111 protein-coding genes, 3 tRNA genes and 1 pseudogene are annotated in these 115,343 nt (G+C 41.1%); 53 read left to right on the forward strand and 62 right to left on the reverse strand.

The window, feature by feature from the left end; genetic code table 11:
• Window positions 1–931: 931 nt before the first annotated feature.
• Complete coding sequence (locus AACW45_RS12640) at window positions 932–1,405, reverse strand: hypothetical protein (RefSeq protein WP_190632981.1); 474 nt, start codon at window positions 1,403–1,405, stop codon at window positions 932–934.
• A gap of 337 nt (window positions 1,406–1,742) precedes the next feature.
• On the opposite strand from AACW45_RS12640, the gene AACW45_RS12645 reads away from it, so the two are divergent.
• Window positions 1,743–4,151: a GH116 family glycosyl hydrolase gene (locus tag AACW45_RS12645; RefSeq protein ID WP_190632982.1), complete on the forward strand. Its 2,409-nt coding sequence runs from the start codon at window positions 1,743–1,745 to the stop codon at window positions 4,149–4,151.
• A 916-nt stretch (window positions 4,152–5,067) separates the two neighbouring features.
• On the opposite strand, the gene AACW45_RS12650 is transcribed toward AACW45_RS12645, so the two are convergent.
• A complete protein-coding gene (locus AACW45_RS12650) occupies window positions 5,068–5,217 on the reverse strand; it encodes a hypothetical protein (protein ID WP_190550414.1) in 150 nt (49 codons plus the stop codon).
• Between the two features lie 1,148 nt (window positions 5,218–6,365).
• On the opposite strand from AACW45_RS12650, the gene AACW45_RS12655 reads away from it, so the two are divergent.
• The 3 genes and pseudogenes from AACW45_RS12655 (at window position 6,366) to AACW45_RS12665 (ending at window position 9,479) form a co-directional block, all read left to right on the forward strand.
• On the forward strand, window positions 6,366–6,584 hold the full coding sequence (locus AACW45_RS12655) for a hypothetical protein (RefSeq protein WP_190632983.1): 219 nt from the start codon (window positions 6,366–6,368) through the stop codon (window positions 6,582–6,584).
• 182 nt (window positions 6,585–6,766) lie between these two features.
• A pseudogene (locus tag AACW45_RS12660) lies at window positions 6,767–7,138 on the forward strand (HetP family heterocyst commitment protein); the annotation flags it as partial.
• Window positions 7,139–8,747: 1,609 nt separating this feature from the next.
• Window positions 8,748–9,479, forward strand: a complete 732-nt coding sequence (locus AACW45_RS12665; RefSeq protein ID WP_190632985.1) for a peptidylprolyl isomerase — start codon at window positions 8,748–8,750, stop codon at window positions 9,477–9,479.
• A gap of 412 nt (window positions 9,480–9,891) precedes the next feature.
• On the opposite strand, the gene AACW45_RS12670 is transcribed toward AACW45_RS12665, so the two are convergent.
• Both AACW45_RS12670 and AACW45_RS12675 read right to left on the reverse strand, forming a co-directional pair.
• Window positions 9,892–11,376 carry a M16 family metallopeptidase gene (locus AACW45_RS12670; RefSeq protein ID WP_190632986.1) on the reverse strand — a complete coding sequence of 495 codons (1,485 nt, stop codon included), beginning with the start codon at window positions 11,374–11,376 and terminating at the stop codon, window positions 9,892–9,894.
• Window positions 11,377–11,432: 56 nt separating this feature from the next.
• Window positions 11,433–12,986, reverse strand: coding sequence for a M16 family metallopeptidase (locus AACW45_RS12675; RefSeq protein WP_242045476.1), 1,554 nt, complete (start codon window positions 12,984–12,986; stop codon window positions 11,433–11,435).
• A 401-nt stretch (window positions 12,987–13,387) separates the two neighbouring features.
• Here AACW45_RS12675 and AACW45_RS12680 point away from each other — a divergent pair, with 401 nt between their 5' ends.
• Window positions 13,388–14,002: a TetR/AcrR family transcriptional regulator gene (locus AACW45_RS12680; RefSeq protein ID WP_096645359.1), complete on the forward strand. Its 615-nt coding sequence runs from the start codon at window positions 13,388–13,390 to the stop codon at window positions 14,000–14,002.
• 134 nt (window positions 14,003–14,136) lie between these two features.
• Here AACW45_RS12680 and AACW45_RS12685 read toward each other — a convergent pair whose 3' ends face one another.
• The 5 genes from AACW45_RS12685 to AACW45_RS12705 all read right to left on the reverse strand — a co-directional run bounded on the left by AACW45_RS12685 (window position 14,137) and on the right by AACW45_RS12705 (window position 19,761).
• A complete protein-coding gene (locus tag AACW45_RS12685) occupies window positions 14,137–14,574 on the reverse strand; it encodes a DUF4332 domain-containing protein (RefSeq protein WP_190632988.1) in 438 nt (145 codons plus the stop codon).
• 340 nt (window positions 14,575–14,914) lie between these two features.
• Window positions 14,915–17,641, reverse strand: coding sequence for a type I secretion system permease/ATPase (locus AACW45_RS12690; protein ID WP_190632989.1), 2,727 nt, complete (start codon window positions 17,639–17,641; stop codon window positions 14,915–14,917).
• Window positions 17,590–18,348 (reverse strand): peptidylprolyl isomerase, encoded by a 759-nt coding sequence (locus AACW45_RS12695; RefSeq protein WP_190632990.1) that lies wholly within the window; start codon window positions 18,346–18,348, stop codon window positions 17,590–17,592. The genes AACW45_RS12690 and AACW45_RS12695 overlap by 52 nt, the downstream gene beginning before the upstream one ends.
• Before the next feature lie 475 nt (window positions 18,349–18,823).
• Window positions 18,824–19,621, reverse strand: a complete 798-nt coding sequence (locus tag AACW45_RS12700) for a TIGR00297 family protein (protein ID WP_190632991.1) — start codon at window positions 19,619–19,621, stop codon at window positions 18,824–18,826.
• Window positions 19,621–19,761 carry a hypothetical protein gene (locus AACW45_RS12705; protein WP_190632992.1) on the reverse strand — a complete coding sequence of 47 codons (141 nt, stop codon included), beginning with the start codon at window positions 19,759–19,761 and terminating at the stop codon, window positions 19,621–19,623. The genes AACW45_RS12700 and AACW45_RS12705 overlap by 1 nt, the downstream gene beginning before the upstream one ends.
• Window positions 19,762–19,955: 194 nt before the next feature.
• On the opposite strand from AACW45_RS12705, the gene AACW45_RS12710 reads away from it, so the two are divergent.
• Complete coding sequence (locus tag AACW45_RS12710; RefSeq protein ID WP_096645314.1) at window positions 19,956–20,387, forward strand: VOC family protein; 432 nt, start codon at window positions 19,956–19,958, stop codon at window positions 20,385–20,387.
• Here the strand turns inward: AACW45_RS12710 and AACW45_RS12715 are convergent.
• Window positions 20,317–20,991 (reverse strand): esterase/lipase family protein, encoded by a 675-nt coding sequence (locus AACW45_RS12715; RefSeq protein WP_190632993.1) that lies wholly within the window; start codon window positions 20,989–20,991, stop codon window positions 20,317–20,319. The genes AACW45_RS12710 and AACW45_RS12715 overlap by 71 nt on opposite strands.
• A 417-nt stretch (window positions 20,992–21,408) precedes the next feature.
• Here AACW45_RS12715 and AACW45_RS12720 point away from each other — a divergent pair, with 417 nt between their 5' ends.
• Entirely contained in the window at window positions 21,409–21,885 is a 477-nt protein-coding gene (locus AACW45_RS12720) for a hypothetical protein (RefSeq protein WP_190632994.1), read from the forward strand.
• Window positions 21,886–21,903: 18 nt separating this feature from the next.
• On the opposite strand, the gene AACW45_RS12725 is transcribed toward AACW45_RS12720, so the two are convergent.
• The 4 genes from AACW45_RS12725 to AACW45_RS12740 form a co-directional block, all read right to left on the reverse strand.
• On the reverse strand, window positions 21,904–22,995 hold the full coding sequence (locus AACW45_RS12725; RefSeq protein ID WP_190633088.1) for a tetratricopeptide repeat protein: 1,092 nt from the start codon (window positions 22,993–22,995) through the stop codon (window positions 21,904–21,906).
• A gap of 63 nt (window positions 22,996–23,058) precedes the next feature.
• Entirely contained in the window at window positions 23,059–23,766 is a 708-nt protein-coding gene (locus AACW45_RS12730; protein WP_190632995.1) for a 16S rRNA (uracil(1498)-N(3))-methyltransferase, read from the reverse strand.
• Between the two features lie 462 nt (window positions 23,767–24,228).
• Window positions 24,229–26,253, reverse strand: coding sequence for a sulfite reductase, ferredoxin dependent (gene sir, locus AACW45_RS12735; RefSeq protein ID WP_190632996.1), 2,025 nt, complete (start codon window positions 26,251–26,253; stop codon window positions 24,229–24,231).
• A 430-nt stretch (window positions 26,254–26,683) separates the two neighbouring features.
• Window positions 26,684–27,220, reverse strand: a complete 537-nt coding sequence (locus tag AACW45_RS12740) for an outer membrane beta-barrel protein (protein ID WP_190632997.1) — start codon at window positions 27,218–27,220, stop codon at window positions 26,684–26,686.
• 453 nt (window positions 27,221–27,673) lie between these two features.
• On the opposite strand from AACW45_RS12740, the gene AACW45_RS12745 reads away from it, so the two are divergent.
• On the forward strand, window positions 27,674–28,618 hold the full coding sequence (locus AACW45_RS12745; protein ID WP_190632998.1) for an ADP-ribosylglycohydrolase family protein: 945 nt from the start codon (window positions 27,674–27,676) through the stop codon (window positions 28,616–28,618).
• Window positions 28,619–28,920: 302 nt separating this feature from the next.
• Here AACW45_RS12745 and cutA read toward each other — a convergent pair whose 3' ends face one another.
• From cutA to AACW45_RS12765, 4 genes are all read right to left on the reverse strand, one after another.
• The gene (gene cutA, locus AACW45_RS12750; protein ID WP_096645326.1) at window positions 28,921–29,253 is read right to left on the reverse strand and encodes a divalent-cation tolerance protein CutA; all 333 of its coding nucleotides are present in this window, start codon (window positions 29,251–29,253) and stop codon (window positions 28,921–28,923) included.
• Window positions 29,254–29,255: 2 nt separating this feature from the next.
• Window positions 29,256–30,335 carry a transposase gene (locus AACW45_RS12755; protein ID WP_190632999.1) on the reverse strand — a complete coding sequence of 360 codons (1,080 nt, stop codon included), beginning with the start codon at window positions 30,333–30,335 and terminating at the stop codon, window positions 29,256–29,258.
• 21 nt (window positions 30,336–30,356) lie between these two features.
• Window positions 30,357–31,208, reverse strand: a complete 852-nt coding sequence (locus tag AACW45_RS12760) for a hypothetical protein (RefSeq protein ID WP_190633000.1) — start codon at window positions 31,206–31,208, stop codon at window positions 30,357–30,359.
• A 161-nt stretch (window positions 31,209–31,369) separates the two neighbouring features.
• A complete protein-coding gene (locus tag AACW45_RS12765) occupies window positions 31,370–32,026 on the reverse strand; it encodes an Npun_F0813 family protein (protein WP_190633001.1) in 657 nt (218 codons plus the stop codon).
• A 356-nt stretch (window positions 32,027–32,382) separates the two neighbouring features.
• Here AACW45_RS12765 and AACW45_RS12770 point away from each other — a divergent pair.
• The 3 genes from AACW45_RS12770 to AACW45_RS12780 all read left to right on the forward strand — a co-directional run bounded on the left by AACW45_RS12770 (window position 32,383) and on the right by AACW45_RS12780 (window position 33,478).
• A tRNA-Arg gene (locus AACW45_RS12770) sits at window positions 32,383–32,455 on the forward strand.
• Window positions 32,456–32,549: 94 nt separating this feature from the next.
• Entirely contained in the window at window positions 32,550–32,840 is a 291-nt protein-coding gene (locus AACW45_RS12775) for an HNH endonuclease (protein ID WP_313933774.1), read from the forward strand.
• Between the two features lie 128 nt (window positions 32,841–32,968).
• Window positions 32,969–33,478, forward strand: a complete 510-nt coding sequence (locus AACW45_RS12780) for a DUF2214 family protein (RefSeq protein WP_242045463.1) — start codon at window positions 32,969–32,971, stop codon at window positions 33,476–33,478.
• 131 nt (window positions 33,479–33,609) lie between these two features.
• Here the strand turns inward: AACW45_RS12780 and AACW45_RS12785 are convergent, their stop codons facing one another.
• The 6 genes from AACW45_RS12785 to AACW45_RS12810 all read right to left on the reverse strand — a co-directional run bounded on the left by AACW45_RS12785 (window position 33,610) and on the right by AACW45_RS12810 (window position 39,055).
• On the reverse strand, window positions 33,610–34,368 hold the full coding sequence (locus AACW45_RS12785; RefSeq protein ID WP_190633002.1) for an RAP domain-containing protein: 759 nt from the start codon (window positions 34,366–34,368) through the stop codon (window positions 33,610–33,612).
• 266 nt (window positions 34,369–34,634) lie between these two features.
• Window positions 34,635–35,801 (reverse strand): Arm DNA-binding domain-containing protein, encoded by a 1,167-nt coding sequence (locus AACW45_RS12790; protein ID WP_190633003.1) that lies wholly within the window; start codon window positions 35,799–35,801, stop codon window positions 34,635–34,637.
• 205 nt (window positions 35,802–36,006) lie between these two features.
• Window positions 36,007–36,078, reverse strand: a tRNA-Thr gene (locus AACW45_RS12795).
• Between the two features lie 83 nt (window positions 36,079–36,161).
• Window positions 36,162–36,247: transfer RNA gene (locus tag AACW45_RS12800), tRNA-Tyr, on the reverse strand.
• A gap of 110 nt (window positions 36,248–36,357) precedes the next feature.
• Window positions 36,358–38,178 carry an ABC transporter ATP-binding protein gene (locus tag AACW45_RS12805; RefSeq protein ID WP_190633004.1) on the reverse strand — a complete coding sequence of 607 codons (1,821 nt, stop codon included), beginning with the start codon at window positions 38,176–38,178 and terminating at the stop codon, window positions 36,358–36,360.
• An 88-nt stretch (window positions 38,179–38,266) separates the two neighbouring features.
• Window positions 38,267–39,055 carry a DUF6816 family protein gene (locus tag AACW45_RS12810; RefSeq protein ID WP_190633005.1) on the reverse strand — a complete coding sequence of 263 codons (789 nt, stop codon included), beginning with the start codon at window positions 39,053–39,055 and terminating at the stop codon, window positions 38,267–38,269.
• A 668-nt stretch (window positions 39,056–39,723) separates the two neighbouring features.
• Here AACW45_RS12810 and AACW45_RS12815 point away from each other — a divergent pair.
• On the forward strand, window positions 39,724–40,149 hold the full coding sequence (locus AACW45_RS12815) for a roadblock/LC7 domain-containing protein (protein WP_373462004.1): 426 nt from the start codon (window positions 39,724–39,726) through the stop codon (window positions 40,147–40,149).
• A gap of 385 nt (window positions 40,150–40,534) precedes the next feature.
• Complete coding sequence (locus tag AACW45_RS12820) at window positions 40,535–41,089, forward strand: protoglobin domain-containing protein (RefSeq protein ID WP_096645344.1); 555 nt, start codon at window positions 40,535–40,537, stop codon at window positions 41,087–41,089.
• Window positions 41,090–41,230: 141 nt separating this feature from the next.
• Here AACW45_RS12820 and AACW45_RS12825 read toward each other — a convergent pair whose 3' ends face one another.
• The 3 genes from AACW45_RS12825 to rpsU all read right to left on the reverse strand — a co-directional run bounded on the left by AACW45_RS12825 (window position 41,231) and on the right by rpsU (window position 43,288).
• The gene (locus AACW45_RS12825; RefSeq protein WP_096645346.1) at window positions 41,231–41,638 is read right to left on the reverse strand and encodes a ChuX/HutX family heme-like substrate-binding protein; all 408 of its coding nucleotides are present in this window, start codon (window positions 41,636–41,638) and stop codon (window positions 41,231–41,233) included.
• Between the two features lie 122 nt (window positions 41,639–41,760).
• Complete coding sequence (locus AACW45_RS12830; protein ID WP_190633006.1) at window positions 41,761–42,714, reverse strand: PhoH family protein; 954 nt, start codon at window positions 42,712–42,714, stop codon at window positions 41,761–41,763.
• A 397-nt stretch (window positions 42,715–43,111) separates the two neighbouring features.
• Window positions 43,112–43,288 carry a 30S ribosomal protein S21 gene (rpsU, locus tag AACW45_RS12835; protein WP_086682879.1) on the reverse strand — a complete coding sequence of 59 codons (177 nt, stop codon included), beginning with the start codon at window positions 43,286–43,288 and terminating at the stop codon, window positions 43,112–43,114.
• Window positions 43,289–43,330: 42 nt separating this feature from the next.
• Between rpsU and AACW45_RS12840 the strand changes: the two genes are divergently transcribed.
• The gene (locus AACW45_RS12840; protein ID WP_277880376.1) at window positions 43,331–43,462 is read left to right on the forward strand and encodes a hypothetical protein; all 132 of its coding nucleotides are present in this window, start codon (window positions 43,331–43,333) and stop codon (window positions 43,460–43,462) included.
• A 53-nt stretch (window positions 43,463–43,515) separates the two neighbouring features.
• Here the strand turns inward: AACW45_RS12840 and AACW45_RS12845 are convergent, their stop codons facing one another.
• From AACW45_RS12845 to ffh, 3 genes are all read right to left on the reverse strand, one after another.
• Entirely contained in the window at window positions 43,516–43,953 is a 438-nt protein-coding gene (locus AACW45_RS12845; RefSeq protein WP_096645352.1) for a KH domain-containing protein, read from the reverse strand.
• Window positions 43,913–44,176 carry a 30S ribosomal protein S16 gene (rpsP, locus tag AACW45_RS12850; RefSeq protein ID WP_096590652.1) on the reverse strand — a complete coding sequence of 88 codons (264 nt, stop codon included), beginning with the start codon at window positions 44,174–44,176 and terminating at the stop codon, window positions 43,913–43,915. The genes AACW45_RS12845 and rpsP overlap by 41 nt, the downstream gene beginning before the upstream one ends.
• A 347-nt stretch (window positions 44,177–44,523) precedes the next feature.
• On the reverse strand, window positions 44,524–45,981 hold the full coding sequence (gene ffh / locus AACW45_RS12855; RefSeq protein WP_190633007.1) for a signal recognition particle protein: 1,458 nt from the start codon (window positions 45,979–45,981) through the stop codon (window positions 44,524–44,526).
• A 332-nt stretch (window positions 45,982–46,313) separates the two neighbouring features.
• Between ffh and AACW45_RS12860 the strand changes: the two genes are divergently transcribed.
• The 3 genes from AACW45_RS12860 (at window position 46,314) to AACW45_RS12870 (ending at window position 48,713) form a co-directional block, all read left to right on the forward strand.
• Window positions 46,314–47,279 carry a nucleotide kinase domain-containing protein gene (locus tag AACW45_RS12860; protein WP_190633008.1) on the forward strand — a complete coding sequence of 322 codons (966 nt, stop codon included), beginning with the start codon at window positions 46,314–46,316 and terminating at the stop codon, window positions 47,277–47,279.
• 199 nt (window positions 47,280–47,478) lie between these two features.
• Entirely contained in the window at window positions 47,479–48,021 is a 543-nt protein-coding gene (locus tag AACW45_RS12865) for a hypothetical protein (protein WP_190633009.1), read from the forward strand.
• Complete coding sequence (locus AACW45_RS12870; protein ID WP_190633010.1) at window positions 48,018–48,713, forward strand: dCTP deaminase; 696 nt, start codon at window positions 48,018–48,020, stop codon at window positions 48,711–48,713. The genes AACW45_RS12865 and AACW45_RS12870 overlap by 4 nt, the downstream gene beginning before the upstream one ends.
• A 302-nt stretch (window positions 48,714–49,015) precedes the next feature.
• On the opposite strand, the gene AACW45_RS12875 is transcribed toward AACW45_RS12870, so the two are convergent.
• Window positions 49,016–50,404 carry an aminopeptidase P family protein gene (locus AACW45_RS12875; protein ID WP_190633011.1) on the reverse strand — a complete coding sequence of 463 codons (1,389 nt, stop codon included), beginning with the start codon at window positions 50,402–50,404 and terminating at the stop codon, window positions 49,016–49,018.
• 428 nt (window positions 50,405–50,832) lie between these two features.
• On the reverse strand, window positions 50,833–51,099 hold the full coding sequence (locus AACW45_RS12880) for a hypothetical protein (protein WP_190633012.1): 267 nt from the start codon (window positions 51,097–51,099) through the stop codon (window positions 50,833–50,835).
• 287 nt (window positions 51,100–51,386) lie between these two features.
• Here AACW45_RS12880 and AACW45_RS12885 point away from each other — a divergent pair, with 287 nt between their 5' ends.
• The 3 genes from AACW45_RS12885 (at window position 51,387) to AACW45_RS12895 (ending at window position 55,316) form a co-directional block, all read left to right on the forward strand.
• A complete protein-coding gene (locus AACW45_RS12885; RefSeq protein ID WP_190633013.1) occupies window positions 51,387–52,184 on the forward strand; it encodes a PhzF family phenazine biosynthesis protein in 798 nt (265 codons plus the stop codon).
• A gap of 141 nt (window positions 52,185–52,325) precedes the next feature.
• On the forward strand, window positions 52,326–53,186 hold the full coding sequence (locus AACW45_RS12890; RefSeq protein ID WP_190633014.1) for a DNA-methyltransferase: 861 nt from the start codon (window positions 52,326–52,328) through the stop codon (window positions 53,184–53,186).
• A gap of 534 nt (window positions 53,187–53,720) precedes the next feature.
• Window positions 53,721–55,316, forward strand: a complete 1,596-nt coding sequence (locus AACW45_RS12895) for a caspase, EACC1-associated type (RefSeq protein WP_190633015.1) — start codon at window positions 53,721–53,723, stop codon at window positions 55,314–55,316.
• Between the two features lie 332 nt (window positions 55,317–55,648).
• On the opposite strand, the gene AACW45_RS12900 is transcribed toward AACW45_RS12895, so the two are convergent.
• Both AACW45_RS12900 and AACW45_RS12905 read right to left on the reverse strand, forming a co-directional pair.
• Window positions 55,649–56,098 (reverse strand): orange carotenoid protein N-terminal domain-containing protein, encoded by a 450-nt coding sequence (locus tag AACW45_RS12900; RefSeq protein WP_190633016.1) that lies wholly within the window; start codon window positions 56,096–56,098, stop codon window positions 55,649–55,651.
• Between the two features lie 396 nt (window positions 56,099–56,494).
• Entirely contained in the window at window positions 56,495–58,270 is a 1,776-nt protein-coding gene (locus tag AACW45_RS12905) for an SWIM zinc finger family protein (RefSeq protein WP_190633017.1), read from the reverse strand.
• A 356-nt stretch (window positions 58,271–58,626) separates the two neighbouring features.
• Here AACW45_RS12905 and lpdA point away from each other — a divergent pair, with 356 nt between their 5' ends.
• From lpdA to AACW45_RS12920, 3 genes are all read left to right on the forward strand, one after another.
• Window positions 58,627–60,057 carry a dihydrolipoyl dehydrogenase gene (lpdA, locus tag AACW45_RS12910; RefSeq protein WP_190633018.1) on the forward strand — a complete coding sequence of 477 codons (1,431 nt, stop codon included), beginning with the start codon at window positions 58,627–58,629 and terminating at the stop codon, window positions 60,055–60,057.
• Window positions 60,058–60,209: 152 nt separating this feature from the next.
• Entirely contained in the window at window positions 60,210–61,100 is an 891-nt protein-coding gene (gene trpC, locus AACW45_RS12915) for an indole-3-glycerol phosphate synthase TrpC (RefSeq protein WP_096645300.1), read from the forward strand.
• A gap of 122 nt (window positions 61,101–61,222) precedes the next feature.
• Window positions 61,223–61,471 carry a DUF5340 domain-containing protein gene (locus AACW45_RS12920; protein WP_096645299.1) on the forward strand — a complete coding sequence of 83 codons (249 nt, stop codon included), beginning with the start codon at window positions 61,223–61,225 and terminating at the stop codon, window positions 61,469–61,471.
• Window positions 61,472–62,041: 570 nt separating this feature from the next.
• Here the strand turns inward: AACW45_RS12920 and AACW45_RS12925 are convergent.
• The 6 genes from AACW45_RS12925 to petM form a co-directional block, all read right to left on the reverse strand.
• The gene (locus AACW45_RS12925) at window positions 62,042–62,269 is read right to left on the reverse strand and encodes a DUF2949 domain-containing protein (protein WP_190633019.1); all 228 of its coding nucleotides are present in this window, start codon (window positions 62,267–62,269) and stop codon (window positions 62,042–62,044) included.
• A 507-nt stretch (window positions 62,270–62,776) separates the two neighbouring features.
• Window positions 62,777–63,286, reverse strand: a complete 510-nt coding sequence (locus AACW45_RS12930; protein WP_190633090.1) for a DUF192 domain-containing protein — start codon at window positions 63,284–63,286, stop codon at window positions 62,777–62,779.
• A 245-nt stretch (window positions 63,287–63,531) separates the two neighbouring features.
• Complete coding sequence (gene nblR / locus AACW45_RS12935) at window positions 63,532–64,218, reverse strand: response regulator transcription factor NblR (RefSeq protein WP_190633020.1); 687 nt, start codon at window positions 64,216–64,218, stop codon at window positions 63,532–63,534.
• A gap of 334 nt (window positions 64,219–64,552) precedes the next feature.
• Complete coding sequence (locus AACW45_RS12940) at window positions 64,553–65,470, reverse strand: NAD(+) kinase (protein WP_096645291.1); 918 nt, start codon at window positions 65,468–65,470, stop codon at window positions 64,553–64,555.
• A 187-nt stretch (window positions 65,471–65,657) separates the two neighbouring features.
• Window positions 65,658–66,680 carry an SDR family oxidoreductase gene (locus AACW45_RS12945; RefSeq protein WP_190633021.1) on the reverse strand — a complete coding sequence of 341 codons (1,023 nt, stop codon included), beginning with the start codon at window positions 66,678–66,680 and terminating at the stop codon, window positions 65,658–65,660.
• 190 nt (window positions 66,681–66,870) lie between these two features.
• On the reverse strand, window positions 66,871–66,978 hold the full coding sequence (petM, locus tag AACW45_RS12950; protein ID WP_096645287.1) for a cytochrome b6-f complex subunit PetM: 108 nt from the start codon (window positions 66,976–66,978) through the stop codon (window positions 66,871–66,873).
• Between the two features lie 445 nt (window positions 66,979–67,423).
• Here petM and pdxA point away from each other — a divergent pair, with 445 nt between their 5' ends.
• Complete coding sequence (gene pdxA, locus AACW45_RS12955) at window positions 67,424–68,500, forward strand: 4-hydroxythreonine-4-phosphate dehydrogenase PdxA (RefSeq protein ID WP_190633022.1); 1,077 nt, start codon at window positions 67,424–67,426, stop codon at window positions 68,498–68,500.
• Between the two features lie 152 nt (window positions 68,501–68,652).
• Here pdxA and AACW45_RS12960 read toward each other — a convergent pair whose 3' ends face one another.
• Complete coding sequence (locus AACW45_RS12960) at window positions 68,653–70,131, reverse strand: GUN4 domain-containing protein (protein WP_190633023.1); 1,479 nt, start codon at window positions 70,129–70,131, stop codon at window positions 68,653–68,655.
• 557 nt (window positions 70,132–70,688) lie between these two features.
• Window positions 70,689–70,937 carry a hypothetical protein gene (locus tag AACW45_RS12965; RefSeq protein ID WP_190633024.1) on the reverse strand — a complete coding sequence of 83 codons (249 nt, stop codon included), beginning with the start codon at window positions 70,935–70,937 and terminating at the stop codon, window positions 70,689–70,691.
• Window positions 70,938–71,178: 241 nt separating this feature from the next.
• On the opposite strand from AACW45_RS12965, the gene AACW45_RS12970 reads away from it, so the two are divergent.
• The 6 genes from AACW45_RS12970 to AACW45_RS12995 all read left to right on the forward strand — a co-directional run bounded on the left by AACW45_RS12970 (window position 71,179) and on the right by AACW45_RS12995 (window position 76,252).
• Window positions 71,179–73,341: a Tex family protein gene (locus AACW45_RS12970; RefSeq protein WP_190633025.1), complete on the forward strand. Its 2,163-nt coding sequence runs from the start codon at window positions 71,179–71,181 to the stop codon at window positions 73,339–73,341.
• 89 nt (window positions 73,342–73,430) lie between these two features.
• Entirely contained in the window at window positions 73,431–73,763 is a 333-nt protein-coding gene (locus AACW45_RS12975; RefSeq protein ID WP_190633026.1) for a hypothetical protein, read from the forward strand.
• A gap of 141 nt (window positions 73,764–73,904) precedes the next feature.
• The gene (locus AACW45_RS12980; protein ID WP_190633027.1) at window positions 73,905–74,228 is read left to right on the forward strand and encodes a 2Fe-2S iron-sulfur cluster-binding protein; all 324 of its coding nucleotides are present in this window, start codon (window positions 73,905–73,907) and stop codon (window positions 74,226–74,228) included.
• A gap of 348 nt (window positions 74,229–74,576) precedes the next feature.
• Entirely contained in the window at window positions 74,577–74,975 is a 399-nt protein-coding gene (locus AACW45_RS12985) for a phage holin family protein (RefSeq protein WP_190633028.1), read from the forward strand.
• Window positions 74,976–75,097: 122 nt separating this feature from the next.
• A complete protein-coding gene (locus tag AACW45_RS12990; RefSeq protein ID WP_190551008.1) occupies window positions 75,098–75,280 on the forward strand; it encodes a YqaE/Pmp3 family membrane protein in 183 nt (60 codons plus the stop codon).
• Between the two features lie 306 nt (window positions 75,281–75,586).
• The gene (locus tag AACW45_RS12995) at window positions 75,587–76,252 is read left to right on the forward strand and encodes a methyltransferase domain-containing protein (protein WP_190633091.1); all 666 of its coding nucleotides are present in this window, start codon (window positions 75,587–75,589) and stop codon (window positions 76,250–76,252) included.
• Between the two features lie 46 nt (window positions 76,253–76,298).
• Here AACW45_RS12995 and AACW45_RS13000 read toward each other — a convergent pair whose 3' ends face one another.
• A complete protein-coding gene (locus AACW45_RS13000) occupies window positions 76,299–77,096 on the reverse strand; it encodes a histidine kinase (protein ID WP_190633029.1) in 798 nt (265 codons plus the stop codon).
• A gap of 229 nt (window positions 77,097–77,325) precedes the next feature.
• Between AACW45_RS13000 and AACW45_RS13005 the strand changes: the two genes are divergently transcribed.
• From AACW45_RS13005 to AACW45_RS13015, 3 genes are all read left to right on the forward strand, one after another.
• A complete protein-coding gene (locus AACW45_RS13005) occupies window positions 77,326–77,547 on the forward strand; it encodes a hypothetical protein (RefSeq protein WP_190633030.1) in 222 nt (73 codons plus the stop codon).
• Window positions 77,548–77,573: 26 nt separating this feature from the next.
• On the forward strand, window positions 77,574–77,939 hold the full coding sequence (gene petJ, locus AACW45_RS13010) for a cytochrome c6 PetJ (protein WP_190633031.1): 366 nt from the start codon (window positions 77,574–77,576) through the stop codon (window positions 77,937–77,939).
• A 67-nt stretch (window positions 77,940–78,006) separates the two neighbouring features.
• Window positions 78,007–79,026 carry an aldo/keto reductase gene (locus AACW45_RS13015; RefSeq protein ID WP_190633032.1) on the forward strand — a complete coding sequence of 340 codons (1,020 nt, stop codon included), beginning with the start codon at window positions 78,007–78,009 and terminating at the stop codon, window positions 79,024–79,026.
• Window positions 79,027–79,204: 178 nt separating this feature from the next.
• On the opposite strand, the gene metH is transcribed toward AACW45_RS13015, so the two are convergent.
• Together metH and AACW45_RS13025 are read right to left on the reverse strand one after the other, a co-directional pair.
• Window positions 79,205–82,777 carry a methionine synthase gene (gene metH / locus AACW45_RS13020; protein WP_190633033.1) on the reverse strand — a complete coding sequence of 1,191 codons (3,573 nt, stop codon included), beginning with the start codon at window positions 82,775–82,777 and terminating at the stop codon, window positions 79,205–79,207.
• Between the two features lie 176 nt (window positions 82,778–82,953).
• On the reverse strand, window positions 82,954–83,853 hold the full coding sequence (locus AACW45_RS13025; RefSeq protein ID WP_190633034.1) for an alpha/beta fold hydrolase: 900 nt from the start codon (window positions 83,851–83,853) through the stop codon (window positions 82,954–82,956).
• 983 nt (window positions 83,854–84,836) lie between these two features.
• Here AACW45_RS13025 and AACW45_RS13030 point away from each other — a divergent pair.
• The 4 genes from AACW45_RS13030 (at window position 84,837) to AACW45_RS13045 (ending at window position 88,122) form a co-directional block, all read left to right on the forward strand.
• The gene (locus AACW45_RS13030) at window positions 84,837–85,391 is read left to right on the forward strand and encodes a thioredoxin family protein (protein ID WP_190551002.1); all 555 of its coding nucleotides are present in this window, start codon (window positions 84,837–84,839) and stop codon (window positions 85,389–85,391) included.
• A gap of 70 nt (window positions 85,392–85,461) precedes the next feature.
• Window positions 85,462–86,190 (forward strand): UMP kinase, encoded by a 729-nt coding sequence (pyrH, locus tag AACW45_RS13035; protein WP_096645168.1) that lies wholly within the window; start codon window positions 85,462–85,464, stop codon window positions 86,188–86,190.
• Window positions 86,177–86,725, forward strand: a complete 549-nt coding sequence (gene frr, locus AACW45_RS13040) for a ribosome recycling factor (protein ID WP_190633035.1) — start codon at window positions 86,177–86,179, stop codon at window positions 86,723–86,725. Before pyrH ends, frr begins: the two co-directional genes overlap by 14 nt.
• Before the next feature lie 272 nt (window positions 86,726–86,997).
• A complete protein-coding gene (locus AACW45_RS13045) occupies window positions 86,998–88,122 on the forward strand; it encodes a geranylgeranyl reductase family protein (RefSeq protein ID WP_190633036.1) in 1,125 nt (374 codons plus the stop codon).
• A gap of 248 nt (window positions 88,123–88,370) precedes the next feature.
• Here AACW45_RS13045 and AACW45_RS13050 read toward each other — a convergent pair whose 3' ends face one another.
• The 8 genes from AACW45_RS13050 to AACW45_RS13085 form a co-directional block, all read right to left on the reverse strand.
• Complete coding sequence (locus AACW45_RS13050) at window positions 88,371–88,637, reverse strand: hypothetical protein (RefSeq protein ID WP_190633037.1); 267 nt, start codon at window positions 88,635–88,637, stop codon at window positions 88,371–88,373.
• Complete coding sequence (locus AACW45_RS13055; RefSeq protein WP_190633038.1) at window positions 88,634–89,122, reverse strand: hypothetical protein; 489 nt, start codon at window positions 89,120–89,122, stop codon at window positions 88,634–88,636. The genes AACW45_RS13050 and AACW45_RS13055 overlap by 4 nt, the downstream gene beginning before the upstream one ends.
• Window positions 89,119–89,358 carry a hypothetical protein gene (locus AACW45_RS13060; RefSeq protein ID WP_190633039.1) on the reverse strand — a complete coding sequence of 80 codons (240 nt, stop codon included), beginning with the start codon at window positions 89,356–89,358 and terminating at the stop codon, window positions 89,119–89,121. The genes AACW45_RS13055 and AACW45_RS13060 overlap by 4 nt, the downstream gene beginning before the upstream one ends.
• Window positions 89,358–89,939 (reverse strand): hypothetical protein, encoded by a 582-nt coding sequence (locus AACW45_RS13065; RefSeq protein ID WP_190633040.1) that lies wholly within the window; start codon window positions 89,937–89,939, stop codon window positions 89,358–89,360. The genes AACW45_RS13060 and AACW45_RS13065 overlap by 1 nt, the downstream gene beginning before the upstream one ends.
• Window positions 89,940–90,055: 116 nt before the next feature.
• Window positions 90,056–90,850: a hypothetical protein gene (locus AACW45_RS13070; RefSeq protein WP_190633041.1), complete on the reverse strand. Its 795-nt coding sequence runs from the start codon at window positions 90,848–90,850 to the stop codon at window positions 90,056–90,058.
• Entirely contained in the window at window positions 90,850–93,336 is a 2,487-nt protein-coding gene (locus tag AACW45_RS13075) for a hypothetical protein (protein ID WP_190633042.1), read from the reverse strand. The genes AACW45_RS13070 and AACW45_RS13075 overlap by 1 nt, the downstream gene beginning before the upstream one ends.
• A gap of 3 nt (window positions 93,337–93,339) precedes the next feature.
• Window positions 93,340–93,774, reverse strand: a complete 435-nt coding sequence (locus AACW45_RS13080) for a hypothetical protein (RefSeq protein ID WP_190633043.1) — start codon at window positions 93,772–93,774, stop codon at window positions 93,340–93,342.
• A complete protein-coding gene (locus AACW45_RS13085) occupies window positions 93,774–94,097 on the reverse strand; it encodes a hypothetical protein (RefSeq protein ID WP_190633044.1) in 324 nt (107 codons plus the stop codon). The genes AACW45_RS13080 and AACW45_RS13085 overlap by 1 nt, the downstream gene beginning before the upstream one ends.
• A 220-nt stretch (window positions 94,098–94,317) precedes the next feature.
• Here AACW45_RS13085 and AACW45_RS13090 point away from each other — a divergent pair, with 220 nt between their 5' ends.
• The gene (locus AACW45_RS13090; protein ID WP_190633045.1) at window positions 94,318–94,899 is read left to right on the forward strand and encodes a tyrosine-type recombinase/integrase; all 582 of its coding nucleotides are present in this window, start codon (window positions 94,318–94,320) and stop codon (window positions 94,897–94,899) included.
• 320 nt (window positions 94,900–95,219) lie between these two features.
• Window positions 95,220–95,588: a hypothetical protein gene (locus tag AACW45_RS13095; RefSeq protein ID WP_190633046.1), complete on the forward strand. Its 369-nt coding sequence runs from the start codon at window positions 95,220–95,222 to the stop codon at window positions 95,586–95,588.
• Window positions 95,589–95,688: 100 nt separating this feature from the next.
• Here AACW45_RS13095 and AACW45_RS13100 read toward each other — a convergent pair whose 3' ends face one another.
• Together AACW45_RS13100 and AACW45_RS13105 are read right to left on the reverse strand one after the other, a co-directional pair.
• Entirely contained in the window at window positions 95,689–97,995 is a 2,307-nt protein-coding gene (locus tag AACW45_RS13100) for a DnaB-like helicase N-terminal domain-containing protein (protein WP_190633047.1), read from the reverse strand.
• A 179-nt stretch (window positions 97,996–98,174) separates the two neighbouring features.
• Complete coding sequence (locus tag AACW45_RS13105; RefSeq protein ID WP_190633048.1) at window positions 98,175–98,612, reverse strand: hypothetical protein; 438 nt, start codon at window positions 98,610–98,612, stop codon at window positions 98,175–98,177.
• A gap of 462 nt (window positions 98,613–99,074) precedes the next feature.
• Between AACW45_RS13105 and AACW45_RS13110 the strand changes: the two genes are divergently transcribed.
• The 14 genes from AACW45_RS13110 to AACW45_RS13175 all read left to right on the forward strand — a co-directional run bounded on the left by AACW45_RS13110 (window position 99,075) and on the right by AACW45_RS13175 (window position 104,644).
• A complete protein-coding gene (locus AACW45_RS13110) occupies window positions 99,075–99,263 on the forward strand; it encodes a hypothetical protein (RefSeq protein ID WP_190633049.1) in 189 nt (62 codons plus the stop codon).
• 6 nt (window positions 99,264–99,269) lie between these two features.
• A complete protein-coding gene (locus tag AACW45_RS13115; protein WP_190633050.1) occupies window positions 99,270–99,488 on the forward strand; it encodes a hypothetical protein in 219 nt (72 codons plus the stop codon).
• Between the two features lie 3 nt (window positions 99,489–99,491).
• Entirely contained in the window at window positions 99,492–99,764 is a 273-nt protein-coding gene (locus tag AACW45_RS13120; RefSeq protein ID WP_242045462.1) for a hypothetical protein, read from the forward strand.
• Window positions 99,765–99,769: 5 nt separating this feature from the next.
• Entirely contained in the window at window positions 99,770–99,973 is a 204-nt protein-coding gene (locus tag AACW45_RS13125) for a peptide ABC transporter substrate-binding protein (protein ID WP_190633051.1), read from the forward strand.
• A gap of 33 nt (window positions 99,974–100,006) precedes the next feature.
• Window positions 100,007–100,474, forward strand: a complete 468-nt coding sequence (locus tag AACW45_RS13130) for a hypothetical protein (protein WP_190633052.1) — start codon at window positions 100,007–100,009, stop codon at window positions 100,472–100,474.
• On the forward strand, window positions 100,449–100,703 hold the full coding sequence (locus AACW45_RS13135; protein ID WP_190633053.1) for a hypothetical protein: 255 nt from the start codon (window positions 100,449–100,451) through the stop codon (window positions 100,701–100,703). The genes AACW45_RS13130 and AACW45_RS13135 overlap by 26 nt, the downstream gene beginning before the upstream one ends.
• Before the next feature lie 181 nt (window positions 100,704–100,884).
• Window positions 100,885–101,391, forward strand: a complete 507-nt coding sequence (locus AACW45_RS13140; RefSeq protein ID WP_190633054.1) for a hypothetical protein — start codon at window positions 100,885–100,887, stop codon at window positions 101,389–101,391.
• Entirely contained in the window at window positions 101,391–101,663 is a 273-nt protein-coding gene (locus AACW45_RS13145; protein WP_190633055.1) for a hypothetical protein, read from the forward strand. Before AACW45_RS13140 ends, AACW45_RS13145 begins: the two co-directional genes overlap by 1 nt.
• Window positions 101,645–102,178: a hypothetical protein gene (locus AACW45_RS13150; RefSeq protein WP_190633056.1), complete on the forward strand. Its 534-nt coding sequence runs from the start codon at window positions 101,645–101,647 to the stop codon at window positions 102,176–102,178. The genes AACW45_RS13145 and AACW45_RS13150 overlap by 19 nt, the downstream gene beginning before the upstream one ends.
• Window positions 102,168–102,332, forward strand: coding sequence for a hypothetical protein (locus AACW45_RS13155; protein ID WP_190633057.1), 165 nt, complete (start codon window positions 102,168–102,170; stop codon window positions 102,330–102,332). Before AACW45_RS13150 ends, AACW45_RS13155 begins: the two co-directional genes overlap by 11 nt.
• A 92-nt stretch (window positions 102,333–102,424) precedes the next feature.
• Window positions 102,425–102,787 (forward strand): hypothetical protein, encoded by a 363-nt coding sequence (locus tag AACW45_RS13160; RefSeq protein ID WP_190633058.1) that lies wholly within the window; start codon window positions 102,425–102,427, stop codon window positions 102,785–102,787.
• On the forward strand, window positions 102,777–103,010 hold the full coding sequence (locus tag AACW45_RS13165) for a hypothetical protein (RefSeq protein ID WP_190633059.1): 234 nt from the start codon (window positions 102,777–102,779) through the stop codon (window positions 103,008–103,010). The genes AACW45_RS13160 and AACW45_RS13165 overlap by 11 nt, the downstream gene beginning before the upstream one ends.
• Window positions 103,011–103,260: 250 nt before the next feature.
• On the forward strand, window positions 103,261–104,448 hold the full coding sequence (locus AACW45_RS13170) for an IS110 family transposase (protein ID WP_190633060.1): 1,188 nt from the start codon (window positions 103,261–103,263) through the stop codon (window positions 104,446–104,448).
• Window positions 104,438–104,644, forward strand: a complete 207-nt coding sequence (locus AACW45_RS13175; RefSeq protein WP_190633061.1) for a hypothetical protein — start codon at window positions 104,438–104,440, stop codon at window positions 104,642–104,644. Before AACW45_RS13170 ends, AACW45_RS13175 begins: the two co-directional genes overlap by 11 nt.
• A 4-nt stretch (window positions 104,645–104,648) precedes the next feature.
• Here the strand turns inward: AACW45_RS13175 and AACW45_RS13180 are convergent, their stop codons facing one another.
• From AACW45_RS13180 to AACW45_RS13210, 7 genes are all read right to left on the reverse strand, one after another.
• Window positions 104,649–106,172, reverse strand: a complete 1,524-nt coding sequence (locus AACW45_RS13180) for an iron uptake porin (RefSeq protein WP_199331122.1) — start codon at window positions 106,170–106,172, stop codon at window positions 104,649–104,651.
• Between the two features lie 77 nt (window positions 106,173–106,249).
• Window positions 106,250–108,454, reverse strand: a complete 2,205-nt coding sequence (locus tag AACW45_RS13185) for an aspartyl/asparaginyl beta-hydroxylase domain-containing protein (RefSeq protein ID WP_190633062.1) — start codon at window positions 108,452–108,454, stop codon at window positions 106,250–106,252.
• A gap of 73 nt (window positions 108,455–108,527) precedes the next feature.
• A complete protein-coding gene (locus AACW45_RS13190) occupies window positions 108,528–110,249 on the reverse strand; it encodes an ABC transporter ATP-binding protein (RefSeq protein WP_190633063.1) in 1,722 nt (573 codons plus the stop codon).
• 33 nt (window positions 110,250–110,282) lie between these two features.
• Entirely contained in the window at window positions 110,283–111,392 is a 1,110-nt protein-coding gene (locus AACW45_RS13195) for a molybdopterin-guanine dinucleotide biosynthesis protein MobB (protein ID WP_190633064.1), read from the reverse strand.
• A gap of 388 nt (window positions 111,393–111,780) precedes the next feature.
• The gene (locus AACW45_RS13200; RefSeq protein WP_190633065.1) at window positions 111,781–112,290 is read right to left on the reverse strand and encodes a helix-turn-helix domain-containing protein; all 510 of its coding nucleotides are present in this window, start codon (window positions 112,288–112,290) and stop codon (window positions 111,781–111,783) included.
• Between the two features lie 169 nt (window positions 112,291–112,459).
• A complete protein-coding gene (locus AACW45_RS13205) occupies window positions 112,460–113,128 on the reverse strand; it encodes a winged helix-turn-helix domain-containing protein (RefSeq protein ID WP_190633066.1) in 669 nt (222 codons plus the stop codon).
• 395 nt (window positions 113,129–113,523) lie between these two features.
• On the reverse strand, window positions 113,524–115,002 hold the full coding sequence (locus AACW45_RS13210; protein ID WP_190633067.1) for a sensor histidine kinase: 1,479 nt from the start codon (window positions 115,000–115,002) through the stop codon (window positions 113,524–113,526).
• Window positions 115,003–115,343: the final 341 nt, after the last annotated feature.

A 115,343-nucleotide genomic window follows, 5' to 3' on the forward strand; every position in this document is an offset into this window, starting at 1 on the left:
TTAATTATGTAGGGGCATGGCAATGCCATGCCCCCCAACCAATATGGCAACTCAACGAATCACAATATTGTTGGGTATCGGGTATTTTAAATATCAAACATGGTGATTGATTTGGGGATGATTATATCTAGATTGTTGGCTGTGATGCATATTTACTGGGGGGCGAGGCGTTGCCTAGCCCCTACGAGTTTATGGATGGTGGCGATGGATTATGGATATTGTATTTATTGCATATTTTGTCCTAATTTTGATTTAATTATGTAGGGGCATGGCAATGCCATGCCCCCCAACCAATATGGCAACTCAACGAATCACAATATTGTTGGGTATCGGGTATTTTAAATATCAAACATAGTGATTTATCTGGGGATGATTATATCTAAATTGTTGGCTGTGATGCATATTTACTGGGGGGCGAGGCGTTGCCTAGCCCCTACGAATTTATGGATGGTGGCGATGGATTATGGATATTGTATTTATTGCATATTTTGTCCTAATTTTGATTTGAAACCGTAGGGGCATGGCAATGCCATGCCCCCCAACCAATTTGGCAACTCAACGAATCACAATATTGTTGGGTATCGGATATTTTAAATATCAAATATGCTGATTTATCTGGGGATGATTATATCTAAATTGTTGGCTGTGATGCATATTTACTGGGGGGCGAGGCATTGCCTAGCCCCTACGTAATATATTTGTGGGGGTTTGATGTTTTGTGTTGATCGGGAGATGATTGGAAGGGCAATATTCGCTCTTTTTACACCATCATTCATCATCGGAACTCGGCTGTTGCACCTCAAAGCACGAAGTTCCGAGTAAAAAGCATAAGCGATCGCTCTTTTTACACTATCATTTATCATCGGAACTCGAAACGCCGAGTAATTTACTCGAAATTCCGAGTTCTCAAGTGCAACTTTCGCGTGATTTTCTACGCGGTTGCTGTTTCTAGCTTGGCTTTGCGAGATTTACGGGCGAATCTTTGCCCCATTTCCTCCACTACTGTCTCTAAACCACCGCCTTGTCCGCTAGCTTTGGCGTAGTTGTACACTTGTAAGGCGGCTGCATAGGCTTCGCTACCCACTGCTAGAGATGTATCATCGACTAATTCTTGTAATTGGGATAGTGACAGCAGTACAGGATATAACGCCTCAAATAATTGTATGTCTTTGCGCATTTCTTCCAGGTCAAACGATCGCGGTAAAAACTCTGGATTCTGGCTAGCTACCTCCAATGCTTTACTAACAAAAGCGCGGCTTTTATCTCCCATCTTCGGTAATGCTTTACGCTCTTCGTTTGTTAAATCAATTAAAAATGGTAGCTTTTCTTTAATAGTGGCGATGGCTTGCAATACTTCATCTCTCTGTTTTTGTGCCAGTGTTGCGCTAATTGGGGCTGTGGACATGAAAATTATCCTCCTAAATTTTACTTAAATTTAGAGTGCCCACATATACCATTTAAATTACAATGAGATGATGGAAAAAGGCAGAATATGTTGTAGTTTTTGTCAGCAAGCTAGAGATAATAGTTTAAAACCAAAAACGATTAAACCTAATAAAACCTTTAACTGCCGACAATCGCATTAACATTTTAACCAATCATCCAGAAAATACATCCTTTCTGCCCGGTCACTGAGCCTGTCGAAGTGCTGCCCTCTGCCTTCTGCCTTCCTTCATCACTTGAGAAAAATCACACATCGCGCTAGTCTTCATTAGCGTAACCGCACGCTGTATAATCAGGCGATGATAAATCCGCTCTCTTCCGTAATTCCCTCTTACACTTGGAATCGTCCCCTTGGTCTTGGTTGGGACAAGCCCTACACTGTCCGTTATGCTAGCAATATTGATGATGGCCCTTGGCATGGTATGCCTTTAGGTGGCTTTGGTGCTGGTTGTATTGGGCGTTCTTCTCGCGGAGACTTTAATTTATGGCATATTGACGGGGGAGAGCATACTTTTAAGAATATCCCCGCCTGTCAATTCAGCGTGTTTGAGTCTTCTGGCTCATCTTCCCAAGCTTACGCTTTATCTACCGCCGCACCGGAAGATGGTAGTCTCGGTGCTTGGCGATGGTATCCAGCTAGCCAAGAAACTGGCGGAACTTCTCACACAGGTACTTATCATGCTTTGTATCCCCGGAGTTGGTTTGTCTACGAAAATGTCCTCCAAGCGCAGTTAACTTGCGAGCAATTTTCGCCGATTTGGGCAAATAACTATAAAGAAACTAGTTATCCGGTGGCAATATTTCTCTGGAACGCCCATAATCCGACAAATGCACCGATTACTTTGAGTATTATGCTCACCTGGCAAAATATGGTGGGCTGGTTTACTAATGCTTTGAAGTCGCCCAAGGTGAAAATTCGCGATGATGGAAGTCCAGTATATGAATATCAGCCGCGTTTGGGGGAAAGTCAAGGTAATTACAACCAATTAGTCGAAAATCAGGAATACATTGGTTGTTTTTTATCCCAAGTTACCGAGAATCAACCCTTGCAAGAGGGTGATGGTAGCTGGTGTATCGCTACCTTGAAGCATCCCCAGGTAGAAGTGTTTTATCATACGCGCTGGAATCCGGTGGGTAGGGGTGAGGAGTTGTGGCAAAGCTTTGCTGGTGATGGTTCTTTGCCTAATTATGTTGATGAAACCTCTGCAACAGATAATACACAAGTAGGAACTGCGATCGCAATTCGTTTTACTCTGCAACCAGGGGAATCTTTAGAAATTCCCTTTGTCTTAGCTTGGGATTTCCCGGTAACAGAATTTGCAGCCGGAATTAACTATTACCGCAGATATACAGATTTCTTTAATCGTAGTGGTAAAAATGCTTGGGCGATCGCATCTACTGCTTTAACAGAATATCAAAATTGGCGATCGCAGATTCAAAGTTGGCAGCAACCCATCCTGGAACGGGAAGATTTACCAGCTTGGTTGAAAATGGCTTTATTTAACGAGCTATATGACCTTACCAGTGGTGGTACACTCTGGAGTGCAGCCTCAGAACTCGATCCCATCGGTCAATTTGCCGTACTAGAATGCTTAGATTATCGCTGGTATGAAAGTTTAGATGTACGATTGTATGGTTCTTTCGCCCTGCTGATGTTATTCCCCGAACTGGAAAAGTCAGTTATTCGCGCTTTTGCACGAGCGATTCCCCAAAGCGACGACAATCAACGCATCATTGGTTATTACTATACAATTGGCGCAGACACTACAACCGCACCGCGCAAAATTGCCGGAGCAACACCCCACGATTTAGGCGCACCGAATGAGCATGTCTGGGAGCAAACCAACTACACCTGCTACCAAGACTGCAATTTATGGAAAGATTTAGGCAGCGATTTTGTTTTGCAAGTATACCGAGATTTTCTGCTCACCGGCGCTGATGATGTGCAGTTCCTTGCTGACTGTTGGGATGCAATTGTGCAAACTCTCGACTACCTCAAGACTTTTGATAAAGATGGTGATGGGATTCCCGAAAATTCTGGTGCGCCGGATCAAACCTTTGATGATTGGCGGTTACAAGGCGTCAGCGCATATTGCGGCGGTTTGTGGATAGCGGCGTTAGAAGCTGCGATCGCAATTAGTGATATTTTACTGAATAACAACCTTGGCGACCTTGTGGCGGTGCAAAAATCCACATATCAAACTTGGTTGCAACAATCTCGCCTAATCTACGAAGCCAAACTCTGGAATGGTAAATATTACCGCCTAGATAGCGAGAGTGGTTCTGATGTCGTCATGGCGGATCAACTATGCGGACAATTTTACGCCAGGTTACTGGGATTACCAGATATTGTAGCGAGCGATCGCGCTTTATCTGCCCTGCAAACAGTATATGATGCTTGCTTCCTCAAATTCCAAAATGGTCAATTCGGTGCAGCAAACGGCGTTCTTCCCGACGGTTCGCCAGAGAACCCCAAAGCCACACACCCCCTAGAAGTTTGGACAGGTATTAACTTTGGAATAGCAGCTTTTCTCGTCCAGATGGGAATGAAGGATGAAGCATTGCGCTTAACACAAGCCGTAGTTCAGCAAATTTACGACAACGGTTTACAGTTCCGTACACCCGAAGCCATCACCGCATCCGGTACCTTCCGCGCCAGCACTTATCTTAGAGCAATGGCTATCTGGGCAATTTATTTAGTTTATTAGGGCATTGGGCATTGGGCATTGGGCATTGGGCATTGGGCATTGGGCATTGGGCATTGAAAATTAATTTTTGCTTCTTTTTCCCCCTCTAGCCCCTAGCCCCTAGCCCCCCTTCTTCTCTACTTAAGTATTTTGAAATTTGCAACTAAAGATACATAAAAAAAAATATATAAGTTTTATGATTTGCGTTTTGCAGCCTACTTTACTTGTAGCTGAATCACTGTGTATTTATATCTGTAATGTGATTTTCCGGGTGTTTCAAAATTCAACAGAAAATATAAGTAATACCAGGCAAGATGTCAACTATTAAAGCTGGAAAAGCTATGCTGTCATCATCTTCCGGTATCGCTAGCTCTAATCCTTCAGGTTACTAAACTGCACAAATTTTATGTTCACTACTAACATTTTTTACTTTGATAAAGAAAATAGCTTGAGTGGTTATGGGTCAAAATCAATACTATAAGCGCAAAATATCGGAATAAAAAATTTCTAGTTATGAAATAAGATAAATTTTTAACAATTTATGTTAAACGGCTTTAAATGCAGGAAAACGTCATAAAATCAATATGAAATTCTTAAAGAGTCAGTAAAATTTTGATGAAGTTAAAAATTTCTACTGATGAATTTAATTAACCTTGAAAGAGAATGTATCAGTAATTCATGAAAAACTTACGCAAAAGATACATGGTACCTACTAGTAATTTTTTTTTCTAAACTTTTACTTACAAACAGCCACTGGAAAATGATAACTAAGCAATTGGTGATAAACGACACAAATAATTGCGTTTTGCTGAGGCTGTTGGAGTGAGCAACAATCAACAGTGAAAGAATGGGCGATTTTTTGTACTGATATTAGTTGCTGTATTAAACATACAATGCTTACCCATAACCCTAACCTTTAGGTATGCACTGTTCTGCATTATTCAAAATTCAGGGGAATGGAGAATATCTCAGCTATAGGTGCTGTTATCAGGTTAGCAGATGCGATCGCTCTAGCTGATTGATTCACCTTACATCCAGCTAAATTTCTGACTTCCAGGATTTTGGCTGCTTTCTCCCGATGTGTCATTGTGGAAAAAGCTCCGATTGTCAAAGCTGATAGCAACATCAGCACTTAATTAAAATTTTTACAACCTCAAATTTGCTATGTATCTCAATTAACAAAAAAAGTTTGTAACCAAAATAACAGTAACTTAGCTTTTTGCAATTAACACTGAAACTACTAGAGATAAAAGCTGGAATTTTTGCCAATTAAGAATTTAATCTTGGTGCTAAATCAGCTACTTTTGCTATTTACAACTATTGTAGAGGTGGCTGATTTGCCAGAGAATTTTCGGCTCTGGTGATGATGGTTTATCTATCATATCATAAACCCAGTATTTTGAAAAATTTTTTATCTTTAATTTAATAATGCTAATCGCATCATGTTAGCGATCGCTCGATAATATCGCCTTAAGATTTAAAAGCTGTAAGTCCTGCTATATAAGAGCTTACAGCAAGTCATTTGGCAGATATTATCCAGATTTCCTAAGAATCATTTTTAATAAGCTTAAGGGGCTTAAGAATTTTTTAATAATATCTATACTGCTGATTTTTTCTGCTGTTAAACAACAAAGTCAATGGTAAAATCTTTCAGTAGTATGAAGTAAATAAACGTTTTCATGCGGAGCAAATGAGGGGTAACACCCATCACTATCTAGAAAATAAGTAACAAAATGTCTAGTTGCACAATACACAAGTAGAAATCACTATGAAACCACTAAATTTAGCTGATAAATGTACTATTTTGGTAGATGACATTAACGGCAAAAATGTAGTATAAATAAAAATGTTGTTCTTTAAGGTCAAGGATACAAAATTTTTCTTGACTAACCTAATCCTTCAGGAGTTTTACTAATTATCTCCTAATTTCATAGTCACTAAATATACAATATTTTTATCAGGGAACAGTAATTAGATTAGGAGTAAGAAAATTTCTAGAGGACGAAACTGCATCTACCAAGAGCTATCGGGATACTTTTTTGAGTCAGTCATCTAAAATCGCAACCGGTAAATTTTTACCTCAAGATTAACTGCAAAGCAAAAGCAGCTTGTTCTATCAGTGCTAGTACCACTTAGTCACAACTGTGGAACTTGGGAGACTATCTGAAGAGTTACGCTAAAGCATCACATTCAGCTTGATTGACAATATTCAAGTTTTTGAACAAAGGTCAGCTCATGGAAAGAATCATCAGGTTAAATGCAGTCGAAACCTCCAACCAAGGAGAAAATTTGGGGATGAAGCGTTATGATTTTCATCCGCAGAAATATCTTACTCCGCAAAAAGTATCTACATTATCAATTAATTGCAGTAGTGTTGCTATAGCAACTCCAACTGTAACTGTATTAGAAAACTACTGGTATCAAGCAAGCAACTTTATTGAAGATAAATTTTAAAAGTTGCGCAAAACTTTTGTTTTTGTTGGCACCAGGCAAGATTTACTCATAGTGCATTACCAAAATATTGCTGCAACTAATTCAGCAAATGCAAGCAGTGTCAAGCTGTTTGCTGATTTCAATTTAAATCAACCCAATTGCAGAACATTAATCGGATAAATTTATCCCCGACAAATAACACTATGAACCACGATATTCCTAGCATTAGCAAATTAAAAGACTCGATTCCTCCCGAACAATTTGACCAAGTAGTAGAAGCAATTTTAGCTGGAAAGTATTCCTGGGCTTGTGTTTTAATGCTACGGTTTGCAGGCTACAATCCTTTACATTACATTCCTTACCGTACCTACAATCGCTTACTTAAAGAAAACTCGCTGCTGAATCGCTCAAAGCAGCAGCAAAACACCAATCTAAACTTAAATCAACAATCTCCAGATAAACGCTCTGAGAAGAACGTATCTCCTGGCTGTTTAGCCAAAATGAAGGACTTAGCTTATCTAGAAGTTGTGAGCAAACAAAAAACAGAAATGCGTACTCCCCAAGAAAAGTGGTTAGCAAAGTAGATTCAATAGCAGCAATCAAATCAAAATTCCAGCGAGAAATTTCTCTACTAGCGCTTTGCGAAATGCGTAATTCTTAATTACCTTTTCGCTAGGGGTGAGAATATTGACAATGGATAGTTGATTGACGCCGTGCTGTCATAGATTCTGCTTTTAATCTCTGCAAGTTTTATTCACCCATTTCTGAATTCAATATCTGGAGATTTGCAGTTAATTAAATAGCTGCCTATTTGCCATGCAGATTGAGAATTTATAGCACGGCAGGTTTATAATTATGTTTGGCCTTAAATCTAAGGCTTGTAGAAATCTAGCGGATAGATTTGCTTTGTGATACCAAAATTTAAACTGTTGAACTTTAGCTTCCCCCTAAAGTAGGGGGACTGCTTTTTGCTCTCTAGAAATATTGATATTAACTTGAGGTGATATTGTGTTCCTCATTATAGCGTATTTAGCCTAAAAATTAAACTGTATATATTATTTTAATCATAGAAAACTCAACAGAAATTAAAAAAATAGTAAGCAAATATTACTCAAAGTTGTATATAGGTAAAGTTTCTTAAAAAAAGACCATTTTTTATAATGAAATCTGCCAACTTGGCACTAATTAGGCGAGAAAATTTTATAAATTTATAAATGCCAACTGAAACATAGCTAATTAACCAGCTAATTTCATGCATGGGAACAAAGTCAATGATGAGTTCCGCTCGTGAAATATATTCCATGTCTTTGAGAGTAAATAAATCCAACATCAAGACTAAAACTTCGACTGTTGCTGGTGGTGGTTCTTTTTCCCAGGAAGCTTGAACTATAAACAGTAAAAGTTGTGAATTCTCCCATTCTCAACTTTGAATTGCTCTCACCTAGTTTACAGATGGTGGGAGCGATGCTGATAAAACTTCCTTGACTGTGGTTAGTATGGTTTTATTTCCACAAATCATATTTAGCACTTTTAGCAGGAGTGGAAATTTGAAACAGTGACAGTTAAATTCTCGTCAATGTTGGTGAAACTTATAGCTCTGAGACTACTATCAAGAAAGTTACATAATCCTCGTTCTCCCAAACAGGATTACAGCTGTTTAAGAAATTAGCAATTTATATTATTAATACTGGAAGCTCATAATTTGCATGGCTTCCAGTTTTTTATTTGTCATTTGTTAGAGACGCGATTTTGTTAGAGACGCGATTCATCGCGTCTGTACAAGAGTCAATGGTAAGGATTTTAGGCGATTTACTTTTTGTAAAATAGTTTGGGGCAATTACCAAATTATTTAATCTGTTGTTAATGTTTATTTAACGAAAGGTTAAAATTTTACTTTTTACTACTAAAGATAGATGTATAGATAATTATTTGCCAACTTTCATAAGAAAAGGGTGCATCTAGAGCATAAAAATTATCAGTTGATCGCTTGTGAATAGAAATAGTAACCGTGATTTCTCAATAGTTAGCATAAAACAAAAGTAAAAAGTATATGAAAATTACTGCTTATTATAGATTAAGTATGATTCAGAAATGTTTTACATAAAGTATAAGGTAAAATTTATCAATTCATATACATAAATAATTTTAAAAAATTTTCTTAGTTGTTGGTAATTATTAAGTATTATGATAAACCTCTCTAAATCAATTGTTGAACCAGAGGAAATTGTTAATCTCCTTAAAAGCGAAATGAATTTTAAAGATGTTTGTCAAAAAGTTTGGTTTCAAAGATTAATAAATGATATAGCCCAAGAAAGGGGGATAAATGTTACACCAGCAGAGATTGAAGCGGAAGCCAATCGTCAGCGCCGGGAGAAGCATTTAGAAAAAGCTTCAGATACGTTAACATGGTTAGCAGATCAGTTAGTTTCTGCTGAGGATTGGGAAATAGGAATTCGCGATCGCTTATTATCAAAGAAGTTAGCCGAAGCATTATTTGCCCAAGATGTCGAGTTATTTTTTATTGAAAATCAGCTTGAATTTGAGCAAGTTAGCCTCTACCAAATCATTGTAGAATCAGAAAAACTCGCTCAAGAAATTTACTATCAAATTGCGGAAGCGGAAATTACTTTTTATGATGCGGCGCATATTTATGATATAGATATACAACGCCGCAAGCATTGTGGTTATGAAGGTAATATTTATCGGTTTGCGCTGGAGCCAGATATTGCGGCGGCTTTATTTAGTGCTTCGACTGAAGAATTGATTGGCCCTTTAAAAAGCGAGCAAGGTTATCATCTTTTTTGGGTTGATGAGTTTATTCCGGCGACATTAACCCCAGAACGTTATCAAGAAATTCTCAATGATATGTTTAATAATTGGTTAAATCAAGAGATGGAATATATGTTTAATTCTTGAGAATAGTAGATAGAAAGATATAGCTGTTGACCGTTGACTGTTGACTGTTGACAGACTTGAAAAGCTTTTATTGGTATGATTTTATCTTAGCTTGATGTCCTAATCTATCTACCTACGGCTATATTTATATTTTATATAATAAAGGGTTTAGCATTGCTCATTGGTGTCAACTTAACGTGAAACCCGCTTGGTGGCAAGGTTTTGCCCTCACCCCCAGCCCCTCTCCCTCTGGGAGAGGGGAGCCTTTTATTCATTAAATTCCCCTTCTCCCTTGGGAGAAGGGGTTAGGGGATGAGGGCGAGGGTTTTTGTACCCTATATAGCTTTTAGCTTAAGTTGACACTTATGAGCATTGCTAAACCCCTACAGGATATATTTGCTTAGATTACGAATTGGGAATTGCTATTAAAAGCTTAATTTTTGGCTTGTGGTTGTGCAGGGGGTATAGTTACATCTATGGGTGTAACTTGTGCGGATAACTGAGTTAAAGGTGGTTGAATTTCTTTTTGATTTCCTACTACCAAAGTTACCAAATTGTCTGGTTTAAGATATTCCTTGGCTACCCGTTGCACATCGGCGGCTGTGGTGGCGGCTACGGCTTTTTGATAGCGAAAGATAAAATCAGATGGATAGCCATAATATTCGTACCGCATTAAGCGTGAGATGGTTTGGTTGGGGTTTTCAAAGTTGAAAACAAAGGAATTGAGGGTAGATTCTTTGGCGTAAGCTAGTTCTTGTGGCGTGACTCTTTGAGTTTGCAGGCGCTTAATTTCTGCTTGTAAGGCTTTGACGAACTGAACAGTAGTTTGCGATCGCGTTTGTCCCCCAGCAATGAAAAGTCCGGGATAATCGTAACGGGGACTCCATTGACCGTATACTGAATAAGCTAGACCTTGGCGCGATCGCACTTCATTAAATAATCGTCCGCCAAATCCATTCAATACGCCATTAACTACATCTAAGGCTGCATAGTCAGGATTGTCTAACCTTCCGCCTAAATGCCCAATGAAAATATTACTTTGGGTTAACTGCGGCTGATTGACAATAAACACGCCGCCAGTGTTAGCTTGAGTGACTTGTGGTAACCGGGGTTTAGCGAGTCTGGGGTTAGGTTTCCAATCGCCTAACTTGGCTTGAATGAGCGATCGCATTTTCTTCGCGTCAAAATCGCCCACAATCCCTAAAATTATATTATTTGGGTAGAAATATTGCTGATAAAACGTCAGCAAATCCTCACGGGAAATCTTTTCTATGGAAGCATACTCTGTAGTTCGCCCATAGGGGCTATCTTTCCCATAGATTAATTTGCGGAATTCCCGACTTGCTATAGCATGAGGATCGTCATTACGGCGAGAAATACTACCTTTTTCCTGATTTTTCGCCAAATCTAACTTTTCTTGGGCAAATACTGGCTCCCTCAGCACCTCAGTAAATAAGCCAAACACTGTCTCTAAATCTTCCGTTAGTGCTTCAAAACTCACACTACCAGAAGCTTCACCAATTCCAGCTTCTACCGAAGCGGCGCGTTGTTCCAACATTTGGTTAAGTTCATCAGGGGAATGCTTTTTCGTTCCCCCAGTTCGCATTACCTCACCTGTAAAGTCAGCCAAGCCAACTTTATCTGCGGGTTCTAGGCGACTTCCTGTACGTACCAACGCCGTACCGCCTATCAATGGTAACTCGCGATCCTCCATTAAATAAACTACCAAGCCATTGCGCAAGACAAAGCGCTCGTATTTAGGTAACTTAATCTGAGGTAACGGTGGTAACTGCAACTCCGTGTAATGCTTGGCTGCTGCTGTCGCCGCTAAAGAAAAGTTAAAAGTCAAAAGTACAAAGGCAAAAGCAATTACCAAAGCATAAATCAACTTCTTGCCATTTTGAATTCCGAATAACATCTGCCTTTTACTGTGGTACCTGTGGATATTTCTTTTCATCGGTTCTTTGCGGTTCCTCATCCCTGTTTAGACAACAACTTGCCAATGGTGCGATTTTCGGCGGTAAACGATGCTTTTGCTACTCTTTGCACATCAGCAGCCGTGACTGCGGCAATTTCATCCAATTGCTTAAATAAATTCCGCCAAGAGCCAGTTTTTACCTCATATTCCAACAACTGCTGCGCCATACCCATATTAGAATCGAGGGTGCGTAGCAAATCGGCTCTAGCTTGGGTTTTCACTCGCTGCAATTCCCCATCGGTTACAGGTTCAGTTTTCAATTTGTCGATTTCTGTGCGTAAACCTGCTGCTAATTCATCAACTGTATGCCCTGGTGCTGTCAGCGCATAAAATAACATCAAGTTTGGGTATTTATCACCAGGAAAACCGCTAAAACCTTGGGCTGCTAAAGCCAATCGCTTTTGTTCTACTAAAGATTTATACAACCGTGATGTTCTGCCATTGCTTAATAAACCAGCAATAATTTCATACACAGCATTATCGGGATGGGTAACTGCTGGACGATGATAACCTTCTAAATACCAAGGTTGGGAAGGTAATTCTACAGTTACTTCTCTGGTTTGCGCCTGTGGGGGTTCTGTAGGGATTGGCTGAACAGTTTTTGTTTTGGCGGGGAAACGTCCAAAGTAGATTTGCGCTAGTCTTTTGACTTCATTGGGGTTAACATCACCCACAATTGCGATCGCTAAATTACTCGGTACATAATAATTGTCAAAAAACTTTTGCACATCATCCGGTGTCAAATTGCGGATATCCTGGTCATAACCAATCACCGGTCGTCTGTAGGGATGAACTTTATAGGCTGCATCGATAAATTTTTCGATCATTAAGCCAATGGGGGAATTTTCTACCCGTAAACGCCGTTCTTCTAGAATCACCTCTTTCTCTTTATAAAAATCTCGGCTGAGTACAGGTTCGAGAAATCGCTCTGATTCTAAAGACATCCACAATTCCAACTTATTCGCCGGGAAGCTATAAAAATAACGAGTCGCCTCCGTAGAAGTATTGGCATTTAACCCCACACCTCCAGCTTGTTCGACAATTCGCCCCATTTCATTTTGCTTACCGAGTTTGGTTGCTTGCAACTCCACCCGATTAAACTCGGCTTGTAGCTTCGCCAGTTCCTCTGTTTTACCTGCTGCTTTGGCGGCTCTAATTTGCGTATCTAACTGTTCGAGTCGGTCTAATAAGGGTTTTTCGGCGTTGTAGTCTTTTGTACCAATGCGCTTTGTACCTTTAAAAGCCAAATGTTCTAGAAAGTGAGCTACACCAGTTTTTCCATCTGGCTCATCCACACCGCCAACATCAGCGTAAGTTAAAAAAGACACAACTGGCGCTTGATGACGTTCTAAAACAATGAACTTCAAACCATTATCTAGGCGAAACTCCGTCAACTGCTTAATGACGCGATCTAGATACGGTTGAATCGAAGTTGGAGTTTTGCTAGTTGGCGCTGGAGGTGCTGTAGTTTGAGCTAGCGCCACCTCTGGAAGTAAACTACTCCACAAAAATACCAGAGTTAGCAAAGTCACAAACATCCGGTAAAACATTACGGATAATCTTTGGGAAAAATTGAAAATTGCTCTCCCGCAATTGGGCTGATTCATAAGCGAAAAATTCAGTAAAGTTTCATATTAATTCGTAATTACTCATTCGTAATTCGTAATTCAATAGAGATTGATAGCTCATTTATATAAACGACTTGTTTTGTGTTTATGTTTCTGAGGTAGAAGTCAGATAAATGCAAAGCTTCAGCTTGATTGATGGTTAAATCTTGGTCACGAAACATGATTACGAATTATGAATTACAACTACGAATTGTTTAATACCTTAGAGGCAGGTTAAGGGAGAGACAGAGCGTTAATCTTGTATTAAGCTTTCTGTGCTTTTTGGATTCGCTGTTAGACAATAATGCTACAAGTCTTGTTCCGGATATCTCCCAATAAATACTATGCGAGTTTTTAATTCTTCTCCTCCCTCAGAGGCACAGACACGTACCCGCATTTTACAAGCGGCACAAAAATTGTTTGCCTCCCAAGGTTTTGATGGTACCACTACCCGCGACTTAGCACAGGCCGCTGGTGTAGCCGAGGGTACTTTGTTTCGTCATTTTCCCAATAAAAAGGCAATTTTGGTAGAGGTGGCGACTAGTGGCTGGGTAGATATTCTCACAGATTTGCTGACAGAATTAAGCGAAATGGGCAGTTATAAAGCAGTAGCCCAGGTAATGCGCCGCCGGATGTGGAATTTGCACAAAAATGTCGATTTAATGAAAGTTTGCTTTATGGAAGTGCAGTTTCATCCAGATTTACGCGATCGCATTCAATCGGATGTGATTGAAAAAATGACCGATGTAGCTGAAGCTTTCTTTCAAACGGCGATGGATAAAGGCATTTATCGCCAAACCGATGCCAAATTAGTGGCTAAGGTATTCTTGGGAATGTTTGCGATCGCCGGCTTTTCCAACAATACCCTCATGGAACCAAACGCCTCTCCCCAAGAAATGCAGCAAATGGCTGAAGGACTCGCGGATATTTTTCTCAACGGCGTACTCGCCAAAGAATAAGGGACTAAATGAGGAGAAGGGAAGGAGGACAAATAATTCAAAATTCAAAATTCAAAATTCAGAATTCTATTTTCCCAATGCCCAATGCCCAATGCCCAATGCCCAATGCCCAATGCCCAATGCCCAATGCCCTTTTAACTAATTTGTCGCGCTTGGTAACTCCACTGCTGTACTAACTCGATAGCAGGACACAAATCTCGCCGTTGCATTGTGGCTACTTGTAAGCGGAGAATTTGTTGGTGTAATCGGTGTGCGGGAACCTGTGCTAATTGGGCTACAGAACCAATACCCGCATGTAACAATAAACCACAATATTGCGTTCCCACCGTGGGAATTCTCGCCAAATCAGCCAAAGCTACCCATTTATTTACATATTGCAGGTGAACTTGTAATTTATTCGCTAACGCTAACTTTGCTTCTGGGGTTTTCCCTTGCTTGACTAATAATCCTGTGGTGGTAATTCCCCAGCTTTGCAATTGAGATTGTTCTTCTAGACTCAATCCCGGTAATTGTTCAATCGGCCAGTCACACCCTTTAATAGTGTTATTACTAGCGGTTTGTTTAGAAGGCATTTCTTTAATTAAATCAGGGCTGTTGTAACTATTGTGCCGCAGAAAGTTGATGAAGGCAGAAGGTTACAAGGCATGATAATTCAGTTTTATACAGCTATAATTTCTTAATTTTGATTGGCACATCAATATATTTTAGAGGGCATGGCACTGCCATGCCCCTACCATTTGTGCCATTGTTTTTTAAATTAGTAATAAGCGATCGCTCTGGGGAATTGTTCAGGCGATATAGCAGCAAACATAGCATTATAACTGTAGGGGCACGGCATCCATAATCTTTTGGTACAGACAATAATATTACTGGTGCCGTGCCCCTACTACCAACAATTCGATTCTGGTGATGCTAAATATTCGCTTGTTGGCGTTGATAAAGTGACCAATACAAGCCCTTTTGCTGTAACAATTGCACATGGGTACCGCGTTCGGCAATTACTCCCTGTTCCATCACCAAAATTAAATCCGCACGTTTGAGGGGGGCGAATCGATGGGCGATGAGAAACACGGTGCGGTTGGCGGAAATTGTTTGCAGGTTTTGCAGTACTTGTTGTTCGGTTTCGCTATCTAAGGCGCTGGTGGCTTCATCTAGGATTAAAATCGGTGCTGAGGAAAGGAACAACCGCGCTAAGGCTATCCGTTGTCTCTGTCCCCCTGATAAAGCTGTACCTCTTTCGCCAACGTTGGTTTCGTAACCGTAGGGTAATTGACTGATAAAATCATGGGCTACGGCTAGTCTCGCTGCTTCTACTACTTGTTCGGCGGTAATATCGGGGTTGCCAAGGGTGATATTTTCTAAGATGGAACCGTTGAATAAAAAGTCTTCTTGCAAAACTACACCAATTTGTTGCCGCAGTGAAGCTAAATCGGCACTTTTGATATCAAAACCATCAATTAAAATGCGTCCTGATTCAATTTGATAAAGGCGTTGCAATAATTTTGAAAGGGTACTTTTACCAGAACCACTGCGCCCGACAATCCCGACAAATTGTCCTGGTTCAACGTTAAAAGAAATGCCCCTTAATACTGGTTCTGTACTGGATTGATAACGGAAAAATACTTGCTCAAAAGCAATTTGTCCGTTGAGAGTTGGTAATACTAATCCGGTTCCAGATTCGGCTTCGGGTGCAACGTTAAGAATATCACCAATTCTATCTACAGATAGAAGAACTTGTTGCAAATTCTGCCATAACTGTACTAAGCGCAATAGCGGCCCGGTGACTCTTCCTGATAACATTTGAAAAGCGATTAATTGACCAATTGTCAGTTTTTGGTCAATGACTAATTTCGCCCCAAACCAGAGAATTAATAAGGTAGAAAGGTTGGTGAGAAAGTCACCTAAATTGCTGCTGATGTTGGAGGTAGTTGAGGCTTTAAAACTGGTGCGAATAAAGCGTGCAAATAAACCTTCCCAGCGATCGCGCGCTGCTGGTTCGGCGGCGTGGGCTTTAACTGAATGTATGCCGGTAACTGTCTCTACTAAAAAGGATTGACTATCGGCGCTGCGGTTAAAGGTTTCGTTCAGCCAACCCCGCAAAATTGGTGTCGCGACGATGGTTAATGTGGCAAATAATGGCAATACTGCTAAAGCCACAAATGTCAAGGGGATATTGTAATAAAACATCAATGCTAAATACACCACAGCAAAGACGCTATCCAATATCACCGTTAAGGCTGTACCTGTCAGAAATTGGCGGATTTGTTCGAGTTCTTGGACTCTGGCTACTGTATCCCCGACGCGCCGCGATTCAAAATAAGCTAAGGGTAAGCGCATTAAGTGGCGAAATAACTGCGCTGATAAACTTAAATCTAAACGTCGGGCTGTATGGGTGAAGATAAATAACCGCAGTATGCCGAGTACAGCTTCAAATATCGCTACTAATAAAAGTGCGATCGCCATGACATCGAGAGTTGGTAAACTCTCTTGCACCATGACTTTATCAATCACAACTTGGGTAATTAGCGGTGTAGATAACCCCAAAAATTGCAATGTCAAGGAAGCTAGCAAAACCTCGCCTAATAATCGCCGATATTTCCAAACTGCGGGAGTAAACCAACTCAGGTTAAATTTTTCTTGCTGGGAAATGAGTTCAACCGTCCAAATTTTCCCATCCCAAGCGGCTTCTACCACAGATTGAGGGAGATTTTCACAAGTGCGATCGCTATTTAAAGGATTAGCGATAATTAAGCGATCGCCTTTCATCCCATAGACTACCACCCAAGTAGGACTTTCTTGCCCGTCAGCATACCACTGCATTAAAGCCGGAAATGACAACGAGCGCAAATCACCCCAATCAATTTGCAAACGCTGCAACAATAAGCCTAACTTTTCTCCTGCTTCCACAACATTTTTGGGGCGTTGTCCCCTCAGTTGGCGTTGTACCCATTCCAACTTCACAGCATTATCCAAATGCTGCGCCACCATCGTTAAACAAGCTGCGGCTGTATTCCCACTCGCCACAAACGGATAGTTATAACTTGGGGCATGGGGCATGGGGCATGGGGCATGGGGCTGAGAGTTAGGGGCTAGGGGCTGGGGGCTAGGGGCTAGGGAATTATCTATTCCTCCCTGTCCTCCTTGTCCCCCTTGTCCCCCCTGTCCCTGCTCACTGAGCGAAGTCGAAGTGAGCGCCCCTTGTGCTTCAAAAAACCCCGCCATTTCTGGCGTTAAAACTTCCGCCCAAAGTGTAGTTTCCCAGCAAACTACTATGACTTCTTTACTAGCAGCAACAGCTTTACATTCTACAGATAATTTTTGTAAATCACCAAACCAGTCTCCTGGTTGTAAAGCTGCTAATGGCTTACCAATTTCTTCTTCGCGCAAGCGAACTTTACCAGTGACAATAAAAAACTGGTAACCTCCAATGGCGTTTGACCAAATTTTTTCTCCCAGGCGATACCGACGAATTTCTGATTGATTTTGTAATCGGGATTGTTGTTCAGAAGTTAGCCAGCATAGCGGCGGTTGATTCCACGGTACAGAAGCTAGCACGTTAATTTTTAGAGAGTGATTATCCAGAGTTTTTATTTCACTTGTAACTTGACTGTCAGCTTTTGAATTTTTTCTGCTAGCCATTTTTCAAACAACTCATTTTGTAGTGTTTGCTTTAGTTGAGTATCTTCTAAAGAGGCTGGCAAAAATTGTTCTACTCGAAACAAACCATAACGTCCTTCAATTTCTATAGGCCCGATCAATTCTCCGGGATTTGCTGCATCAATAGCGGCTCTGACGATATCTGGTAATGTGCCGCGACTAATCGCTCCCATCATGCCATTAACAATGCGATCCTCTGTTAATGAATATTCTTTGGCTAGTTGTTCAAAGCTACCTCCTTCTTCAATTTGGGTATGTAATTCCTCGCTCATTTCGCGATTATCCACAAATATTCTCGAAATTACTACCCTGTCTAAATATATTTTACGTTCAATAAAATATTCTGGTAGTTTAGGCTCAGTAACTAGCGCTCTCAATTTTTCTAATTTGAAATTAAAAGCAATTGATGAATGAAATGTTTGGTAATCCGTGCCATTTTTCTTTAACCATTCTTGAAAACTTTGCGGATCTGTAAGTTGATTTTTTAGGCGAAAATCAATAATTGCTTGTTCTGTTAAAGCAGAACTGATCTCAATATCATCTCTGATGTTGATTTCTTGGTCAATTATGTACTGACGAATAATTTCTCCAATAAACTGAGTCAACTTACCCGATGCTTGGAGATATTTTACTGCTTGTTCTAGAGAAATTGGTTGTTCGTTTACAGTTAAAAATGATAAAGGTTCCATAAAATTATTACGAATAAAAATAATCAGTGTTTTATCGAATTTCAACTGTAATAATATAGAGATTATCTAATTTCATTGGTTATATTGCATACCAAAATCTCTATAAAACAAATTAGTAAATTAGTTTGCGTTGGCATAAATACCTAAATCAGTCTTTAGCTAGAGAAAAATATAGGACTTACGCACCGAACACAAAAACCCTCACAAGGGTGGTCAAAAGTCAAAAGTCAATGGTCAAAATTCAGGTTTTTGGACTATGGACTATTGACCATTGACAAAAAGCATGAAAAATATCTGACACTGCGTAAGTCCTAAAATATTGAAGTTATTTGTATCTCTAGAAATTTAACTAGATGCAAGAGAATTATTTGACATTTACATAAAAATGCCAAATTATCTGTAACCATAAAAAATGGCTAAAGACTGACGATAAATAACACCCTTAAAAATTGATTTAAATTGTGCGCCTAATTAATTAAGCAATAAATAAGCCCCAGATGTAGGCAATTAACATAGCCGCGATCGCACCGATGAATGTATTGAGAACATTCACTAATTCATTAGTGAGCCAGGTATATCGAGATTGCAGGGTAGCACCAATGACACTTTCTAAGCTAGTGGCAATCAAAGCTGCGATCGCACACCAAACTACGCCTAACAAAGATATCAAGCCGACTCCCCAACCGAGAATTGCGATCGCAATTGAAGCCACCACCCCGGCTAAAGTCCCCTCTAAACTGACAGCGCCTTCTGTTCCGCGAGGTACAGGTTGCATAGTGGTAATCAAAAAAGTTCGTTTACCGTAAGCCTTACCCACCTCACTAGCACAAGTGTCAGAAAGTTTGGTACTAAAACTCGCCACATAGCCCAAAACCAGTAGAGACTGGAGACTAGGGACTACAGACTGAGGAACAGCAGCAAATAATCCAGCATTTAAAGCACCAATTCCCAAAGCACAAAGCGCCGCAACCAACGCCGAACCCCAGACATTTTCCGGGCCCCTTGCGCCAGAACGCTTTTCCGCAATTCCTTCGGCTTCTTTTTGCGCTATACCTATCCGCGTCACACCAGAACCCACTAAAAAATAGAATCCGACTACCAGATACCCTTCCCAACCCAATGTTCCCCAAATAATCACACCCAAAACCCAAGCATGGAAGATTCCCGCAGGAGTGAGCAGCTTTTTAGGAGCAATCCAAACTAAACCCAAAAGTATTGCGTTTAATCCGACTCCCACCAACCAAGGATTTGCAGAATCAAAGAAAGAGAGCATCAGTAATACATCTCATTTAGTGTGGACTGATGATCAACAGAATAGCGAAATTCGCGCTTTACTGCTTGATCCTCTCCACCCCATAATCCAACAATTACAGATATTCTCTTGTCTTTCCGGATAAAGTTCATATTGGGCATGGGGCATGGGGCATTGGGCATTGAAACAATTTTGGATTTTGGATTTTAAATTTTAGATTGGAATCCAAAATCGCAAATCTAAAATCTAAAATTCTTTGTCTCCCTTGTCTCCCTTGTCCCCTTCCCTAGCCCCTAGCCCCTAGCTCCTTTAAGATAGATAGCAATAATCAGTACTAGTGTTCTAGGCGAAAACTATGAGCGCAACTTTATTTCATCTTGCTTTCCCAGTCAGCAACATTGCTCAAACCAAAGCATATTATGTAGATGGTTTGGGCTGTATTCCCGGAAGAGAAAATCCCCATGCTTTAATACTTAATTTATACGGTCATCAGTTAGTAGCTCATACCACTAAGGAACCTTTGACACCCCAGCGCGGTATTTATCCCAGACATTTTGGCCTAGTGTTTACTGCCGAACAAGATTGGCAAGAGTTACTAGAAAGGGCACAACAGCACCAACTACCTTTTCGGGAAGAACCGAAGAACCGCTTTGTGGGTATGCCTTTAGAGCATCGCACTTTCTTTTTAGAAGATCCGTTTTATAACATAATGGAATTTAAATATTACCGTCACCCAGAGGCGATTTTTGGCGGTGCTGAGTATTCGCAAATTGGGGATAGGACTTAATCGGCTGGCTTAATGTCTCTGCTACTACTGCCAAACACCGGGAATCTGACAGCATCCAAGGGTGTAAAGCCACTGGCAATATTACCTCGTTACCTACGGGTAATTGAGAACTCTTAGCGGGGACAATCATCAAATCATAGGGAGTCCAGATTGATGTAAAGTTTATCTCCTGCAACATCGCCACATCAGAATTTAAATCTTGCAGAAAAGCACTTTTAGGACGCATTTGCACGCAACCAGGCCGCATTGAGCCATAAGCAATTACAGTACCTTGATGGGGCGAAGAAATGGTGATAAACCTCTGTACGCGCTTAATTCCTGCCAACCTCTGGATATAGTAACGACTGACAATTCCGCCCATACTGAAACCAACTACATCCAGTGGTTGTTCTGGTGAAAATTCTCTGTCTACATAATCCCTTACCTGCTTTGCTAACTCATCTAAACCTTTAGCACCGTTATTCGGCACTAAATCTAAAGCATATACAGACCAACCTTGTTCTTTTAAATACTTGCCCATTCGGTAGAAAACTGCTCCCGTATCATCAATACCATGTACTAACAACACGGGATTTCGTTGCTGATTTTGATTGTTCGTTACCATATTTGTGCTTGATTTCTCCTGTACAAAATTTAACCGAGCCTGATTGCTGCTGAAAAATTATCTATGACAGTCTCTTTACTGGTTAAAAGACAACAACTGTACTTAGTGGAAATTCATAATTACACAAATAAATAATTGTTAATTTTTGTTAAGCCACCTATCAGAATCTTGCTCTCAGTTACCGTAAAATTTAATAATTAATTCTTAGTGTATGCATTGTATTCAGGTTATGAGCGCGATCGCAAATCAGGCGAAAACGCTTGCGCTGTATTATTACTACAATGTTGATTAAGTAAAAACCTTATATAGGTTGTCATCGATCGCTCAGATGACGCAAAGTAAAAAAATGTAAAATAATGTCGTAATTTTTAATAATTACGGTAGAAATTCCCAATTATAAAGGCAGGAGCAATTGTAATGGATTTTATCAAAAAGTTGATTTCGGGCATTGTCAGTTTCCTGACTGGACTCTTACCAGGAAAAAATAAGAAAAGCAACGGCTACTACTTGGAACTAGATGAAGCTAAAGACACAGTCAAGAAAGCAGCAGAAACAGTAGTAGACAATACTAAGAAGGTAGCAGAAACAGTTACAGCCGCAGCACCAAAAGCAGAATCCCTAAACGGTACAAAAGCTGCTGCGAAGAAAAAATCAGCCAAGGAAGCAAAACCAGCTGATGTACAACTAGTTCAAACTGCGCAAGGTTTGAAAATTGAACCAGGTAAGAATGAAAAAGCGGCTGCTGCTAAAGTAGTTAAAGAAGAACCCAAAGAAACCACCTTTGCACCCAAGTATGTTGCTGCAACATCTGGTAGCACTAACGGTCGTCGCCGTCCTGGAGCTAATATGAGTTCTTACTTGGATCTTGCACTTCAAGTTAAAACTTCTAAATAAATTGATTTGCTTGGCTCGCTAATTATCCTCATCTCGATTCTGGTTAAGATGAGAAAATACGAGTCCACTATATAAATGAAATGCTGGGTCCCAGTTAGTCTTCTCCCTACGGAACAGGTGAATGTGAGACTGGATATTACCCAGCATTTCTGTATGGTCTAAGATAGTTTCCGCAAAAGGTGTAAAATCTGACCAAACCTTGATTTGTGGTAGTTGTTGGTCAAGCCATTCTAGTAACAAATTCCAGTTAATTCTCATAGTATTTTGGCTAGCTTGAGGTGCAATCTCTAAGCCTTTTTGAAATTCATAGCTTTTATCAGCCAGTCGCAAAATACAACCCCTACCAGGTAGATGTAAATCACAAAACTGTGCATAGTCTTGGGTTTTAGTTTTGCGTTCTATTTGGTAACGGGCATCAACATCCACAACTTGCTCAAAAATAGGTAATAGTCCGACTACCCTTGCTTTCACTTCTGACCATTTAAAGGTTAAAGAACCGAGTTGATTTGCGGGGTTGCGACAAACAACAGTAGTATTCGCACCAGCCTCAAAAAAATAATTCGCCTGAAATACACGAATTTGCCCAATCGCTGCTATTTTTGCCCAAAAGCAGGGAATACCAGCTTGTTGTAATTGCGTACCGTAAAACTTCAGTTCTCCGATTTGTCCAGTGCGATATAACTTCCAGCCACGACTGGGTAAAGTTAGCCTTGCAGTATAATTATCAATTTGGAATATCTGAGCAAATTTAGGCGCTAATTGAGTTTTTAATTCATTATTGAGAGGTTCTAATACCAGCACACCTAATTCTGTATTGCTAGGGTCTGTTGTCGCCTCAATAATAGCTCTTTGTCTAGCTTCTTGCTCAATTTCTTGCAATCGCTGCAAACCTTGACGCGCTAGTGTCAAAATTTTGGTATTTGTTGTACTTTGCAGTAAGTTTCGGTAAACTTTTTCTGCATTCTTATACTTTTTTGATACTTCATGCAGCCTTGCTAGATAAAATTGCACCCAAGGATTATCGGGTGATTCATCTAACAAGGTTTTGAGTAATTTAGCAGCAGTGTGATAATCTTTACGCTCAAAAGCTGCGGCAACTTGTTCAATCATCACTTTGTTTACACCCACACTGGAATAATGTCTCGTCGCGGCTTGGCGTGAGATATACATCCTTTATACTTCACAGGCTGCGGAAACTAGTGATAAAGCCACTATTGGCGCTGTGACAGATCGCAAAATCCGCCGCCCTAAAGATACTGCTTGAAATCCAGATGCGATCGCATTATCAACTTCTAGCTGCGTCCATCCACCTTCCGGGCCTGTGGCGATAATAATTTCTTTGTCAATTTGTTGCGATAAGCAATTATTAAGGTGCGGAAAATTACCACGGGCTTCACAGATATATTTGTGGCTACTTGTTAATTTTAAACTACTGCTAAAAGCCACAGGTTCTAAAATTGTCGGTACAAACGCCCGCTCTGACTGTTCCGCAGCTTCCGCCGCAATCCGCCGCCAGCGTTCGAGTTTTTGCGGACTGGGTTGCAATAAAGTGCGATCGCTCAAAACCGGGGCAATAGTTGTAACTCCTAACTCCGTACAACACCGGACTACTTCATCAAACCCATTACCTTTAGGTAAAGCTATCAGTAGGGTAACGGCTACAGGTAACTCAGTTTCCACTACCAAAGGTTCTAAAACCTGTCCTTGTTCCCCTGCTAGCTGGGTTAACCACCATTTACCCTTACCATCCATTGCAATAAAGCGATCGCCTTCACGCAAGCGCAATACCCTTGTTAGATAGTGTTGTTGCTCTTTGGTGAGTGCTATTTGTCCTTGTTGGAGTTGAGAAGGTGCGATCGCTATTCGTTGCAGTTGAGACATGTTTATAATTCGTAATTCGTAATTCGTAATTCGTAATTTTTACGAACCCCCGTAGGGGCGGGGTTTCCCCGCCCTTGTGAGGGTTTCAATGTTACGTTTTAGATTGCAGTTTGGTATGAGAGAGAATTTTTCCAGAAATAAAAATAAACGCCGATATTTTATATAATCGACGTTTATCAGTAGTTAATTTGTTTAGACTAATTCGCTATGATGCACTTAATATTTATTGAATGAACCGCCAAGAACGCCAAGAACGCCAAGAGAACAGAACAGGACTTACGCAAAATACCTTTGAAACTCTTATTTCTTCGTGTCCTTCGTGTCTACCCTGCGGGAACGACTTCGTCGAACGCGGTTCGATTCCTCCGTAGTTTGTGCGTAAGTCCTACAGAAGTAATTATTAAGTGCAAGTGTACAGAGAATTGGTCTTAAGTTGCTCGGAAAATTTCTCTTCCCTAGCCCCTATTTCTCCAGATTCTGGAAATAAGCTTCTAGCGCCTCATGTACCAATTCGGTCATTGGTCTACCTTGGCTGCTGGCAGCGTCTTTGAGCTTATTGTATACCTCATGTTGCAAGCTGACACGGCGGCGAGTCTTATAAGTAGCAATGGTAGTATTTTCAATTGCTACTTCTTGTCCTTCGCTGTCTGCGGTTCGTGAATCGGCTATTGCTTCGACTAAACCGTCGCTATCGTCTGTAATATCTGAATTTGCCACGGATTGTACTGTGTAATTAGCTGCAAACTCGCGGATAGCATCAAAACCGACGCGATCGCAAAAATCACCAAAGCTTTCTTCGGCGTTTTTCGCCTGCTTAAAGTAAACGAAAATCGGCTCTAGTTGGGTTTCTAAATCGTTGTGGTGTAGCCGTTCCATGTAAGGCTGGGCTAACCGCGTCTGATGAGGCGAACCGCCTAACCATACTTGATAACTTTCTGGGGCGCTTCCCACAAAAGCTAGTTCCGCCATGTAAGGACGAGCGCAGCCATTAGGACAGCCTGTCATCCTTACCACAAATTGCTCATTTTGTAAACCAACTTTATCGAGAATTGTGCTAATCCGGTCTAAAATACCGGGAATTGCTCTTTCCGACTCGGTGATGGCTAAACCGCAGGTAGGTAAAGCTGGACAAGCCATTGCTAACCTTTCTAAGCGGTCTATTTTACTAGGGTCGGAGATAACGCCACAACGGTCAAGAATTGCTTGAATTGCGGCTTTATCTGCTGGTGCAATTTCGTAGAAAATCAAGTTTTGGTGGGCTGTGAGGCGGATAGGTAAGTTAAATTGCTCTACAATTTCCCTTAAGGCGGTTTTCAGTTGAAACGCACCTTCATCTTTTACCCGACCGTTATCAATGGAAATGCCTAAGAATAGCTTGCCATCGCCTTGTTCGTTCCAGCCCAAAAAGTCATGATATTTAAATTCTGGCAATTCTTTGAAAGGAGCGATCGCTTTGCCAAAATATTCTTCAACTTTGGCGCGGAACTTCTCTACACCCCAATCGTGCAGTAAATATTTTAATCGAGCGTGGCGGCGGTCAGTGCGATCGCCATAATCTCGCTGGGTAGCGACAATAGCTTTGACGATGTCGTAAACATCCGCTTTGGCGACATAGCCAATCGGATCGGCTAGTCTAGCGAAGGTTTCTTCTTTGTTATGTGTCCGCCCTAAACCACCACCAGCAAATACGTTAAAACCTTCTAATTTGCCTTTTTTATCGGTAATAACGACCAAAGTTAGGTCTTGAGAATATAAATCAATAGAATTATCCCCTGGCACTGTTACACAAGCTTTAAACTTGCGCGGCATATAGTAAGTACCATAGATAGGTTCTTCGGAATTATTGATTAATGTCCCGTTAGTATCGCTTTGTCTGGCTGCTTTTACCTCTGGGCTTTCTTCCGCGCTAATTACCTTTTCGCCATCTAGCCAAATTTCGTAATAAGCACCGGTTTGGGGCGACAACAAATCAGCAATATTTTGGGCATATTCCCAAGCATACTGATATTCTGGGCGATTTTTAAAAGGTACGGGGGGAGCCATGACGTTGCGGTTAACATCGCCACAAGCACCCAAGGTAGAACCGAGATTGTTGACGATAGAAGCGATCGCAGTTTTGAGATTTTTCTTTAAAATCCCATGTAACTGAAACCCTTGGCGGGTAGTGGCTCGCAAAGTATGGTTACCATATTCATCAGACAGCTTATCTAAAACTAGATATAGCTGCGGCGGTACTAAACCACCCGGATTTTTTGTCCGCAGCATAAACTGGTAATCTTTCTCCTGCCCCTTGACGCGATTATCACGGTTATCTTGTTGATAAGACCCGTGAAACTTCAGCAACTGCACTGCATTTTCGCTAAAGTGAGTTGTATCCTGAAGTACTTCAGTGGCTACAGGTTCACGCAAAAAATTACTGTTTTCCTTGATTCCTTCTACTTTGGAAGGCTTACGGCTAGCAATCGGGGAAGGAGGAGATTTAACCATTAGAGTTGTAGACTGTTCTTAATAAGGCATCAGTAGACGCCGAAGCTGCAAATTTGAAAGCACCTATTCGGCCAGGTGATCCCCGGATATCCGGTCGGAATTATGAGGAATATTTTATTCTAACATGACAAAAAGCTGGTCTTGTTAGTGACGCAACACTTAACAAAACCAGCATACCAGTATATCTGGTTGTGCCAAACTTTCAGATCGGGAACTTTAGAACAAACAACTCCCTCAACTAGCTAATCTGACACCTTTTTGCAAACCTATAAAATACTTCAATCCCTGGGTAAATCTTTCCAGACTGAGGCATAAAGAAAATTATCCCATGACGGCAGTTGCTACAACGGGGGGAACCCCCGCAACGCACTGCCTCCCCCATGCCCCATGCCCACCCGCCCTGAGCGAAGCCGAAGGGATGCCCCATGCCCTATCTAAACCGATAACCTACACCACCTTGAATGCTGACGGCCGAAGCTGGGCTATTTTGGTAAGTCTTCATACCTAGTGTGGTGTTACCGTAGAGCATGAAGTTTTTCGCAACTTCAGATTCTACACCAGCAGTCAGAGCTACACCATCGCGATCGCCTAGAGGAGTTTGTTTACCATCAGTTTCCACAAAAGAATAACCACCAGCTAAGTAAACATTAGTTCCTTTAGCAATTGGTGCGTCTATAGAAACTTGAGGAATAATTGCAGTTGTCTGATCGGTAAATAAGATTTGAGTCCGTGCAGAAAAGGGAGTAGGGCCTAATTTTAAACGGCCTGTAACGTTACCAGCAAATTGAGCATCTTGACCAGGTTGTCCGCCATTAGTTACACCACCTGCAACACCAGCACCAATATAGCTAGCATCAGTACCTTTTTGTGTTTGTGCAGAAGCTTGCCCTGCATTCATTAAAAGAGGAGCAATTACTACAGAAGACAACGCAGAAATTGTCAAAGCCGACTTAATTAAACCTTTCATAATTCGCACCAAATATTGTTTTTTTGCTGTTAAATTAAAAGTCGCAATCTAATAAAAAAGGTTCCAAGATTTTTTCAATTTCTACTAAATTTCTGTCTCTATTGATGCTGGTACGTTTCCAGCCCTGTATTAATCTGAACTGATAATAGCGGCGCTATAATTACAAGCTTTTTGCAGAATATCCGGGAGTTTTTACTAAAAAGTAGACGCTTTCATAACTGGCACAATAAATATTAATAATTAAGTAGAGCGGTGCATTGAAGATTATTAGACGCGATGAATCGCGTCTCTACAATTGTCATTTGTCTTCCTTGTCCTCCTTCCCTTCTCCCTTGTCCCTTTTTTTTGCATATAAAATAGGATTGCTAAATATGAGGTTGTAACAGCTATTGCAACAAGCTCTAGAGGGAATCTATAAAGTTAAGTTTTAGAGACTTTTATGGAGATTGAATAATGCTAGCCGCTACAAAAACGTTATCTGGATTGATGGGTTTATGTGTCGGTGATGCGTTGGGTGTGCCGGTGGAGTTTACCAGCCGCGCCGAACGAGTTCAATCTCCAGTCACAAAGATGTTAGGTTATGGCACATGGAATCAGCCACCAGGAACTTGGTCAGATGACAGTTCTTTGACGTTTTGCTTGGCAGAAAGTCTTTGTAGAGGGTATTCCTTAGATGCTATAGCTAATTCCTTCTGGCGCTGGTATAAAGCCGCCTATTGGACTCCTAGAGGTCAGCTATTTGATATTGGCAATACCACCCATGCCGCAATTATGCGTCTGAAACAGGGTATTTTGCCCCGGGAAGCCGGGGGAAAAATCGAAAACACCAATGGTAATGGTTCATTGATGAGAATCCTGCCAATGGCTTATTGCCACAAAATCTTGACCTATAACGAATTAATTTCGCGGGTACATGATGTTTCAGCCATTACCCATGCTCATGCGCGATCGCGCATGGCTTGTGGTATTTACATTACAATCGCCGTTGCCCTGTTAGAAGGGGCTGACCTGCAAACAGCTTATTTACAAAGTTTAGAGAAAATTCAAGCTATTTATTCTGTACGAGAGTATTTACTAGAAAAACCCCATTTTGCCCGCATCTATACTGGTGAAATCCATAAACTGCCCGTAGAAGAGATTAATTCTGGCGGCTATGTCATCGATACCCTAGAAGCAGCATTATGGTGTTTGTTAAATAGTTCATCTTATTCTCAAGCTGTGTTAACTGCTGTTAACTTAGGTGGCGATACAGATACCACTGCGGCGGTAACTGGCGGTTTAGCAGGAATTTACTACGGTATAGAGAACATACCCCAAGCATGGGTTAACCAAATCGCCCGCAAACAAGACATTATTAACTTAGCAAATCGGTTTGCGGCGGCTGTTTATAGTCAATAGTCAACCGTCAATAGTCCACCGTCAACGGGAGCATCCCAAATGTGCAAAAACGCCCTCACCCTATAAGGGTGGGGCTAGAAATACGAAGCCTGCCTTCGCAGGCTATCAAACTTTTAGCAAAAGAAGGCAGGCTTTGTTGGTATAGCAATACCCTTCTAGGGTATTGCGTCAAAATTGGGATGCTCCCCCGTCAAGCGTCAACCGTCAAGCGTCAACCGTCAACAGCCATACAAAAAAATTCCCCAATAAATAACCCCATCTCCGAGAAACTTCAAAAGATGGGGTTATTTATGTTGAATCGTCTAGGAATCGCCCTTGATTTGTTCCGCAATCCATTGCAGGTAAGGTTGAGAACCCGCAATAATGGGTAAAGCGATAATTTCCGACAACTCGTAGGAGTGCAGTTCGCGAATTTTGGCTTCCAAGGTAGAAAATTGTGCCAAATCAGCTTTAATGAGTAACTGCCATTCATCTTCTGTGTGTATTTTCCCTTGCCAGGTGTAAATCGAGTGGATTGGCAATAGACTCACACAAGCAGCGAGTTTAGCTTCCACCAGGGCATTAGCGATGGCTTGTGCCTCTTGGACATTGGCGGCTGTCGCTAATACCACACCGTAGCCAGCAGGTATTTCCATAACTAAACCGGAGATAAGGAATATACCTGACCATCAATCAATAGCCGCGTGATGCCTTTAGCTTGCAGATGAGTACGCGCCTTGTGTAGCATTTTACTATCTGGCACTTTAATCACGCGATCGCGCTTGGTAGAAAAACGCTTGGCAACGCGATGGTTATCGAACACTGGTAAAGTTCTTTGCTGAGTTTCTAGGTTCGGAATTTGACCTAAATCGCCAAAGTCTCTCAGTGGTCTGGTAATTAATTCTGAGGATCTATCAATCACCAAATAGCAAGTTTTCGGCAACTGCGCTGAGGACAATGGTAACACCTGTACTGGTGCTTCCCCTGGTCTGCGTCTGGTGACTAAAGGTCTTGCTTCCTCATAGTCATCGTCCTCATCCTCATCATAGAAATCATCGTCTTCGTCTAAATCGTCCTCTAAATCTTCCAAATCCTCAGATTCATCCAACAAGTCTTCGCCTAGCATTTGCGCTAAAACGTTAGCTTGTGGCGGTTCATCATCTAAGATGCGGCTAGAAATATTGCTCGCTTCTGCCCGCTTAGGAATCGGCAGGTTAGGAACTTCTGTTACTTTAGGAGTAGGCAGACTGACGATTTCTGGCAGTTTCGGACTGGGAGCGCTAGGAACTTCCGGCGGCTTTTTGGGAATAATTTCTAGCTGTTGTGCGACGGGTTGCTTTTCTTTTGCTTCTGCTGAAGAACGCCGCCTTACCCGTCTATTAGCCTGATTCGATTCTAGGCTATCGTCTTCTTCTAATGCAGCTACTACTTTTTCTGGCTCAACCTTAGGCGACTCCACAACCGGTTTGTCGATTGTCGGAGTTTCTGGTTTAGGTGGTTGCTGAATTAACAGTGGTAACTGCTCGTAGTTTACCTGTGCCCTACCTTCAGGAGTTCTCGCAGCCCGTTTCAAAGAAACGAGATACTCGTACTCGTCTTCTGGCAAAGTACTTTTCAGTAAGCGGCTAATTGTCGAGTTACTCACGTCATACCGTTCTGCCAAAGTTGAGGTGGTTTCGGCAGATTCTCGATATAACTTGAGAATTTCTTGTTTGTCAGAATCAGTTAATTTTCTCACGGTAGACACCAAAAATCTTTGCTACGCTCTTTTCCTTCCTCTCTCCCGCCGCGATCGGCTCAGTGATGTTTCATATTCTAAGACAGCGCCCATACCAAACAAAACTCCACTAAAAACCCAAAACACTTCTAATATCTCTCCACTTTGATAATTGGGACCTTGAGCATATTTAAACCACATATCTGCAATGTAGAGCGAAAATGCTGCGGCTGCAATCATTCTCCATGATTGCGCAACTTTTCCTCCCCAAAAGGCTAAGAGCAAAGTTGTGGCGATAATCAAAATCGCTACATCGCTGACTATGTAGAACCAATTCAAAATGGTGCCTAGCAACTCTAGTTCTTTGCTCTGTTGCAGCGAAATCCACCAGGCTAACAAACTACCAAATACGCCAATAGCTAATACAATTAGCCATTGCCATTTTTCGAGATTGATTCGCCTGTGAGCTGCTGCTAAAATCATACCTGTACCAAGACACAGATAGGTTACTACAAAAAACACATCACCAATAGAAACATCCGGTTCTTCTTTTAAGATTATTTCCGTATAACCGAAAAATATCCCCCCAAGGAAATAAGACAGCATACCTATGCCAATGGCGAGCCAAACATTGCGACCACTGACAATTTGCGGACTACGCCAATTCCTCAAGCATAAGATACCGGCACCCAGGTAAGCTAACGCTTCAAAAACATTTGTCCCAATTAAATACCATTCGGCACGACTTTCTACGCCATTTGCTCCTGGGACTTTAGCGCTAAACAATAAAAAGTATAGCAGTGCCAGTACAGCCCAGCCAATGCCAGTTAAAATCAGGTTCCCAGTTGAGAAAATAGATTTAGAACGGTAAGAATTTTCGTAAGAACTACCCATAAGGCTTGATTATCTAAACAAAATTTGGCAGAATTTGACTTGCATGACTTTGTAGGCAGGAGTTTCTCTAGAAACCAACTAGTCAATTGCTCTTGCCAAGAATGCACAATTAGCTGCCAAGAGCAAGTATCCGTGGCAACAGTTTTCCTAACTTGTCTATGCTATTGCCACAGTTTACTCATTGGAGATTGATTTAGCCAACTGATAAATAGCGATCGCTCTTCATCTGACATATCCTGTAACCTATCGACTACTGGATGAGCAAAGTTAGCATTGCCAAAGTAAGTTTTACCCAGCTTATGGAGTTCTTGTAAAAAGGTAGTTACATGATTTTCTTGCCAATTGGGCAGGCTGTGGATGTCTAGCGGATCTTGCTTGAGCAAGAATTTTACTGCTTCTGGCGTACTTGCTTGGGGAAGTTGCTTTTGTCGCAATATCTCCGTAATATCTTTTTCAAATAAAGTTGCTTGTTTAGCACCTAAAAAATCTTCAATGTCCATATACACAGCTTGCAATAGCAGCAGACTACCTTGGGTAAAAATTCCTGCTTTGCTGTGACTACCTGTATCACTTAGCTGTTCTAAACGGATTTTGCCCCAGACGCTAAAGCGATCTGGTTCTTCCAACAATACACAGGCTTTACCTCGTTGATCCGTTAATTCTCTCCACAATGCTCTAGCTTCTTCCTCTTGGCTAGCTTTAAAAACATTAATCAAGCGAAATGTTTGCCCCTGATAGTGGATAACTGGCACTGGCTGATCCCGCTTCGGGTGCTGAATGCTTGATATTTCTACATCCTGCCGTTTGAGAATAAACATGGCACTAGCAAATAACTCCTCTCAGGGGCGTTCTCAATATGCGATCTATAATCTGATTTACCAGCATCGCCAAGAGTGCGATTACCTAGCATACTGCAGACGAAAACCTCGCGATCGCTAGAGGTTACTCTACAATAGACTACCCAGTATTGATTTATTCCAATACCCAAATTAGCCATTGACCATAAAATATATAAAAAAAATAGTCCATTTACTTCGTTTTCACTGTACATTCAGTAACCAGCGACTAGCATCTTAGCCTTCTTACTGGGAAATCTGCAATTTTCAATTGCTTATTGGTAAAGGAAAAGATATAATTAAACAAATGACTCTTGCAAGAGCCATCTTATTATTTTGGGCGCGTAGCTCAGTGGATAGAGCAATTGCCTTCTAAGCAATCGGCCGCAGGTTCGAACCCTGCCGCGCTCGTGGGAAAATAAACTATAAAGTAGTGCGATAGCCTGCTGAATGTATCTAGCGATCGCTATCCTATAAGATAGGGTTGAGTTTTAGTAGCGATCGCGTGTCCAAGATTAAATTAGAGCAATGTGAACTGTGTCACAGAGAGATGGCGAATTTAACCGTCCATCACCTAGTTCCGCGACAAAATACCAAACGCAAGCACCAAGAACCAGGTGAAACAGTCAATATCTGTTCTGCTTGTCATCGCCAGATTCATGCTTTATTCGATAATAAGCTACTGGCTAAAGAACTGAATACCCTAGAAAAACTCAGCAATGAGCCACAAATGCAGAAATTCCTGGCTTGGGTAAGAAAGCAAGATCCTGGTAAGCGAATTTCCGTCCATCGCTAAAAATATTAGTCATTAGTCATTAGTCATTGGTAAGGGATTCAAAGGCTATCATCATCAACTCCATGCAATAGTAAGACAATTCTGTCTGAATAAATAGTTACTTTTTAGCTGCTTATCTTAGTGTTAGCTTGGAATTTCAAGTCATAGATAGCAACCTAGTAGAACTTAGAAATATTATGTGGGTAAGTGCGATCGTTGCGTATTTGCATTACTTAAGCTTTATCTTGTGTTTTGGTGCGCTGGTGTTAGAAGTATTTACCTTAAACAAAGATTTGAGTCTAAAAGACGCTTGGAAAATTGTCATAGCCGATGCGATTTATGGTATCTCGGCAATTGTTGTGCTGATTACAGGTATCTTGCGAGTTCTTTATTTTGGTAAAGGTACAGATTACTATTTGCACAACCCAGTTTTTTACGTCAAAGTAGCAGCTTTTATCGTGGTGGGGTGTTTGTCTATTTATCCCACTGTTTCTTTTTTAGGTTGGTTGAAAAGTCTCTTACGAGGTGAAGTACCCAAGTTAGAATTAGCAAAACTTAACCGTCTAATATGCTTAATTATATCTGAATTAGTTGGCTTTATTCTCATTCCTTTATTAGCAACTATAATGGCTAGAGGACTAGGCACAAACTTAGCCTAAATAAATTTACAGCAGATTGCCAGTTGGTGAGGTACAGATAATAGTTAATTGTAGGGGCACTGGCACTGCCATGCCCCGAATTGCTATATGAACAATGATTTCTCTATAAATAACGAGTGCGATCGCACCGATTACCATGAATGGTATCCCTCAATAAATACAATATCACCGAATACCTCTATAAAGAAAAAATAGAACTGCTCAAGCCTTTCTTTTTCTGGTAGAGATGTAATCCGCTTGATTTCATCGTTACCTATTCGGAAAACCTTAAAACCTTGTTTTCTTAACCATCTATCTTTTGCTAAATGATTTGCATATGTACTTTCACAAACTGTATATTGACGTAAATTAGAGTTATAACTTGCATAGTGTGAAGGCCCATCTATCTCAACTATAACTAGATTATTGGTTCCAAATACAGGACTTTTAAAAACGAAGTCTACTATATAAGGCTCCTCATTTGTATTTCTTTTTTCCTTAGAAAAGCTCCAGTTAATATAGACACGAGGTATTAATGCAGGAAGGTCATAGTATTCTCCTATATGATGAACGCACAATTGGCAGTACAGATCAAAAAAATCTTGTTCAGCTTGAGACTCTGGATGACAGTATTTTTTTAGCCTGTTCCACAGAGACGGTATATATTTATCAATGATATGCATAGGATGATCTGATTCTAGAGCTGCATTTACTAGTTCTCTAGGTTCACACAACTCATTTAGTTTTGAATAAAAAAGATCTTGCCAAGTTATTGCTTGTTCTTCTTTGTCTATCTGAAAACTATTAACACCACTTATATTAAGTTCAAGATTACCATCCGCACTAACCTTAAACCCCTCAAGCCAAGGATGCTTCTTATCTAGATTTCCATACAAAATAACCTGCTTCATATAAAAATTCGTCCATAATGAATTAGATAGCTTGTTTAGCTTTTATATTCCTGACTATAACGATAGACAATATCTATCCTGGTTATTTTTCAATAATAAAATAATAGGCTAGTAGGTTGAGTTTAAAGAAGTAAAATCTAACAATACCAAGGTGTTTATGTGTTGGGTTTCGTTCCTCAACCCAACCTACGATTGCTCTGATTACTCAATTAATTTATAAGGAAGCTACGATGCGGGTGTCAGCATTCAACCCAACATACAATTAACTATAGTGGCTTCAATTGTTCTAATACTTGAGAATCAAGATATTTTTGTTCAATTATTTCTACCGAATTATCACACCATTTAGCAACTACAGCCGTAGGAACACCTTTGGCGATTTGTTCAGATATGAAAGTATCACGACAAGAATATGGAGTTGTTTTACGACCAATTAATGGATCTACAATTTTATCCCAAGCTCGGCGTGAAAAGTTCCTATAATGTATTGATAATCCTTCAGGAGATGGAAATATTAAAGCTTCAAAATCGAGATTTTCTGGTTTTATGTTTAATAATAGTTTTTGTAATCTCTCGTTACAATTAAAAACCCGCTTTTTATTGTTCTTAGAACCATTAACTCGCACTCTTTCCCCATTTCCCACTTGGACTAATGCACTGTCAAAAGTAATTCGAGAACAATCATCTGTAAGATGCTTCCATTGTAGACCAATAGCCTCTGAAGGTCGGCAACCTGTCAAAAATAAAAACTCTACAAATGGTGCATAATGACTATATCCTATACCTTTAGATGGTTTGTGATTTTTAAAAGCCTGAATTATTTTGTGCTTTTCTTCTTCACTGAAAGCATTAGGTTTTGAATCATCCTGCCATTTATGCTTGGGAAGTTCATTATACATACCTGCAAAGGGATTAAATCTGACTAAACCAAGTTTTATTCCCCATTTACAAGCGGCTGAAAGATACATGAGTACATCTTTAGCTTGTGAGGTGGTTGTTTGCTGTAATAATGCAAGCCTAATTTTGATACCCTCATCTAAATTCTGATAGGGACAGCGTTTAATATGTTTTTCTAGTATTGCTAGTTTATCGATTGTTCTAGGTTTAAGAGATTGGCGTTTGTACTCAATATACTTATCCCATAGTTCAGAAATTGTTAAGACTATTTGGGGTTCATCTGGATTGACTATTGATAAGTGTCTTTGTGGCTTGTACTTAGCCAATGTTTCATCGAATTCGCCAGATTTAATGTCTAAATCTATCTGATGTGCTTTCTGTTCTGCTAGCTGACGATTTTCAGGCGTATCAGCTAAATTAAGTGATAAATATCTTTTTTTACTAGGACAGGCTTGCCTTGGCAGTCTCAGACGTAATCTATCTTGAAAAGATTCAACGCCTACTGTTCCTTTGATGGCTTTAGATGTACTATTCATAATCTAGAAATGGCTATGAATATAATTTACTCTACAAAATCATAGCCAAATCATAGCCAAAAATGCAAGTAGAATAGCTAATATTTCGATATCATAGCCAAATCATAGCCAAAAATGTGAGTAAAAAACTCAGTTTTTGCATCTCTAAATATTTTGTAAGGGCTGAAACCCTTAATTTAGCGTAGATTATATAGACAAAATAAAAAGCCCGTGACGAGGATTGAACTCGTGACCTCACCCTTACCAAGGGTGTGCTCTACCACTGAGCCACACGGGCAAAACTTAAATTTTATTGTAGTTGAGAGTTATAATGCTGGGACATTTACCATCACTCAGCGATTATAACTCTTAACTGTGAAGTGGTGGGCCGGGCTGGATTTGAACCAGCGTAGGCGCAAACCAACGGATTTACAGTCCGTCTCCATTAACCACTCGGACACCGACCCGTTTTGCATCACGATTTATAACATTAGCACCAAGTTTTTCAGACTGCAAGGGGTTGAGAAAAATTTTTTTGGGAAAACTGGGTTAAGTAAATAAACCCAGTTTCTTTAAGCTAACTCAGGAGTTCGCCAGTTTCTTGCAAGGAATGCAAGCGGCGGTAAATACCCTCTTGGCGCAAAAGTTCCTCGTGGCTACCAACTTCTACAATTCTTCCGCGATCGAGAACGACAATTTTATCGGCCTCGCGAACTGTACTCAGGCGGTGAGCGATGATGATTGTGGTGCGGGTTCCTTGAATCGATCGCATGGCTAATTGAATGGAACGCTCGGATTCGTAATCTAAGCTGGAGGTAGCTTCGTCAAACACTAGTATGTCTGGTTCTACGAGCAAAGCTCTAGCAATTCCCAAGCGCTGTCTTTGTCCGCCAGATAATCTCACGCCACGTTCGCCAACAACGGTGTAATAACCTTGGGGTAGGCATTGTAGCACTTCATCGACTCTGGCTATCCTACAGGCTTCCTGAACCTGCTCAAAGGTGGCATTTGGTCTGCCATAGGTGAGATTATCTAACACAGTACCGTTGAAGATATCAACTTCTTGGTGAACGATCGCTAATCTGCGGCGATATTTCCCTACATCTAATGTGCGAATATCTTGTCCATCAATGAGAATTTGTCCCTGTTGTGGTTCAAAATACCGCAACAATAGTTTGACTAAGGTAGATTTACCGGAACCAGAACGCCCAACTAAGGCTACTGTTTGGTATGGCTCAATCAATAAGTTGATGTCTTCCAATACTAAACGGTTGGCATCATATCCAAAATGGATATGGGATAGCTCAATTTTCCCGGTAAATTGATAAGGTGATTGTCCTTGATTTTCTACTGCTAATAAACCATCTGTATCCGCACCAGTTGGTTCTTGGAGAAATTCATGAAACCGCAACATGGAAGAATAGCGCCGGGCGAATACTTCTGCTAGGTTGCTGATAGGTTCTAACTCAGAATATGCCATGCTGGAAAGAGTTAAAGTCATGACGAAATGACCTAGAGAAATCTTTCCACCGACTGTGGCGGCTAAAGTTAAGCCAAGGATGGCAAATACACAGAATTGAATTACTGTTTTCTGCCAAGTTAGGAGATCTACGTAACCTTTATGGATGCGGTAATCTACTACTTTTAGTTCCCGTTCTAAACGTTGTGTTTGTCTTTTAAGTTCGTTACCTTCTGTGGCAAATGCTTTGACAGTTTTGATATTTGTGATTAGCTCAGAAGTGCGACTTTCGGTATTTTCCATGTACCTATCTAGTCGGCTTTCGTAACCAATTATCTTTTGCAAATCTCGCAAAGTAAAGGTGAGAATAATGGCGAAGGAAATTATATATAAAGTCGCAATCCGCCAATCAATTAACAAGATAAACACAAAAATTCCCAACACGCGGATTAATTTGGGAATTAATTGTCCGGCTATTTCTGGATATGTCCAAGTGTGGTTAGCAAGTCCTCTCGCTACTCTCCCAGCTATTCGTCCGGGGTTATTTTCATCATAAAATTCTAGTGGGAGAGTGAGAATTTTAGCTATGGATGTTTCGGTTTTTTCTCGACGCGCTCTTAAGGCTATATCCCAGTGAAACCAACTGGTTAACCAAGGTTGTGTAGGCGCTCTGACAACCGTTACTACAAAAATTATCCCTAGCAATATACCCAAGGAAAGATTTTTATCAACTGGGTAATTAATGAGAGAAGAAAAAGTTGCGATCGCACTTGCTAGCGGTGTATCTAATGGTTCATTAGATAAGACGTTTAAAATTTGTCCAATGGCATAAGGTACCACCAAATCAATCAGTTCGTAAACGCTGGATGCAGCAATACTAAAAATACTCAAACCCCAGTAGGGGCGAAAATAATGTATAATGTCTCGAAATTTGGCCATGATGCACTCTTTCCAAGAACGTGAGCTTGGAATTTATATACTACATGCGTAATACAATGTAGTCAAGTTCTCTCGCTCGAAATCAATCTTAAGGAGTAGTTGCTAATTGGGAAGGTGAAAATTCTAAGCGATAGCGATAAAGTGCAACTGGTTGAGAATTAGCAATAAAGTAATCTGGATCTTGAGGAGAAAGATAGACAGCAGTTACTTGATCGGCTTCTATAGTTGGCGGAGATTGAGAAACTTGACGGTAAGCCGTAGTAGATTCTACCTTATTTAAATAAGGACGAGAACCACCTTTAAACAGTTGTTGAAACACTTCTGTAGTGATAAACTCGCCATCAGCAGCGGTTTCTGTAGCGCGATCGCTTACAATCGAAACTAATTGGCGATCGCCGCGCAATAATGTTATCTGACGATTAGGCGAATTAGGATCAATTTTTACCGATAATACCGCTTCATTACCTAAATAAGCGCGGGCTAAATTCAAGCTATTAAAAACTCTATCGGCTACTAATATTGAGGATTTTTTACCTATCTGTAAAAGAGTTTTGCTGCTAAAAACCGGAGATTCTTCCGGAATAAATCTGACTAAAAAACTGATCGGCTGATTCAGTTGTTTGCGGTTAGCTTCAAATCCTGGTGTAACTATATCTGGTGCTAGAGGTGCAACTAAATCTACTAATGTACTTTTAACTTGCCAATCACCTGCCATCCAATCAGGATAAGCTAAATCACCTACAGCAGGTTGCACAGAGGTTAATTTCTCCCATTGGGGAAACTTCGCCAGCCTTTCTGATAATTCTCCAGCTGTAGCGTTTCCACTCCACCCGAAGAGGAACAAAGCCACTAAGCAAAAACTCCAAATCGCCTTCATAACCAGTACTTAATTTTTTAGCGAGTAAAAATTTATCTCCAAGATTATTGTGTTACATTTCGTTGATGCAAGCAAAAACACAAGCAAACATAACTTATCAGCTGTCAGCTCACTAATTATGCAGATAGGAAATTACTTTGCTTTGTATGATGTAACACACTACTTTATATACAAAAAAATAATGAGTTAATGTTTGAAAAGTAAATTAATAATGGTGTAAAATCCGTTAAAGTACTGATGAACGAGTTTCAGGGTGCGTAATAACTCGTGTAATTGATTGATAGTTGCATCTACGCTGACAAATAGTTACGTCAATATTTTCAAAACATACTGGAACTACTGATGTGCTTCCAGAGTATATTTGCACTCCTGATATCAGTGTGAGTAATTTTTATTGCTTTCACGCTCATAGAAGGTAGCTCTGCGATGATCTCAAGGGCTATATAAATATGATTGTTGCGGAGATAGAGACGGAAATCCTACGTATTGCGATCGCAGGTTGCGTAGGTGCAGGGAAAATGAGCTTAATTCGCAGTATCAGTGACATAGAAATCTGAGATTTTTTAGCTAGCAAATTAGCCTCAATGCATTTGGGCAAAATCCTTAAGCTAATTCCCCGAAAATTGAAACAAATATTTGGGGATAGAAATCAACCTGTAAATTTGCAAATTGATTTACAAACAACTAATCAACAAATTTTACCAATACTTACTGAAGAAAAAGCCATGATAAATATTTCCATGTTGCAACAGGTTCTCCAAGAATTTGTTAGTGGTACATCCCACATTCAAGGCGCAGCTTTAGTCAGTCCTGATGGTTTAGCCTTAGCTTCAGTATTACCTAGTGAAATGGATGAAGACCGCACCGCAGCCATGTCAGCAGCTATGCTTTCTTTAGGCGAACGTATAGGTAGTGAATTAGTTAGAGGAACTATTGATCGGATTGTAGTTGAAGGTGAAAAAGGTTTTGGAATTGTTGTGAGTTGTGGACCCGATGCAGTTTTACTAGTTTTAGCGAATGCTGCTGTTAAACAAGGTTTATTGTTTTTAGAAATCAAACGCGCTGTGGCTCAAATTGCACCTTTAGTGGCTTAAATATCAGGGACATTAAGGCTAATTCTGTAAATTTGCGAACCAAAGATTTTATTTCACAAAAACCTAGATAATCACAATAAATTGTGAATTCTGTCAATATCTCTAAATTGTAGAGTTGGGAGCATCCCAAATGTGCAAAAACGCCCTCACCCTATAAGGGTGGGGCTAGAAATACGAAGCCTGCCTACCCTTCGGGAACGTCTTCGACGAACGCAGGCTAAAAGTTTGATAGCCTGCGAAGGCAGGCTTTGTTGGTATAGCAATACCCTTATAGGGTATTGCGTCAAAATTGGGATGCTCCCGTAGAGTTCACAATTTATAAATTGCTGGCGCTGACAAAATACCATTTTATCCACTGCTGATTAATTTTTAGGAAATCGGAATCATGACTTTAGATCCACATACTTTCATGGCTACGCTAGAAAAGCGCATTGGTTTGACATCTGAGGATAAAGAACTGCTTAAATCTGAAGCAAATTGGGGCTTAGAACTAGCTTCAGAAATGGCGGATCATTTTTATGCTTACTTGGGACGCGATGCGGAAATGAATGCAATTTTACATGCGAGTAACGAGCGGATGCATCGCCTTCATGAAACTTTTATTCAATGGTTTCACGAAATGTTTACAGGTATGGATAATTGGGGTAATGCTTATGCAGAAAGGCGCTGGAAAATTGGACTAGTTCATGTCCGCCTTGGTATTGGGCCTCAACATGTTGTCCCTGCAATGGCGACAGTAATATATGAAGTGGGTAAACGATTAACAAAAGATGGCAAAAGTGCAAATTTAAAAGATGCTCTTGGGCGCATGTGTATGATTGATTTAGCCTTTATTGAGCAAGCTTATATTGAAGTATCTTCATCTGCGGTTTTGCGCGAAACAGGTTGGTCAGAAGGGTTGTTTAAGCGTTTGATTGTGAGCGGTGCAAAAGCTATGTAAGAGCAGATAATTTACTTATGCACTATGCCTAATTCCAAAATTATACCAATTCAAATAATGTTGGCGACATATCAATATATTTTAGAGGGCAAGGCAATGCCTTGCCCCTACAATCTGTCGCATTCTTTTGTCAAATTGGTATTAAATTTCGGCTGGTAAAGGTTGCCAAACTTCGCCATATTTGTCTTTCAGAGCTTGCCAATTTTCTACTTGACCGGGTTCATATTCTCCAGGCTTACCCCATTGTAGAAAGAAACTTAAAGCTGGCTCTTGTTTCTCATCTAAAAAGCGGATAGCATAGGTTGTAAAATTACCCCTTTTCGCTTCACCAGTTTCAAATTTCACTTGCGTAATTTTATCCATATTCAAGTGAAATTCAAAATTTTCGGTATGCATATTGGCATATTTACCCTTATTAGGTAACTCTGCATAAAATAGCTTTTCTAACTTGCTTCTAACTTCCAATACACCAGCGCTGCTAGTGACAATTAAACGCAAAGTTCCTAAGTTTTCACAAGCTGTTAAAAATTCTTTCAATGTAGTAGTCATGATTCAGAGTTAAGGATCAAGGGTCAAGAGTCAATGGTCAATGGTCAATGGTCAATGGTCAATGGTCAAAAGTAGTTAGTCATTTGACTATGGACTGTTGACTATGGACTTTTGACTATGGACTATTTTTCGTATTGTTCGTAAGCAGCGACGATGCGCTGAACTAGGGGATGACGCACGACATCTTTTTGGGAAAATTCGCAAAAAGCAATACCTTCGACGTTTTTTAAGACGTGTAAGGCTACGGCTAAACCTGATTGTTGGTTGATTGGTAAATCGGTTTGTGTCATGTCACCTGTAATTACCATACGCGAACGGAAGCCCAATCGCGTCAAAACCATTTTGATTTGGGCGGGTGTGGTATTTTGGGCTTCATCGACAATTACAAAGGCGTTATTGAGAGTACGTCCCCGCATATAAGCTAGTGGTGCAACTTCAATCACACCCCGTTCCATTAAATTAGGAACTTTTTCCGGATCGATAAATTCATTAATTGCATCGTAAAGAGGACGGAGATAAGGATTTACCTTTTGCTGTAAATCTCCTGGTAAAAAACCGAGTTTTTCGCCAGCTTCGACGGCGGGACGGGTTAAAATGATCTTTTCAAATTGATTGGCGAGGAGTGCTTGAACGGCGACAACGACAGCGAGAAAGGTTTTACCAGTCCCCGCAGGCCCGGTACCGAAAACTAAGTCACGCTTGCGGAGAACATCAATGTATTGACGCTGACGAAAGGTTTTAGCGCGGATTTCTTCACCCCGGCGAGTTCTAGCGAGGATATCGCGCTGTAAGTCTTGTAGTTCGCCTTCGCGATGGGTATCTAAAGCTTGACGGGCTGTGGAAATATCCGCACTGGAGATAGTATTACCTTTAACCCAGATTTCTTCAAGCGATCGCACTAATCGCGAAGCTAAATCAACTTGCTTGGGTGTCCCCGAAATATGTAAATCCTGTCCGCGTAATACCAAGTTAGCCCCTGTTTGCTGGGATAAAAGTTTGAGATTTTCTTCTCCATCTCCAGCTAAAGCGATCGCACTTGAAATATTCGGCAGCTCAATTTTATAGGCCTCTGCCATAGTATTTTTTAATTATAAAATTTTCCTTTAAAGGCATTAGTTATTAGTCATTAGTCATTTGTCATTAGTCATTTGTCATTTGTCCTCCTTGTCCCCCTTGTCCCTAACCCCTCTTCAAGGAGAAAAGTAGAGATACGATGAATCACATCTCTACTTTTAGTAGGTTTGCTATCAAATAGTTTCAAACCTTAACTTAGATAGTTAATTTAGGTTAACCACATTTAGGGACTTCCAAATAAAAAAATATACAACTATTTATTGTGGGGTGGGCGTCTCGCCCGCCCATAGTCAAAGGCGGGCAAGACTTCGGCGTGAGCGCTCAGTCGAACGCTGCCCACCCCACAAGATTGGATAATTTATTTCTTGGAAGTCCCTTAGCAAAGACGCTACTTTGAATTTAGTAGCGGACACCTTTGCGTGCGGCTTCCTCTTTACGCTTGCGTCGTAAACTAGGCTTTTCGTAACGTTCCCGGCGTCTAACTTCTGATAAAATGCCGGCTTTTTGAATTTTCTTTTTAAAACGTCTCAGCGCTGAGTCTATTGACTCATTTTCACCTAAACGAACTTCAGCCACTCCCTGGTTTCACCTCCTGACAGAGATTGTTCAGAGTTAAATATGATTATCGGTAACTATAAGCAGTGTGCGATCGCTCTTCTTGATGGGAAACACCCATTAATTAATCAAGCAATGCCTCACCCTACTGATGCCAGAGTACCAAATTTGGCGTTTTTTAACCATTCCTCTTGACCAGAATGTCTGAGCGGATAATAAACCGCCCAGACTGGCTATAAAGTTTCCACCTAGCGGGTGCGGGGTTTGGCGATTGGTCTGGGGCCGTTTCCGTTTCCGCGTCGTTCTCTTGATTTGGGTGGCGGTAATCGCTCTTCCCTATCTTCATCAAAAGATCCGCCTTCCCGTGAGGCGCTGCTGCCATAGATATCCAGATATACTGATTGTCCAGCTACTTCGGCCGCTGCGGCAATTACTGTGCGAATCGCCTGAATATTGCGTCCTCCCCGACCAAATACTTTGCCTTTATCTGCACTGTCAAAAGCGATGCGAATCCAAGCCTTATTGAGACTTTGGGAAATTTCACAATCGACGCTTAAAGACTCTGGGGATTCTAAAAACGGCTGCACTAAAAACCTCACCAACCCTTCGTAATTGGGGCTGGCTGAGGAGGATTGGTTTCCGATACTATGATGCGGCTGTTGTGGCACTGACCTGTTCAAAAACATTAGCTTTTACTAGGATGCGACGAACGGTGTCAGTTGGTTGAGCACCTTGTTGCAGTCGCTTGACGATTCCGGGAACGTCCAATCTAACTTCATCTGTTCTGGGGTTATAAAATCCCAGTTCTTCTAAGGGACGACCATCGCGGCGAGCGAGGCTGTTGATAGCTATGATGCGGTAACTCGCTTCCCGCTTTTTACCGTATCGCTTCAAGCGCAGTTTGATCATGATTGAAAAATCGTTCTCCTGTTTTGTAGATTTCAGTTGGAAGTAAGTGCGGTTTTGTATCGGTCAAAAGTCCATAGTCCAAAGTCAAAAGACTTTTTTCTGTAGTTTTCGACCTGAAAGAGCCGACAAACTAATTTTGGCTATTGCCGTTAAGTTGAGGCTCAACTTCTTTTAGGCACAATTTTCCATCCTGGAATGCTAATTTTAGCACTTGCTGGGGATGAACTGCTATTTGTCATTTGTCATTTGTCAGAGACGCGATTAATCGCGTCTGTACAATTGTTTAGGCTGATGACTGATGACTGATGACTGTGAACACTGAGCGGAGTCGAAGTGTTGACTATTGACTAAAGATTGCCGAATCCTTTCTTTTTCTTCTCTTTCTTTTTCTTTTTCGTTGCGCCGGGATTGTTTCCGGTATAACCTCGCCAACCTGGGGCGGGGGGGCGATTACCTCCGCCGGCGAAGGCGTTACCCATACCGCCAAACATTCCGGGCATACCAAATTGACCTTGACCCATTTGTTGCATGAGCGATCGCATTTTTTGGAAATCAGCTACAAGTTTGCTCACATCTGCTTCTTTATAGCCAGATCCTGTAGCAATCCGCCGTCTGCGGCTGGGAGAACTAGCTAATAAATCTGGGTCGCGTCTTTCTTGGCGAGTCATGGAGTTAATCATCGCTTCACAGCGTTTTAGCTGGGTTTCTCCATGTTTTAGTTGGTCGTCAGAAAGCTTGTTCATCCCTGGAATCATTTTGATGATTCCACCCAGCGATCCCATGTTTTTCAGCAGGCGCAATTGCTTGAGAAAGTCGGTAAAGTCAAACTTGGCTGAGAGGATTTTCTCCTGCATTTGCTCTGCATCTGCCAAGTCAATTTCTTCTTGGGCTTTTTCCACTAAGGTGAGGACATCACCCATACCCAAAATCCGCGATGCCATCCGGTCTGGGTAAAATGGTTGCAGTGCTTCGACTTTTTCACCGACACCGACAAACTTAATCGGTGCGCCAGAAATTTGTCTGACAGATAGTGCAGCACCACCTCGGCTATCACCATCCATTTTGGTAAGAATTGCACCAGTAATCCCAATTTCTTCATGGAAAGTGCGGGTCAAATTGGCGGCTTCTTGACCAGTCATCGAGTCCACTACCAACAAGGTTTCCTGGGGTTGGACTGTCTGTTTAATTCTGGCTAATTCTGCCATCATATCTGCGTCTATTTGCAGACGACCAGCAGTATCAATAATTACTGTGTTTATGCCTTCTGCTTTAGCTCGTTCTACACCTTGGCGGGCAATTTCAACGGGATCTGCATCGCTTCCCAGTTCAAATACTGGTACTTCAATTTGTTTACCTAAGGTAATTAACTGATCGATCGCGGCTGGACGATATACGTCTGTAGCTACTAACAAGCAGCTGCGATTTAATTTCCGCAGATGCAAAGCTAACTTAGCCGTAGCAGTGGTTTTACCAGTACCCTGCAATCCAGCCATGAGGACAATGGTAGTTTCTCCCTCGACTTCTACCAAGGGAACATTTTCTTCCCCCATCACCTGAACTAGTTCATCGTAAACAATTTTGATGAACTGTTGGTCAGGGCGCACGCCAGCGATTACCTCAGATCCCTGTGCTTTGGCTTCGACTTCACTAATAAAATCTTTAACTACCTGGAGGTTAACATCTGCTTCCAACAAAGCGCGGCGAACCTCGCGCAAAGCATCTTGAATGTTGGACTGGGAAATTTTATCCTGTCCCCGTAGTTTCTTCCAGGCAGATTCTAAACGATCGGCTAATGCATCAAACATAATTTCGATTACAGGTAGTGAGGCAGTAGAAATTTTCAGTAGAGTTTAAACGTGCTATTTACCAGCTTAGTAGTTTTCCTTGCGACTTGAGCAGGGGTATAGATAATTCAGCGCTTAAAGCTAGGGATATGTTATGTGATGAGCGATCGCATGTGACTGTTTACGCTCGTCCCTGTTACTAACTCAAGGTTCAGATCGATACAAATATCAGCAACTATGAAAATTTTGCCTCTTTACATTTTATGCATGGGTTTCATAGGAGATAATGTAAGACGAATAAAGCCAGAGCTATTACCCACAGTAGTTTGGTTATAAAACAGGAAATATAGCGTATGCAAGTAAGACCAGAAATTTTTGATACTTATTGGCGATTTGCTGCTATGCGCCAGGAGGTATTTTTCAAAAAAATTAACAATTTAGCACCACCTTGGACGAGCGATACCATTATTAATACTTACAAATTCTGTAATGCTTATCGGGCAAGCGATCGCGTTTCTCAATATTTGATTAAAAATATCATTTACGATAAAAATAGAAGTCACAATGAAGAAGAAGTCTTATTGAGAATTTTATTATTTAAATTTTTTAATAAAATAGAAACATGGGAATATCTGGAGAATCAAATAGGAGATTATATTACTCTATCTAACTTTAATCTGGAAACTTATTCTAACCTATTACAAAAGGCTATGGAGCTTGGATATGTCATTTATACTAGTGCTTATATGTCTTGTGCTAGTAAAGAGTTTGGTTATCATAAAAAGCACCAAAATCATCTAGCATTAATTGATAAAATGATCCTCCAAGATAAGGTAGTAAATCGAATAGTAAAAGCCAAAACATTTGAAGAAGTTTTTAATACTATTTTAGAGTATCCTTTGTTGGGTAAGTTTATGTCTTACCAATTAGCTACAGATATTAATTATAGTGAAATTATTAACTTTGACGAAAATAGTTTCACTATAGCAGGCCCAGGTGCAGAACGCGGTATTCAAAAGTGTTTTGTTGATATAGCAGATAAAACATACGCTGATATTATTCATTGGATGACGGAAAACCAAGAAAAAGAATTTCAGCGTTTGGGTTTAAATTTTCAATCTCTCTGGGGTCGTCCTCTGCAAGCCATAGACTGTCAAAATCTTTTTTGTGAAACTGATAAATACTGTCGAGCAGCATTCCCTAATTTAAAAAGCAATCGTAAAAAAATAAAATCTAAGTTTACTCCAACTCCTCAACCAATTGACTATTTTTATCCACCTAAGTGGGGTATCAATGCTAAAATAAAAATTCTCTCATAGGAAATAATATATTTTAAGCATTTGCTGTTAGGAAATAAATTTTAATAATATATCTATCCATAAACTCTCTAAAATTTAAACTTATAAATTGCTATTATATCTATTATTTTAAAATATCATATATATATTAACACCTATTTATTGCTAAAATAATTAGCGTTGTGCAAGATATTTTAGAATTTAATTTAAAAACTAGTATATGAATATTATGAAAAGCTCAAGAATTTCAGTAGAAATATTAAATGATTATCAGCTATTACAAATGCAACATGATAAAATCTATCATTATGAAATAGTTGCTCTTGGTATTTCTCGACGAATGAATCATATTGTATTGCATTTAGTTAAATATCTGGGAATTCTTTCGTCTATGCCTGCTTCCTCCAGAGAAAATAGTAGAGCATTTATTGATTCATTTATCATGATAGTCTCTGCCAGTAATCTCTTGGGAATTTCTTTAGCGAAAGAAGTTTTCAGCAATAAGATTAACTATGGTTTTGGTAACTTTATTGATGAATATATTCATATAATTGCTGAATTAGCTAAAGCTTGTGAAGCAACAGACCACCAAGAAGATTATCCAATACGGGCAACATGGAACAAGAATATAATAAAATTTTTTCTCCTACTTATTAGGGAAGCAGAATCACGAAATATTTCTATTATAGAAGAGTCTAGTAGGCGTTTAGTCTGTGTAGAAATGAAGCATTCACTCAACGATATCTTGCAGGTAAAACAATGAGTTTTTGGTCATCACAAACTTTGAACTCTCGTCTTCGCAATTTAATTGCACCATTTAATCCCGATCAAATTCAATCTGCATCTTACGAATTGTGTTTGGGGGAAGAAGTTTATATTTCAGCGCTTCCTGATACACCTATAAAAGAGCGTAAAAAAATTATTCTTGGAGATAAAGAAACTGTTCCTATCCCTCCAGGACAATTCGCATTTCTGATAACTGCTGAAACAATTCAAGTGCCTAAAAACGCACTTGCATTTATTTCAATCAAATTTAAATTTAAATCAAGTGGACTAATTAATGTTTCTGGTTTTCATGTTGATCCTGGCTATAATGGCAAGCTAATTTTTGCTGTTTATAATGCGGGGCCTCTTAACTTCCATGTAGCAAGAGGTGAGAGATTCTTTTCTATATGGTATGCAGACTTGGATCAAGATGACGAAAATCCACGGAATAAAATAGGTTATGATTCAATCCCAACTGACTTAATTAATCGTCCTGATTTAGTGTCCTCTCTGCCTTATTTAGTAACACGTATGGATGATCTAGAGAAGAGAATAGAAAATTATTCTGTTAAACAAGCTATTGTATTTACAATTGCTATTGGTATTTTACTAACTTTAGCAAAGCCAATAGTAGATATCTTTACGCAACCATTACTTAATATAATTAAATCTTCTCTTCCATTCTATTAATTATCGATAATTTAAAATAAATTTAACCTATATCTACATACCTATCCAAAATATTCAGAACTTACGCAAAAATTATCAAAATCCTTAATTTATTGAACCGCCAAGACGCCAAGAATGCCAAGAATTTGTAGAGTGTGCGTAAGTCCTAATATTAAGATTTTTATTGGGTTTTAGGATGGAGAAGTCATAATATGACTGGGCTGAAAGAGTGCAATATGAATATTGAAAATATTCAATTTTATAAATATAACCCAATTTTATGATTGCACAACATTAGTCCAGTCACTATAGATTGTGTTATTTCAATCCTTTGCTTTGACTAAATCTTCTACAGCATTAGCTTGATTTGGTAATGCAGCCGTTAAAACTTCACTGCCTTGCGCTGTGACTAATACATCATCTTCGATGCGGATTCCTCGGACATCGGCAAATTCAGCTAATCTGTCCCAGTTGACTGTGTACTGATAGGTTGCGCGATTTTGAGGATTGTTTAAAATTGCTGGAACTTGATAAAAACCTGGCTCAATTGTGACTAGCATTCCTGGGCGGAGGGGACGATTTAAACGCAGGTAGCTTAAGCCAAAGCGATCGCTTCTGTTTCTTCCTTCTTCATAGCCTGCTAAATCTCCCAAATCTTCCATATCATGCACATCTAAGCCTAAGAGATGTCCGATACCGTGGGGGAAAAACAAAGCATGAATATCTCTAGATACTAAATCCTCAGCATTTCCCTGCAAAATACCTAAATTTACTAATCCTTCGGCAATTACCTTGGCTGCTAATAGATGAATCTCGCCATACTCGACACCAGGACGGATTTTAGCAATACAAGCATCATGAGCGGCTAGGACAATATCATAAATGTCTCTTTGGGTAGATGAAAATTTACCAGATACAGGCCAAGTTCTCGTAATATCCGCCGCCCAGCCTGTGTCTGTTTCTGCACCCACATCGGCTAATAGTAAATCGCCTGGTTGTAAGGGGTGGTGATAATGCTCGTTGTGCAATACTTCACCGTGGACTGTGACAATACTGTTGTAGGAAGTAGTCATATTATGAGCGATGATGACTCCTTCCATTGCTCCACGAATTTCTGCTTCCCGTTTTGCTTGTACTGTGGCGGACATTCCGGCTTTATGGGCTTCTACACTCACAACCGCAGCTTTGCGTAACTCGGCTAACGCGCCTTCGTCGTGGGTGAGGCGCAAGGATACAACAGCCTTGGCTAACTCTAAATCAATTCCTTGGGGGGGATTTTGCGGTAAAACCCACCTATTTAGCAGTTGGGATTGTTTTGTCCATGTGGCTGCATCTTGAACTGCGATCGTGGCTGCGTCTGCTACCAAAAACTCTAATTCTGACATTGGTTTAGCACTATCAGCGCCAATGATTTGGGCGATTTCCTCACGTTTGGGCATTTCTCCATGCCATAGGGCGCTGCTAGGATGAGGATCGTCCATAAATAACTCTAGCTTCCCTGCTTCTAAGCGAATTGCTGCATTTGGTAGGTTTAGCCCAGCAAAATAAATAAAATGACTGCTAGCGCGAAAGGGATAGACATTTGCAGCAAAATTGCGTGGATTGCTGCTTCCTGACCAAATAACTGCGGGAAAATCTATAATTTGAGCTAGTCTTTGCCGTCTTTGGCGTAATGTATCAATTAAAGAACTTGAGGTGTTGGGGATAAGCATTATGAATTATGAATTATGAATTATGAGTTATGAATTATGAATTATGAGTTACAACAGATTGCCAGTTGGTGAGGTAGAAACGATCGTTGATTGTAGGGGCACTGGCACTGCCATGCCCCTAAGCGCGTACCTCATTTATCTGAAATATGCTGTATAAATTATTATGGCTAAAAAATCTCATATTTTTGCCCTAGGGACATCCAATTTTTTAAATACCCAATAAATTTGTAGTGCGAGCATCTTGCTCGCTTTTAAACACCAGCGAGCAAGATGTTTGTCCTTCGGACACGCTACGCGAACGCACTACGAAATATGGGTAATTTATTTTTTGTAAGTCCCCTATATTCTATGAATTTGGAGTTTCAGTCCGAGATTTAGGTGTGACTGAAACATTCTTCCAAAAACGATTAGCTTATTTCTAATTACTATTAATCATCATCGTCTTTGTCATTTTTTCTATTACCTTTTTTGTCATCATCGTCGTCGTCATCGTCATCGTCGTCATTATTCTGATTTGATTCAGATTCTTGATTTGATTGATTTTTGTACTGTTCCTTTTGTTGCTCAGTTTGATTGAGTGGGTTTGGAACTTCATTAGAGCAGCCGATTAATCCTACAGAAAGTGATACTAAGTTCATGGCTGCAAAAAGGACACCAAGTATTTTTAAACTCAATTGTTTGTTCTGATTTAGCATTGCTCGGAACTCTTAAACGGTAATTTGGCTCATTTTTTAACATAGACTAAATATGTGTTTAAGAGCCATTATTTTTCTTGAGCGATCGCCTGGTTAATCATCACTTCATTACTAACAATCGCTGTAAACTCTGTAATTACCCTTTTATATTTTGTTATCGATGAAACATGGCAAGTACGATGCTTGACTTATTTGACTCGATTGTACGGAAAATAGGCTCGGTAAATGTATCCTTTTTCATATTAATTTGTTAAAAGCGATCGCAGTCTAAATACAAGGGTGATGCTATGGGAAAAATAATTACACAAGTGGATGCTTTTACCAATAAGCCATTTGCAGGAAATCCAGCTGCTGTATGTGTGTTACCAACTCCCGAAAGCGATCGCTGGATGCAGAATGTGGCGCAGGAAATGAATTTATCGGAGACAGCTTTTCTCGTCAAACAGGATGATGGCTTTAATTTGCGCTGGTTTACACCGACTGTAGAAGTACCCCTTTGTGGTCATGCGACTTTAGCTAGCGCTCATGTACTCTGGTCAGAAGGACATTTATCACCAGATAAAGTTGCCCGTTTTTATACTAAAAGTGGTGTATTAATTGCTGCAAAGCAAGGTGAATGGATTGAGTTAGATTTTCCTGTAAATCATTCACAACCTATTGCTGTACCAGAAGAACTGAGTCAAGCTTTGGGTGTAGCTTGTAAATCTGTGGTGCAGAATTCCCTCGGCTATTTGGTAGAAGTAGAGTCTGAGGATTTGGTGCGACAATTACAGCCAAATTTTCAACAATTGAAAAGCTTACCTGTGGCTGATGTTATCGTTACTAGCATTACGCAAGCTGATTCCGAGTATGATTTTATCTCTCGCTTTTTTGCGCCGGGATTAGGTATAAATGAAGACCCTGTGACTGGTGCGGCACATTGCTGTCTCGCTGCTTATTGGCGCGATCGCTTAGGTAAGGATGAGTTTTTAGCTTATCAAGCATCCAGTCGTGGGGGAGTTGTGAAGGTGCGTTATCCTGGAGGCGATCGCGTTTATTTAGCTGGGCAAGCCGTTACAGTTATGCGTGGGGAATTGTACAATTAACTTCTCAAGACATTACGAATTGTAGAATCTTAGTTCATAAATAATTACAATAAACCTCTTGCATAATTGGTCAGCATTAGTGTTTATCAATATTAACAAATTGATTTCATTGATGCTGACTGAATTATTTATATTGAGGCTATGGAATTATTTTATGCTCATGAAAATGGTGAACTTTGGCAGGGAGACGCGATAGAGTGGCTGTGTCGTTTAGAAACTGAGTCAGTTGATTTAGTAATTGCTGACCCTCCATATAATATTAAAAAAGCCGAGTGGGATAATTTTGAATCTCAGGAAGCTTATGTACAATGGTCTGTAATTTGGATTGAGCAAGTTTCGCGAATTCTTAAGCCTACGGGTAGTTTTTATATTTGTGGTTTCTCGGAAATATTAGCTGATATTAAATTACCTGCATCTCGTTTCTTTAAAGGATGTCGCTGGTTGATTTGGCACTATAAAAATAAAGCAAATTTAGCAAATGATTGGGGACGTTCCCATGAAAGTATTTTGCATTTCCGTAAGTCTAAAGATTTTTATATGAATATCGAAAATGTCAGGATATTATATGGTGAACACACTTTAAAATATCCCTTACATCCCCAAGCTAGTACTAGTAATTATGGTAATAATGGTAAGAATAATGGGAAGATATGGAACCCAAATTTAAAGGGTGCTAAACCCAGAGATGTCATCGAAATTCCCACAACTTGTAATGGAATGCATGAGAAAACTAAACATCCTACCCAAAAGCCAGAAGAATTGATTAGAAAATTTATTCTAGCTTCATCACAACGCCAAGATATTGTAATTGACCCCTTTTTAGGTTCGGGTACTACAGCAGTAACGGCTGAACAATTAGGTAGAAAATGGTTAGGATGTGAGATTAATTCTGAGTATTTAGAGTTAGCTGTTCACAGAATTAAAAATGCCCAACATATGAGTGATGAGGAATGGTTTTTGTATGACAGGAAAAATGAAGAGCGTCGTAAGAAAATTAGATAACAATACTGCTCGGTTGGCCTCAATTTATCAGGTTCCGAGTCTCCACCTCGCAATACGCATTTCCACAAGGAGTCTGGAAACGAGATAGAGAAAGGTTTTGAGCTTAATTTGACACAGGTGGGGAAACCCCACCCCTACGGGTGTATATGTCTAATTATTGTTGCAATTTAGGATAATACCATTTTGAAAAAAGAACGCGACAGATGGGTAGTAGGGGCACGGCACCAGTAAGATAATTTGATATGCCAAAAGATTGCGGATGCCGTGCCCCTACAAAGAATTTATCTGTCGCAAACATTATTTGAATTGGGATAACCTGATAATACAGGGATTTTCAGGTAAATGAGGTACGCGCTTTGAGGCATGGCAGTGCCAGTGCCCCTACAATCAACGATTATCTGTACCTCACCAACTTGCAATCTGCTGTATTTTTCACATACTAAACCCAAATCATACGGAAACCTTTATTTGAATAATGTATAAAATATAGAATTAGAGAAAATTTACGTATTTAAACGGAACTAAGCAAGCAAAATGGCGAAATATGCATTGCTGATTGGGGCTAGTGAATATGAGTCTCCAAAGATAAATAATTTATCTGGTGTGATTAAAGATATTGAAGCAATGCAGCGTGTGTTGAAGAATCCAGACATAGGCGGATTTGATGAAGTGAAGTTTTTATCTAATCCTGATTCCGATACCATGCGCTCAGAAATTGAGCAGATGTTTCTCGAAAAATGTCAAGAAAAAGACGTAGTGCTGCTGTATTTTTCTGGACATGGCTATAGACATGAAAACGGAAATCTATTTTTTATCAGCCACAATACTAAAATCAATACGCAAGGTTTACCAATAATCGGTACAGCTGTAGATGCTAAATTCATTCATGATTATTACATGCGTCCTAGCAAATCTCAGCGACAAGTGTTAATTCTTGACTGTTGTTTTAGCGGTGCTTTTGCTGAGGGGATGAGTGCTAAAAATATTGTTAATCTCAGTATTGAAAATGAAATCAGCACGCAATTAGGTGGTGAAGGTAGAGCTGTGTTAACTTCATCAACAGCTACACAACTTTCCTTTGAAGATTCAGGAGGCGGAGTTTACACTAGCTATTTGGTTGAGGGAATTGAAACCGGAGCCGCAGATAAAGACAACGATGGTGTGATTACTGTAGCTGAATTGCATGAATATGCCAAGCGCAAGGTTATAGAAGCAAAACCAGTGATGAAGCCGGAAATTTTTGCAGTTAAGGAAGGTTATACAATTCACTTAGCTAAAGCACCAGTAGGCGATCCAAAATTAGAGTATCGTAAAGAAGTTGAGCAACGTATTAGAAATGGTCGCGTTTCGGTTGTGGGACGCAAGGTTTTAATTCGTAGACAAACTGAGTTGGGGTTAAACCCAGAAATAGCAGCAGCGATAGAAGAAGAAGTTAAAAAACCATTTCGTGAATTACAGGAAAGCTTACAGGAATATGAACAAACCCTGATTGAAGCATTAGAAGAAGAACCAATTCTTAGTGATGGAACTGTTGATGATTTACAGCGATTACAACAAATTCTCAAACTGCGAGATGAGGATATTGCACCGATACATAATCGTTTAATTTCTCAGCAGTCAATTTCGCCAATCTCCACCAATGAAGCCAAACAACCAACACCTGAACCAGATGACGATCTCAGTTCCGAAACAAGCGTAGACTATACCAAACTGCGCGACTTACTAGCAGCAGGGAACTGGAAAGACGCTGATACGGAAACATATAAAGTGATGATTCAAGCTTTAGATAAGCAGGAAGGTGATTACTTTAAGTCTGAAGAATTATTAAACTTCCCCTGTACTGACCTCCGTACAATTGACCGCTTATGGGTAAAATATAGCAATGGAAAATTTGGCTTCAGCGTTCAAAGAGAAATATACTTGAGCGTAGGCGGTAAGGCAGACAGCGAGTATCATCAAGAAGCCTGGGAGAAATATGGCGATCGCGTGGGATGGAAAATAAAAAGCACCTGGATTGAGTACAGGCAAGTAACTTTCAACACCACAGCCCCTGATGGACATTTACCCTACTGGAGGCGGAGAAGGGGAAGGAGGGGTATCTTCTCTCGCATCGAGACTTGTAAAGTCTAACAACTAAAGCTTTCATCAATTTCATAAGATTTATTAAAAGCCCCTAATGCACGGTAGCTGCGTAGGTTGGGTTGAGGAACGTAGACGCGGAGCGGCTTCCCGCAGGGTAACCCAACATTTCCAGGGGTTTGTTGGGTTTCATTTCGTACCCTACGGGAAGCAAGCTACAACCCAACCGACAATTATCTATTAATGAAGATTGGTGCTTTAGCTTTAAGCTTGATAAAGCACCAACCTTCCTAATATTAATCAAAAGAATGATTGCAACCAATGGATTTACAGAAACTGAAACCAGAAGTTAAATTCTGATTCAAAATCCAAACTGGTTTAACTTAACCCAAAGCTTGCACAGCAGTCAGCATAAAATTCAACCGTTGATCGAACTCTAGATTTTTAATCTGGGCGACAAATTCATCTGTTCCATTAGGAAGTTTATACTCAGAAGGAACTGGGATAATAGTACCGTTTTCAATTCCTTGAGACAGCAACAACCAAACCTCTAATTTAGCATTAGGGCTTAAGGCTTTGTAAGCACGGTTAATCTCACTATTTCCACCCCGTAGTAAGTCACGTTGTGCTTGCAATTGTTCTTGCTGAGATAAATCTTGGATTTTATCAAACACAGCTTTACCCGGAATTTCTACGCTATTAGGAGGCGCTGGATTTAGCTGATCCTTAATATCCAGATAACCGTACCAAAGTAAAGCTAGTTGAGTATCTACATCAAAGCGTTTGAAAGTTTCTAAAGCTGGTCTTGTGCTTTCGTCAACTGTATAGGTCATAAACACTCCAAAATTAGCGAAATTTTCTTAGTTTTGCAATTACTAAGAAAAATTTCTTTGCGTTACTCCACATAAGTTAACGAATGATTCTAGAGGCATAATCCCACAAAAGATAGAAACTATACTTACGCTGTCAGACAGATGAAGCAAGTCTGAGGATAGAAGGATTAACAATTCAAAATTCAAAACTTGTACTGAGCCTGTCGAAGTATTCAAAATTCAAAATTTTAGCTTTGTCACCCGCCTTGGAATGAATTCCAAGGCTCATAGCCCAAGTCTACTAAAGTAGACTCAAGATTTTGAAGATATTTAGTCATCTTGAGATGACTTTGGCTATGAGCAAGGAACTTCAGTTCCTTGCGGTAAGCGGGTTTCGCGTTAAGTTCACATCTATGCCTAATCTAACCCCTGTTCTTTAATTAATCCCATCAATTTCCGCTTGCGCCCATGCTCTTGAATTAACTTGGCTTTATAACTATCCCAATCTGCTTTTCTTCCCGCTTCTAAATAAGCAGCACGGACTTTTTTTAACCATTGAACTGCGGTATTATAATATTCTGCTTTCCCGGCTTCCATAATTAATTCGGCACGGTGGCGAGCATTAGCAATTACCCAATCAGGCTTGTGCGCAATTGCCACATCCATGACACGATAAATTAAATCGGCATGGTAGGAACTCATTTCGTTAACAATGGCGATCGCATCTTCAATTAAGCCTTCTTGTAAAAATATATCTACTTTGGCCGCTTCTGTTCCCCAACCGCCAAAGGTGCGGAGAATTTGTAATAAATCTGGTTTGACAATCGCCCATTCTTCCCCGGCTAATTCGGCAATTTTTTTATAGCTCACCAATGATGGTTGAATTTGAAAAGCAGCTATCATTGCAGATAAAGCAGCTGGTTGATTATTTAATTCTAAGGCTAAATCTGTTGTCCATATTGCCAAATCGTACTGACAATTTCCTGGTAAATCTAAGCCAATTTGAGCAATCTCTAAGGCTTCTAACAAGGAATTTTGCTCTTTGAGGGTTTTTCCCAAAGCAAAGGCTTCTTCCATTGTATTCATCTGGGCTTGAGCAGCAATTATCGCTTCGTCAACTCTCCCCAAACGCCCTAACATAGTTAAATATTGTTCCGTTTGTCCTTCGGCGGCGGCTAAATACAAGTATTCTTGGTAACGTTCTTGCCGTTCGAGAATTTTCAGGCGAATTAAAGCTAAATCATCGGCGTAGTCGGGAATATCATCTTCCCATACTCCCATATCGGGAATATCACCTTCTAGCACTTGTAATAACAGTGGGTAATGCCAACCTTGGCGTAAAGCTTCCGAAGCCAAGCCAAAATCAGCATCCCATTCATCTTGCCATGTTTCCAAATTAACTTGTAAATCAACTTTTTCTACTGGGGTGAGTTCGGCGGTGAGAATAGCTTCGCACCAAGCTGCATTTAATTGTGGGAGAATTTCATCATGATCGGCACCATAATCAGCCACATCATCCCAATTATCGACACAACTAGAAGTAATGGCTGCTAAAATTGCGATCGCATTTTTCCCATCTCCTTGTTCGCACAAATCTACCGCCCCTTGTACCAAATTCAGTATTTCTTCCGTAATTGGATCTTCATCATAGCCATTTTCCCAAGCACGCACAGCATCGCGGAGAATCTGGCGTACTCTCTGGGCAAAAGGTTTAGAATCGAGGTTATATTGGCGTAACGGTTTAACGTTGTTATTTTTCACAGGAGTGTAAGTAATCCAGGTGACATGGCGATCGACAGCCTCAATCAATCTGGGATACTCTACTATCAACTGTTGGATTAATCTTTGAGTTTGCTGATGATCCAGCCTACTTAGGAGTTGTTCTAATGTCGGACGTTCCTCAATCATTTGTGGCTGACGCATACAAACCAGCATAGTAGCCACAATATGTTTACACCAGCCGTCACCATCATAAGGACAACTACATTTGACTGAGGTTAATCCCCCACTATTAAAACTCAGTCCGACTTCATAAGGATGCGGCTCATTACCATCTACTTCCGCCTGAATGACATTACCGCGTTGAGTTAGATATAGCACCGCATCCGCCTCATAATAAGCCTCACCTCGTTGAAACGATTTAGCGCTAGCATTCCGGCGGATTGTAAATTCACTTAACTTAGGAATTAACATCTGAGAGTGGGGGATGGGGGAGCAGAGGAAGCAGAGGGAGCAGAGGAAGCAGAGGGAGCAGAGGAAGCAGGGGGAGCAGAGGGGGATAAATAATATCAAAAGTCTTGTTGGTTATTGCTTTTTTTCGCAATGCCCAATGCCCAATGCCCAATGCCCAATGCCCAATGCCCAATGCCCAATTTAAGTATAAAATACAGCGATTATACAAATTTAAATAGCATACTGAAGATATTCAGTCCCTTTGCCTGCTAGCGTAAATCATAATTTGAAATTAGCGACTCCCGAACCTCAAGGGGGGTTGCACTGATGGCTGGTCAAGTTGAGAATAAATAGGCGGAGCACACGGGGAAACTAACGTGAGTCAGGGATACGATTACGATTTAGTCATTATAGGCGCTGGTGTAGGTGGACATGGAGCAGCCCTACACGCCGTCAGTTGCGGCTTAAAAACAGCGATTGTGGAAGCAGCTGATATGGGGGGAACCTGTGTTAACCGGGGTTGTATTCCCTCGAAAGCGCTGTTAGCAGCTTCGGGACGGGTGCGGGAGTTACGGAATACCCACCATCTCAAGTCCTTAGGAATTCAAATCGGTAATGTGGAGTTCGATCGCCAAGCGATCGCAAATCATGCTACCAATCTTGTAAATAAAATCCAAGGCGATTTAACTAATAGCCTCAAGCGTCTAGGTGTTGATATCATCAGAGGTTGGGCAAAGTTAGTCGGTACGCAAAAAGTCAGTATTATTGGCGATAGTAGTGAAAAAACTATCACCGCCAAAGACATTATTTTGTCTCCTGGTTCCGTGCCCTTTGTCCCCCCAGGCATTGAAGTAGATGGCAAAACTGTATTTACTAGCGACCAAGGTGTCAGGTTAGAATCGCTACCTAACTGGGTAGCAATTATTGGCAGTGGTTACATTGGTTTAGAATTCTCGGATATATACTCGGCTTTAGGCTGCGAAATCACGATGATTGAAGCCCTGGATCAATTAATGCCAGGATTTGACCGCGATATCGCCAAATTAGCCGAACGGGTGTTAATTACCCCCCGCGATATTGAAACAAAAGTTGGTATCTACGCCAAACGAGTTATCCCTGGTTCCCCAGTGGTAATTGAGTTAGCTGATTTTCAAACCAAAGAAGATTTAGAAGTGATTGAGGTAGATGCTTGTCTAGTAGCTACTGGACGCATCCCAGCTACCAAAAATCTCGGTTTAGAATCTGTGGGTGTAGAACTCGACCGTCGTAATTTCATCCCAGTTAATGACAGCATGGCGGTATTATCTGGTGGCGAAGTTGTTCCCCATCTTTGGGCAATTGGCGATGCTAACGGCAAAATGATGCTAGCTCATGCTGCATCTGCCCAAGGTATCGTCGCTGTGGAAAATATCGTTGGTAGGCCGCGTGAGGTAGATTATCGCAGCATTCCCGCAGCCGCCTTTACCCATCCAGAAGTGAGCTATGTTGGCTTAACAGAAACTGCCGCCAAAGAACTAGGTGCAGAGCAAGGTTTTACAATAGCTACGAGCAAGAGTTATTTCAAAGGTAATTCTAAAGCCTTAGCAGAAAACGAAGCCGACGGTATTGCCAAGGTGATATATCGCCAAGATACCGGAGAAGTCTTAGGCGTCCATATCTTTGGACTACACGCCTCAGACATCATCCATGAAGCCTCAGCCGCCGTAGCGCAACGCCAATCTGTAAACACCCTCGCCCATTTAGTCCACGCTCATCCGACACTTTCCGAAGTTTTGGATGAAGCTTATAAAAGAGCGATCGTACATTAATTTAAGAGTCAAGGGTCAATAGTCTAAAGTCCAAAGTCAATAGTCCAAAGTCAATAGTTTATAGTTACAAATTCACACTGTTGACCATTGACCATTGACCATTGACCCTTGACCATTGACCATTGACCATTGACCCTTGACTATTGACCATTATGCAAATCCGTCGTGTCGCACCGAGTACACCTGTTTCAATTTCCTATTTAAGTTATCAGGTGGCTGTTCCTGGCGCAGAGCCAAACAATATTTTGGAAGAAATTGTCTGGCATAAAGAAATAGAAGTTGAGAAAATGCGGGAAAAAGTGCCTTTAAGGGAATTGCAAAAGCAAGCACTCACCGCCGCACCTACCCGTGATTTTGTAGGCGCGTTAAAACAAGGGAAGACAAAACCAGCGTTAATTGCCGAAGTAAAAAAAGCTTCACCAAGTAAGGGAGTTTTACGGGAAGATTTTGACCCAATTGCGATCGCACTTGCTTATCAACAAGGTGGTGCTAGTTGCTTGTCTGTACTTACAGATGAAAAGTTCTTTCAAGGTAGCTTTGATAATTTAGCCAAGGTGCGTAGCGTCGTAGACTTACCTTTATTATGTAAAGAGTTTATCATCTATCCCTATCAGATGTATTTAGCACGGATTCGGGGAGCAGATGCGGTTTTATTAATTGCGGCTATACTGAGCGACCAAGATTTGCAGTATTTCGTCAAAATTGCCAATTCTCTCAAAATGGCTGCATTAATCGAAGTCCATAGTCTCGCAGAACTTGACCGCGTGTTAGCCTTAGATGGCATCACTTTAGTAGGAATTAACAACCGCAACTTAGAAGATTTTTCTGTAAACTTACAAACAACTTGTGAATTACTCGCAACCAGAGGACAGCAGTTACAAGAACGGAACATCTTAGTTGTCAGCGAGTCAGGATTACATACAGCAGAGGATTTAAATTTAGTATCAACCGCAGGTGCATCGGCTGTACTCATTGGTGAGTCATTAGTCAAACAAGTAGATCCACAGTTAGCTATTACCAATCTCTTTGCTAAATCTTTATAGCTTTTATCACTGAATCTATCTCAGGGTTTAGCAAATACTGGTTGCATATGTAACAATTTAGTTATTGCCCAAAAAACTTCGCTTCTCCCACAATCCCCTATTTGAAAAAGCAAATTAACTTCATGGAGCAAATTCCTCTGCCATCACCTATCCACTACGAACTTATACTGCAACTCTTAGAGAGACAAACAATGTCAGCAGTAAGTCAAAACCCGGATTTGCGTCATCAGGTGAATCAGCTAATTATTACTCTGCGTAAAGCAGCTGTCCAACAAAAGCACCTGGAAGAGATTTGCCAGTTTTCCTCTGTGCCGATTGACTATCGTTGGTCAATCAACCACCAAACAGAAAAAGCTGTTGCTCCCGAATAAAAACTCTGGATATCTTCCTTTACTGTATTCTTTCTCAGAATACAGTAATTTTTGGCATCAAAATATATCTAATTCCCAAAATATTAAAATAATTGTCATTGGTCATTTGTCATTGGTCATTTGTCAGTAGGGGCGGGTTTATTTAGATCATCGTTGCTCGACTAAGATATGTGTGAACCCGCCCTTACATTGGTCATTGGTAGGGGTTTCCAGGCTATTTACCTGTGCTCAAACAGTTTGGTTGATTTCTAGAAAATTATACCAATTGGAAAAAAGAATGCGACAGATTGTAGGGGCACTGGCACTGCCATGCCCTCTAGAATATTTTGATGTGTCGTAAAGGTTATTTGAATTGGTATTATTTCTGTAGAGTGAGAATTGTTAGCTTGGCTACAGACTGACAGGTTACAAACTGCATCAAATCAAAAAAGCGAGTTAAAGATTTAACTCGCTTTTTAAATTGAAATTGGCAAAAATAATTAAGGTAAAATTTTGTTTTTTTATTGATCAACTTTGGTAACAGACATAGCAGATTTGACATCTCTCAATCCTCCTACGAGCTGTTCATATCTAGGCCGTCTCCAACCAATCATAAATTTTTTCTAGTTGCTCCAGCGTAATTAAACCATATTGCCAAAGAATCATGGCTAAAGGGCCTGGATCTTGTTCGCGATGTCGTAACGCCACAGCTAAAGACGCTGTAGAAATTGCCAAATCTTCTTGCAAAAAATGAATCAGTCGAGAATACTTCGATGGTGACATTTGTATCTCACCTCCTTGTGCAGAGTGTATTGTCATATATTGGTTCACCATTTCTCCTTAACCAGTAGCCAGTATCTTATCTGTCACTATGACATTAATACTGAAATTCCACAGCAAATTTTGTCTAAATTTACTTTAAAGAAATTGCCCCGATCGTAGGAAAGTTAAATTTGAAACTCCCAAGCTACTTGCTTGATTGGTGTTCAAGTAGCATTTAGCTCAGGTCAATAAGTTGAATTTCTAGTAACTATAGCAGCTTCTTTAATTACACATGTAGTAATCAAAATTCCTTAGTTAATAGTCTCTTATGAGCGACTATTTACACCTACACCAAAAGGATGATCTTTAACTGATAAACTTCACAGGTCTGGTTATGCTGTGGAGACATAAGACCTTCCAATGTTTGGTGATATTTTCAATAGTCGCTGAGTGATAGCATATTATACTATATGACGTAATATTTTTTACATCTACGTTCTTTATCAAGATTTCACAATCAGTGAAACATCTCACTAATTATGCAGTTGTAAGTAATAACACTAACTAAAAATAATTAATTTTGATACTATCACCAACTTTTAATCCTAATTCCGAACTTCTACCAGAGCGCAGTTCAATTACGGTATCAATAGAGGTATCAGGGCCATAAGTAGGGCAGGGGTCTTTTGTACAAGGAGGAGCAGAAGTTTGAATATATTTAACAACCCCATTGTGAATGAACACCATATCTAAGGGAATCAGCGTATTCTTCATCCAAAAGCGAGCTGGCTGTGGTGAAGGAAACTTGAACAACATCCCCTGGTTATCTGGTAAAGATGTGCGATTCATTAAGCCAATTTCTTGCTGCTTGGCAGTCTTTGCCACTTCTAACTGAATTTTAGTGCCATTGGGCACAATAGCCTCAGCCGTAATTGGTAGTTTTTGTCCAGCAGATACTGGTGTTAAAGTTTGAGACTCGGATGTGCTGGTAGGTGGTTTAGCTGTAGTGGGTGGAGAACAACCCATGAGCAAAACACTCAGCAAGATAGAAAATAAACTTAGTCCGCGCAACATAAAATTACCTATTTTGTGATTTGGATTTCGATTGTACTGTGAAAATGGGGTATTGGGCATTGGGCATGGGGCATTGAGTATTTAGTCAATAGTCAACTGTCAGTAGTCAGTAGTCAGTAGTCAGTAGTCAATAGTCAACAGTCAACAGTCAACAGTCAACAATCAACAATTAACAATCCCACCTTGTTTAAGGGTGGGACGGTTAATTATTGGGCTGTAATCTTACTAAGTCCTGGGATGAATTTTTAAGATTCTCTTAATACGTAGCCTACACCACGTACTGTTTGAATTAAGCGTTTTTGCCCTTCTTCTTCAATTTTTAGGCGCAGGTAGCGAATATAAACTTCTATGACGTTTGATTCTCCCATGAAATCGTAACCCCAGACATTTTCCAGAATTTGCTCGCGGGTTAATACTTCTCTGGGATGTTCCATTAAGAACTTGAGAAGTTCAAATTCTTTCATGGTTAAGTCAATAATGCGTCCGTTGTATATGGCGCGACGGGTACCTATATCTAAAACCAAGTCGCCAAAGCGCAACTGTTCTGTGGTGTCTACATCTGGTTTTAAATAGAGCCGAATTAGCTTTAAAAAGTCTTCGGAACGGTAAGGCTTAAGAATATAGTCATCGGCTCCAGCTTCTAAACAAGCGACGCGATCGTCTACTGTATCTCGTGCCATCAGCACTAGTACAGGGGAGCGCATACCAGCGTTTCGGAGATTTTTACACAGTGAAAGTCCTGATTCGCCTGCTAACATGCGATCGAGAACAATTAATGCAGGTTGGCGATCGCGACTGTATTGTAAACCACTAAGGGCATCATGTGCCAAAATCGAATCGTAGCCAGCTTCTTGTAAATCGAAAGAAAGCTGGTTAGCTAGGCTTTCATCGGTTTCAATAACTAAAACACAAGGACTATGAGCAGCTGTCATAAGAATATTGCCAGGTTGAATTATAAATAATGAATTATGAATAATGAATTCTCAATAATTTTGGCAGATACCTCTATTATTAATAGCTACAAAGGCGGAAAGCTCATGAAACTTTCCCTAACTGTTACACCTAATTATCTCTAATACAGACAATATGGCGAAGAATTCTGATTCTTGTTCCCTAAATTTATTTTTAGGGTAATTTCATCATTAATAATTCACCATTCATAATTCAAATCTGGAAGGAAATCACCAAAAAAACCAAAAGTCACTAGCCATAAGCCATAGGTTACAGTTTTAAACTAATGACCAATGACTAATGACTAATGACTATCTAAGGTAATTCTACCGAAGTGGGTTTGGCAATATGGGGTAAACCCCAACCCAATTTTTCTCGCAAAATCCGAAAGAATTCTGGTGCTTGGAGGCGAATAAATCGGACGCTATATTGCGATCGCTCTAAATATACCCGATCCTCTGGGAATACATAACATCCCCCATTACCATCTACTACCATCACTAACCGGGGTATATTGACTGGGTAGATGTTAACTGGTTCGCTGTCGGGAAATACTAAAGCCCTAGAAGCTAGGGAATGGGGACAAATGGGTACGAGCTGTAACACCGGTACGCCAGGGGTGACGACAGGGCCGCCAGCACTTAAAGAATAAGCGGTAGAACCAGTTGGTGTGGAAACAATTACACCATCAGCTGCAATGTCAACTGCTGCATGACGCCCTACGGCAATTTCAAAATGGCACATAGAGGTCAATGGTTCTCGATGGAGTACCATTTCATTGAGACACAATGCTTCCCAAAGTATCGATTCTCCCCGTAGCACTTTGACAGCGAGCATGGCTCGTTCTTCAATTTCATAGTTACCCGCCATCACCTGTTCAATTGCTTGCGGCAGTTGATTGAGGTAAGCTTCTGTTAAAAACCCCATGTGTCCAGTATTCACTGTTAATAGGGGAATTCCACAGGGGGCTACTTGGCGAGACGCTGCTAAAACAGTCCCGTCTCCACCTAATACCACAGCAAACTTCATCTCTGAGTCAAACCCTGGCGGTGTGAGACCGTCGAGTGGGGTGTGGCATACAGGACTTTCTGGATTAGAGTAGCCCAATATACCACCGATACTAGTTGTGATGCATACATTCCAACCGGCTGCGGTTAGTTTGTCTTTGAGTTCGATAGCAATGCGACTCGCTATCGGTTTAAGGTCATTGTAGATAATGCCTGCTTTCGGCACATTCAAATATCCAAGTTTAGGCGACGCTCTGTATTATGCTAATCCTTACACATTTTTGACAACGTAGTCATGTGTTTGGGGTCAAAAGTCAAAAGTCCAGAGTCAAAAGTCAAAAGTCCACTGTTGATAATTTATTGACCATTGACCATTGACCATTGACCATTGACTATTGACCATTGACCATTGACTATTGACCATTAACCCTTGACTCTTGACCATTAATTTTTGCAGGCTGTTTAAATGGTGATTTTTTATTAGACTTCTGCTTTTTAGCTTTATTTTTCTCGTAGTCCAGCTCTTTAAGTTTTTTCATAATTCGGCTGAAGTACTCTTGCAGGTAGCTTTCTAGGGTAGTTGTTTGTTGAGGATCTAACCCGAAAACTTGGTATACCTCATCCATTGAGGCATTTAAGGGTTTACCACTGGCTAATACTTCTGTAAATGCTAGTCTATCAGCTACATTCCATCCCCATTGGAAAAATCTCAGGCAACGCCGCACTGTCCGTAGTAAATTGATTGGCATCCGCGTGACTCTCGCTTCTTTACCAGAAAGGCGTTCGCACACTTTAATGATTTCTTCTGCACTCCAAGCGCGAGTACCAACTACGGGGAAGGTTTGCTTTTGGGTTTCTGGTACATTTAATGCCTTGATGGCAAATTTAGCAATATCCAGAGTATCCATGTAAGCTACAGGTGAAGATTCACCGGTTACCCACACTGGCTGATTTTCTAAAATCGGAATTCCATATTGACCGATTAACCCTTGCATAAAGCCAGCTAGGCGTAATATGGTGTAATTTAATCCAGATTCGGCTAAAAACAGCTCTGTACAGCGCTTAATTTCCATTAAGGGTACTGCTGGATATTTATCGGCTTCGAGGATGGAAAAGAAAATAAAGCGCTCTACACCTGCTGCTTTGGCTGCTTGGATGAGGCTGACTTTGCCGTCCCAATCTACTTGTTTAATGCTGAGTGAATCTGTGGGACGAGATGTAGCCGCATCAATTACTGCGGTGACTCCTTCAAGTGCGCCGGGAAGGGTTTGCGGGTAACATAAATCTCCTAATACAAGTTCTGCACCCCATTCTTTGAGGAAAGCAGCTTTTTTAGTACTCCGGACAAGACAGCGCACCTTATACCCCTCATCGATAGCACGACGAGCCACTTGTCTTCCTAAGGTGCCAGTGGCACCGACGATTAATAATGTCATGAGGGTTGTAAATTTTTTTTAATTTATATGACAGGAATTTTAACAGAACGATCGCCTAAACAAAAGTTTACATTTATTTTCATAATTTATACAAGTTATATGTAAAAAAAGCTTTGTCCGAAAACCGGACAAGCTATATTGCCAGAGAGATTGACTCATCTGGCGCGTGAAAATCTATTGGTTAGCAGAGTTATTCTTCTTCTGCACCCTGAATTTTCAGTAATAAAGTGCCTATGCCCCAACCTACGAAGATTAAACTGAAAGCCAACAATGCTGTATTCAAAATTTCGCCACCCATTGGTGTGATTCTCCTTAGCGAATGATTGATGTGATACTTATTGCCGTTCAACTTGCTTGCATTCAGTCGATTGCGGCGGATGCTAAAGGTTAACCTTTAGCTTGCCTGTTTTTTGGTTTGCTCCATAGATTAGACTTGATGACGCTAATCTGATGTTCGCTACGCCTAAAAATCAGGTATTTGAGTTTTACGTTCACCAATTGCCGGAGGCATTAAAGGTAAACTAGGTCTGTCAGGAGCTTCTTAACAGCCACTGTTGGATTAGACCAGTGTAAATAATTTTAAACCAGTTTGGTGGCTATTCTTGGGCAGGGGGCAGGGGGCAGAGGGGCAGGGAGCAGGGAAGAGGAATTTTCTTGATAGTTTTTTGGAAGTTGTGTCTGTTGCGATTGGGTTTCAAGCAACTAGGTAATTTAGTTGTTAGACAAAACTATTAAGTAATTTTATGTACCAAGTTAATCAACATCAGGTAGTTAATTCAGCTTCTCATAATCGCCCAAGGTTGGCGTTGACGTTGGGAGATCCGGCGGGAATTGGGGCAGAGGTGATTTTAAAGGCTTTGGCTGATTTAGGTTGGCGGCAAAATTATGATGTGACGGTAATCGGTAGTTTAGATTTATTAAACAGAATTTACACAAATTTGCCCGTGGGCGATCGCATTACGTTGGCAAATCCAGCCGATTTATCTGTGATTGATGTGCCATTACCAGCAGATATTCAAGATGAAATTATCATCGGCACTGGCAATAAAGCGAGTGGTGCGGCGAGTTTTGCTTATATGGAATATGCGATCGCCCAAACTTTAGCTGGTAAATTTGATGGTATTGTTACGGCTCCCATTGCCAAATCGGCTTGGAAGGCTGCCGGCTACGATTATCCCGGACAAACGGAACTTTTAGCCCAAAAATCGCGTGTGGAGCGCTTCGGGATGTTATTTGTGGCGCGATCGCCTTATACTAATTGGACGCTGCGTACTTTATTGGCTACTACACATATTCCTTTTTGTCAAGTATCAACAACGCTAACACCGCAATTATTAACAAAGAAGCTAGATTTGCTGGTGGATTGTTTAGAGCAAGATTTTGGCATTGAGAATGGGAAAATTGCGATCGCGGGTTTAAATCCCCACAGTGGCGAACAGGGACAATTGGGAACAGAAGAAATCGATTGGTTAATTCCCTGGCTAGAACAAGAACGACAAAACCGTCCCCATTGGCAGCTAGAAGGGCCTATTCCACCTGATACGATGTGGGTAAAGCCTGGTCAAGCTTGGTATGGCAACGGTCAAAGTCAAAATCCGGCTGATGGTTATTTAGCACTGTATCACGACCAAGGTTTAATTCCGGTGAAATTGATGGCTTTTGACCGCGCTGTTAATACTACTATTGGTCTTCCTTTTGTCAGAACTTCACCGGATCATGGTACGGCTTTTGATATTGCGGGTAAGGGAATTGCGGATGCTACGAGTATGAAAGCTGCAATTGAGTTAGGTGCGGAGTTAGTGAGGCAAAGGAGTCAATAGGCATTGGGCATTGGGCATGGGGCATTGGGCATTGGGCAAAAGTCAAATAGAATTCTTAATGCGTGAATTTTGAATTATTTGTCCTCCTTCCCTAGCCCCTAGCCCCTAACCCCTACGCAATTTGTACAAAAGTGCGATCGCTGTTTGCTATATTAATAGTGGGATAATCTGGCGGCAAGAGCGGAGAATCCTACCAAAGATCCAAATAAGCCGACTACCCAACCTTGATGCACGTGGAGTAAATCTACAGTAGCGGCGGCGGGGAAATGTCCTTCTGGTGCATTAGCTGTAAAATTAAGGTCGGAGTAAAATCGCCACTGATTATTGACGCGCCAGCCGATGCGATCGCCAAATTGAGTCCATGTTTGATAATCACCCTCAGCTTCACCGTACATACTTTCCCAAATGCGCTTTTGCACGCTAAAACCAAAGCGTCCTTGGCTATATTTCACCCACAGTTGGTCGATAATCCAAAGGTCAGTGTAGGGAAATTTGTTAATCGCGGCAATATCTAGCCAACCTGCTGTTTCTCTGCGGGCTATTTTTAGCATCAGGGTGACAGTTTCTCGTTCTGCAGCTTTCCAATCACCAGCAGCTAATAATGCGGATAATTGTTGGTAGTTGACTTTGGATTCGGAACTGAGGTAATCGCTAGGTGGTTCGGTGATGGTGACAGTTGACTGATGTTGCGGTTGTGCCAGGATATTTACAGGGGAATCATAAATAGAAGCTTGTGTATCGCTACCTGCCAAATATTCAGCGATGCTAACAATGCTATTTGAATTATGATGATTGCCACCATTCTCTAACTTATTGGTGCGTATCCACAGTTGCTCTAATTTGGCTAGTTCCTGGCTATGAGTTGCTTCTTTTGGAGATAAATTCAGATTTTGAGAAGCAATTTCCGCTAAATTAGCATACTTATTGACAATAATCTTTGGCGATCGCGCGGCTTGACTATTAATTTGAGGCGTTTGCAGGGGATACTTATAATGTGTCAATAGTTCTGGTATGCGGAAATTGAGGTATTGCTGCAAACGTTTTACAGTGGCGCATTGTCCCTGAACGCCTAATCCTTCTAAGATTGCCTGAGTAAATACACTTTGTTGAGTTGTATCAATTTCTGCCGAAGTCTCATCGGGACGACAAGATAAAATACTGATGATTCCGGCTTTATCGGCTAGCTGTTGTGTTTGTTCTCCAAATCCGCCATGATTGGGTTGCTGCTGGCGACAAGCATCTAAAATCATGACAATATTTTCACAGCCAGAATTGCGGAAGCATTCTGTGAGATATTGTAGAGATATGCCTGTATTGGCAATATCATCTGGATGACCATCGGCAAGCATGAGGTAATCTTGTTGAGCATGTATCATCCCATGACCGCTAAAGAAAAACCAGAAGTTATCTTCTGGTTCTAAAAAGGGATGCGCAAATAACTTTTGGATAAATTGTAATAAATTAGGGCGATGGGGATGAGGTGAGTCATCCGCAAATAAAAAAACTCGCTCGAAACCTATATCATTGTGAAGCAAATTCTGCATCAACTTTGCATCCCGCCGGGCATATTTAAGCGGTTGCAAGAATTTATAATCATTAATACCAATAACTAAAGCCCAGTTTTTAACCATCTCAGTTTAGATTATTGCCAGTGCAAGTAGAGTTTGCCCATCCTAACTCAGTCATCTCAGGAATTCTCCTGAAAGTAATTCCACCTTAACCAGTAATTACAAATCTTAAGGTTGAGAATCGGAATACTTTGTATTTCCTGCTACATATATGAGACAAACAACTCTTTCTACGGCTAGAATTTCAAGGTTTCCGGACTAAAAGCTGATAATTAGGTGTGTAAAATTCAATTCTTGATTGGCGATAGCGAACAGGGAAATAATACTTATGGTTAATTTTGCACATACACAAACCGCATATATATTGTGGTGTATGTGCATAGCCTTGATAAATGGGGGATTGACGCGAAATTCGGAAAATTTAGCTGTAAATGGAGATGAGCTTCAATTAACGAACCTGAGGATTTTTCGGGAACTATGAGGATGAGGAAATTACCAATCTACGTAGCTGTAATGTAAATTAGGAAAAATAATACTCGTATTTTCTCAAGAACGGGAATAAAGTTAACTTAATTCAATTTTTGTTGCCGTCAAACTGTGCTATTTAAATGGAGGTAGTATCATTGCCGGGATTGTTTATCTGTATTATTGGGTAAATTGTATTCATTTTTGGACAATAGCCTGTTAGTGGTGATGAGGACAACAACTAACATCAAAAGCTGAACTTGCCAAGGTGCTAAAACCAAGCTCAAAATGAAGCAAATAAAGCCAAATACACCAGCTATATAAGCAATTTCATCGTGAGACTGCTTGACGAAATAGCCGGTTAATAATGCAGTACACAGTGGAACTAAGAAAAACAAAGCCATTTCTACTAACCTCTAAAATCAAAAGCGCAACGTTAGATATAAACAGATAAAAAGAGATTTTGGCATTGTGGTTAATTTTACATCGCCCCAGCTTTGAGAAACAACTGGCTATGTAAAATAACGGTGTAAAAAATCAAGATTTGATAATCATCTGATAAATTAGCTTAACACTATATGCTGGTAGGGGAAGAACGATCTAGCATATTACCTACAGAACAAGCGTTTTCTACTTAGACACCAAATGCTGAACATTCCTCAATTACTGGCAACTGAATTAGAGCTTAAACCTTATCAGGTGCAAAATGCGCTGGAACTTTTAGCAGAAGGTGCAACAATTCCTTTTATTGCACGTTACCGCAAAGAGCGCACCGGCGAGATGGATGAAGTTCAATTGCGGGACTTATCCGATAGGTATACATACTTAACAGAACTGGAAGAAAGAAAGGCGGTAATTTTAAATGCGATCGCTAATCAAGGTAAGCTGACTGATGAATTAAAAGCGCAAATTACATCCTGTTTACAAAAAACTGAACTTGAGGATTTATACTTACCTTATCGACCAAAGCGTCGCACTCGTGCCACTATCGCCAGAGAGAAAAATTTAGAACCGTTGGCGGAGTTTATTAAATCCCTGAATGTGAAAAATCCTGTCTCGGCTTCCTTAGAAACAGAAGCAGCGAAATATATTTCGGAAGCTCTAGGGGTAAAATCTGCGGAAGAAGCGTTGAAAGGCGCGGCGGATATTTTGGCAGAGGAAATAGCCGAAAAAGCAGATTCGAGAGCATATATCCGCGATTATCTGTTAGAATCGGGCGTGTTTATCTCTTGGATTAAAGATGAACATCCCGAAGGCACAACAAAATTTGAAATGTACCGCAATTACCAAGCTAAGGTACCAAATATCGCACCTCATAATATTTTGGCGTTGTGTCGCGGTGAAGCGGAAAAAATCTTAAATTTTGAAATTTCCTTTGATGAAGATGTCGTACTTGGTTATTTGGAAGCAAAGGAAATTAAAACCAAAGTTCGCGCCATTCGCGATTTTTATCAAGCCACAATTAAAGATGCATTTAACCGCTTAATGAAAGCATCTTTAATGGGGGAAGTTATCGCCGAAAAGAAAACCTATGCTGATATTGAATCGATAAAAACCTTTGAAACCAATTTACGAGAATTGCTATTATCTGCACCAGCAGGAATGAAACCTACTTTAGCCATCGATCCAGGTTTTAGAACTGGGTGTAAAGTAGCAGTATTAGATCAAACTGGCAAGTTTTTAGAATACCAAGCTGTGTTTCCCCATCAAGCAGCCGAACAACGCACAAAAGCTGCGCAAACTATCAAGAATTTTCTGGAAAAATACAAAATCGAATTAATCGCTATTGGTAACGGTACAGCTTCCCGCGAAACTGATGAATTTGTCACCCAAGTACTGCAAACGATGGAACGCAAACCGATTAAAGTTATGGTAAATGAATCGGGTGCATCGATATATTCTGCTAGCAAAGTCGCCTTAGAAGAATTCCCCGATTTAGATATTACCGTGCGCGGTGCTATTAGTATTGGTCGGCGATTACAAGATCCTTTGGCGGAATTAGTGAAAATCGATCCAAAATCTATTGGCGTGGGACAATATCAGCATGATGTTGACCAAAAATTGCTGAAGAAAAAATTGGATGAAACAGTAGAAAGCTGCGTTAACTATGTGGGTGTGGATTTAAATACCGCTTCTAAAGAACTTTTAACTTTTGTTTCGGGAATTACCCCAGCAGTCGCCAATAATATAGTTACCTATCGCAACGAGAATGGAGCGTTTAAAAATCGTCGTCAATTGTTAAAGGTACCAAAACTAGGGCCAAAAGCTTTTGAACAAGCAGCTGGATTTTTGCGAATTCGTAACGGTGAGAACCCTTTGGATAATACAGCCGTCCATCCTGAGAGTTATTCTGTAGTCCAGGCGATCGCATCTGACCTCAGCGTACCATTAAATCAGGTCACCCAAATCGCCGCCAAATTGCCAAAAGCCAACCTGAAGAAATACGTCACCGATACCGTAGGGGAACCCACACTGCGCGACATCCTCAAGGAACTAGAAAAACCCGGTAGAGATCCTCGGGCTGAGTTTAAGTATGCCACTTTCAAAGCAGGAATTACCGAAATCAAAGATTTAGAAGTGGGGATGGAATTGGAAGGTATCGTTACCAATGTCGCCAACTTTGGTGCGTTTGTGGATATTGGCGTACATCAGGATGGCTTGGTGCATATTTCCCAATTAGCTGATAGATTTGTTGACGATCCAAAGAAGATTGTCAAAGTCGGACAAGTTGTCAAAGTCAGGGTGTTAGAAGTGAATGAGAAATTAAAGCGGATTAGTTTATCGATGAAAGCAGCGATGAAGCGGTAACAGCACATTAAATTATTATGAGCAATGAGAAAATGTAGCTAAAGATAGAGTTAAGCTGGAAAAATGCAGATTTTACAAGGGTTTTAATGATGACTACAGCTAACTCTCGACCTGTGGCGATCACCGTAATTTGCATTATTGGCTTCGTTGGCTTAATTCCTTCTTTTCTACTGATTTTCTCGCCTGTAGCAGCTGGAATTGGTGCTTGGTATCCTCCGTTTTTAGCCTTAGCATCAGTCGGTGGTTTGATATCTTTCATCGGTATGTGGCTGATGAAGAAGTGGGGTGTTTACGCCTATATTGGATTGACAATGATGAGCCAAATTGTACTCATCACCAAAGGCGTATGGAATCCTTTAGCGCTTCTGATTCCCTTGATTGCGATCGCGATTGGCTGGACTAATCTCAAAAATATGTCCTAATTACAGTTTTGCATAATATCGTGGGTGATTGAGACGGGAATTTTTAACGCATAGGTTCGCAAAGGTAAGCGCGGAGGTGCGCAGAGAATAAGCGAGGAATTGATTAAGTTTTGTAATTGGGAAGATTCGACGACATCACCAATGGGAGTTTATCAAGTTCGACTGATTAATCAAACAATAGGTTTAGATCGTACTATTCAAGTACCAGACGATCAATATATTCTTGATATTGCCGAAGACAATGGTATTCGCCTACCCTCTGGGTGTAAACAAGGCGAATGTTCTGCTTGTGTGGCTAAACTTATCAGTGGTGAAGTGGATCAAAGCGAACAGAAATTTCTCCGTTCCCAAGAAATAGCAGCTGGCTATGTTGTTACTTGTGTGACTTATCCTCGTTCGGATTGCACTTTAGAAACTCATCAAGAACAGGTTTTATATAAGTCTTCGCTTTATTATAAGCAATAACTTGTTTTGACAGTCTCCGCCCTATAACCTGCGTAGGTTGGATTGAGAAACGAAACCCAATCTATAATTATCCTTAACTGAACCGTATTGATATATAAACTAAATTCTCCAGATTGTCGTTCATTATTGTATTTTTAATATTTTCTTTATAAATGAATACTGACACAATTATCCATTATAAAAACATATTTTAGCAGAAAATCATTAAATAGTAAAATTAAAACCGCATATTTCAGCCAAATGGTAGAACGACAATCTACCTTCATATTGATGTTTAGACAAATTATTTAATTCAAGATAGTGAAAGTAAGTTCACATTATCAATAATCTATTTGTGAGGTAAAAATAATGCTAAGTCCAGTGTTAACAGCAATAGCTACAGCCTTAAGCTTGCTAATAGTTGATTTAGTGGTTCCCGGCGTTAATATTGCTAATTTCCCCGCAGCGATAATTGCAGCATTAGTTATTGGCTTAGTTAATGGTACGGTAAAGCCTGTTCTTTCTACTTTATCTTTACCACTTAATTTCTTAAGCTTTGGTGCTTTTTCTCTAGTGGTTAACGGTATTTGTTTTGCCCTAGCTGCTGCATTAGTTCCTGGTTTTTCTGCTCACGGAATTATTGCTTTTATTCTGGGTCCAGTAATTCTGTCTTTTGCTAACACCTTCATTAACAATTACTTCGCTGAAAAGAATTTAGCTTTAGGCAGTGGAGATGTGAATGACAAGACTCAATTACCCTCTAGCTAAATATGATTTAAGCTATCTCTGTGCTAGATATTAGTCATCGAATTAATGCCTGCGATAGATTTGATAATTCGGCGACAGTCATACAAATGAAAGTAAACTAAGCAAACATTAGAATCAAAACCATGAAATTAACTCGCTTACTTCTCGGTCTGTTAATACCTCCAGTTGGAGTATTTCTCGAAGTTGGTGTTGGCCCTACTTTATTTATCAACATTTTACTCACACTATTAGGTTGGCTTCCCGGTAGTATCCATGCTGTTTGGGTTATCGCCAAGCATGACGAACAATTTAATAGACAATACTAGTGGCAAGGGATTAGGGGAAAGAGATTTTCTCGTGATTGACTAGTTTGCAAATGAAGCTGGGTTGAATACAAAATCAAACAAAATATTGGTAATGGGTTTTTGGTGTAGTTCACCTTTCCCATTACCAATTTTTATGGCGCTGTGTCAGTTGTTTTTGGTAAGAGTTTAATAGTTGATGGAAAACTCAAAAAAACAATGAGCCGATTTCAGTGCATCACAACGTTATAAAATTTTTAGAAATTGGCTATGGGTATGGTGAAAACTTCCAATGCCCAATGCCCAATGCCCAAATAACGAATTATGAGTATTAAGAGAGTATTAGAACCAGAAGTAATGGACTCAATAGAAGAATCTGTTGCTTATGACGCGATGGATTTTTCAGAGGTAAATACGGCTTTTGCCAAAGAAGCGATCGCACTCTGCCCCCAAGCACAAGCTAAAATTTTAGATGTGGGTACTGGCCCTGGTCAAATTCCTGTGTTAATCTGTCAAATGCAACCACAATGGCAGGTAACAGCGATTGACTTAGCGGCGACTATGTTGGAAATTGCTGCACAACATGTAGAAAAAGCTGGTTTGCAAGCACAAATTAATCTAGAATTAGTCGATGCCAAAAAATTACCATATCCAGAAGCACAATTTGATATGGTAATTTCTAATAGTTTAATTCACCATTTACCCGATCCTTTACCATTCTTGTTAGAACTTAAGCGAGTGGTAAAACCTCACGGGGGAATTTTGATTAGAGATTTATTTCGTCCTGCATATGAAGCGACAATTAACGATTTAGTTAACAGTATCGGGGGAGAATTTAACGCCATGCAGACAAAATGCTTCCGCGATTCTCTCTATGCTGCTTTTACTCTTGATGAAGTGAGAGAGTTATTTTCTCAAGCTGGGTTATCAGATGTCAAAATTTATCAAAATTCTCATCGCCATTGGACGGCGGAAAGGATTTGGAGTCAAAGTTAAGGACGGGTTTTTTTAACCCGTCCCCAGTTACTTCATCGATCTACAATTAGCCACGAGGAAGTTTTGGTTGATCGGAATGATCTTTGTCTTTAAACAAATCAGCTGCAGCTAAAAGTACCTCTCTTAAAGTTTGTTTTAGCTGACGTTCTTTTCTAGCGATCGCACTTCCAGCTTCTCCTAGTTTATCATCGAGCTGCGATCGCTTTTGTTCTACTTGGGCTGCAATATTTTCCGCTTGGGGACGCGCCTGATTATACCAGTGTTTAGCGTCTTCTAAATAATTTTGTACTTCCTCAGAACGTCCGCCATAACGCGCCGCTAAATTAGCGCGAACAATCGCCAGTTGTGCTTGCAATTGTGCATAGCGTTTCTTTAATAAAGTTGCTTCTTCGCTATCTTTAATTCCATTAATTACAGAATCCAAGACAGTTTTTGTACTCGTAGAAGTTTCCTTTCCTGTCTCTTCAATTTCTGCCAAAATCACATCAACGTCTTTTTGCAGTTGTTCTTCTTCGCTATCTAATTGCGACTGTAATCTTTTAATTTCCGTTTGTGTTTTCGCAATATTTTCGTGGCGTTGGCTATTGACTCCTTCTAACACACCTTCAATTGAAGCTGTCACCTCTTCTTTAATTTCACTACCACGTTCTTGCACAGTTTCCATCACAGCCGAAACCGCATCCTTAACAATAGTCCGCAGTTCTAGAGAACCCGCCTTAAATTCAGATGCTACCTGAGAAACAGCAGCTTTGACAATTTCGCGAATGCGATCGCTTCTCAATTGTCCAGTTGCTTTAGCTTGTTGTAGGTCAGTTTGAATTTTTTCTTTGATATTGTTACTCATTTTCAATTCTGGGTATTTAGCTAATAAAATTTTCTAGACATCATCCTCTATCGTCATTATGACCTAGCCTTTTTCAAGCAAACACTTCCTTTAGATAGAAAATTCCTGCCATATTACTGATCAATCCGCCTACTACCCTCAAAATTCTCTTCTTCTTGGTGTACTTGGCGGTTTATTAAACAAGCTTTTATGAGATGATAAATATCTGTTGATAACAAATAAATTAATTATGTGGCAAGTAAACATCAATTGTTCAGGCGACGCTTGGAAAAGCTATGGTGCTGCATTTAAAGCACTCGCCGATAAATATCCAGGTGATTGTATTACCTCTAAAAAACTACCCGATGGTCAGCGAATTATGGTATACAAAATCGAAGATGTCAGCGATGCCGAAACTTTTACCGAAGAGTGTCAAAAATTCCCAGGATTTACAGCCTACTTTGAATCTTGAAATCAGCCAAAATTTATCTTGATTATATGAAAATACAATTTTTTTCCATCATCAAATTGATATTAATTACTTGCCTAATTTTCACAAGTATGTTTACACCACCTGCAACAGCCGCAGATATAGCCAATGGTGCCAAGATATTCAATATTCATTGTGCTGGCTGTCATGAAAACGGCGGTAATATCGTCAGACGCGGTAAGACTTTAAAAAAGAAAGCACTGAAGAAATATGGTATGGATTCTTTAGAGGCAATAACATCCATTGTCACCAATGGTAAAAGTAATATGTCAGCCTATAAAGACCGTTTAACAACAGAAGAAATTCAAGATGTTGCTACTTACGTTCTCGAACAAGCTGAGAAAGATTGGCGAAAATTAGTCATTAGTCATTAGTCAAAATACTTGTGGTTTATCCCCGCAATTTTCTTCATAATTTATCATTCATAATTCATCATTCACAATGACTCTACCAACAGCAAGCTATCTGCAATTTACCCCTGATTTAAACATCTGCCGTATCTTAAATGGTATGTGGCAAGTTTCTGGCGGACATGGACGCATTAATCCCACATTTGCCATTCAAACCATGTTTAAATATGTAGACGCAGGCTTTACAACTTGGGATTTAGCAGATCATTATGGCCCTGCTGAAGACTTAATTGGTGAATTCCGGCGTCAAGTTATTGCTACTCGTGGTAAAGAAGCATTAGCAAATATTCAAGCATTTACCAAATGGGTACCTCGTCCGGGGAAAATGACTAAAACAATAGTCGAGGATAATATTAATATTTCCCTGCGCCGGATGGATGTAGAATCATTAGACTTAATGCAGTTTCATTGGTGGGAATATCAAGATGAAAACTATCTTGATGCGCTCAAATATATGGCGGAACTGCAAACAGAGGGTAAAATTAAACATTTAGCCTTGACTAATTTTGACACTGAACATCTGCAAATTATCACCGAAGCAGGAATCAAAATAGTTTCTAATCAAGTGCAATTTTCTCTCGTTGATCGTCGTCCAGAAGTAAATATGATAAATTTCTGTCAACAGCACGATATTAAACTATTTACTTATGGGACAGTATGCGGTGGTTTGCTATCAGAAAAATACTTAGGTAAATCAGAACCCCGAGGATTTGATTTAACTACAGTTAGCTTGAAAAAGTATAAAAATATGGTCGATGCTTGGGGTGGTTGGCAATTATTCCAAGAGTTACTTTCTACCCTGAAATCTATCGCTGATAAGCATGGGGTGAGTATTTCTAATGTCGCAGTGCGTTATATCTTAGATAAGCCTGCTGTAGGCGGTGTCATTGTAGGCGCAAGATTGGGTATATCAGAACATTTAGCAGATAATGCCAAAGTATTTAATCTTAATTTAGATGCTGAGGATTTGCAAAAGATTGATGCTGTCTCGCAAAAATCGCGGGATTTGTATCAGTTAATCGGTGACTGCGGTGACGAATATCGACGGTGATAATAGATAAACGAACCACGAAGACGCGAAGAACGCTAAGAAAGAAGCTATAAAGAGAATTTGTCCGCAGTTTACAAAAAAACGGTATTACGCAAAATATCTCTAAACATCTCTTTCTTTCCTTCGTGTTCTTTGTGTAGTTCGCGGTTCGTTGTTCCACCCTTAAGTGTTTATGGTTCTACGCGCTAAAGTACTTCGCTACTGGGTGGTAAGTAATAATCGCCGTTGTAGACTGTTCTGGATAAAGCTGTTCGCTCTCATCCATATAGAGATTAATCCTATCAGTCCCCAACAACTCCAGCTGCTTGTATTGATCCTGAATATTCGGACAAGCCGGATAGCCAAAACTATACCGCGAACCCCGATAACGTTGCGCCAATATATCCCGAATATTATTCGGTTCCTCAGCCACAAAGCCTAACTCCTGACGAATCCTGGCGTGTGTCCATTCCGCCAAAGCTTCCGCTACCTGCACCGCTAAACCGTGGAAATACAGATAATCTGTGTATTGATTATCTGCAAATAACTTCTGCGCGTACTCCGTCGCAATCTCTCCCACAGTTACCGCTTGCATTGGGAACACATCAATGATTCCCGATTCCTTTGGCGCAAAGAAATCTGCAATACAAAGCCTATTAAAAGACTTCTGTCGAGGAAACTCAAACTTAGCTATCTCCTTAGTGTCTTTCGCGTCTTCTCTGCGAGACGCTTCGCGAACGCGGTTCGATTCATAAACATACAAACTATTCCCCTCAGCCTGACAAGGAAAATACCCATAAATTACCTGAGGATGCAACAAATTCTCCTCAATAATCCGCCGTTTCCACTGTTCCAAAATTGGATGCACTTTCTCAGCTAAGAAAGCCTGATATTCTTCCTTACTCTGTTCCTTGGGTTTACGGAATTGCCATTGTCCAGCTATCAAAGCTTGCAAATCTAAATACCAGAATAATTCCTCTAAAGAAATATCGCTAGGCTGTAATAACTTCGTTCCCCAAAAAGGCGGTGTGGGACGTTCAATATCTACCGCCACAGCTTCCGAACGTCTGGTATCTACAACAATCTTATCCCCTGAATCTTGCTTCTTCTTAGCAGATTCCTTCACTGGAGATTCTGATTTTTTGCTAACACCTTTTGTTTCATCATCGCCAACTTCATCCAAAAAGCCTTGTAAATTATCCCATTTACCTGCTGCTTTGGCTGGCATTAATTTATCCATGAAATGCAAGTCAGAGAACGCATCTTTGCCATAAATAACTTTACCTTTGTAGGTATTTTGGCAATCTTGATGGACAAACTTCGGAGTCAGCGCCGCACCACCTAAAATCACCGGGACAGTGATTCCTTTTTCGTTAAATACCTCCAAATTTTCTTTCATAAAGGCGGTGGATTTTACCAACAACCCACTCATAGCAATACAATCAGCTTGATGCTGTTCGTAAGCTTGAATGATGTTTTCTACTGACTGTTTGATGCCCAAATTAATGACTTTATAGCCATTATTAGAAAGAATGATATCCACGAGGTTTTTACCAATATCATGGACATCACCTTTAACTGTGGCAATAATCACACTTCCTTTAGCATTATTCCCCGCTTCCGACTTTTCCATGAATGGTTCGAGGTAAGCTACCGCCGCTTTCATGGTTTCCGCCGACTGTAAGACAAAGGGTAACTGCATTTGTCCGGAACCGAACAACTCACCGACAACTTTCATCCCATCCAAGAGAAATGTGTTGATAATTTCCAAGGGGGGATATTGTTCTAAAGCTTTGGTGAGTTGTGCTTCTAATCCAATACGTTCGCCATCAATAATATGACGCTTGAGGCGTTCTTCAATGGGTAGACTTTCATCTACACCTTTGTTGCGCTTTGTCGTTACCCCAGCAAAAACTGTAGTCAGTTCTCCTAAAGGATCGTAAACGCAGACATCACCCTCAAACCGCCGTTCATCATAAATCAATTGGCGACAAACTTCTTGATGTTGTGGTTCAATCTTCGCGAGTGGTAAAATCTTGCTAGCGCTCACAATGGCTGCATCCATTCCCGCAGTCATCGCCTCATGTAAAAACATCGAGTTCAGCACAATCCGCGCGGCGGGATTTAAACCAAAGGAAATATTCGATACGCCCAAGATTACATGACATCCAGGCAATTCTTGGCGAATTCTGCGAATTGCTGCAATTGTCGCTTTGCCATTCTCCCTATCTTCCTCAATCCCGGTAGAAATAGGTAAAGCTAAGGTGTCAAAGAAAATTTCTGTAGGCGGGATACCATATTCTACAGCTTGACGATAGGCACGTTGAGCGATCGCAAATTTTTTCTCAGCAGTTCGCGCCATCCCCTCTTCGTCTATTGTGCCAATTACTACCCCAGCACCGTATTTCTTCGCTAACTCCAGCACTTTCAGAAAACGCGGTTCGCCATCTTCATAGTTAGTCGAGTTGAGTAAGCACTTACCACCTGCAACTTTTAAACCCGCTTCCATCTTTTCCCATTCGGTGGAGTCGAGCATCAAGGGTAATGTAACATTATTAACAATGCGCGAAACGAGTTCGTGCATATCCTTGACCCCATCGCGCCCTACGTAATCGACGTTAACATCAAGCACATGGGCACCTTCTTTCACCTGGGATCTGGCCATTGATACCAAGCCATCCCAATCTTCCGCATTCAGCAATTCCCGGCATTTTTTAGAACCGCTAGCGTTGAGGCGTTCGCCAACAATTAAGAAAGAATTATCTTGATCGTAAGGCTGAGTAGTATAAATTGATGCTGCCGCAGGTTCTAAACTTGGCTGTCGCACCTTCGGCTTTAAATCTTGGGCAATTTCTGCTAATTGTTGAATGTGTTCTGGTCTTGTCCCACAGCAACCCCCAATCACTTGGACACCCAAATCTTCAACAAAGTGCATCAAAGCCATCCGTAATTCCATCGGTGTCAAGCGGTAGTGTGCTTGACCGCCGACATTCTCCGGTAAACCCGCATTAGGAATACAAGAAACGATAAAAGGCGAATGTTCAGCCAAATATTTAATATGTGGCTTCATTAAATCCGGCCCTGTGGCACAGTTTAAACCCAAGATATCAATGGGGTATGGTGCCAAAATTGTCAGTACGGCACTGATTTCCGTACCTACCAACATTGTCCCCATACTTTCCATTGTCACCGATACCATCAACGGCCGGCGATCGCCTTTTTTGACAAAAACCTCTTCAATCCCATTCAGCGCTGCTTTAATTTGCAACACATCCTGACAAGTTTCCACAAGAAAGATATCAACCCCACCATCCCACAAAGCCTCTGCTTGTTCGGCAAAAGCTGTCTTTAAGGTATCAAAGTCAATATGTCCCAAGGTAGGAAGTTTAGTTGTGGGGCCAATGGAACCCGCAACAAACCGGGGTTTTTCGGGTGTCGAGAATTCCGCCGCTACAGATTTGGCTAATTCTGCTGCTTTCTTGTTGAGGTAATATGTCTGTTCTGCCAAGTCATATTCTGCCAAAACAATGGAAGTCGCACCAAAAGTATCCGTTTCAATCACATCTGCACCAGCAGCGAGAAAATCGCGGTGAACTTTGGCGACAGCTTCGGGTTTAGTGTGGACTAAATATTCATTACAACCCTCATACTGCAACCCGCCAAAGTCATCAGCCGTCAAGTTTTGTGTTTGTAAATTAGTCCCCATTGCACCGTCAAAGACGATAACCGGGCCATCTGGACTATGTAAGCGTTCAAGAAAAGGATGTTTCATGTTTTCCGTGCGGAAATAATGTTAGTCGTGTTTTATAAGACTTAACTTATTATTTCTAAAATTTACAAATTTTCGCCACCGTGGAATAAATTTGCACAGAAAGATAGAAAAATATGGTCAAAAGTTCATAGTTGACCGTTGACTGTTGACCGTTGACTGTTGACTGTTGACCAAAATTAATTATTTCTTGATCGCTCGTTGATCCAATCTTGTAAAATCGGATTGACTAATTCTGGTGCTTCATCTTGGGGGCAATGTCCCACGCCTTCTAAAGGAATAAACTTCAATACTTGGGGATAATCAGCTAACTCTCTACCTAAATCTACTGGTTCCCAAGGGTCGGCTGTTCCCCAAATAATCATAGCCGGACAAGGTAGCACGGGAAGTAAATCTTCCGGTAAGGGGCCGCGAGAATAACTGGTAAAGGCTAAAAATACAGCTACTGCACCAGGATCTTGCGCTGGGGCGGTTAAAATATCTACTAACTCGTCTGTGACTGCTTCAGAGTTAGCGTAGGCTTGGAGGAGAATTTTCCTAACTGTTGTGGGTTTGGCAATTTGATTAAAAAAGAACTTGCCAATGGGTTTGAGCGATAATATATTTTGCAGTAAAGGTGCGCCCAGACGACGAGATAAGGGTAAAGTTGCTCGTTTGCGATCGTGTAATAGTCTTAAAGAACAGTTAATTAATGCTAATCCTAAGGCAATCTCTGGGTTGCTGACTGCTGCTTGCATCGCCACAATGCAGCCAATGGAATTTCCCACTAAAAATGCAGGTTCTCCTACTACTTCCCGACAAAAATCTGCTACTTGCTGTCCCCAGGTTTCTAGGGTGTAGTTAATTTTTTTACCCGGTTCTGGTTTAGCTGAACTGCCAAAACCAATCAAATCTATGGCATAAACGCGGCAATTTTCTGCTAACACTGGTATATTTTGCCGCCAATGCTGCCAGGAAGCGCCAAAACCATGTACTAATACTACAGCCGGGCCAATAGTTCCTTGGCTTTGGTAGCAGATGGGGAAACCTTGCCAAATCCAAGTTTTTGTGGCGGTAAATGTGGTTTGAAGATTTGTCATAATAGTTGATAAATTATGTATTTCACAATTAGACCGAAATGTCTTACCGCAGCTATTTTTCAGGATTTAAAATCATTTTGATGCTGAGGCTGTGCTGCTAGTACGGCTTGCTAGGAATTTGTCATTACTTGCCATAAGGATTTTATGAATTTGTAAATTAGTAGCTGATGGCAGCCGCTCTGTACTAGCTCTCATAAAGTTGTATACATAAATTTATGTGTAAAATATAACATAATACTATAATTTTTTCCTACTACTTCAAATTTAGGAAAGTAGTTAGCAAGACAATATTTATACTTTAAAAGTAACCGCTATCAAACAGAACTGTCTCCATAACAGAGTATTTATCTTGGCTGGCAGCAGTTAAATATCTCACAAAATTATCTTGATGATGTGTAATTTATCATCGCCATCAGGTAAATAGATAGTATTATTGCTATAGGTATATAGTAATTGGTAAATTTCTTACAAAGGTTTTGATGGTCAATGATACCACGGAAATCTAGCGAAAATTGCCAATTATTTGGGTTTAATCGCGGAATTTATTGCTAATCTGCTCTAATATAATAACGCTCGCTAGGAAAAAGGTAATTGCAACAAGCAACTAGATTATTCATTAAAATCCCTACATTAACCTACAATTAAGTTTTCGTAAAGAATGAATTAATCATGCTTGGTACAGAGCAACTATTGCTAGTATTGATTACAGCAATTCTACGGTAATTATAAAATTTCTACATTAGCTCAGATTCTGCGATCGCGACCTAGTTGTTTTAGCTGCGTAAAACTGCCAATGGTATCTAGTTCAATTTTTCAGGATTAGTATCAGTATGAGATTCAGTAGTTTTACAATTTACGCTAGCGAGATTAGTCCATAAAATGAGGACTTATTGAGCATCTGCCAAGGAGTGGTTTGCAACTAGGAAACTGACGCTGAATTTGCCGCAATTTTTTTTGTTGCTAGTTCCTCCAAACCTAAACCCATGACTATACTAGAATCTATTGATACTCCTGTTGGGAGCTATGCACCAGACTTTGAACTGCCAGGAATAGATAATCAAGTACATCATCTGAGTCGTTATCTAAATAAGTTCCGTGCAGTTGCTGTGATTTCCATGTCTAATAACTGCCCTTATGTAACTTTATATTTAGACCGACTCAAAAAAATTCAAGCAGAATTTGCCAAAATAGGTTTTACATTAATTGGGATGAATGGCTGTGGCGCAATGGGACAGCCAAAAGAAAGTTTGGAAAATATGAGAATTTTTGCCCAGTCTCATCAGTTAAACTTCCCTTATATATGGGACTCAACTCAAGATGTAACTCAGAGTTTGGGGGCGAATAAAACACCAATGGCTTTCTTAATTGATAAGACAGGTATTTTACGCTACAGGGGCGCGATTGACGATTATCCCCAAAATCCCTTGGCAGCAGGAGAAGATTATTTAAAAAATGCGATCGCGGCGCTGCTAAAAGGCCATAAAATAAATACACCAGAAACTGAGGCGGTAGGTACTTCATTAATCTGGCATAACTAGACAGAGATAGCCATTGTACTGCTATCTTAAGTTGGAGGCAATTGCAACTGTTTCGACAAAGCGTAACTTCATGGGAACGAATTACCGACGGGTTTTACTTAAACTGAGCGGTGAAGCTTTAATGGGCAACATGGGCTATGGCATTGATCCAGAAGTGGTCAAGGAAATAGCCCAAGAAGTAGGAGAGGTGGTAGCCACCGGCGTGCAGATCGCGATCGTGGTGGGCGGCGGCAATATTTTTCGTGGTGTCAAAGCAGCATCGGCGGGTATGGATCGCGCCACTGCTGACTACATCGGGATGATTGCCACAGTAATGAATGCCATGACGCTGCAAGATTCCCTAGAACGGATAGGGGTGCAGACGCGAGTGCAAACTGCGATCGCTATGCAAGAATTAGCCGAACCTTATATTCGTCGTCGTGCCATCCGTCATCTTGAAAAAGGGCGGGTGGTAATTTTTGGCGCTGGTTCGGGGAATCCCTTCTTTACCACAGATACCACGGCGGCATTAAGAGCAGCAGAAATCGATGCCGAAGTAATTTTTAAAGCCACCAAGGTAGACGGAGTATATGATGCCGATCCTTTTGTCTATCCAGATGCTAAACGTTATACCAGCCTCACATACGCCCATGTTTTGGCGCAAGATTTACGGGTAATGGATACTACAGCGATTGCCTTGTGTAAAGAAAATAATATCCCAATTCTGGTTTTTGACTTAACGGTGCGAGGTAATATCCATCGGGCAGTCATGGGAGAATCCATCGGCACCCTTGTGGGAGGTTCTTGTGAAATTAGCTGAAGCTCAGAGTAAAATGCAACATACCGTTGAGGCAACTCAACGGGCTTTTAATACGATTCGTACTGGTCGCGCCAATGCGAGTCTACTAGATAAAGTACAGGTGGAATATTACGGAACACCAACGCCATTAAAATCACTGGCAAATATCAGTACACCTGATGCCTCAACCATATTAATTCAACCTTACGATCGCAGTAGCTTGAATATTGTGGAAAAGGCAATTTCCTTGTCAGATGTGGGTTTAACCCCCAGTAATGACGGTTCTGTCATCAGGCTGAATATCCCGCCCCTAACAAGCGATCGCCGCAAAGAACTCGTCAAACTGGCGGCTAAATATGCCGAGGAAGGGCGTGTAGGGATTCGTAACATTCGCCGTGATGCCGTAGATTCTATTCGCAAGCAGGAAAAAAACGCGGAAATTTCGGAAGATGAATCCCGCGATCAACAAGACGAACTGCAAAAATTAACTAATAAATACACTGCCAGAATTGACGAATTATTGGCAGAAAAAGAAAAGGACATTACGACTGTTTAGGGCATGGGGCATGGGGCATGGGGCATGGGGCATTGGCTTCGGCTCCTGTAGGCTATGCTCATTCCTGGGTCAATTTTCCACAACTGACAACTGACAACTGACAATTGACCTAGAAACCACAGATATTCATCGTTACTTTTCGGTGTTTATCTGTGGTTTTACTTAATCAGTGAGAATTTTTGATGCCTGCTGAGTATACACTAGTCTAGGGTGGCGATTGCACTACCCGATCAAGTTTTGCTGGGCTAAGTGAGGAGCAAGAATTCAGCAATATGTACGATTGTATTATTGTGGGAGCCGGGCCATCTGGGGGAACTGCTGCCTATCATTTGGCCAAGCAGGGTCGCTCAGTGTTAATTTTAGAAAAAGCATCTCTACCTAGATATAAACCCTGTGGTGGTGGAGTGTCACCGGCGATCGCTCAATGGTTTGATTTTGATTTTAGTCCAGCGATTTCTGTCAAGGTAGACTCTTTGCGCTTTACTTGGAATTTAGAAGATTCAGTAGAAGCAAAAATCGGCGTGAAAGAACCGATTTGGATGGTAAGGCGGGATGTTTTTGACCATTTTCTCGTCCAACAAGCAAAGATACAAGGGGCGAAACTGCAAGATAATACAGAAGTCACGGGTATTGAGTTTACAGGCGATGCTTGGCAGGTGAATACAGCCAATGGCTCGTTTACAGGTCGCTATTTAATCGCGGCTGATGGTGCGAAAGGGCCGATGGCTAAATGGTTAGGCTTTAAAGACCGCAAACGGCATTTAGCTGGCGCATTAGAAGCCGAAGTTCCCGCCAATGTGGAAAATACATCTATGGCTCATTTTGAATTTGGCTTGGTGAAGAATGGCTATATTTGGAATTTTCCCAAAGCTGACGGGTATTCTTTGGGTGTGGGTACCTTTATTGGCGGCGCACCTCCCCAAGACTTTAAGAAGATTTTAGATGAGTATGCCCAATCTTTTGATGTTGATGTGAAAGTTTGTCAGCAATACGGTCATCCGATTTGCTTGTGGAATGGGAATCAAAAGCTACATACTCAAAATGCTGTTTTGGCTGGGGAAGCAGCTTGTGTAGTTGACCCGATGACGGCGGAAGGTATTCGCCCTTCGATTTTTAGCGGTTTGCTAGCAGCCAGTGCTATTAATCGGGCGCTATCGGGCGATATTAACGCTGTAGAAGATTATACCAATGCCATTAACGAACAATGGGGAACGGATATGGCTTGGGCGCAAAAATTAGCTAATGCATTTTATCGCTTTCCCAAAATGGGTTATGGCGTGGGTGTAAAGCGTCCTTCTAGCGTGCAAATTATGGGTAAAATTCTCTGTGGTGAAATGCGCTATGGTGAAGTGGTTAGTCGGGCGCTCAAGCGTTTAATTCCTGGGTTTGGTGGGTGAATTGTTGATGGTTGACGGTTGACTGTTGACTAGACCTCTTGCAAAAGTCCTAATTTTCTCATTCTTCTCTGCGTCTCTGCGGCTCTGCGTGAGCTTTTCAAACTCCTAATCAACACAGCGACATATATTTATGCAAGAAGTCTACTGTTGACGGTTGACGGTTGACGGTTGACGGTTGACGGTTGACTGTTGACTGTTGACAGTTGACTGTTGACTGTTGACTATGGACTAAAAAGAATCCCCAGAGATTATTCGTGAGCTTTGACGTTGCGCATGATCCAGATTTTGACCTCAATCAAGTTGCGGTCAATAGCTTCTAGCTTGTCCTCAATCTCATCAAAGCCGTGAGCGATTCCGTCTGAGATATTTTGCTGATTGTTCCGTAAGTGGTTAAAATCTCTCTCTGCTGCTAGTTTGCGCTTTTCTGAGTTCCCGTAGGTGAAGAAAAGCCAGGTTATGTTTCCCCCAATCGCTAATAGCAATGCGATTAAGGAAATCGATGTTTGAATATTCACAATGCGTCAACCTTGGCTTCCAGCCTGGGAAGGTCTACATTTTTAATTTGATTTACTAACTCTTCTGTTGAATCTGTATCAGTCCCCGTATACCGCCACACAATTACATGGGTATCTTCAAACCAATCAGGGACTTTAATAAAAATGCTGTAATCAACAGATAGTGGCTGTAAAAGTAGTAAATTTATTTTGTCTAAGAATAAAGCGTAGCGTCTATTAAAACTGGCATCTTGGGAGCCGCCAAACACAATACCAGTAGTAACTTGCTGCCTCAGGTTACCTGCAAATTTCCAATTTCTACCATCAGGAATATTTGTAGAAACTGAAATTGCCAACACAAAAACATCTAACAATACAGCAATAGATATTTCTGGAATGGGGACGATTTTATAACCGCCCCCAACTAGTGGTAACTGTACGGCTGACACACTTTGATTGTGAATTACTTCCCAGTTCGCAGAGTTCCCTAGCTGTAATTGCCTCATAGCCAAAGTTCTTCAGTAATGATTCCTTGAGCTAGTTGCTCAACAGGACGGACAAACCCATACGGATCTATTCCAAAATGGTCTAGGGTGTCAAAATAGGTTCCTGTATCTAGTTTTCCAGCCAACCAATTAGCAGAGGCTTGGTTAATCAAGATCATGCCTTTGATGTCCCGAAGGTCACCGGCGGAAACCATTAATAAATCCCGGTAGTCCTGGGGCAAGTACAAGTTAGTCATTAGACCACTTCAGGAGTAAAAGAAATGCGGTTACCTTTATCATTTAAAAACGTTGCGATGGCAGATTGTGCCCTAATTGCGGCAACTGCGTCTAAATAAGTTTCTCCACCTGTATTTTTAGAACCAAAGGGAGATGCAACGCTTTTGTTGTCGTAGCGCTTGTATTCGATATTAGTAATGCGTGATTTGTTATCCGAAACAGCAGCACCGCGCTGCGTCAAGGATATTTTGGCGGGTTTGTATCCCGTCAGCCCGTCAAGTTTTGTCCCCCCAGTTGGCAAGGTGAAGTTAGCCGCTAATGTTCTACCAGTATCATCTGCAGCATTCCGTACAGTAGAAATCAAAGAAGCGTTTGCAGTTTGAGTAGATGATAATAGCTTAACTGGTAAATATATCCTTCCAGAAAGTCCGAAAGATTCAACATATCCAGCAACTCTGTTAGCGTCAACTCTTACAGAAGTTCCTCGTTGTCCTTTATATAGTGTTTGCTTTGCATCTTTTGATAAATCTTCCCATGCTCGTAATTTGGTAAGAGCTTCGTTAAGTTCTCTCCCACGACGAATATCTGAATATTTTCCCATATTGCTTTTAGATGAGTTTTTTGCAGTGTTGCTAAAACCCAAATATAAATCGCATTTTAAGTTATAAATTTTCCGCGAACCCTATAGGGGTTTGAGAAATATTAGCTTATATTTGTTTACGGTCTGTACATCGGGTTTGCATAAGTCCCAGATAAATCACACAATACACGGATTTGCGTGTCATTATGCAGATTTATACTGGCATGTTCAAATTCTACAAATACAGTAGGTCTCCAAATAGGCTTTTGTTGTGTTTCACCTAAAATTGTGATGGTTCCGGGTGTAGTATCACTATTTCTATTTGGAGTAGTGAATTTAAAAATATTATCGTCAAAAGTTAAATTTCTGTGAGCGATAATTTTACGCGCTACTGTTTCACCTATCTCTGAAGTGTGAGCATAAATTTGTAAATTCAACCCATCTTCAGGCTTAACATACCAACCAATAATTTTACCCTTGTTAAATCTGTATGGTGTGGGTTTAGCAAAGTCATTATAAATATTTTGTCCCAATGTTCTTAATTCTGCTTTGCTCAAACTGGATGAGGTTTGATTCATCAATCTATAAGACATTCGTGCAGTTTTAGCGGTCTTACCTTTGGGGACAGATTCTTTATTCTGTTTAAAAAATAGCGTAACCTCTGGCTTATAAGTAACATCAGCATCAACATCAATCTTGGGCATTCCAATGATGTCAGGTTTAAGATGTGTTTTTTGAATTATTTCTCTAAATGCCCTCATTTTAACTTGAGCAATTGCAATACTATCTTTAGCACCAATCAATAAATCATCTCGCAGCGCTTTTCTAGTATTGTTACTATCAGCATCTTTAAACCAGTCGTATACCTCACGGTTAAAACTATCGCCATTACGGAGAACTTTTCTAAGTTGTGCCCAATCTCTAACTGGCATTAGATTAAATCCTCCCAAGAGTACTCTTTCGGTGGTAAGGCTTCTATTGCTGTTTCTCTTTCTGTTTTAGACTGTCCGATTGCTTCTTTGATTGCATCTTCAATTTCTTTAGATTCTTGCTTAATTTGGTTAGCTGAATCTACAGCGCTGCGAATTTCAGATGTAACAGCTTCAATTGCTTGTAATCCTTCTGTGACCACAGAAATACCATCAGCTAATTTGCCAAATTTCGCGTACAATCCACCTTTTAATTTAAGATTCTCTGGGGTGTAGTCCCAGTTGTTTTCTGATAGCAAGCCTTCATCTTGCATAGCGTTAAAGCCTTTACCTGTTAGCCTTGCTGACTGCTCAACTGCACTAACAATACTCCCTCCAATACTGCGAACATTATTAACTACATTGGCTGAACTTTGATAAATGCGATTGTATATAGCCCATTGAGCTTTTATTTGTGCCCATTCCTCAACGCCAAATACAGATTTCATGACATTCTCAATCGCACCACCGAATACTTGTTGAGTGCTAATGGTTTCTGCTTCTGGGTTGATGATCAGAGTGGGGATAGCAAAGATATTATCTAGAATGCTGAAAAATGTTTGTGCGGCTCCATCTGAAAGCATGATCACGTTATGCATAGCGGCCGCCATTGTGACCAGGTTGGCAATTTGGTTAACTGCTTGATTGGTGGTAATTTTGGTAACTACTCGACCAATGCCACCAACTACTTGATCGCCCAGCTTGGTGTTTATGGTATTCAACAGGGTTAGCTGTGCAGCGTTTGCACCTGCGTTAAGTCCTTGCTCTAAATCCCTAAGTTTTTGACCAAAGTCTGCTTTTAACCCGTTGCTTTGATTATTCAATGCACCTGCTACGCATCCACTATTTGCCGATTCACACATTGCACTGCCCACAGCTTGCTTGATTTGTGGAACACTGGGAACTCTAGCAGCTGTGGCAGAAGCTACGGCGGCGGGTAGTGCTGGTAGTTTGGCTAAAATTTCATCTATTTTGGCGTTGCCTTCCCGGTTCATTTTGTCCGCCTCGCCTAGTTTTTGTTTAATTTGTTCAAATTCCCCTCGCGTTACTGTGTTAGCTCCAGGAGTAGAAATCTTTTGCTCAATCTGTTTGATTTGTTCCTGTTGCTTCTGTTGGGTGTCATTGATTCTTCCGATGGGTTGCGCGATCGCGTTTTGAATTGCAGGATTTGTTACCACCCCATTTTTAATTGTGCTGATTTGCCCTAATGCGTTTGTAGCTTTGCTATCAGCATTAACTGCTGTTCCCCCAATAATCCCAACTCTTCCAGCTACATTTGATAATCCTTGAGCCGTATTTTGAGCAGTAACTAAACCTAATCCCCCTAGCTGAAGCGCTGCATAAGCTTCCTGCTGCGCCTTGGTAATTCCTCTTTCTAAAATTACATCTTTCTGCTCTAATTGATTAATTTTGGTTCTAAGTTTTGCATTTTCAAGAATTGCAGCTTGCGCTTTAGTATTAGCCGCTTCTGCTTCTTGTTCGGCATTTGTAGCTTTTTGTATTGCTTGATTGGCTTTTGCATCAATTCCAGGAATTTGAAATTCCAAATTAGAAACTTTCCCTGATACCTGCTCCAACTCTAATCTAAGATTTAATTGTTCATTATTTAAAGAAATAATTTGACCAGTATGATCCATCACTGCTTGATTCACTAAATCAAGCAATGGCTCTACATTATCAAGTCTATTGTTAGCTGTATCTGCTTTCTTGTTTGCAATATTTGCAATTTCTGCTGCTCTTTCTGCGAAGGCTTGAGCCGTATCTGCTTTTCTGATTCCAATATTTGCAATTTCTGCTGCTCTTTCTGCGAAGGTTTTAGCCACATCTGCTTTTCTATCAGCTTCAACCGCCCTAGACAATGCTGTTCTTGCTAACGATTTAGTTTCAGACACTTCACCCGAAAGTCTAACAATTGATTCAGTATTATTATCAACACTTTTAATTGCTTTTTCTGCTTTTGAATCCGCACCCTCAGCAGTATTCTTGACTGCTTTCACTTGACTAAAAAGCTGGCTGATAAAGTTATTTGCTTGGTCTAGCCCAGCTTCTACCGCGTCAATTCTTCCGGTTATCGCTTGTAAAGTTGCGGCAGCCCCCAATGCAGCTGCCATGGTCGCGGCTATCATTGCAACTTCTTTAATCAGGTTTCCAACTAAAAATAAAGCTTCCTTGGCTAGAGTTAATGCCGTTCCAACCGCATTTTTAAGCCAGGTTATATCATCAAAAATTGGGATTAAACTTGTGGCGACGACTGCCTTTGTGATATCAGGAACGATTGCCCTTGAAGCATCTACTGATTTATTAATAATTGCTTGTTCGTCAACCGGCTTTATTTGTGCCAGTCTTGCATTAATCTGATTGATTTGTTGCTGCAAGTTTGCACAGCAATCACACTTTCCAGCACAATTTAAAGCTTGCTGGAGATTTGAAATTGTGCCAGAAGCGCTCATATTTTAACTACAATTTCTTTGTTTTAATTGATTTGATAAGCCTTCAATAGTTGCCCATTCAGAATTTGAGATACATTTACCACTGCATCCAGTTCCGCAAGCGGTTTCACATTCTGCTAATGAAGCATAAATACCTGGGGTATCGTATTGCGTAGACACAATACAAGCCCCATTAATGCAGTCGTAAGACTGACTAGATACGCAGTTCGGATCTGTTTTTGTGAAAGCAGTAGCGACGATTGGAGCTATACCTGGGGAATTAGCCCACACAAGTCCGCCCCGCATATCCCGATCATCGCAGGCTGAGTAGAGATAATCCTTTCCTGATATGGTTTTTAAAAATGGATTATCCCACTCATAGCCGCTAACATATTCGTGATAATCAACCCCATTAAACCGGAACGTAATATCCCAGCTTCCAGGACAACCGCAACTCATTAGTAGCTATCCGGATCGAGAGTTGAGCCAGTATCAAGTTTTGCCAAATTTAAAGTAATTTGATCCACACGATAGGCATCAGTCCCGCGCGTGGTAAAGGAAGAGAAGCCGTTACTGATGTAAATACTTTGGTCTGTATTGCTATCAAAATTTGATTGGGATAAATAAGATTGGGCTTTTAGGTTAATTGCTGCTAGCAAACTTTCAGCCGTATTGCTTCCGGATGCGGTTAAGCCTGTTAGGTCAGATTTTAAAATTGTCAAGGTAGTGGCATCCTGAGTTGCACCTGTACCGAATATTTGAGTTAAGGTTGGTTCCGCCATAAAACTGATTTTTTATTGAAGTGAATAAATCCGTTTTATTTGCGATTGAAAATACTTGCAATCTTCCAGTTTTATGTAAAAGCGGTATATACGCTGATTACGTGTAAGTCTTGTCAGCGTTAGGATTGAGCGACTTATTACTAATAGATGAAATCTTATATATTCCGCTTTTACCTCTGAACTAGGTAAAAGCGGAACATTAAAAACGGGAGGTCAATGAATGAAGATTGACGGTCACGGACAGGCCGCCTGTATCACTGACACGGAATATTCTAAATTACGGCGTCAGATTCAAACCCAAAAATACAAATTACTTTTGGATTTGGGCTGGTACACCGGGGAACGGTGGGGTGCTTTAATTCAGCTAAAGGTCAGTGATGTTTATGATGCCAGTGGTAAACCACGAGAATATATAACTTTTAGGGCTGCAACTCGCAAAAAGCGGCCTGATGGCAGCTGTGAAACTCGACAAGTACCAGTGCATCAAGTTTTAGGTGAATCGTTGGCATCTTACAAACCTGAAACTGATAGCTTATGGCTATTCCCCAGTCGGGACGGGACAAAACCGATAACTTGGCGCAATGCTTACGACATTCTCAAGCGAGCTTGTGAAAAAGCTGGTTTTGGAAGTAAGGGAATTAGCACGCATACCTCCCGCCGGAGTTTCATCACCAAGTTACACCGCAACGGAATTGACCCGTACAAAATTAAAAAAATTACTGGGCATCGGGATTTTAAAGCACTTGAGCGTTATATCGACATTGATCCAGATGCTATTAAGGGGGCTATAGCCACATTATGATTAACAAAACTGACTTGATATTGTCGCTGGGCTACCTAATTGGCCAAATCCTGAACGGCGATATGGACAACCCCGAAACTTTGGCAAAATCTCTAGAAGGTATTGCCGACCGGATGTGGGATGAATACGAAGCCGCATTGCTTCCCCCATCGCTTAGGATTGACCCATAAAGCAAAACTCAAATTTCAACTGCCGCGATCGCACTTCTTGCCGATACACCCTGATTGATTCCCAAGAAAACGCGATCGCATTTTTTTGCCTTGTAACAGGCAATGGAGCCTTGTATTATTGCCTTGTAACAGGCAATAGAGGGCACGGCTATGAGCAAAGGTGGACGTAGAAAAACGACTTGGCAGTCTAGCTGGAACAGTGGAGAAACCAAGTTAGTCAGAATTCCCATTGCCTTAGAATTTAAGGTAATGGAGTATGCTAAATCCATAGATGCACCTAATGACAAGTTAGTGAATGTCCCTCAGCGAGCGGGGGATGCTTCCTTTATTCTTCAGGCGATTGAAGCGTACATTGAGTACAAACGTACCAAGCACCACCCAAACCAGCACTCGAAAGAACTCGACATTAACACCCGTGCCTGGGATGAGTTGCGGAAGTTTAGGCAATTGGTGAAAGATAAGCCTGATGTACTGGGTTTGGGGAAGGCTGGGGAATCACCAGACAACCCAGCCGACTGATGGGAGTACAAAAATCCTCATTCCTGTACCAGACCATATTCGGCCGAAGCTTATCACGCAATTTGCAACAAGCAAAGTGCTGGGTTATAATGCCGGACTTTTACATCTTGGCTAGCTGATGTGGGAAGAAAGCCTTCTTGATCAACTTCCTTTCGCAATTTAAAAAGATGCCAGCAGAACCAATCGAGGAGATAACAGCAAGTTTGTCTTGATGTTTTCCACAGAGAATGACTACTTGATCCGTGACAGAGAAATTGTGTTTAGGGGATTCTTCACAGGGTCTCAAGTCTGCAAAGTTTAGAGTTACCCAGCGTTTCCCTGCTTTCGCGCCGACAGTGCCTAAAGCATCAACAATATTAAAAATCTCTACTTTGCATCCCAAAGACTTGCTCCAGTAAATAGCTTTTTCTTCAATCAGGGGTAGTTCGTCGGTTGTAGGTGGCGACTGCACGATCACCTCACGATCACCCCCACGATCACCCCTAGAGTTGTTATCTGGTGAGGGTTCTGGGCGAAGGTGATCGGCTGAAGGTGAAAAATTCAGATTATTTTTTTCTGGCTCAACTTTTTCTAAAAGCGATTTTTCTGTACTTAGACGATCACCTTCGGCTGTATCGCTTGCTGTGTCTAGGTCGATGGGGTGATCGTCGGGGGTGATCGTGGGGTGATCGAGGGTGATCGAGTTTTCTATGATACAGGGTGTGGAATCAGCTTCTATTTCAGTCCTAGCAAGGATTTCGAGTCGATTACTGGGGTGATCGTCGGGGTGATCGTCGCCATTCTCCCAAGCTAGGTAATAGTTGGTTGCGTGACCGGGGCGACGCTCGGCGCTGATAAGCCCATCTGCGGACAAGGCGGATAAGCTGCTGCGGGTGTGTCCGTCGGAGTAGCCCAGCCGGTGAGAAAGTTCTTTTGATGTGAACTTAATATTACGGTTGGCTTTGAAGAAATCTAAAAGCGCGTCTTTGGCTGACTGCTCTGAGGCGACAAACTGATCAACGTCTTCTCCCAGGAACGTGAAGCTGAGGTCTTCAGGGCTGAACATCAGCCGATATTTTTTACCGGAGGAGCGCGATCGCGATTTGTCGATTGTTAGTAGTCGGTCATAGGGTGTGGCTGATTGGCTGTTGTCTTTGGCTAATGTCCAGACTTCGCTGACTGCGTTTCTAATAGCGGTTGTACCGCGTACCCCGCCTTCCCGGTTGGTGTGGTGAATAATTAAAAATGTGGTGTTGTACTGGATTGCTAGCCCGGTCATCTCCAAAATGGGGCGGGCGTATTCCATTTGTGATTCTTGGTAAACCGAGTACTTGTTAGCAGTTGATAGCGAGTCGATGACAACAAAGTCGGGTTGAAATTCTTTCAAATCCTGAATTAGCACTGGCATATTCTCAGCACTCCAGCCAAAGCGAACGCGAACGTGCTTATCAATATCATCTTCGGAGTAGCCTAGTGACTCCAGGGCTTGCACCATGTCGCCGGGGCTTTCATCGCCTTGATAGTAAAGGATTTTGCGTTTTTCACCTGTGGCAGTGAATTTACCAAACTGAGTACCCTGAATAATTACTTTGCCAATTCCATAGGTAAGTTTGGTTTTACCAATTCCACCGTCAGCCGCCAGCAAAATAGTTGTTGCTTTAGGAACTAAGCCATTAAGTAACCATTCCCTAACTGTGGAACCCGCTAACTCTTTCAACTCCTTGTAAGTGAGTAATTTCGTACACTGTGCTGTGAGACTTTTAAGGTATAAAAGTTCGAGGAAGTTGATTGATAAATGATGCTCGTTAGCTAGGTCTTTGAGTTTTAATAGCTTTAAAGACGGTTGTGTACAAGTTGTATAAATTGTGGTTAATTCATCAAGTAATCTGTCGTGTTTCCATTGTTGGTATTCTTCTCTAGTTGGTGCGACTGGATGCTCGATTACTGAGCGTATTTTGTCTTGGGTTATTGTGCGGAGTTCATCAAATTCAGTCTCCGTGTCATAGCCTAATTTATAAAGTTCATCGAATACTTTTATTAGGTCACGCCGAACGGCTTTTTGAATAACCAACGCGGCTAAAGCATCTATGTTAACAGTACTTTCCGCCGCATCAACTAGCTTGGCTAACGTGCTTCGCCATTCCTTTTTGTTAGGGTACTTGTCCCTGATTTTGCTTTCAACTGTTAGTAAATCGGTTGGTTGTTCCTGCTTGCAAAGCCTCAAGCACTCTTGATAAATCAATGCGTGTGTACGTATAAAGAAATGCTCCGGCTTTAACCTGTCTTTAACTCGGTATATAGCATTAGAGTCTACTAATATACCACCAATAATTGCAACTTCAGCGTCTATATTGCATGGTGGCAAACGGTCGTTAGTTGCACGAAAATCTAATTGCTCAGAAGGAAATGGATAGATACCTTGAGTCATTTTTCTACCTCAAGGTTAATGTTTTTAGCTATGTTTTGTGTCATAATATCTCCTATTATTTGGTAGTCAAAGTCCTTGAAATCGAGGACTTTTTAATATTTCTGGACACTAAGAATCAGGTTATTAACTACTTGTTAATACCCAATAGAAAGCCGTCCTCACGCAAGGGTGGGGACGGTTTATTCTTTATGTTCTTCGGTTGCGTCTAAAGTATTTGTTTGTTCTTGAATTACAAGCGCTGTTTTGATTCTTCTCTCTAGAATTTCAACACTAGATAGAAATTGCTGTTCTTCCTGTTTGGCTGCATCAAGCCTTGCCTCTAAGTGACTTTGATGAGATTTGGTGTAAGTGAGGAACTGCTCTTTTAGGTGCAATACCTCATCTAGGATTTTCCCAGCAGGGACTCCATTACTAATTTCTTCTCGTTGGGATTCAATACTCCCGCCGGGATAGTCTTTCTCGCAATCCCTACTAGCAGGTCTGTTCTGCTCCCCAGACCCATTGACAAAGCCACAGCCTCTAGTTCCCTCCAGTCCTTGTCCGTCATTCTCACCATTCGGTTGTGAGTTTCTTCTGTGTATTTTTTTGGTCTTGGCATTGAGTTGAGCGTTCTCCATTGTCTCTCCTGACAGAATTATTGCATATGCAAAAAGCAAGCGCATATGCAAAACCTAAAAGAGCTATTGACTTTAAGTTTTGCATTATGCATAAATATATATCACAGTAACGCATAATGCAAAACTGCAACGTTCTTGCACGTTGCACCGTTACCTGAAACCTGATGCTTAATTCGGCAGACAGTCTGCCGAATGCCCAACACCCAACACCAAACCCGCCAGAGATAGCAGCCTGTGCTAGGTAAAGACCTGCTAGTGAGTTGGAGGAAGGGCAAACTGTAAACCTTAGTGGAGGAAAACTTAGACGTATAAGCTCGTTGACAGCGCTAATACCAGCAAAATTACACCTTAAATCGCGCCAGAGGTACGCTGGCGCTTCACTCCAAACCCGCCAGAGATAGCAGCCTGTAGTGGAAAGACCTGCTAGTGAGTGAATGACCAATGACCAATAACCAATAACCAATGACTATGAGTAAAAACCTTGTACAAAAAAACCGACGCCGCAAAAAACGTGGACTTAAACCGCTTGAAGGGCTGAGACAATCCGTGATGCTTACGCAGGCGAGTGCAAAAATAACAAAGTTTTATTCGACGCCCTGCCTAGCGGCTACTCGTGAGTTTGAGCAAAAGATCATAATCAATGACCAATGACCAATCATGAGCAACCGATGGCAAGACAACAAAGACTTATTTTTAACAGGCACAGTCAGAGAACTGATCGAAAGACTGCAAAAGCTAAACCCTGACGCGATCATGCAAGTTCGCATCATCGGCGAAGGGACTGATTGCGAATATGACATCCACGAAGTAATCGTTAGAGAACACTGGATCGGGATAGTCGTGCGTGATGACAACCTAACAGCCAATGACCAATGACTAATGACTAAACAAGAAACTGATATTTACTCCCATGTAAGCGAACATTTCGACCGCGCCCAAGCATCCGGCCTGCAAGTTTTGATTTACATGGCACTGAGAGAACAAACCAGCATTGCCTATCAGCACAAGGAGTTAAATTTTCACGATATCCCGTTGAATATTGTTTTATCGGTCGATGCCCTGTCTGAAGATGAACAACTTTACCTTGCGTCTCAGATAGCTAGTGACATGTTTGAAGCATCAGCCCTTGTCAATGCTGTATTTCAGCCTTAATAAAAATGGAAAAACTAACACCAGAAGAATTAATTGAGGCTAGATGCTGGATTAAAGATTGTTGCTGGGCTGATCTTAAAGCGGATCAGGTTGACGAATTGACCAGTGGAGAAGTACTCAGGGGGATTCGGCGACATTATGACGGCGGAATTATTGCCTTTAAAAATGCGATCGCGTTGAATACCAACGAAATGCGATCGCGTGAGTAAAACCATTGTGATTACGTAACCAAATTGTATGCGATGGACAATTTATACACCACACCGCAAGCCTCACAGGTAACCGGGATACCCGAAGGAACAATTCGCAGTTGGTTAAGCCGACACCCTGGGGTATTCCAAATCGATGTTCATCTAATTGCGGACGAACACGGCCAAAAACTTTGGACTGAAGCCGGAATTGAGTTATTGCGTTCCCGTCGTGCATCGAAAAATGCAGCAGATGACGTTGCGGAAAATGATGCAGGCGATTTACTGGAATCGTTGCTAGACCATTCTGCGGAAACTTTAGCCCTTGAATATTGGCGACTGTTACCCGGTCGAGTGCTGCACAGAATTAAGCAAATGCAGCAAAACCCAACACCGCAACAGCGTCAAGTTATCCAAACCTCAGTTCACGCCGCAATTAATGCAGGTACCGAGCATCTACTCTTGCCCACATACCAACCAATTCTGCTGGGGGGAGATGAACAACCAACAACAAACGACTAACAGCAACAGAGTAGTTCCTTTTACCGGGGAATTTTACGTTCAGCCTCAGCCATCTGCACCGGTTGCAGCCAGTAAAGCACCTTACGCGATCATCATTGCAGCCGCACTAGTTGCAGGTTTAGCGATTGGGGCAATTAGCACTTACCAAAGTTCGGATCAAGTGCAATTGCGCCAGATGAAAGCTGATGCCCAACAGTTAGAAAAACTCAAAACCCAAGTTTGCCGATGAAAAAATTTGATTTTGTAAGGCCAAAGACACGACAAGACGCTAGTGTGTGGCGAGTTATAGAGGTTTCAGACAATCGAGTTACGGCGGAAGAACGTCCTAACGAATTGGAGCCAACTAGTATCAGAAGAATTTCCGCCTCTGCGAATTTTTTTATCTCACTTGAAGATCAGGAGGATTAAAAATGGGATTCCTTGCACGTATTACTCAAAGCAATAAATCCAGTGAAGGCGGTTCAAACCTTGCCACTGGCGGTCATGCCATAGATAAAAATCGGGTACTAGCTCCCACAGACCCAACCGCAATAAACCCGATGAACGCGGGTAGATGGCAATCTGTGAGAACTGCACCAATTAACGACAGACCACGCTATTTTACCAAGGAAGAAGCTGCAGCACTTAAAGAACTTGCCAAGCAATGCACCGAAGGCGCAAGGCAGTCACAGCGAGCCTATCGTTCACTCAAAAAAATAGAAACTGCTGATGCTGAGGTTCACAAACATCATAGAAATTACGTTCGCGGTGTCGCTGACGGCGAACTCACCAAAAAACGCGCCGACGTTGCAACAGCCAGACATCTGCACCGCCAACGTCCGGAGTACGCTCGATTGGGAATTGGCTTAGAAAATGCTGATAACAAGGCACAGCAACGGATTGAAGAACTAAAAGCCAAAATCAAGGCGGCTAAGTAATGGTTAAGGCGGTACACCTGGGGGCTTGGTTCCTGCTTGGCTGTATCGCCTCTAGCGCTGTCGCTTGGCTAGGGGCGTTACATCCAGCTTTAACCCGTGTTATGTGGGTAATTTACATCATGTGCGCTGCGGCGCTAGTCGTTGCATTGCTTACGGATGATGCTGTTCGCCCCTTCCTCAAGCTTAGTGAGCATGATTACTATGCCTTATTAATTGCGATCGCGTTTTCAATTTTCCTGGGGGGTATGCTGTCATGGCTTCTCGGTGGTTGAGAACTAATTGCCTAGCCAGTGCTACAGCTGCATTTTGGCTAAGTGCATTATCTCCACTTCCCCCAATTGGGAAGGGTATCAGCTACAGCTTGGCAATTGTCGCCGGCGTGCAACTGGTGCAGGAATCCAAACGGCTAATGGTCGATGATGCCCGCCGTAAAGCACTCTCAGCAATGAATGAAGAACTTGAAACGGTAGAAATTGCACTTCACACCCAGCAACAAGAAATTGCATTGCAAGAAATTTATGGAGCTTCCGAGCCAACTTACCCGCCGGAAGTCAAAGAGGAATTAACCCAATCGCTAGAACATTTATATAGTGAGCCTAGCGCAAATCATCCGGATGAGCTTACGGCTTCCACTTCCCAGAAAAAAGCTTTGTATTTGGCTGTAAAGTCACTACTTGAAAGTCAGGGCAAAACTTATGTGATTGAAAAAGTGCTTCGCGTTAGGTGGGCTAAGGGTGAGCAGATGTTGCAGCAAATTTTGGATGAAGGTGAGGCGAATGGGTGGTGAATTTCGCACTTATATGGAATGGTGCAAAGACAACGGCAAGGAGTGGCGGTTAGATGATGATTGTTTTAGCGTTCCTCTTGGCAATGCACTTTATGAAGCCACAGCTATTGCTTGGGCGCGTCAGCTATTAATCAAGGCTGGACTAAATTTTTAAAAATGCGATCGCGTAAGAGGAGAAAAACGCGATCGCACTTCTGACCCAAAGACTTAAAACGTTTACAAGGTAAAAATTATCACATTTTAGGCATGGAAACTTGGGCAAATTTAAAACCTGATACACCTTTTAACAAGTTATTCCCTGATTCAAAAGTACCAATAAAATCAATGTTTCCTATCGTTCCCAGAGAAGAAGGAAGCCCACATTGCTATGTAGTTGATGCTAAATATTTGAGCCAGGAACAAATACAGGCACTAGCTGAGGAGCTTTATCAAATGTGGCAGCCGGAATGCACTTCGGTGCAGATGGCGATAGATTACATCAATCAAGGATTGCCTTTAAACATCGAACATTTTAACGGTGTAACTTCAACCAGTTCATTACTTATGTCAATGTTTTTGGGTGAGCCAGAACAGTCAGATGAGTTTGAAGATGATGAATATGAATATTGATTTTCAGCCCGATCCATCTTGGGACTATTACGAAATTTGGAATTCACTAGTTGCCATTAAAAGCCGGATAGACACGGGATTAAACCTCATAGCCAAAGTTGAAAAAGCAGACAGCCAAATTGATGAAAAACTCAAAGAAATTTTAGAGCCTGCTTTAAACGAACTAGAACAAATTATGGAAGAGGATCTCTCGGATTATTACTCGGAGGAGTTCGACGCCTGATGAGCCAGCCTGACTAGCTGGCGAAACGCGATCCAAATTGCGATCGCGTCGCGGTCTGAGTCCAAATCAGTCGCCAGCATTCCTAAATGTAACTTAGGGCTTTGAAAAAGAATTAGGCTTTGGCTTTTACATTTTCGCAAGCTCGGTTACTGGGGGATGCTGTTTAAATCCCAATGTCTTGAGAGTGAAGCAGGCTTATGGCTTTTGGGTGATTCTTAGACTCTTCGGGAATTTTTAAAAACAACACCCCATGCAAAACAAAATCAGAATTTTGGGACTTGATGTCAGCAAGTCCTCAGTTTCCGCGTGTTTGCTTGAAAGTAAACCTGATAGAGTACGTCAATTTTATTATGAATATCGGTTTTTGAAATTTAACGCCAACCGTGCAGGAATTACCGCAATGCTGGCGTTAAATGCCGATATTGCAATTATCGAACCAACAGGTACAAACTATAGTTTAATTTGGGCTGAACATTTGCGCCGCGCTGGGGTTGATGTTCTCTCAGTTGGTCACAAAGAATTAAGAAATTACCGGGCTAACCATTTAGCTTTACCAGATAAGGATGATGACGCCGACTCACTTGCGCTTGCTTGTTATTGGTTTGACTACTGCGGTGATACTACACGATTTGTTGATAACCGTTGCGGGATAATCCGTCATATCCGGCGGTTGATTTTGCGGCTAAGTCATCTCAACCGGGTGCAGTCGCCGATCGTCAACCGGTTACGCCAAGATTTAGCTTGGCAATTCCCGGAAATAGCACTTTCACAATCTAAGCCGGGTAAATGTGGCGTTTCACCTTTGTGGGCATGGCTAGCCGGGGAAGCTGTATCGCTAAGATATGATGCAATGCTAGCTAACAGCATCGGCTTGGGGATAGGGCATGAAGTAAAATTTCACGCTCAAAGGCTTTGTAGTTTGCAACGTGAAGAACGGCTGATTGAATTGGAGTTACAGCAGTTATTGAGCGATGAGCGGTTTAGCGTTTACAGGGAAGCATTTGCAAAATTTGGCTTTGGGCTGCGACTGCAAGCAATGATTCTCAGTCAAATTTACCCGATTGAATTTTTCCTCAAGGATGGCAAACCAGAAGTACAAATTCGCAAAGGTAGGAAATCGGGTAAGCCTACCAAGCGATACATTTCACTGCGAAAATTTCAAAAGTGCTTAGGACTTGCGCCAAGCCTGGAATCATCAGGCGATAAACACCAAAGTAAAGTTAACTCTGGTTCTAAACTTTGCCGTAAAGCCTTCTGGCAATGGGTTTTTACTCGTTTAGAGGTAAAGCGCTGCCGTTTGGATAATGAAATTTACACAACTTTGTGCGAATTTCTGGATAGCGAGAAAACTTTAGGTAAGCCAATTCGATTAGTGCGATCGCGTGTGGCATCCAAAGCTGTTAAATTGCTGTTTCGGGAGTTGACCAGTGATCAATAATTCTGACTTTCCTAGAATTTTAGAAATTGGTGATCATGTCTGGAACGAGATAGGCGGGCCGGTTGGATTAGTAATTGATGTTCGGCGTCATGAAGTACAAGGATATCAAGAAGCCCTAGTAAAGTATTACTGGGGTGATAGTTACTGGTTTAAATCAAGTGAGCTAGTACGAACTCGTCAACCTTTAACCGAATAATCTACTAGAGTGAAAATGTCGTTCTGATTGTACCAACATAAACTGGATCGCTATTTTGTTTGTGTTCGGGATTTGTGATGATTAATAACCCAGGAGTAATGGCAATATTGTCATTAATTTGCCAGCGATATAACATTTCTAAATGCCAAGCGGTAGCTTTATCTTGATATCTATTACCAAAATCATTACTGATAACTTTTGGCGGTTGACCAATGATAATACCTGCAAAGTTACCTTTTTTGCCTAAATCGGGAAAGGCTAAGGTAATAGCATAGTTCAAAATGTTAGCGCTGGGTTTTCCTGTAATGTCTGAGGCGGTGGCTTGTGTTAAACCAACCCAACCGCCTATAGTGAAACTACGGCTTAATCGCCAAGTTGTTTGTAAACCGTAAGAATTGGCAGTGATACTGTTACTTTTATCGTTAAAAGGGTCATTAGCTAGTTCGCTTCCTGTTCCTGTTTTCAAGTTATTGAAAGAGCGGATATAAGTTAAACCAAATTTATAATTATTACTAGGTCTAAGAGTTAGTTGGACAATTGCTCCATAGGGACTTTTGCTAATTCCTACTCTGGGATTGCGAGCATTATCAGCGATATAACCAAGACTTAAATTAACATTTTTGCTAATTTGATAATCTATACCTATACCCATACCCGCACTTTGGCGGTAAATTGGGTTATGTCTGCCAAAGCGGGAGATTGCACCGAGACTACTTCTGATAAAAAAAGGATTTACTGTATCAGCAAAATCGCTTAATTCACTACCAGTAGCGCTCAGAGAAAGTCTGGCTTGTTTGCTAATAGGAAATGTATATTCTAAACGGCTGATATTTAGTTCATTATCGTTATCACTTTCAAAGCCTAAGCGAGCCATATCTGTACCTGTAGCTTTTTCTAGGCTAGAGATATTTGCAGATTGCAATCGCAATCTCAGATGGTCTTTACCAGTAAAGCTACTATCAAGATTTAAGCGTACACGGTTATGAAAAACAAGATTATCATCGATGGGTTTTTGATGGCGATCGCTTTTTTTTTCGCCAAATGCTCCCGTAACTGCAAATATGGCTTCTCCGGTTAGCTTGGTAGTGGTGGAAAATTGTTGTGTTTGCAATTGTGAGGTTTGCAAATCTAAATTTTCTATCCGGGTTTCTAAGCGACTTAATTCAGTTGAAAATTCGGTTTTTAATCTTTGTAATATTGCTAAATCATCTTGATTCACCGTTATTTGATTGGCGGTAATGAGTTGCTGAATTCTCCGCCAGCAGGAATTTAAATGAATGGCAAATTCATCACGGGTAAGAGTTTGGTTACCAGCATAAATGTTATGGTAATTAAGCTGGCAACCGTAGCGGTTTTCTAGGGATTGTAAGGCTTGAAATGACCAATCTGTAAATTTTATCTCTGATAGTTGGGAAACAGAATTAAAAGATGATATATTGCTTTGTTCTGTGTTGATAATATCCTGAGCTAAGGCTGGGTGGGATAAGGCGAAAATTGCGCTAATCGCAGCAGAGCTAAAAGATATCAATTGACGAAAAAGTTTTGTAAAAACAAAAATTTGTTGATAAAAAAGTTTGATTTTAATAGATGAAAGTATGTGCTGATTCACGTTTTTGGCAACACATCAAATATGAGATGAATTCGCCATTCTTCAGCAGGGTTAAAAGCCTCATGGGGTTGTTTATTGTCAAACCACCACAATTCACCTTCATGCATGGTAACTTCTTCACTGCCGCATTTCATCCAGCTACCCGATGGACTTTGGAGTACCAGATGATAGCGATCGCGCAATCTATAATATTCTCCGTGGTCAATATGGCTGTAAACTCGTCCCTTGGGAGCTAATCTCACAATGTTAACTCTACCTAGTTCGCCCCCAATCTCCGCCACAAAATCCTCTACCCAATTCATCACCACAGGAAATTCCTTGGCTACTTCGGTAGGACAAGATTCATGGACATCCCTAGCATTCTCAATTCCCTCCGGAAAGGGTTTGACTGCTCTTCGGAGGAAAATACTTTGAGTTTCTTGTTGGGGGGCAAGTTTTTGCTGGCGGCTGGTATCATAAAACCATAAAGGCGATTTTTCGGTGATTTCCGCCATGATTGGGGCAATATCTACTTTTTGCTTGATCTGTTGAAAAGCTATTTTAGGTTGGGGTGGTTGTTGGGGAAATTCTGGTAAATTGTAGAGTTTGAGAATCGCCATCAGGCTTTGCTGCACATTATCGAGACGAATAGTGTTGTCATAGACAGTAGTACGCACACCACCCGAAACGAGCGATCGCTCTTGAATGTAGAACATATCCACATCATCTTTAAATTGCAATTGGCGAATATGGCGTAATCCGCGCCAGATAGCTAACTCATAAGCATTAGCTCTAGGTGTATCGTTGCTTTGTTTAGCCAAGCGATAAGCATCCACTAAACCTTGGAGATAATTTCCGGTTGTCGCTGCATGGGGTGAACCGTATTCTTTCTGTGCTGGATCGTAAAATCGCCCCCGCGCATCTAGAGAGCGGAGTTTTTCCCATTGCTGCATTGGCAATAGCCAATCATACATCTCAAAAATAAAATCTCGGAAGAGCGGATCGCCCGTCTCATCATATAGCAATGCGTAGGCTTGAGCGTGCCAGGGAATAAAGGCGGGATGACGATGTTTTAAGTGCCATTGGCGATAATAGAGGAAGCTTTGGCGACATCGCTGCAACAAATATTTTTCCTGAGTCGCTTTATACAGAGATGCCCAAAATAGCAGTACTAATCCTGAATGTAAATTCTGGCTGCGGGGCTGAGAACTGATGCTAAATGAGCCATCTGGTTGCCAAAATGCTTCAATTTCTTGACTGAGCATCTGCAAAATATCAGCATAGCGATCGCGATCGGGATGTTCTAAAATCGCTAAAGCTGCTAAGGCTGTTGTGCCTAATTCTACTTTACCGCGATGTTCGCTACCACCGATACCAGATTGTAATCGATAGTACTGTGCCAGATTGTAGGTGAGATTGCGATCGGCCATGACTAGGCGATCGGACTGACCTGTAAATTGGGCATAGCGGATTAAGCCCAAAGTTGCTAAAAACTGACGAGTTATATTATTATCATCAGAAGGGTGGTTTGTGCTGGGAAAATATTTGTAGATTAAGCGCCCATTGTCAAGGTAGTTGTGCTGTAACCATATCCCCATACTCTCCAGCATATCTGAGATCGTTTGGCGAGACATTTCACCTAAGGGTACAATTTGATTGCCGCGATATAATTTTGTGACTGCGGCGGCGGCATCGAGAGTTAGCAATATTTGTTCCGCTTCAAAAGATTCGATAATTCCGCCTTGATTGGCGAAAGCTTCAGCAGAAATAGATATTTGTTGCAGAAAACTAGCAAATACCTCTGAAAAGCTCAAATTACGAGCAATCATTTGGGTGGGACTATATATTACCACCTGGGATTGATATTGCAGTTTAATACCGCGAATTCCTCTTTTTGAATTAGGAAACTTACTAGAAAAATCTAGAAGTGAAACCGGTCGATAGTGGTGAGTCAAGCAAATTTCAATAGTATCTACTTGTTGCCAGCCTTCATGAGACATAGAGGAGGTAACAGTACCGCAGATAGCATTCAAGACTTCACCTTGATCTAGCCAGTAATCGCCAAGCAAAACTCCATTTTGGCGTAGGGCGACATAGCCAGGGCGATCGCTCCTAAAAACCCGCAGTTTTTTGGGCAAATCGCTGAAAGCTGTAGTTAACAAGTCTGCTAAAGCAGCGCGATTAATGATTGGGTTGGGCATGGGGCATGGGGCATGGGGCATGGGGCATTGGGCATTGGTCAACAGTCAACAGTCAACGGTCAACGGTCAACAGTCAACAGTCAACAGTCAACAGTCAACCTCTTTGAGACATCACACTTTGAGTGTGTGACCAAAATAGGCGACTGGTAGGGCCATCTTTGGCTAATAACTCTTTGGTCGGCCCTGCTTCTATGAGGCGACCGGCTTCTAGGTGCCAAACAGCATCGGCGGCGGCTAGGCGTTCTTTGCGGTGGGTAATAATTAAAACTGTGCCTTGATATTCTGCGAGGATGCGATCTACAACGGCGGCGGCTTGGGCATCTAGGTTAGCATCGACCTCATCTAGTAGTAATACTGGGGGATTGCCTAAAATTGCTCGTGCGAGGGCAATTCTTTGACGTTGTCCGGCGGATAAGCCTTTACCTCCTTCGGCAACTCTGGTTTTTTCGCCTTCTGGAAGTTCTGCTAGTAGTTCATCTATGCCGCACAATTGACGAACTCTGGTAATTTCTTCTATGGGTGCATCTCGCCAGCGATAGCGGAGATTTTTATCAACGCTTCCCCGCAATAGTGGTAAATCTAATGCAGCCATGCCAATGGCTCGCCTGACAGATTTTAAACTATGTTGGGTTAGGTCTTGTCCATCGAGCCGAATCACGCCTTGATCGGGGTCAACTAAACGAGCGGCGAGAGATAATAATGTTGATTTACCCGCACCATTGGGGCCGACGATGGCGACAATTTCACCGGGAAAGGCGATCGCGCTAATGTTATGTAACCCACCTTCTAAGCTGACATCATCAAATTCTAAACATCCCGGCCCCGTTTGCAGTTCAGGTGCATTGGGTATTTCTTTTACCAGGGAAGGAGTGGCTAAAAATTGCTGAATCTTCGCTATTGCTACCCGCGAGTTATGCCAATATTCTTGTACTTTACCCAAGTCGCGCAACCGGGGTACTAAAAAACCAACAATTGTCATGGCAGCAACGACGGTTCCAGGGGTAGCACGATTGGCGGTTACTTCTAGCGCTCCCATTAATAAAGTCGCGCTAGCCGCGATCGCTGTGGTACCCTCGGTAATGGCTTGCATTTGCCCAGCTACTACCGCCCGATTCACCATCGCCTCTTCCAATTCCCTGCATTGACGGGCAATTCGCCTTTTTTCCCGTTGTGACTGACCAAAAACTTGCACAACCGCAATTGAACCGACTTTTTCGTTGATATTCCCCGCTAACCTACTCAGGCGATCGCGTGCTTCTTTGGCTGTAGTTCTCATTTTTCGGCTGAGTCTGAATGCACTAATCGTGCCAATTGTCAAGACCAAAGCTACTGTGACAGCCAAACGGATATTGACCAATGATAAAGCTAACAAGGATGCGATCGCGACTGTAATCGCGACTACTAGCCGAGCTAATCCCAAACTCACCCATTGACGAATAGCGCTTAAATCGCTGACAAAGCGGAGCATTACCCCGCCCTGACTGCGATTTTGCAGAGTCCGGGGGGAAAGGCTCATTAATCGGTCATACAAAATCAGCCGGAGTTCGTAAACATATTCTTGACCAATGCGTTCAGCATCAGTGCGTTCCATCATCCGGAGCAAAGCAGTGACAACAGCCGCCGCTAATAAACCCAGACCTATTTGCCAAATTTGCTGATACGAGCTGAAATTAGCAGCTGTAATAATTTTGTCAAAGGCTAATTCTACCAAAAAGGCATTGGCTAATGTAGCAATTGCCTGAAAAAAGCCATTCATCACTAAGCGCGTCAGCAGCCACATGCGGATACCACTGAATATGCGGGGAATCTGCATCATGATTGTTTTTCTCTTAAATCTGCAAATGGCTGTTTAATCTTGCGCAGTCAAGATAGTCGGGGGTACGAACAGAGAAGATGAAAAAATTAAAGGTGGATGTTCGGCTTTTTTAGCACTAGCTAAGATATTCATTGCTTCTGTTTTCAGCATTGGCAAATCTAAAACAGGTAATGATGTCATTTGCAGCACTTCGCGAGATGCTAAGGGGGATGCAGTCACTAAACCACTGATACCAACTACAGGAATGTTCTGTTTTTGCAACCATTCCACCCCAGCATAGGCTCCCAAGGAACCACCAGCTGCGAACAATACACCATCAACAGTTTGGCGGAAAATTGTCGAGGAAACTAAGGTTGATGTTTCTTCTTGAAATAAGCCATCGGCTATTTCTAAAACAATAACATCGACATTTTGAGCGGCGAGATGGTTATTTAAGGTGACAAAAATCTCTTCTACTTGTTTGGGTGTGGCTCTATAAGTGCTGGGATAACCAACGCAAGTAAAATCTAATACTACTCTAGCACCAGCATCTTGCATCAGCCAAGTATCGTTACCTGCACCAGTACCTGTAATCTTAGCTGCGCCAACTTTCAGTCCTGAGTTAGCAAAACCGTTAATTAAATGTGCAGCTGTGGTGGTTTTACCTGCGTTCATGGATGTGCCAACAACAGCTATGGTGCATGGTCTTTGCCCAATATACTCTGTTGTGGGTAAAGCCCAATCAGCTAGGTTGAGGCGTTTTCCTTGTTGATCGCCCAGTAAGCCAATAGGGGTAATGGTAGTGGGCAGTTTTACCTTAGCATTTTTAGACAGAACTTTTGCGGCTATCCCCCCAGCTGCGGCTAAATTACATGGTGATAAGTCTGGAGGAATCTCGGCTTCAAATTGATCGGGAGCATAGCGATTTCCATAGCAAAGCACCAATTCATCGCCAATAAAAATAATCGCTTTGCGCCCATCAACTTGGTCGATACGTTCGTGTTGACCGATGGCGTCTACTCTGACTAAGACTAAATCCCCTGATTCTGGTTTGATGTCTCCCGTTAAAATTGTAGCGATCGCATTTACATCTACTGAACGTGTGGTGTATCCTGCTTTTGCTTTTGCTAGTCTTGCAGATGCTAATTGAGTAATCTCGATCATAATCTTCCTCTCTATGTTATCGCCTCAGACGATCGGCTCAAAACAGCCCAAATTCAACCAGAGAGATCCCAACGATCCCTGATGTGATGTTTAAGGTGGTACAATAGCCGAGTTCAATAGTTCAAATCTTTCCACCCATGACAGGCGCGCAAGTTTGCCATAATTATTCAGTGCCAACAACTACTAATTAATGACGCTGAAACAATTGATAGCTGCACAAAACAGATCGGGTCTTTCACTCCTGCTGGATGAGTTATTACGTATTAAAGCGGTAGATACGCACACAGCTTTTTATTAAAAACAGGAACACAAAAAATTTTTAAATAGCTCTTGCTCATGAAAAATATGAACTTATCAATCGCAAATTGACAAATTCATACATTAGTTTTTAGGCACTATGTTGCCAAGCATAAATTGGTTGTAATTTCTCGATTAAATCTTTTTTTGGCTGGGAATTAGCGAGACGTGAAACTTTGAGTTTAGCCTTCAATTTCTCGCGCACAAATCGATTTACAGTGTCATACTTGACTTGCAAACCACATTCTAAATCCAGCCATTCTACGATTTCGCGGTAACTGCGAAAGCTTTCAGGTGACGCTAGGCGATTCTTCAACTTCTCCAAGGCTTCCCCTTGAATTTTTTTTTGCGCTCCTGGTGCTGTTCTAACTTCTAGGAGTTTCTCTAATCCCCCTTGACGATATTGTTGTAGCCAACGAGTAATGGTGGCTGGACTACGCCCCAAAAGTTGACCTAATTCATGGTGCTGTGTCACTTGACCTGTTTTCAGCCACCACAACATTTGCAATCTTTCTTTCTGAGAGGCATTTTTTGCTCTCTTGAGACTTTTCTCTAAAAATTCTGCACTCTCCAATATTTCTATTTTTAGTTGTCTGGCCATAATCAATTGATCCCCACTTGCCCCGTTTGTTGATTTCGCACGTCAAAATTTCTCATTGGTATTGCTACCAAATGTGATACTGTCTAGGGCAAAAAATACGTTGTTTTTGCTTACTTATAATTATTGTTTACCTCAATTAAGATGGCTTAAAGCTTTTATGAGAGTTTTCTCATGTATCTAAGCGATAACCGATCCCTCTGACTGTTTGAATATAGTCACTACCTAATTTTTTGCGGAGATAACCAACATAAACATCCACAATATTAGAACCGGGGTCATAGTCGTAACCCCAAACATGGCTGAGTAGTTGCTCGCGGGTCAATACTTGGCCGGGATGACGGAGAAAGATTTCTGCTAAAGTAAATTCTCTGGCGGCTAGTTCAATATAGCGATCGCCTACTTTGACTTTCCGTGTACGTAAATCTAACATAATATCGCCTGCTGTTAGTAGCATTTCGTCCTTGGTTTTCGGTAGGCGATAATCGCGTAACCTAACACGAATGCGGGCTAGCAATTCTTCAAAGCGAAATGGCTTGGTAACATAATCATCAGCGCCACTTTCCAAGCCAGTAACTTTATCTTTGACATCGTCACAGGCGGTGAGAATAATAATCGGTAGCAGTTCTCCCTGACCCCGCAATTCTTCTAAGACTACCCAGCCATTTTTACCGGGAAGACCAATATCCAGGATTAATAAATCGAATTCCCCACTCAAAGCCATAAAAATAGCCTCATCACCAGTACTAGCTACAGCACTGGTAAAACCATTCGCTTTCAATCCTTTTTGTAAAAAGCTGGCAATGCGAGGTTCATCTTCTGCTATGAGAATTCTGTTCACCTAAGGCTATCTCCGTAAAAATTGTATCTGTTGGGCATGGGGCATGGGGCATTGGGCATTGGGCATTGGGCATTGGGCATTGGGCATGGGAAAGACAGATTTTCATCCTTGGTTGTGAAAATATATAGGGGACATCCAATTTTCTAAATACCCAATCAATTTGTAGTGCGAGCGTCTCGCTCGCTTTAGAACAACAGCGAGCAAGACTATGGAATTGGGTAATTTATTTTTTGTAAGCACAATGTAAACATGCTTGGAACCCTTACCAATGACCAATGACAAATGACAGACTTCGCCAGTTGTCTTTAATTGCACCGACCTACTTATAGAGCTTTTAAACCCTTTTTTATTTCGTGGATGGCGATGAACAAATTTTCATCGTGACTACTTGTTGGCTATGATTCAGGCCTGTGAAGTAATAAATTTTTATTACCTCGGTTGCTGGATTTGGGGATGGGTTTGAGGGGAATAACTATGGTAAAGGTCGAGCCACCATGAGGGCGGCTGAAGAGTTCAATTCTACCACTGTGAGCTTCGGCAATTGCTTGGACAATGGATAATCCTAAACCAGCACCATTGGAACGACGGTGTTTAATTAAGCCTCGTGCAAAGCGCTGAAAAATCCGCTCTTGGTCGCTGAGGGGAATTCCTTCGCCGGTATCCCGTACCCAAAGACGCAATTGATTATTTCTGATATCTGAACCTAAGCCAATCGCATCACCTTCTTTGGTGTGATGTGTGGCATTTTCGGCTAAATTCATAATTGCCTGAGTCAAGCGTTGACGATCAGCCCGAATTTTACCCCTAGCTAGAGCGTCTAAACGCCACTGTCGCGGGGCTAATGCTTTGGCTTTGGCGTACAGTTCCAGAGTTAGAGAATTAATTTCGACAACTTCTAAATTTAAAAAATCTGGTTGTTCTGACTTGGCTAGTAATAGCAAGTCTTCCACAAAACGATTCATCCGGTCTAGTTCATCTAAAACTAATTCGATGGTTTCTTGTCGCTCTTGGGGGTCGTCTCCTAATAGCTCTAAATGTCCGCGAATAATGGTAATTGGTGTACGTAATTCATGACTAGCATCGTTAATAAAATCTCGCTGGCTAGAAAAGGCTGTTTCTAACCTTTCTAACATCTCGTTAAATGTGATAGTCAGTTGAGCAATTTCATCTGCACCTTTGACGGGTATGCGTTGTGTTAGGTCAGTTTCTCTAATTGACTGCGTAGTTTTTGTTAGCAGGTTTAGGGGTTTGAGTACCTTACCAGCTACTACCCAAGCTAAAAAAGAAAAACCAATTGTCACGACAAACATAACTTGAATAATCAGCTTAACTGCATCACTTACCTCATCACGTTCGCCAGAAGTTGCATGAAGTACGATAAATACGCCATGATTTTTGTCTGTGATGATGGGTTGAGCGAGGTAAATTACCTGACCATCTATACTATAAAATTCACCTTTCTCAGCGATTTTGATTTGAGATAAAGTCTTGACGATCTGCGAATCAGATTTAAACCATTCGGGAAGAGCTAGGGGACTGCTGCTGTAAATTTGCCCGTTTAATAGGGCTACCAAGAACTCATCATCATCGGGAATGTTACTTTTGAGAAAAACCTTAAATAAAGATATGATGTCATCGCCAAAAGGTTGACTAGTTTCTGGATTTGCTCCATCTGCTAACATGCGGAATTCTTGCATTTCTTGCACTAGAGATTTTTTGATTCGCTCTTGTACATGAAAAAATAGAATTTGATCGATGATAAACGTGCCTACCACAGAAGAAAATCCCATGAGCAGCACATAACCAATGACAATATGTGTGCGTAGGCTAAATAATATTCTGTAGAGTAGGGATGATGAATTGTGCTGTTTCATGCTTTTGTCAGTCCTGAGTTAAAAATCATTAAGCTGACAATCAAGAAACCCCTTCTATAATAGAATCTCACCTCCTAATTGGCTTTTTAATCCCATCTCAATAGTAGTTGAATTACTGAGATATTAAGTAATTCAATTGAGCAATAAACAGATTTTACCGTAATTGTCGTGACAAATTAATATCTGGTCGAGGGAACATTTAATCGAGAAAATACGTCATATTGCTGGTTTTCTCAGCACAACAATTATCATTGAGAAACCATCGCCAGCCAAAGTATGATGTGGCTTTGCTGTCTACGACTGTGCTGTAGCAGCTATTTTAGCTTAGTAAACAGGCTTTA

It is taken from the genome of Calothrix sp. FACHB-168 (genome assembly GCF_963889195.1).
Taxonomy (GTDB): Bacteria; Cyanobacteriota; Cyanobacteriia; order Cyanobacteriales; family Nostocaceae; genus Aulosira; species Aulosira anomala_A.

Bases quoted from the DNA above. Each gene is read 5' to 3' on its own strand.
- AACW45_RS13065 (WP_190633040.1), bottom strand. From the start codon at position 89,939: ATGGGAAAATATTCAGATATTCGTCGTGGGAGAGAACTTAACGAAGCT.
- AACW45_RS12790 (WP_190633003.1), bottom strand. From the start codon at position 35,801: ATGAATAGTACATCTAAAGCCATCAAAGGAACAGTAGGCGTTGAATCT.
- AACW45_RS12730 (WP_190632995.1), bottom strand. From the start codon at position 23,766: ATGTCTCAACTGCAACGAATAGCGATCGCACCTTCTCAACTCCAACAA.
- AACW45_RS12740 (WP_190632997.1), bottom strand. From the start codon at position 27,220: ATGAAAGGTTTAATTAAGTCGGCTTTGACAATTTCTGCGTTGTCTTCT.
- AACW45_RS12880 (WP_190633012.1), bottom strand. From the start codon at position 51,099: ATGCTAAATCAGAACAAACAATTGAGTTTAAAAATACTTGGTGTCCTT.
- AACW45_RS13190 (WP_190633063.1), bottom strand. From the start codon at position 110,249: ATGATGCAGATTCCCCGCATATTCAGTGGTATCCGCATGTGGCTGCTG.
- ffh (WP_190633007.1), bottom strand. From the start codon at position 45,981: ATGTTTGATGCATTAGCCGATCGTTTAGAATCTGCCTGGAAGAAACTA.
- AACW45_RS13125 (WP_190633051.1), top strand. From the start codon at position 99,770: ATGGAAAAACTAACACCAGAAGAATTAATTGAGGCTAGATGCTGGATT.
- AACW45_RS13095 (WP_190633046.1), top strand. From the start codon at position 95,220: ATGAGCAAAGGTGGACGTAGAAAAACGACTTGGCAGTCTAGCTGGAAC.
- AACW45_RS12650 (WP_190550414.1), bottom strand. From the start codon at position 5,217: ATGACACATCGGGAGAAAGCAGCCAAAATCCTGGAAGTCAGAAATTTA.
- AACW45_RS12655 (WP_190632983.1), top strand. From the start codon at position 6,366: ATGGAAAGAATCATCAGGTTAAATGCAGTCGAAACCTCCAACCAAGGA.
- AACW45_RS12810 (WP_190633005.1), bottom strand. From the start codon at position 39,055: ATGAAGGCGATTTGGAGTTTTTGCTTAGTGGCTTTGTTCCTCTTCGGG.
- AACW45_RS12825 (WP_096645346.1), bottom strand. From the start codon at position 41,638: ATGACTACTACATTGAAAGAATTTTTAACAGCTTGTGAAAACTTAGGA.
- AACW45_RS12845 (WP_096645352.1), bottom strand. From the start codon at position 43,953: ATGTTTTTGAACAGGTCAGTGCCACAACAGCCGCATCATAGTATCGGA.
- AACW45_RS13135 (WP_190633053.1), top strand. From the start codon at position 100,449: ATGAACAACCAACAACAAACGACTAACAGCAACAGAGTAGTTCCTTTT.
- AACW45_RS12905 (WP_190633017.1), bottom strand. From the start codon at position 58,270: ATGTTAATTCCTAAGTTAAGTGAATTTACAATCCGCCGGAATGCTAGC.
- AACW45_RS12960 (WP_190633023.1), bottom strand. From the start codon at position 70,131: ATGGTTAAAAACTGGGCTTTAGTTATTGGTATTAATGATTATAAATTC.
- AACW45_RS12820 (WP_096645344.1), top strand. From the start codon at position 40,535: ATGACTTTAGATCCACATACTTTCATGGCTACGCTAGAAAAGCGCATT.
- AACW45_RS13105 (WP_190633048.1), bottom strand. From the start codon at position 98,612: ATGGAGAACGCTCAACTCAATGCCAAGACCAAAAAAATACACAGAAGA.
- AACW45_RS12695 (WP_190632990.1), bottom strand. From the start codon at position 18,348: ATGGAACCTTTATCATTTTTAACTGTAAACGAACAACCAATTTCTCTA.
- pdxA (WP_190633022.1), top strand. From the start codon at position 67,424: ATGTACCAAGTTAATCAACATCAGGTAGTTAATTCAGCTTCTCATAAT.
- AACW45_RS13015 (WP_190633032.1), top strand. From the start codon at position 78,007: ATGACTCTACCAACAGCAAGCTATCTGCAATTTACCCCTGATTTAAAC.
- AACW45_RS12980 (WP_190633027.1), top strand. From the start codon at position 73,905: ATGGGAGTTTATCAAGTTCGACTGATTAATCAAACAATAGGTTTAGAT.
- AACW45_RS12930 (WP_190633090.1), bottom strand. From the start codon at position 63,286: ATGTTGCGCGGACTAAGTTTATTTTCTATCTTGCTGAGTGTTTTGCTC.
- AACW45_RS12705 (WP_190632992.1), bottom strand. From the start codon at position 19,761: ATGCCCAATATGAACTTTATCCGGAAAGACAAGAGAATATCTGTAATT.
- petJ (WP_190633031.1), top strand. From the start codon at position 77,574: ATGAAAATACAATTTTTTTCCATCATCAAATTGATATTAATTACTTGC.
- AACW45_RS12870 (WP_190633010.1), top strand. From the start codon at position 48,018: ATGAGTTTTTGGTCATCACAAACTTTGAACTCTCGTCTTCGCAATTTA.
- AACW45_RS12745 (WP_190632998.1), top strand. From the start codon at position 27,674: ATGCTAGCCGCTACAAAAACGTTATCTGGATTGATGGGTTTATGTGTC.
- AACW45_RS13185 (WP_190633062.1), bottom strand. From the start codon at position 108,454: ATGCCCCATGCCCCATGCCCCATGCCCAACCCAATCATTAATCGCGCT.
- AACW45_RS12785 (WP_190633002.1), bottom strand. From the start codon at position 34,368: ATGAAGCAGGTTATTTTGTATGGAAATCTAGATAAGAAGCATCCTTGG.
- AACW45_RS12760 (WP_190633000.1), bottom strand. From the start codon at position 31,208: ATGGGTAGTTCTTACGAAAATTCTTACCGTTCTAAATCTATTTTCTCA.
- AACW45_RS12665 (WP_190632985.1), top strand. From the start codon at position 8,748: ATGATAAACCTCTCTAAATCAATTGTTGAACCAGAGGAAATTGTTAAT.
- nblR (WP_190633020.1), bottom strand. From the start codon at position 64,218: ATGACAGCTGCTCATAGTCCTTGTGTTTTAGTTATTGAAACCGATGAA.
- sir (WP_190632996.1), bottom strand. From the start codon at position 26,253: ATGGTTAAATCTCCTCCTTCCCCGATTGCTAGCCGTAAGCCTTCCAAA.
- AACW45_RS12690 (WP_190632989.1), bottom strand. From the start codon at position 17,641: ATGGCTAGCAGAAAAAATTCAAAAGCTGACAGTCAAGTTACAAGTGAA.
- AACW45_RS12715 (WP_190632993.1), bottom strand. From the start codon at position 20,991: ATGGTAACGAACAATCAAAATCAGCAACGAAATCCCGTGTTGTTAGTA.
- AACW45_RS12945 (WP_190633021.1), bottom strand. From the start codon at position 66,680: ATGACATTATTAATCGTCGGTGCCACTGGCACCTTAGGAAGACAAGTG.
- AACW45_RS13150 (WP_190633056.1), top strand. From the start codon at position 101,645: ATGGCTTCTCGGTGGTTGAGAACTAATTGCCTAGCCAGTGCTACAGCT.
- AACW45_RS12765 (WP_190633001.1), bottom strand. From the start codon at position 32,026: ATGTTTATTCTCAAACGGCAGGATGTAGAAATATCAAGCATTCAGCAC.
- AACW45_RS12975 (WP_190633026.1), top strand. From the start codon at position 73,431: ATGACTACAGCTAACTCTCGACCTGTGGCGATCACCGTAATTTGCATT.
- metH (WP_190633033.1), bottom strand. From the start codon at position 82,777: ATGAAACATCCTTTTCTTGAACGCTTACATAGTCCAGATGGCCCGGTT.
- AACW45_RS13025 (WP_190633034.1), bottom strand. From the start codon at position 83,853: ATGACAAATCTTCAAACCACATTTACCGCCACAAAAACTTGGATTTGG.
- AACW45_RS12680 (WP_096645359.1), top strand. From the start codon at position 13,388: ATGCGAGTTTTTAATTCTTCTCCTCCCTCAGAGGCACAGACACGTACC.
- AACW45_RS13140 (WP_190633054.1), top strand. From the start codon at position 100,885: ATGGGATTCCTTGCACGTATTACTCAAAGCAATAAATCCAGTGAAGGC.
- AACW45_RS12865 (WP_190633009.1), top strand. From the start codon at position 47,479: ATGAATATTATGAAAAGCTCAAGAATTTCAGTAGAAATATTAAATGAT.
- AACW45_RS12990 (WP_190551008.1), top strand. From the start codon at position 75,098: ATGAAATTAACTCGCTTACTTCTCGGTCTGTTAATACCTCCAGTTGGA.
- AACW45_RS12710 (WP_096645314.1), top strand. From the start codon at position 19,956: ATGAGCGCAACTTTATTTCATCTTGCTTTCCCAGTCAGCAACATTGCT.
- AACW45_RS13115 (WP_190633050.1), top strand. From the start codon at position 99,270: ATGAGCAACCGATGGCAAGACAACAAAGACTTATTTTTAACAGGCACA.
- AACW45_RS13100 (WP_190633047.1), bottom strand. From the start codon at position 97,995: ATGACTCAAGGTATCTATCCATTTCCTTCTGAGCAATTAGATTTTCGT.
- AACW45_RS12885 (WP_190633013.1), top strand. From the start codon at position 51,387: ATGGGAAAAATAATTACACAAGTGGATGCTTTTACCAATAAGCCATTT.
- AACW45_RS13160 (WP_190633058.1), top strand. From the start codon at position 102,425: ATGGAAACTTGGGCAAATTTAAAACCTGATACACCTTTTAACAAGTTA.
- AACW45_RS12890 (WP_190633014.1), top strand. From the start codon at position 52,326: ATGGAATTATTTTATGCTCATGAAAATGGTGAACTTTGGCAGGGAGAC.
- AACW45_RS13055 (WP_190633038.1), bottom strand. From the start codon at position 89,122: ATGAGGCAATTACAGCTAGGGAACTCTGCGAACTGGGAAGTAATTCAC.
- AACW45_RS13200 (WP_190633065.1), bottom strand. From the start codon at position 112,290: ATGGCCAGACAACTAAAAATAGAAATATTGGAGAGTGCAGAATTTTTA.
- AACW45_RS13195 (WP_190633064.1), bottom strand. From the start codon at position 111,392: ATGATCGAGATTACTCAATTAGCATCTGCAAGACTAGCAAAAGCAAAA.
- AACW45_RS12985 (WP_190633028.1), top strand. From the start codon at position 74,577: ATGCTAAGTCCAGTGTTAACAGCAATAGCTACAGCCTTAAGCTTGCTA.
- AACW45_RS13155 (WP_190633057.1), top strand. From the start codon at position 102,168: ATGGGTGGTGAATTTCGCACTTATATGGAATGGTGCAAAGACAACGGC.
- AACW45_RS13170 (WP_190633060.1), top strand. From the start codon at position 103,261: ATGCAAAACAAAATCAGAATTTTGGGACTTGATGTCAGCAAGTCCTCA.
- AACW45_RS12640 (WP_190632981.1), bottom strand. From the start codon at position 1,405: ATGTCCACAGCCCCAATTAGCGCAACACTGGCACAAAAACAGAGAGAT.
- AACW45_RS12860 (WP_190633008.1), top strand. From the start codon at position 46,314: ATGCAAGTAAGACCAGAAATTTTTGATACTTATTGGCGATTTGCTGCT.
- AACW45_RS13080 (WP_190633043.1), bottom strand. From the start codon at position 93,774: ATGAGTTGCGGTTGTCCTGGAAGCTGGGATATTACGTTCCGGTTTAAT.
- AACW45_RS13090 (WP_190633045.1), top strand. From the start codon at position 94,318: ATGAAGATTGACGGTCACGGACAGGCCGCCTGTATCACTGACACGGAA.
- AACW45_RS13110 (WP_190633049.1), top strand. From the start codon at position 99,075: ATGACTATGAGTAAAAACCTTGTACAAAAAAACCGACGCCGCAAAAAA.
- AACW45_RS12900 (WP_190633016.1), bottom strand. From the start codon at position 56,098: ATGACCTATACAGTTGACGAAAGCACAAGACCAGCTTTAGAAACTTTC.
- AACW45_RS12970 (WP_190633025.1), top strand. From the start codon at position 71,179: ATGCTGAACATTCCTCAATTACTGGCAACTGAATTAGAGCTTAAACCT.
- AACW45_RS13120 (WP_242045462.1), top strand. From the start codon at position 99,492: ATGACTAAACAAGAAACTGATATTTACTCCCATGTAAGCGAACATTTC.
- AACW45_RS12965 (WP_190633024.1), bottom strand. From the start codon at position 70,937: ATGGCTTTGTTTTTCTTAGTTCCACTGTGTACTGCATTATTAACCGGC.
- pyrH (WP_096645168.1), top strand. From the start codon at position 85,462: ATGGGAACGAATTACCGACGGGTTTTACTTAAACTGAGCGGTGAAGCT.
- AACW45_RS12925 (WP_190633019.1), bottom strand. From the start codon at position 62,269: ATGACAATACACTCTGCACAAGGAGGTGAGATACAAATGTCACCATCG.
- AACW45_RS13130 (WP_190633052.1), top strand. From the start codon at position 100,007: ATGGACAATTTATACACCACACCGCAAGCCTCACAGGTAACCGGGATA.
- AACW45_RS13005 (WP_190633030.1), top strand. From the start codon at position 77,326: ATGTGGCAAGTAAACATCAATTGTTCAGGCGACGCTTGGAAAAGCTAT.
- trpC (WP_096645300.1), top strand. From the start codon at position 60,210: ATGCAAATCCGTCGTGTCGCACCGAGTACACCTGTTTCAATTTCCTAT.
- petM (WP_096645287.1), bottom strand. From the start codon at position 66,978: ATGGGTGGCGAAATTTTGAATACAGCATTGTTGGCTTTCAGTTTAATC.
- AACW45_RS12840 (WP_277880376.1), top strand. From the start codon at position 43,331: ATGATTATCGGTAACTATAAGCAGTGTGCGATCGCTCTTCTTGATGGG.
- AACW45_RS13000 (WP_190633029.1), bottom strand. From the start codon at position 77,096: ATGAGTAACAATATCAAAGAAAAAATTCAAACTGACCTACAACAAGCT.
- AACW45_RS13085 (WP_190633044.1), bottom strand. From the start codon at position 94,097: ATGGCGGAACCAACCTTAACTCAAATATTCGGTACAGGTGCAACTCAG.
- AACW45_RS12675 (WP_242045476.1), bottom strand. From the start codon at position 12,986: ATGTTTTACCGGATGTTTGTGACTTTGCTAACTCTGGTATTTTTGTGG.
- AACW45_RS12725 (WP_190633088.1), bottom strand. From the start codon at position 22,995: ATGATTGAACAAGTTGCCGCAGCTTTTGAGCGTAAAGATTATCACACT.
- AACW45_RS13060 (WP_190633039.1), bottom strand. From the start codon at position 89,358: ATGACTAACTTGTACTTGCCCCAGGACTACCGGGATTTATTAATGGTT.
- AACW45_RS13210 (WP_190633067.1), bottom strand. From the start codon at position 115,002: ATGAAACAGCACAATTCATCATCCCTACTCTACAGAATATTATTTAGC.
- AACW45_RS13165 (WP_190633059.1), top strand. From the start codon at position 102,777: ATGAATATTGATTTTCAGCCCGATCCATCTTGGGACTATTACGAAATT.
- AACW45_RS12875 (WP_190633011.1), bottom strand. From the start codon at position 50,404: ATGCTTATCCCCAACACCTCAAGTTCTTTAATTGATACATTACGCCAA.
- rpsP (WP_096590652.1), bottom strand. From the start codon at position 44,176: ATGATCAAACTGCGCTTGAAGCGATACGGTAAAAAGCGGGAAGCGAGT.
- AACW45_RS12720 (WP_190632994.1), top strand. From the start codon at position 21,409: ATGGATTTTATCAAAAAGTTGATTTCGGGCATTGTCAGTTTCCTGACT.
- AACW45_RS12830 (WP_190633006.1), bottom strand. From the start codon at position 42,714: ATGGCAGAGGCCTATAAAATTGAGCTGCCGAATATTTCAAGTGCGATC.
- AACW45_RS13030 (WP_190551002.1), top strand. From the start codon at position 84,837: ATGACTATACTAGAATCTATTGATACTCCTGTTGGGAGCTATGCACCA.
- AACW45_RS12805 (WP_190633004.1), bottom strand. From the start codon at position 38,178: ATGGCCAAATTTCGAGACATTATACATTATTTTCGCCCCTACTGGGGT.
- AACW45_RS12645 (WP_190632982.1), top strand. From the start codon at position 1,743: ATGATAAATCCGCTCTCTTCCGTAATTCCCTCTTACACTTGGAATCGT.
- cutA (WP_096645326.1), bottom strand. From the start codon at position 29,253: ATGGAAATACCTGCTGGCTACGGTGTGGTATTAGCGACAGCCGCCAAT.
- AACW45_RS13145 (WP_190633055.1), top strand. From the start codon at position 101,391: ATGGTTAAGGCGGTACACCTGGGGGCTTGGTTCCTGCTTGGCTGTATC.
- AACW45_RS13070 (WP_190633041.1), bottom strand. From the start codon at position 90,850: ATGCCAGTTAGAGATTGGGCACAACTTAGAAAAGTTCTCCGTAATGGC.
- AACW45_RS12685 (WP_190632988.1), bottom strand. From the start codon at position 14,574: ATGCCTTCTAAACAAACCGCTAGTAATAACACTATTAAAGGGTGTGAC.
- AACW45_RS12895 (WP_190633015.1), top strand. From the start codon at position 53,721: ATGGCGAAATATGCATTGCTGATTGGGGCTAGTGAATATGAGTCTCCA.
- AACW45_RS12670 (WP_190632986.1), bottom strand. From the start codon at position 11,376: ATGTTATTCGGAATTCAAAATGGCAAGAAGTTGATTTATGCTTTGGTA.
- AACW45_RS13045 (WP_190633036.1), top strand. From the start codon at position 86,998: ATGTACGATTGTATTATTGTGGGAGCCGGGCCATCTGGGGGAACTGCT.
- AACW45_RS12700 (WP_190632991.1), bottom strand. From the start codon at position 19,621: ATGCTCTCTTTCTTTGATTCTGCAAATCCTTGGTTGGTGGGAGTCGGA.
- AACW45_RS13075 (WP_190633042.1), bottom strand. From the start codon at position 93,336: ATGAGCGCTTCTGGCACAATTTCAAATCTCCAGCAAGCTTTAAATTGT.
- AACW45_RS12920 (WP_096645299.1), top strand. From the start codon at position 61,223: ATGGAGCAAATTCCTCTGCCATCACCTATCCACTACGAACTTATACTG.